A 115,343-nucleotide genomic window follows, 5' to 3' on the forward strand; every position below is an offset into this window, starting at 1 on the left:
GTAAAGGCTGCATCATTAGCCTCACCAATTTGTTTGCCACTTGCATTGGCTGTACAGGTCTTGGTAAAATCATCTCCTGCATCGGCTGTTGGAGCAGTGGTATTCACCGTTACAGTTACGGCATCGTCATCCGAACAACCTGTAGCGATATTAGTCTTTGTTACGGTGTAAGTTGTAGTACTGGTTGGATTGGCTGTTGGGTTGCTGACATTAGTTGCACTCAAACCGGCAGTTGGCGTCCAGGAGTAAGTAAAGCCTGCCTCACTCACCTCGCCGATTGTTTGGCCACTCGTATTGGCTATGCAGGTTTTCTCAAAATCACCTCCTGCATTAGCGGTTACGGCCGCCGGGGAGCCTACTGAAGGATTTTTGGTAGTACTGCAATTTCTGCTATCGGTAATTACGACACTATGCGCACCCGCCGAAACATTTGTAAAAGTGGTAAAGGCGCCTGCTGCGACATTAACCGGAGTACCATTGTCTAATTTTACAGTATAAGGGCCTACACCTCCCGAAGGAGTGACCTTGATAGAACCTCCTGCTGAACAAGTGGCGTTGGTAGTAACAAGGGCGCCATCCACACCAATACCCACATGTATCAAGGGCAGTGTTCCGCACTTGGGATTAATAGTGGATGGATTGGCCTTTAAAACACTGCAGGTTTCACCAGGTGAGGCAGAAGTCCATGCGAGATATAGGTCAATTATGTCTAATGATTCACCGCAACTAATAGTTATTTCTTTATCGGAAACCAGGGGAGTTGTGCTGTTTTTGGGAATAGGGCCGGCGCAGGCTACTATTGGCTCCCGACTTATTTCTGTACCTGCTGCGTTATACCTTACTAAAGTACCCCATAAAGCGAACGATGTTCTTGTAGAACCCGTTTTGTTGGCAATGGTTAACACTAAGGTTCGCATTCCGCTGCACTGGCAAGGGTCGTTGGCAGGTGCCGGCAAAGATGCTCCCACCAACTCCAGGTCTTTGGAGGTGCAGGAGCTGAGGGGAGGAAAGGTTTGTGCAAATGACTTTGTTGAAATAAAAACCAACAAAACAGCAATGTAAGTTTTAAAATAGCCGGCCAGCGTTTTAACCCATGGGCCGGGGTATGGGAACTGGTTCGGAAAGCAAACATCTCTGCTCATAATCGGTAGCTTTTAATTTAATAAATGGTGGTTTAGATTATCTGGAATGGAAAAAATGCGGTGGATGGTAGTCATAAAAAATATAGCCTTGCTGGTTGGTCCATTAACCAGCAGGCAGGTTTTCTTTAAAACAGTTATGTACGCACAAATCGGCAGCATGAACATTGTTTGCATTACAATAACCAAGGTGTGTTGATTTAAACAAGGATTATCAGTAATCTTCCCGGAAGAAAATAAGGGATGGCAGCAATCAGGGAGTACGGTGATAGTCGAAAAAATTGAGGGAAAGGGTAATTCTTTATCCGAGGATGGTGGAGTTAAGTTGTATTTACAAGGGCGTCACCCGCAGGTAAAACATCCAATTGAGCTCCAAAATAGATCTTGTATTTGTTATTTCCAAGAGGAAACACCTATTATTTTTTTTATTATCAATTGAGCTAAAAAAATGTGTTTTATTGCACCATTTATTGCCAACATCATAGTCTTATTTTTTGATGCATCTGCCAGATATTTAAGAAACCATTCCTGGTGATCTCTTTTTGAAAAAGGGAAGCATTTTTTTATTCTGGCCTGAACAAGAACGACGGTCTTCCATTTGGCACCCATCTTACTTTGGCACGCATTTGCCTTGATACAATTACTTGTTTTACTAATTTACTGTTCATGCCATTGATCGAATTCACGAATAAAGGACTGTATTGCCGCGCAGGCGATTTTTATATTGATCCCTGGGAGCCGGTAAATAAAGCTGTGATCACCCATGCTCATAGCGATCATGCCCGGTGGGGCAGCCAGCATTATCTCTGTCATTCTTTTTCCAAACCCCTTTTGCAACTGAGGCTGGGTGAGCATCTTTATCAAACCGTGGAATGGAACGAACCCGTGTATCTGCACGGGGTAAAAGTTTCGCTGCACCCCGCGGGCCATATTATCGGCTCATCACAAGTGAGAGTAGAAAAGAATAGTGAAGTATGGGTAATAAGCGGAGATTATAAATGCGAAGATGATGGACTGAGTGGAGCTTTTGAAGTGCTGCCCTGTGATGTGTTTGTAACGGAATCAACCTTTGGCTTACCAATTTACCGGTGGAAGCCGCAACAAGAAATTTTTAAGGAGATACAGAATTGGATACTGGCGAATAAAGCCGATGGCAAAGTATCGGTGCTGATGGCCTATAGCCTGGGCAAGGCACAACGATTACTGACCAGTATCGCCGAAACCGGGCTACCCATCTTTTTGCATGGGGCGGTTTACAATGTGCATATGGCACTGGTAAATGCGGGCTGGCATTTACCCGTCGTGCAAAGGGTCAATCCGGCGTTACCTAAAGAGCATTATCGCGGTGGAGTGGTAATCGCACCCGGAAGTGCAGATGGCACACCGTGGATGAAACGGTTCGCTCCCTATGCGGTGGGTATATGTAGTGGCTGGATGCAGGTACGGGGCAATACCCGGCGAAGAAATGCCGAGGCGGGTTTTGCGTTGAGCGACCATGCTGACTGGAATGGCTTGCTACAGACCGTTAAAGATACCGGGGCTTCCAAAGTATATGTGACGCATGGTTTCCAGGCTGCGTTTAGCCGTTACCTGAACGAACTGGGTATTGAGGCCGCAGAAATAAAAACGGAGTATGGAAATGATGAAGAAAATGGGGCGGCGGAGGAAGATGTATAGAAAAAATTGTGGATTGTCACATTTGCAGATTTCAACAAGTAACAATATTGATTGATGAAACAATTTGCGGCATTGGTAAAAGTATTGGGCACCAGCACCAAGACGAATGATAAGCTGCAGGCACTGGCTGATTTTTTCAGCGTAGCGAATGATAAGGATAAAGTGTGGGTGATCGCTATTTTCAGTGGCCGGCGGCCAAGGCGCACGGTCAGTTCAAGCCTTTTGGGCGAATGGTGCATGGAAATTACCGGCCTGCCGGGTTGGCTGTTTAGTGAAAGCTATTCGACGGTCGGCGACCTTGCTGAAACAATCGCCTTATTGCTGCCCGAACAGGCTTCCAGCATCCAGGGTGAAGAGTCGCTGCATTTTTATATCGAAAAACTAATGCAGTTGGAAAAAGCCAGTGTGGAAGAAAAAAAATTGTTCATTACGAGCAGCTGGATGAATATGGACCGGGACGAACGTTTTGTTTTCAATAAACTGATCACCGGGAATTTTCGCATCGGGGTATCACAAAAATCAATGGTGAATGCCTTGTCAAAGATTGTGCAACTGGAACCCAATACGATCGCTCACCGTATCAGCGGTAACTGGGACCCGGTAAATACTCCATTTAATGAGTTGTTGAGTGAACATACGGTTGATTATTCACGCCCCTACCCTTTTTACCTGGCCTATGCATTGGAAACTGCTATTGGCGAAATAGGACCCGAGGATGAGTGGCAGGCCGAATGGAAATGGGATGGCATACGGGGACAAATCATTCAACGCAACGCCGAGTTATTCGTATGGAGCCGCGGTGAAGAATTGATGACGGAAAAATTTCCCGAGTTTCATGTTTTAAAAGATCACCTGCCGCAAGGAACCGTGCTGGATGGCGAGATCATGCCCTATCTTAATGGTAAGGCGTTGCCGTTTGCCATCTTACAAACCCGGATTGGGAGAAAGAATGTGACTAAAAAACATTTGCAGGAAGCACCGGTAGCGTTTATCGCTTATGATGTGCTGGAGTATGGAGGCGAAGACATCCGTGAAAACCCGATGGAAGAAAGAAGAAGGCTGTTAGAAAAAATAATCACGGCAGCGGCACAACCTGTATTGCAATTATCGCCTGCTGTTTCCTTTTCAAGCTGGCAGGAACTGGCTGAACAAAGAAACAAGGCCAGGGATATTAACAGCGAGGGAATCATGCTGAAGCGAAAAAAATCTGTGTATGGCGTGGGTCGCAAAAAAGGTGACTGGTGGAAATGGAAGATCGATCCATTGGTGATCGATGCCGTGATGATCTATGCACAAAAAGGAAGTGGGCGCCGTAGCAACCTGTATACGGATTATACTTTTGCGGTAAAAGATGGTGACAAGCTGGTGAGTTTTACCAAAGCCTATTCAGGATTAACGGATAAGGAATTTGCGCAGATCGACAATTTTGTAAAGCGAAATTCACTGGAGAAATTCGGCCCCGTTCGTACAGTAAAACCAGAACTGGTTTTTGAAATAGCCTTTGAAGGTATTGCCGCCAGTAACCGGCATAAGTCAGGTGTTGCACTGCGCTTTCCGCGGATGAACCGCTGGCGGCAGGATAAAAAACCGGATGAAATCAATACGCTGGATGATCTGAAAAAAATACTGGAGATCTATGGCAAGTGAAAGAAGCATTATTTACCTGCGAAGACTTATAAAAACATTTATGATCGAATCGCTTTCTCGTTTTTTAATAATTTAGGGACAGCGGATATTTAACGTTTTCAATTTGTGAAAGAAAAATGAAGTAGATGAGCAGTCATTTTACATAGACATATAACTGCGGTGCTTTTTTAAATTGGTCTGTGCAGTTCATAGCTAGTTATCGGACCAGTTCCAGTTTTGTAAATTCCGTCCCGTTGAAGATCCTGGCTAAACTTTCATCGTGAGATTGTCTGTAGGCATCCATATAAGTAGCACTGACTATCCGCCATAGGTTTTTCCGGCTCAGTTCTTTGTAGTCAGCTGTTTTAATAAAAATGCCGTTCACGGAATTACGGGTTCTGAAATTAATTTTCACAACGGCATTATCGGGGTATTTATTCTGAAGGATGTTTTCAATTTCGTCGTAAGTCATAAGCTGTTTTTAACTTTTATTGACCGGTGTTTCCTGTTCGGCCAAACAGTCATTCCTGATCCAGTTAAATACTGATACTTCACTTTTTGCATCAAGTGGTAAATGATGGTAGATAGCGTATTCAATTTTTTTACCTTCGGCAATGCTGAACCTGTCTGCTACCGATCCATAAAAGTTGATCAGGAAGAGTACCTGGTCGCCATCAAAGCGGTCAAATGATCGACGGCTGGGCTGACCCATAAATTTATTTTTTTGACTCCCGGTTGACCAGTGGTAATGTGTTCCTTCGAGATGTTCTTTTTGAAAATGCATGATACAATTTTGAATTATATATTCTTTACTCACTGTTCGTTAAAAAACTATTGCATGTAGGTGCCATCCAGTAAATGAATCACACCATTTGCCCCCTGCCTGTCTTTTGCCAGTATTTTAGCTCCATTGATATGAATATCCCCGTTCTTAATAGTGGTTGTTACCATCTTTCCCTGGAGTGTAGACAGTCTCTGATCGTTTCTAAAATCAGCCAACATTTTTTTACCCGAAAGAATATAGCCTGATAAAAAATCTACGAGCTTATTTTTATTCGCCGGCTCCAGCAGTTGGTCATACGTCATGGACATCAATCGCCTCAACGCAAGATTGACAGGTCCCAGGATCGTGAAGGGTCCGATCTCATTTAGTTTGCCCTCCAGACCGGCCAGTTTAATTCCTTTACTGAATAAACTAAGATTCCTGTCGGCATTTGCGATCTCGATGATTGTAGCCATATGAAATTTATTGGGTGACTGATTACTATTTAAGTGAGACCGAAAAAGAATTAGTTTGCCTGCTGTTTTGGCCTGTTGTTTACCAGCTTCTTTTGCCCGGGCGTTCCTCTCTTTCTCTGGCAACAGAGATAGAAATAAACCTGCCTTCCATTTCTTTTCCATTTAGTTTATTCATCGCCAGGCTGGCTTCCGTACCGGATTCCATTTTGACGAATCCAAATCCCCGGCTATTGCCGGTTGCCTGGTCCAGGATTATTTTGACTGATATTACCAGTCCGAATGGTTCAAATAATTTCCTCAGATCATCCGCTGTGATATGAAATCCCAGGTTAGACACATACATGTTCATTCTCGAATTTTTAAGATTTAGTAGATACTGATAAAAAAACAGCAACAAGGAGAAAAGAGGAGAAAACAATTACTGTGTCGAAGAATAAGAATCGCTACTGATCCTAACTGAATGATGTGGTATTTTTATCTGACTTCCATGAAGATAGCCTATTTACGTCAATGTAAGAAATCAATTTGGAATATGTAATTGAGCCGCGTTTAGATTTTCCTTTTCATTAACTATTGCTAACGCTTCAGATTATCATCCTATTACCGGTAAGATTATTATACCTGTAATGCCTGGCATTGGAATTTTTATCCATTATCCAATCAGGATCAGCACCCGAAGTGGATGCCGCCCTGATGTGCTGAATAATATTATTGTGCCCGGCGAAAATTATTCTTCCCCCTGTACGGCTTCAACAATCGAGGGTTTATTGTGAATCAACCACGCAGGTAACTCCTGGTCGGAAATCGTCCACTCACCTTCCTGCTGTTCCAGCTTAAAGAAGAAACGGTTGCCCCGTTCATCATTGGTGTTTACATCATAGTAACCTGCAGGCCGTTTCCGAAAGTTAAATTCACGCAGACGGCCATTTATCTTGATCAGCTTTGTAAAAGCAATATTCTTTGGAGCATTCATAATCAACAGCCGCAAATCTACGAAGTAAGAGCGTTGTTTGCTTTTATCTCCGTTCAATTTTATATCATCAGCCTTAAAAAAATTCCGGATAGTGGATAAAATTCCGGGGCGAATTAAAGTAATCTATAAGTCAGCGAATAAACAAACCGCTTTTTAACCGTTAATTGTCAAAATGATCCCTACGCAGTAATAGTTTAATATATCCAAAAATATTTTGCTAAAATCCCACGCATTGAACAGGTGGTGAGACCCAGGTTATCGTCACTTGTTGGCACAATTTTTTTATCGTTTACTGTATCAACTTTTTTGTTAACTCTAAATTGTGTGTTATGGATAAAATGGAATTAAAAGGAAAATTGAATGAATGGAAAGGAAAACTAAAGCAGAAATATGCCAACCTTACTGATGATGATTTGAAATATGAAGAAGGAAAGGATGACGAATTTTGGGGAAGGGTGCAGAAAAAAACTGGACAAGCTAAAGATGATTTGGTAAAGTGGCTAAAAAACCTGGGATAATTTTTCCCCGTTTGATGACAATTCAACACTTTTGTAAGTGAAGCAATGATCATTTAGCTAATGGCAACACTTGATATTTCGATTCCTCATCAATTAGCGCCGCAGGAAGCCCTGAGCCGTATCCAGGGCTTATTGCAGCAATTACAACGGGACCAGGCAGACACGATAAAGGATGTCAAAGAAACCTGGAATGGCAATGAGGGTGAATTCAGTTTCTCTGCCAAAGGATTTGATCTTTCCGGGAAAATAAAAGTCGAAGAAAATTTTGTGCACATCGATGGCAAACTTCCTTTTGCACTTTCCTTTTTTAAAGGAAAAATCAGTGAGGTTATAAAGGAAAAAGCCGGCGTACTATTGTCCAACAATTAAGCTTCATACAGCATAATTTTCCCCTGGTTGAAAATTGGTCGCCGCCGTGAATGATCCGTTTTAATCATTTGGTGTATTCAAATACTTCATTACTATTTCCTGTATTTTTTGTTTTAACCCCTCGGGACAATTGGTATTAAACAAAATATTGCCGCTGCCTGTATCAAAACGATAACATTGACTCGGTTTTAATTTTTTACCCCTGATATTAACAAAACCACGGTCGAGGTCCGCCAATTCAAGCTGGATCTTTTCAATGGAGCCCACTGAAAATGACTTGCGCATAAAAATTATATTAAAAAAAGCATGCCAGTTCCCGCCGCTTTTACTACTATGAATTTAGCCGATTTAGCAGCCATTGTTTTCTTTTGGTCCATCGTTTAACGGGTTCCCGTTGCGGAGAGGGACGACCTCTTGCATCCGTCATTTGCAAAGACTTCAACAGTGCCTTGCTGATTGCCGCAACTTTTTTGGTGATCGTCGTTTTTTCGTTTTCTTTATAAAATTTTTCATAAACGCGGATGGCGGTATTAATGATCTCTTTCTCCTTTTGGTAATTTTTATTTTTCCGGTAAATAATCATAAGCCGATCGTAAAGTTTTTCATTCAGTGGTTGTGTTTTAAGCATACGCTTGTATATTTTTATAGCTTTTTCCCATTCGCCTTCCTGCTCAAATTGCCGGGCTTGTTGCCAATCGCTACTGAGCGGTAGCCGAAGGGTAGTCGCTTGATCTTGCGGACTTGAAGTATGCACAATTTTCATATCACCATTATTGAGTTTAAATCGCCTGGCCTTTTTTTATTTCATGGCATGGTATTTAAACCATCTATGCTGAAGCATGACTGCCTGTAACTCTCTACCAAAAAAGAAGCCGATATGATGCCCTATCAATATCTCAGCTTAACAGTGGTTAATCATTAAAAGAAAATATCATTACTTATGTTTTCAGTAACCGTCATGATTGAAACTCCCAGGCATTCCATCGGCAAATATTTCTTTGATGAAAAAAAGAAGGTTCTCAGGCTGAAAAAAATGTTGCCCCTGGGTATGGTGTTTCCTTATGATTTTGGAATGATCCAATATACTACCGCAGAAGATGGCGACCCGCTGGATGCAATGGTCATAACAGAATGTAGCACCTACCCGGGTGTCGAAATGGAGTGCCGTACTATTGGCGCCCTGCTGGCCAATCAAAAAATACCGGGCAAGAAAAAATTTCGCAATGATCGCTTCCTGCTTGTGCCTCTAGATTCCCGTCTTTATCAACACCTGAAAGACATACACCAACTCCCGAAAAAGCATAACCAGGAATTAGTTGATTTTTTTATCAATTACAACAAGCTGGAAAATAAGCAATTTCAACCGCTGAAACTGGTGAGTTCAACAAAGGCTGAAGCGATGCTAAAGAAGCAAATCACTAAGGGTATATGAAAGCAATTAGCGGCTTAACCTAAACGGTAAATAATTTACCCACCCGGCCGGATATGTGTAATTCATTACCCATTTTTAACCGGCAAAAAAGGACAAAATACCATTGCTCTTATTGGCAATATAATTGAAAGTTATTCTGCTAAAATCAACTTTTATGAAAAAATTACTGATCGTGTGCATAGCGGGTTTTATGTTAGCCTGTAATAATGAAAGCACCAATGAAAGCACTATTAAAGACAGCACTATAATTGAAAAAGACAATACCATCAACAGGGATACTATGACTGTGCCCGTAGATACCATGGGCGCCCAGCATGATTCATTGCATAAGTAGTTTTTGACCGGACATTGAAATAGCTTGTTTTATAGAGCAGGCGTTGCTGATGGATAAAAGAAGAGCCGGCAAAACCGGCTCTTCTTTTATATTGTAACACAGTTAATTTTGCTCACTACTTAATCTATCAGATACCACGCATATTCAGTTCATTGATAAGCGCCGCAATGTTTTTCAATCCCAATTTCTTCATAATGTTATACCGGTGAATTTCTACTGTGCGGTTAGTGACACCCAGATACCCTGCGATTTCTTTGGATGAGAACCCTTTTTTTAAATAATCGATAATTGATAGCTGTTTTGGCGTAAGCGATCTGATAGCATGAGTCATCTCATCCGGTTGCACTATTTCCTGTATAATGCTTTGATTGATCTCTGTGCAGGTATATCTTTTTCCACTAAACACTTCTATAATTGCTTCTACCAGTTCTTCACCCGATGAGGTTTTGGTAACATAACCACTGGCGCCTGCTTCCATTACCCGGCTGCAACAAGCCGGCATGTCGAAGTAGGAAATCGCTATCACCTTTATTGTATAACTATGCTCAATGATATCCCTGGTGAGTGTATAACCATCAATGGGTTCCATGCTAAGATCCACCAGTACCATATCAGGAGAAGATTCTTTTATTGATGAAAGCGCAAGTGCTGAATTATTGGTGGCGCCTACAACCCTGAACCTGGAATCGGCGTTCAACATTTCGGTCCAGGCGTCGGTAATGAGTTTATGATCATCAACAATAAAAAGGCGAATTGGGTACATAAGCCGGATTTGGATTTCGTTAATAGTTTTCGGGGTTAAATATACTACAACTGCCGGGCTGATTAATCGTAAAACAGCTTAGAAAAATAAATATTGAATTATTTGTTTGAAATCAATAACCGGTTATCGCTGTTTTACCAGTTTGACCTATCATCCCCTCCTTGCAGTTACAAAGAAAAAAATAGCGTTGCCGAAAAAAAATAGTGCTTTATATCTATCCTGCGTCATTGCATTTATACGTAACATGTAGATTTTATCCGACATGAATTTCCCGGGTGATTTTTTGTAATTAGTAAAGCAGAAGGCAAATCAAATCCCGCGGAGGTTCATCTCATTGATGAGTGCCGCACTGTTTTTAAGTCCCAGTTTTTTTAAAATATTGTATCGGTGTACTTCTACAGTTTTTGGCGACACGCCAAGATAGCCGGCAATTTCCTTTGAAGAAAGCCCTTTTTTTATTAATTCAATTATGGCCAGCTGTTTAGGAGTGAGACTCTTGATAGCCGCCAGCATCTCGCCGGGATTGATCATATTTTCAATAATAGTTTGTCCCATTTCCTTACAGGTATAGTTGTTTCCCTTTGACACCTGCAAAATGGCTTCTATCAGCTCCTCCGATGCCGAAGTTTTGGTTATATATCCATTCGCCCCCGCCTTCATGATCTTGGTATAATATACCGGCAAGTCATAATAGGTAATTACGATAATGCCAATTTTGCTGTCATATTCCTTTATAGCCTGCGTAAGAGCAAAACCATTGACCGGCGTCATACTTAGATCCAGTAAAACAATGTCCGGTTTTAATTCTTTGACGGAAGCCAGAGCTGTGGCGGAGTCATTGGTAGCTCCTGTTACTTCAAATCTTGAATCGGCGCCCAGCATAGCGGTCCACGCATCGGTCAGCAGTTTGTGATCATCCACTAAAAAAAGGCGAATTGGCATAGCAAGTAGTTTTAGTATAAGAAAAAGGAGGGTTCTCAGAATATTGGAGGAATTACCTTGGCAGATATCCGGGATGAAACAACTAGGGGTTGGGATATACTTCTCAAATGTTGCTGAAAAGAAAACTATTGACCAGGATCAACAAATCCTTTCTCTAATTTGCGTTATCTCCTGCACTTTTACGAATTATTTACACGGATTTTCAGACTGTTTTTTAACGGTATTCCGGTAGTTATTTTCACGGGTGAAGGCTGACCGATAGCAAAAGCTGGAGCTGCCAAAATCAAGGAGCTAAAATTTATCTTTGCCAATCAATAAATTCTTCAGGTAAATTCGGACTTATAAAAAGGATAAGCCCGAAGAGCACAAGTGGTTGACCGAAAAAGGCGGTGTATGCAAAATAATTTGGAACAATCGATTGGATATAAGATCATCAGTGATTGGTTAGGGCAAAAAAATCGTCAACCCTTTTTATTTCAACAACAAGCCTGGCAGCAAATCATCAACGGTGAAAGTGGTTTGGTAAATGCGCCCACGGGTTGTGGTAAAACCTACTCTGTTTTTTTAGGTTCCGTTATTGATTTTATTAATCGCCATCCTGCCAATTATAAAACGAGAGCAAAAAATAATCTTCAGCTTCTCTGGATTACTCCTTTACGGGCATTAGCCAAAGATATTGGCCGAGCCATGGAGGAAGTAATTGAGGAATTGGGCATGAGTTGGAAAGTCGGTATCAGAAATGGCGACACAGATACCAGTGAAAGACAAAAGCAAAAACGACAGATGCCGGAGGTATTGATCATTACACCGGAAAGCCTTCACCTGTTGCTGGCGCAAACAGGTTATCCCGAAGTTTTTCGCTCATTAAAAATTATTGCCGTTGATGAATGGCACGAACTACTGGGAAGTAAAAGGGGCGTACAGGTAGAGCTGGCCGTATCGAGAATTGTGAATAGTCAAGGAGCAATTTGCAATGAGCAATCTGCAACGGACAATTTGCAATATGCAACAGACAATAAGCAATTGACAATTGGCGGCAGTCAATTGCCAATTGCAAATTGCCAATTGTCGATCTGGGGAATCAGCGCCACCATCGGAAACCTGGAAGAAGCCAAAGAAGTATTATTGTTTCCTTTAAAAAAAAGGGGGGTCATCATTCGTGCGGCGATTAAAAAGAGAATTGAAATAGAATCGATCATCCCTGATGAAATTGAAAAATATCCCTGGGCAGGCCATTTAGGTATTAAATTGGTTCATAAGGTAATTCCCATCATTGACCAAAGCAAAACGACACTCATCTTCATAAATACCAGGGGTATGAGTGAAACCTGGTATCAAAAAATTTTAGACGCCTGTCCTGACCTTGCCGGCTCTATTGCGTTGCATCATGGATCTATTGAAATGGAACTGCGCCAATGGGTAGAAGAGAATTTGCATAGCGGTAATCTGAAAGCCGTAGTCTGCACGGCAAGCCTTGACCTGGGAGTTGACTTTCGCCCGGTAGAAACGGTGATACAAGTAGGTTCACCGAAAGGAGTAGCCCGTTTTTTACAACGTGCCGGACGAAGCGGGCACAGCCCGGATGCCATCAGCAAAATTTATTTCCTGCCAACTCATTCATTGGAACTTGTAGAAGCGGCCGCATTGAAACGTGCTATCAGCGAAGACCTGATCGAGAGCCGTCAGCCGATGTTATTGTGTTTTGATGTGCTGATCCAGTACCTGAACACCTTAGCCATCTCAGATGGTTTTGATCCTGACACAATTTTTGCCGAAATAACAGCAACACATTGTTATAAGGAAATTCAACGAACAGAATGGGAGCAGCTGCTTCATTTTATCACGGCCGGGGGCAATGCATTACAGCAATATGATGAATTCAGGAAGATAGAGATACAAAACGACCTTTATAAAATCACCAGCCGGAAAATAGCGATGCGACATCGGCTGCATATTGGCACCATTGTCAGTGAAGCGATGATGAAAGTAAAATTTTTAAGTGGTGGATTTATCGGCGTTATCGAAGAATGGTTTGTCTCTCGCCTGCAACCAGGAGATGTCTTTACGCTTGCAGGCAGAAATCTCGAATTTGTGATGATAAAGGATATGACGGCGATCGTGAGAAAAAGCAACGCCAAAAAATCCATTGTACCCAGTTGGCAAGGAGGACGTATGCCGCTAAGTGCGAACCTGGGAAAGAAACTGAGGGAGCAGTTGTCAGAGGCAGGAAGTCAAAAGTCAGCAGTCAAACGTGAAAAAGTAGTGGAGTTGAAAGTATTGCAACCTTTGTTTGGACTGCAGGAAAAATTGTCGCACGTACCCAAAGCCAATGAACTATTGATCGAACATATAGAGACTAAAGATGGGTTTCATCTTTTTGTGTACCCATTTGAAGGAAGGTTGGTTCATGAAGCAATGGCAGCCATACTAGCCTGGCGCATCAGCCGCATCACTCCTATTACGTTTTCGTTGGCCATGAATGACTACGGATTTGAATTGTTGAGTGATCAGCCGATACCTGTTGATGATTCAAATGTGTACGAACTTTTTTCACCGGACAACCTGCTTGCCGATATTCAACGCAGTGTGAACGCTACAGAGATGGCCCGGCGAAAATTCCGGGATATAGCCGTTATTGGCGGATTGATTTTCCAGGGATTACCAGGTGAAAAAATAAAAGCGAGGCACCTGCAGGCATCCGCATCTCTCCTGTTTAATGTTTTTAGTGAATATGAACCGGGCAATTTGCTCTTACGCCAGGCTTACCAGGAGGTGTTTGACCAGCAAATGGAAGAAGTAAGGCTAAGGGATATGCTGCAACGGATTCAAACATCAAACATCGTTATCACTTTTCCTGAACGACTGACACCGTTTTGCTTTCCTATCAAAGTTGATAGTATGCGGGAAGATCTTTCTTCTGAAAAGCTGGAAGACCGGGTTAGAAGAATGCAGGCGCAGTTGGAAAGTTGAGAGTCCGGAAATGTAAGAACGCTGATAACACTGATTATGATGATTTATTAAGATAAAATCAGCGAAAGTCATCATTATCTTACCATAACTGTGCCTCCCTACCCGCAGGCAAGTTTGATTCTAAAAAAATTAAACAGCTTCTTAGATTTGCAAACCTTATGGCCAGTTTGTTATCACATATTATTGGTGATGATCATTTAATTCTTAGCAATGAGCGAACCTTATTTTGGGAGGATGAAAGAACGCTGATCATCGCTGATCTTCACGTAGGCAAAACGGGGCATTTTCGTAAAGCCGGCATTGGCGTACCCGCAGGAGTTTATAAAGATGATCTGCACCGGCTGCTGGCGCAAATACTTTTTTTTAAAGCAGAGCGGTTGATCATCGTTGGTGATCTTACACACAGCATAGCCAACAGGGAAATGGATCTGTTCAGAAAATGGCGAAAAGATTTTTCGTCCATGGAAGTTCACCTGGCAAAAGGCAATCATGACATCCTCGATAACCGCTGGTACGAAGAAGCTGATATCGTTGTGCATAATGAGCCCTATTCCGTCAATAATTTTTTATTTGTACATGATATAGTAAAACCAAAACTAAAGCTGCAGGCAGGCAAATATGTTTTCTCAGGCCATGTACATCCCGGTATTACACTAAATGGAAGAGGAAAGCAGTCATTGCATTTTCCGTGTTTTTATTTTGGCCAGGCGTATAGCATCTTGCCGGCATTCAGCAAGTTTACCGGAACCTACCGGGTTGAACCCCAAAAAGGGGAGAAAGTATTTGCAATCGTTGAAAAAGATCTTTTGCCGATGCCGGTAAAATAAACTTTCTGCTATTTTTTCCGAAGCTGGTTATAATCCAAAAAATATACAAACCGCAGCGTTGCTTCATTGCCGTGTTTTAAACCAAAGGTTTGACCGAGATTAGATACATATCTTTTATACCGGGTGCCATCTACGTATTCATTTTCACCCAGCCAGTTTTTAAATCCAAGAATCAACCGGCTGCCGTAACGAAAATCCCAGGTAAAAAATGCATCTGTGTTAAAGAAGTTGATATTGTCATGTGCACTGAGGTCGGAAGCCGCCACTGGATAACCTTTTGCATCCAGCCTGGCAATTCTTTTAATATCTACCTTGCTCCAGTAATGACGTGCCCTTAGGGTTAAATTGATGCGGGGTGTAAAATTGTAAATGCCAGAAAGAACCGAGGTCACATCCTTGAAATCAACGAAGGCCACTCTCGCCCTGTTCAAATTATCCCGGCCCGCATCAATTATATAGTCTGTTTCTGTTTCATAGCGGTGTGATAATTCTAATGAAAGCTTATTACTAAAGCGGTAACGAACTCCACCTTCCAGGATATAATACTCTTTTTCCGGGTTTTTGAAAAAGTCGGCTATCAGGAAATTATAGTTTACAAATAAACGTTTGCGGCTATCTGTGCTTCCTATCAGTGATAATGATCCATACTGGGGCCTCCGTGCATACGTATCAAACGGTGACCCGATCACAAAATAATCATGCTGATCCGGCAGGTAGGTAGCAATAAGCGATACATCCCAAAAATTTTTGAGATACCAAAAACCCCGTGCCTGCAACTGTAATGAAGAAAACCTGTCGGGCTTATACAGTCGCTGGTAGTCTGCAATGATGCTATATTGATAGCTCAAAAAATTCTTAGTTGGTGTTAACTGTTTGTAGCTAAAAGTGGCCGTGTTGATATGTTGATTCGCTGTCTGGAGGTAACCAAGATCCGTAGGGTCATATTGAAGAGAACGGATTGTATTTTGTGCATAAAACTGGATCTTACCACTCACCTTTCCTAATCGCAAAGAAGTATTATATCCGTCGTAAGATTCGTGGTCGAAAATCTTACTATAATGACCGTAACCCTGAATATTGTAAATATTTTTCTTATCGTATAAACTAAAGTCGAGGCCGGTAACATTTGCATCCTTGTTTGCGCCATTGCGCATTACGTTGGTATTGGTAAAGGTGAGGTATGATCTTCCTTTTAATGCCTGGTCAAGTACCAGGATATTATAATTAGTAAGGGCTTCTGTTTGTATTTTTTCCTTTTCGCCATTGCTTTTACTACGCAGGGTTGCATACATCGGAGCCTGGATGGCATTTAAGAATCCGATGCCCAGTTTCGAAGGCGTTCTCCCCGAAAACTTTACGGCGTTATACAACTGGGAACGACCCGGATTTTTTATGATCTCGATATCGGGATCACCTTTTGCTAACTGCTCGACATCATAATAACCTGATGGCGTAGCCCCTATCCGTCTTGAATAAAACAATCCTGACTTATTGAATATATCTGTTCCTTCGGTAAAAAAGGGGCGGTATTCTTCAAACTTCACCTCATAAGGTGTGAGATTATTGACCACATTATCAGAAATCACCTGGCCGAAATCCGGGATCAGTGTCGCATCTAACGTGAAGCTTTCGTTGATACCGTACTTAACATCCATACCTCCGCTACGCAGCCATTCTGTCCTGTATCCGTTTGTCTCCGGAGTGCTGCGAACACCAGTGGATAAATAAGGTGAGAAACTCAGGCGCAATGGGGGTTTGATGTCTACCAGGTTTTTCAACACCCCAAACTGGTTCACAAATCCATTTACATTTGGATCAACAGGGTTCCAAAATGTCTTTTCATTGTTCCGCCGAACCGACCTTCCAAACTGCAAGCCCCAGTCCTGTACAATCGTATTGGCGAAGCGTAAAGAAATATAGGGGATCTTCATCTCTACCACCCAACCATCTGCTTTTATAGCAACTTTGCTGTCCCAAACCGCATCCCAGGTTTTATCGCCATACTCACCATATTCAAGAGGAAGACCAGGTGATATTCTTGCATCGGACTGAACATTGGATGAGCTCACTAAAAATTCAAAGCCATTTTGATCATCGTTGTATGTATCAAAGAAAACAGCGAAATAATCCAGGTCCTTAAACTGTTCCTCATCACGGGCGGTTATTTGTTTACGGATCAGGGAAGGATTGTCATAAAGATGTGCCCCGATATAAATTGCAGTGTTGTCATACACAACCCTAACTTCTGTTTTTTGGGTAGCAGGGAATCCATAATCAGGAAAATTCTGTATAAAGCCGGCAGCGACGGGAGCTTCTTTCCAGGCCAAATCATCCAGGTTGCCATCAATCTTTGGACCAGCGGCGGTTTTAATGGCGGATATTGCCTTTTCCTGTGAGTAAGAAAAAACACTAACCATTAACAATAGGGTCAAGCAGATCAATCTTTGCAACAGCATATGTTCAGTTGCAACAAATATAACCGACCGACCTGATGACTAAAAGCCTCCCCGGAAAAAAAACGCAAAAATTGGGTGAAAACCCCCAAACCAAAACTAATTCACCTTTTTCTTTAGAGAAATGACCTGCTCCTGTAAATCGCTTACAATATTGGCCAATTGACCCATATCCCAGCGCTGTTGCTGATTAGCTTTCGATATTACCATTTGTGCCTGCCACATTTCAAGGATATCTTCCGTTTTTACAGTGTAAGGATGATAAACTGGATTATCGCTAACGAGGGTCACTTTTTCTTTGGAGCGGCCATTTTTTTGAACCCTTTTATAAACAATGCCCTCATGCCGTGAGACAACGATACAAGCACTGTCATTTTTTAACTCATCTAATTTGTCAACCTTTTCACCTACAATTACTGAACCGCTCGGTGTCGGCAACATGGAATCGCCGATGATCTCAAAAGCCCGGTAGTTTCCACCAGACAACATTGGCAGCGTGAAAGTATTTAGTTCATCCACGAATTCAGGATCGGCATAACCGGCCAGGTAGCCAGCCGCTGCTTTGACCGGAACAAATGGTATATCGGGTCTGCCTGAGGCTAACTTCATAGCCCGCCTTTTCGCCAGGTAGTTACTTTTATTATCGCTGAGGTCCTTTCGCAGAATTTCGTCAAGCGTCAGCTTAAAGATATCACATACTACTTCCAACACATCAATACGGGGCTCCGCTCTTTCCTCTTCATAGGCTCCCAATAATGATCTTTTGATTCTAAGTTTATTGGCAAATTCCTCCTGGGTCCAGCCACGAAGTTTGCGCAGGTACTTCAAATTCTGGTTAGCTAATGCCATGGTGCACTAATTTATTTAGTTGCAAAATACTAATTTATTTAGATTGTCAAAATCCTTTTTTCAATTTGCTGTTTGGACATGCCGAAAAAAACAAACATTTTTGCTGCGCATATGGCAACCAAAAAAAAATCATCCAATAAAAAATCTAAAGCCTTATCACCCAAACCTCTTGCCGCTGCTAAGGAAAAACCAGTCATTCTTATTACCAATGATGACGGAGTAAGTGCTCCCGGTATAATGAACCTGGTGGAAGCGGTGAAAGACCTGGGCAAAATTGTGGTTGTAGCACCTGACAAGCCTCAGTCAGGAATGGGCCATGCAATAACAATTGGTCAACCACTGCGATTGCATAAAGTAAACACCTTTGGCCATATCGAAGCATGGTCCTGCACCGGAACACCGGTTGATTGTGTTAAGCTGGCGGTGGACAAAGTACTACATCGTAAACCTGACCTGTGCCTGAGCGGTATTAATCATGGGGCTAATCATAGCATCAACGTGATATATTCCGGAACGATGTCCGCTGCTGTAGAAGCTGCTATTGAAAGCATCCCTTCGGCTGGTTTTTCCCTGCTTGATTACAATATTGAAGCGGATTTTACCGGTGCCCGTAAATATGCAAGAATAGTAGTGGAAAAAATGCTGGAGACAAAAATGAACAAGCATACGGTTTTAAATGTCAACTTCCCTTCTATACCCGAAGAGTTGCTAAAAGGTATAAAAATCTGCCGGCAGGCCTATGCGAAATACGAGGAAGATTTTATTGAAAGGCAAGACCCGCACGGCCGCATGTATTATTGGCTAACCGGTGAGTTTGTAAATTTTGACAAAGGAAAAGATACGGATGTATGGGCCCTGGCCAATAATTATGTAAGCCTTGTTCCCGTACAGTTTGATATGACCCACTACGAATTAAAATCCCAATTGGAAAAACTTTGGAAATGATTTTAAAAAAAGACAACCTGAAGCTCGGTTTAGTTCTCGGATTGATTGGCCCTTTGCTTGGATTAATTGTGATCTATTTTATAAAATTTTCAGCTACTTCCTTTGGAGATTTTATTGATGAATTTTTTCACAACAATAAACTGATCACTTCTATCGGCTCGTTATCGCTATTAGCAAATGTTGTGTTGTTTACCATTTATGTCAATACACATAGAGATAGCACGGCCAAGGGAATTTTTATCATCACCCTGGTATACGGTATCACCATCCTGGTGTTGAAATTATTCAACCTGTGATAATGTCATCGATCCGGCGGTAACATCTTCCTATCTTTAACTATCGATTTGGTCATTTTTTAAATTTCCCTCCAGGGATGAAGTATTACATTATCGCAGGCGAAGCATCGGGTGATCTGCATGGCAGTAATCTTATCAAAGAAATCAGGAAGCTGGACCCCGCGGCCAATGTCCGTTGCTGGGGTGGAGATAAAATGCGGGAAGCCGGCGGGAAATTGGTAAAACATTATCGGGATCTGGCCTTCATGGGCTTTACCGAAGTGCTGATGAACCTGCGAACTATTTTTCGCAACCTGGCTTTTTGTAAAGATGATATTCTTCAATACAAACCTGATACACTTATCCTGATTGACTATCCTGGCTTTAATTTACGCATAGCACGTTGGGCCAAAGAGCAGGGAATTAAAGTGATCTACTATATCAGTCCCCAGGTATGGGCCTGGAAGGAAGGCCGGGTGAAGATGATGAAAGAATGCATTGATAAAATGCTGGTTATTCTACCTTTTGAAAAAGACTATTTTAAAAGCAAATGGCATTGGGAAGTAGAGTATGTCGGGCACCCATTGGTGGAAGTGATCGAAAGTGAGAAGTCAAAAGTGAAAAGTGAAAAGTTATCGGAAAGGGAGATTATAGCCTTGCTGCCGGGGAGTCGGAAACAGGAAATTTTGAAAAAATTGCCGGTCATGCTGGAAGTGAGTAAATCATTCCCCAACTATCAATTTATCGTAGCCAAAGCTCCGGGAGTAGAAGAAAATTTTTATGATGACCTGCTCAAACCATTTACCAACGTTTCTTATGTATCCAACCAGACCTATAATTTATTAATGCAATCAAAAGCCGCCCTTGTCACCTCGGGGACAGCCACCCTTGAAACGGCTTTATTCGGTGTACCTGAAGTGGTATGCTATAAGGGATCGCCTATTTCTTACCAGATAGCCAAACGAGTGATAAAGGTCAAATACATTTCATTGGTAAACCTGATCATGGATAAACTGGTGGTGAAGGAATTGATACAACAGGACCTGACAGTTGAAAATTTGCAAACAGAACTGACAGATCTGTTGACCAATGACGAGCGAAAAGTACAATTGCAACAGGATTATGCCAAATTAAAGCAATTGTTGAGCCAGGGGGGGCATGCTTCTTCCAAAGCGGCGCAATCTATTGTGAGCTTTCTAAATCAGTCCTGATACCAGCTAAAAAAGAGAAGCCCGGGAAGAATCCGGGGCCGTTCAATTGAGAAAACTAAAACTGCTGCTATAAGAGAAGAATTTTCAGGAAAAGATTTAAGGTTAAATAGTTCCGATTACGACACAAAGAAAGGCATCAAATGACCCTGCAAAAAACACAGACTTAGCCAATGGTCATTTTTCTTTGATGAACAGTTGAAATCCGGGCATGAATTGGAAGAATGAATCGGAATTTTGGCATTAATCCTGCACAAGCCTTCAGAAACCTGCTGTAGCATTTAAAATAAGGCATATGGAATCGTTCAAAGAACTGATCAATGCGGAAAAACCGGTGCTTGTTGACTTTTATGCGGATTGGTGCGGACCTTGTAAAGCCATGAGCCCGGTAATACAGGAAGTAGCGAGAACCATGCAAGGACAAGCGAGAGTTATAAAAGTGGACATCGATAAAAGCGTAGAAGCGGCCCAGGCTTACCAGGTGCAGGCCGTGCCTACATTTATTATTTTCAAAAAGGGAAATATCATCTGGCGCCACTCAGGCATGATTGATAAACATACACTTGTAAACATCTTGCAACGAAATGCCTGACGAGCCAGGAGCTCTGACTTATTTTCTCAACAACTTAATGGCCAAAATGATCAGGCAAAGAATAAAGATCATCAGGCTGATGCGATTGATACCATGCATATAACCGATCCACTTACTTTTTGGCCGGCTAGGATCTTTCTTCTTTAAGTATAAATATTCCGCTATTTGCGACCAGACTCCCATTCTCCATTTATTTTCTACAAAATTAGAACAGATAATTTCATCCGGAGTTCACTTTTTTAAAAGTTAGATAATTGGCAGAAACTCCGGCTCTGCGAAACTTATAGTTTCGCAGCTTTACTTTATCGCCTGTGGCGATTACCTGAATCTTAAAATGCAGTTAGTAGCAGTTAAAATAAAAAATCTATCTCCATCAATCCCTTTCCTGTTTCATAGTCAGCAGCACTACTATACAGATAATGTGATGGCCCTGTAACTAATCCTGCCCTTACGGGATTTTCATGAATATAATTGATCTTGGTTCTCAGAAAAGGCTCACTATGTATTTCTTCCGGATGATTATCACCAGTCCATACTTTAAAATTATCATTGGCATTCGTCCGGTTGGCATAAAACCTGAACATATACAATAACCAGTCACGCCGACTTTCAATCTCGGCCTCAATACTACTACTAATCACTTTGCTGGTAAATGTTTTAAAATCGCGGATAATATCGCTTAAATTATTGTTTGAAGCTGTCCATATGGTATGAATATGATTTGACATGATAACATAAGCTCCAATTTTCAACCCTTTTTTCTCACGACAAAATTGAAAACTTTCAAGTATTAAGTCCCTGTATCGCTTGCGGCTAAAAATATCGATCCAACCCATAATGGAGAAGGTCAGAAAATGTGTAGCTGATTGATCCCTGATTTTATAGCCTTCGGCAAACCTGCCTGCCGGTAGGCTGGTTCATAACTCATGGCATTAAGGTTTGAAATAAAGTTATGAATTGTTATTGCTGGAAGCAATAAAGTAAAACTGCGGGACTGCAAGTCCCGCAGAGCTTTGAGCAATGTAATAGTAATTCCGCCATTCCTGCCGTACTAGCAAAGTTTCCATCAATCTGGAAAGGAGGATGTGCATCGAAGAAATTCGATAAGTATAGTCAATTATATTATTTTATATCTGCTTCCCGCAACGGTTGAAAATTCAACAATCACAGTTTTCGTTTTTTTATCAACCAACAATTTCCCTTTTGCATCAATGATCTTTTTACCCGCCGGTAACAAAATCTTGCAGCTGCCTCCTCTAAGAGAAAGGATCATTGCCGTATCAAGCATGGATTTTCTCCAGCTTATATCCACTTCAAAGCCATTGCGGGCAGTTAACCCTTTGATATTTCCCTGTTGCCAATCACTATCCCTGGGCAATGCAGGCAACAAGCGGATCACTTCATCTTTACCATGACTTTGCAGCAACATCTCTGCTATCCCGGCAGTGCCGCCAAAGTTTCCATCAATCTGGAATGGTGGATGGGCGCAAAACAAATTAGCATAGGTACCACCGCCACCCTGCATGATAATTTCTTTTCCTGTTACAGGCTTCAATAATTGTCTTAATAATTTAAGAGCATGATCCCCATCGCCAATTCTCGCCCAAAAATTTATTTTCCAGGCCATGCTCCACCCCGTTCCTTCATCGCCCCTGTCTGTCAGTGTTTGCGTTACTGCCTTTGCCAGGTCGGGTGTTTGCCAGGGAGTAATTTCGTCGTACGGATGTAGTCCATACAAATGCGATACATGACGATGCTTGGGCTCACCATCTGCCCAGTCATTCAGCCATTCGTTCAGGTCGCCGGCTGCACCAATTTGATTGGGAGCTAGTTGAGGCAATAGATTCACCAGTTCGTTTTTCCATTCATCATCAGTTTGCAAAACAGTTGCCGCCTTAATGCAGGCATTAAATATTTCCCGGCATATTTGCATATCCATCGTTGGCCCCATACAGGTGTTTCCAATAAATCCATCTGGTTTCTTATAAGCATGTTCCGGTGAATTGGAAGGAGCTGTTACCAACCAGCCATGTGTTGGTTCTTTTATTAAAATGGATTGCAGAAATTTTGCCGCACCTTTTAAAACAGGGTAGTATTCTTTTAAAAAATTTTTGTCTTTGGTAAAACGGTAATGCTCCCAGATATGTTCGCAAAGCCAGGCACCACCTGTGAGTGTAGAACCCCATGCTGCTCCTTCACCCGGCGAAGTATATCGCCATGGGTTGCTGATCACATGCGCCACCCAGCCATCGGCATTATAATATACTTTCGCCGTTTTTTGTCCATTAGCTACCAGGTCTTTTGTAAACCGGTGTAAAGGCTCTGCCTGTGAACTCAAGTTTGTTGTTTCCGCCAGCCAGTAATTCATCTGTATATTAATGTTGAGATGATAATCACCATTCCACGGTGTTTGGTATTCTACAGCCCATAGCCCTTGTAAATTGGCCGGCAACAGTCCCGGTCTTGAAGAAGCGATAAGTAAGTACCTGCCGAAGTTAAAATAGAGTGACGGCAACTGCTGGTCTTTTTTCCCATTAAAATATTTCAGCAAACGCTGTTGTGTGGTTAAATTATTCACCGCCTTATTTTCGGGCATTTGCCAGCGGCAACGATCAAATAATTTTCGGTAAGCTAAACTACTTTTTTGTAAAGCCGTTTGATAAGTCGCCTTGTTGGTTAAATTAATATATTCCCTGCATTTTTTTACCAGGTCCGCATCAGTTAATGATCCTGTGTTCCATTCATAGTTTGTCGCCGCCGAAATCTTCAGCCAGCATTCCGTTGCGTTCTCAATCATCAGTGCATTACCGGAGTTACTAATTTTTCCATCTTTTAATACAGGTTCCAGTATGATGGCAAACCGCATGCCTTTATCACTACCGGAAGGCAATTGTCCGGACATGATTATTTTATTGTTATCAGCTGTAATGACAGCATTTTTTTTTCTATACAACGAAATCCTTGCGTTGATACCCGCTTTTTTGGAACTGCTTAATTTCAACCAGATAATATCATTTACAAAATCAACAAACAATTCCTCTTTGACCTGGTTATTGTTCCTGGTAAAACTGGTAAATGCTTTTGCGTTTTCAATGTCTAGTTCTCTTTTATAATTCGAAACAGCTACAGCACTGTCCTTCCATTCAATAAATACATCGCCCAGCGTTTGATAGCAGCCATATTTATCATTGGCGCCGCTGCCATATCCTGAACCCCGGCCCTTGGCTACAAAATGTTTTTGCAATAATTCCTGCGCTTCTTTGTTTTTGCCGGCCAGCAAAAGCTCCTGTATGGGTTTCAGGTATTGGTTCGCCTTTTCATTATCTGCATCTTGTGGCCCGCCTGACCATAATGATATTTCATTCAGCGCTATCCGCTCTTTGCGGGTATCACCAAACATCATGGCGCCTAATCTTCCGTTTCCAAGAGGAAGACTTTCGGTGAAATAGGTAGCGGCTGTATCAAACTTGATGGTAACATCCGCTTTTTGTGCAAAAAGGTTATTGGAAAATAAAATACTTACCAGTCCAATTTCATAAAATGATTTCATCTGTATTCTTTAATTTATCTATTATCAATAACAATCACGCATAATCATTATCAAAATGCATTCTAACGGTCGCCAAAATGAATACAAATGCCAGTATTCGCCGTGATAATCTCATAACCCTTACTTCAAAAGCATAAACTTATTACCTCTTCCGCGATAACCCTTCCTCACATTTATCTATTTCTGTTTCTATTTTATCAGGAATCAAAAATACACGGCGATTTCCGCTACAGGCAGGCTATTGCAACCGCAGTGGACAGAAGCAGGAAAAGAGGTCTGAATTTTGTTGTCATATAATAGGTTTCAAAAATTATAAAACAATAAAAAATGCCAAAGACTTTTAAGGTGGGCGACCATGTAAGCTGGAACTCGGAAGCCGGCCGTGTATCAGGCACTATTATTAAAATTCATAAATCTGATTTCAACTATAAAGGTTACACGCATCATGCTACCAAAGACGATCCGCAATATGAAATAAAAAGTGATAAAACTGATCATATAGCAGCCCATAAAGGATCGGCATTGACAAAGCTGAGTTCTTATTGACAGATTTTTTTTAAGGTTTACTGCTGATACACTTTATAAACTATTGCAATTTCATTGGGAATAGTTGGAGGTTTAGTGATTTTTAGAAATTCAGCGGTCTGCTTCCAATTTACTTTCTCTTTGCTGCCAAGCAATTCAATCTTTGCTATTTTGTTTGGTGCATTCGAAGCGCCCAGATTTTTTATGACAATATCGTCAGCGGGAATTCCCATAAGGGTCATATACAATATTTTCCCTTTCTTATTGAATCGTATGTCTTTCGATGTGAACTTTATTTTTCCTTCATTAAAACCCTGTGCATTGATAGGGTTGGCGGCGTCTGCGGCAGGTCCTTCACCAAATACTTTCCATGGACGGGTATTAAAGATGCTCTCCTTGTTGATGTCCATCCATGCAGCTATTCCTTCCAAAACGGCGATTTCTTTTTCATCAATGCTACCATCACCTTTAACGGGAATATTCAACAAAAGATTTCCATTTTTACTTACTATATCCACCAATGAGTGTATCACATCCTTTGCAGATCTATACCGGTTATTTTCATAAACAGCGTTGTTATAATGCCATTCGCCGATACATGAGCAGGTCTGCCATGGCAGGGTTTGAATTTTATCGGGAGCACCGCGCTCTACATCCCAAACCAAACAATCCTTTTGGTCTTCAGTAAGAATTTTACCAAACAAAACGGCGTTTAACCTTCCTTTGTTTTTAGTCATATTACTATTGTAGAAGTGAGCAGCAATTCTCAACCCTGCATCACTTACGGGATACAGTGGAAGGCCTGTATCATCAAAGTATAGCAGATCGGGATGAAATTGGTTGATCATATCTATTGTACGATTGTAGAATTTTTCGCAATACTCCCGTGAAGGCATTGCAGCCCCGTTATTCCAATTCCACTGACTATGGATGTTGTCAATATTTTTACTTCCTTCACTCAATGGATGATTTTGGGCATAAAGCTCCTGTGGATCCAGGCCTTCCCACCATGTTCCTTTTCCATCAGTTGCAGTAAGCTTGCCGTCATAAGGAATTCCGATATATTCTCCACTCGTGTCGGACTGTTGTGAAGTTTCAAACCAGGACCAGGCATGTGCCGCATGCACACTTAATCCAAAAGGGAGATGATTATTTTTTGCCGCTTTAGCCCAGCCGGCGAGAATATCTTTTTTGGGCCCGACCTTTACTGTATTCCATTGCTGATATTTACTGTTCCACATATCTACATTATCATGATGGTTGGCCATTGCAAAAAAGTATTGTGCCCCTGCTCTCTTATATAATGCAACCAGTTTTTCAGGATCCCATTTTTCAGCTTTCCAACTATTGAACACTTCTTTAAATCCGGCTTTGGATGGATGCCCATAATGTTCTGCATGCCAGTTGTACTGCCTGCTGCCCTGGCGATACATAAAGCGGCCATACCAATCCCCCTGTCCCGGCTGGCATTGAGGTCCCCAATGTGCCCATATGCCAAATTTGGCATTGCGAAACCACTCCGGCGTTTCATATTGTTTTAATGATTCCCATGTTGGTTGAAACTTACCAGCAGCAATTCTTTCATTCTTGTCTGGCCGCACTGGTACCGGATAGCTGTTCTGGGCCACCATCGAATGCTGCAATAAAACTGAGACAATTAATAGTTTTATAATTTTCATGATAGTTCGATTTTTGCTTGTCATTTTATTCACATTTTTAAAATTAATCTGTTCTGAATAAAGTAGCATGCATTCCTTGCTAAAGCTGATGAAACGAATATGCACAGTAAAAAGACTGTAGAAAAATGATTTCTTAATTAAAAAATTGCCCCTATTGAAATAGGGGCACGATTGTCTGCATACTAACTGCTTATAAGAGAAACTTTTTTTGATACTTTGGTTTTTGAACAAGTACCGGTGCGCTACGATCTATTTCCGTTTGAGGAATAGGCCAAAAATCATACTTGTCTTCCTATTTCGTTTTAATAGTTGGAACCGATTAGTAAGTGATAGACGTTTATCACTTTTCGCAGCCCACATTTAACAAACACCGGGTACAAATTAGCCCTCACTAGTTCAACTGCAACTTTCTTCTTATTTAATAGCAGGAATGGGGGCCCAATAATATGTATGATTTGCATCGCTGGGCTGATTTGCCAGGCTCACTTCTGCTGCATCTCTTACTGAATTGGCTTTTTGCACTGTTTCTGTTCTTAACAGGTCAAACCACCTTATCCCGCATTCGGCGGCAAATTCCCATCCCCTTTCTGCTATTACGGAATCTCTAAAAGCTGTTTGAGATAATCCAGGTAACAAGGGTAGTATTCCGGCTCTTTGTCTTACCTGGTTTATAGCATCATAGGCGCTGGCATCAGGAGTAGACGACATAGCTTTTGCTTCCGCATAAGTCAGCAATACTTCTGAATAACGCAGGATAAATGTGGTTGCACTGCTCCACCAGTCATTGGCCTTATGTATTGACCAGTCGTAGCTTTGGTCATCGCGGTATTTAAGAAAGTAAGGATGTTTTTGTAATGTTCCCTGCCAGGTGACTACATTATTGGGATCATTCTTTACGTAATAATCCTTTTGATAGGTGGCGTCTTTTCTTGGTCCGGCAGGAAATCTATTATAGAATGAAATTTCCCCGAATCCATCATCCCATCCTCCTTCTTCATAATCCGGAGCAAAAGGATTAGGCGCCATCATATTCCCATTTTCCCAGTTCCATGCAGGCACATCGTTGTTAAAGTAGCAGGCAAAAACTGCCTCGTTATTATACTTGTTTCCAATCTTCCATATATCAGCATAATTCGTCACCAGGTTATACCCCCAGGTTGCTTTACCATCAATCACTTCTTTTGCTTTTGCCGCCGCTATTGCATACTTATCTGTTTGTTTAAGCGGCCAGCCTGCCATTGTCAGATAGACATTGGCTAACAGCGCCTTTGCAGAACCTTTTGTTGGCAGAACATCAATACCATTCTGCCTCCTCACTCCATCCCAATGATCCGGCAGCATGGTTTCCGCCTTTTGTAAATCGGCCACGATCAGATTATAAATATCTTCAACCTTAGCATTGGGCCTGTTATCATCAACAGTGGGTTCTGTAGGCATAGGCACTTCACCCCAGGTTCTTGTTAAATAGGAATAGCTAATGGCACGCATAAAATAAGCCTGCCCCGCAGCATTATTTCTTTGCTCTTCTGTTGCTTCTGTTGCGCTCGTATAATTTTGAATAAGTGCATTCGCAGATTTGATGGTTGCATAAAAATAATTCCACCAGTTATTCATCCGGCCATTGGATGAATTAGCATTAAAAATATCAAAGTCAGAAAACTCTATTTTATTTCCTGCTCTTTTTGAGGTAATGTCATCGGCCCCATAAAATGCGCCTCCCACCTGATTAAAAGCCCCGTTAAACTGCAGGGCCAGTGCCGCTGACGCCATTTCGAGATCTTTGGATGTTTTATAAAAGCTTACAGGTGTTATACTTCCTTTCGGTGTTTCCTCCAGGAAGCTTTTGCTGCACGACATGGCAAATATTGCCAGTGTCAGCCAACCCAAATAATATTTATTCGTTCTTTTCATTTGTATATTTTTTTATTGCTTTTTTGTCAAATGGAATCTTGCCTGTCGGCAGACAGGTTCGCCCTAAAAATTTTCATTACTATTGGTATGAATTTGCTCGCAAATTTTTATGGCTCATTTCATCTGTATATTTTTTAAAACCAATTAAAATTTTAATTGCAAGCCAATAGTAATTGTTTTAGGAGAGGGATAAGCCCCTACATCAATACCTGCATCAGCATCACTGGCTGCCGATGTTGAAGTGGCTTCCGGGTCAAATCCTTTGTAATCGGTTATAGTTGCTACGTTTTGAGCACTGATATAGATTTTTGCAGATGCCAGTCTGAGCAAACTTTTACCGATCGTATATGATAAGCTTACGTTTTTCAACCGTACATAGCTTCCGTCTTGTAAAAATTGTGTGGACTCAACCCAACTTTTATTTTTACTGCCGGGGTTTGCCCAGGTGGATGTAGTATTTGATGGAGTCCAATAGTTTGCGGCTTCTGCCAGGTTTATAAATTTCACATCACTGGTAGGCACTGCGGTAGCTGCATACGTGGCATTAAATATTTTATGGCCATGAGCACCCTGCACAAAAACGTTCAAGTCAAAATTTTTAAATGTCAGGCTATTATTAAAACCCCATTGAAATTTAGGAGTTGCAGTTCCTGAAATCACTCTGTCCTCAAATCCAATTGAACTGTTCCCACTTACATCCGTGTATCTGCTGTCTCCTGCCTTATAATCTCCTTTATCAGCCTGGTAAACACCTTCCCACGGAATCAGGTAAAATGCGCCAAGTGGCTGTCCTGTTCTTACTACCTGTATATTGTTTGTTATAAGTCCCCCACCTATATATGGTCTCGCAAGCATAGAATCTGCTCCAAGGCTCACTACCTTGTTTTGATTGGTTGATATATTAAAACCTGCAGACCATGTTAAATTCTTGCTTTTAAGAGGAGTTCCTTCTATCATTAATTCGAGACCCTTGTTGTTTACCTTTCCGATATTTTTCAGATATGAGCCTCCGCCGTCGTAATTAGCTATCCGGGTAAAAAGGAGCAGATCATCGGTGTTCTTATTGTAATAATCAGCACTGATATTAAGCCTGCCATTAAATATTCCTGCATCCAGGCCAATATTTATCTGCTTTGAAGTCTCCCATTTTACATCGGGAGTAGCGGGATTACCCAGTGTATAGGCCTGGTACAATGTTGGAGTACCATAGGAAAAAGTCGTGCTCGTTAATAAACCAAGTGTACTGTATGGTCCAATTGCCTGATTACCGGTGATACCCCATCCGGCTCTCAGTTTAAGATTTGAAAAAATGTGTAAGTCTTCGATGAATTTTTCATTAGATAGTTTCCATCCTGCACTAAATGATGGAAAATTGCTCCAGCGGTTATTTGCATGGAATTTGGAAGATCCATCACGCCTTACTGTAGCAGTTAAAAGGTATTTGTCATTATAGCTGTAAGCAATTCGCCCCATATAAGATAATAACGACCAGTTGGAATAACCCGACGAAATAGCCTGGGAGGCATTTAAACCGAGGTTGTTATATCCATTAGATAAAGAGGCTAATCCGGAACCTGAAGCATTAAAACTGGAGTACCTATTGGAAGTGGCTTCCATTACGGCAGTGGCTGTCAGATCATGTTGGCCGAATGTTTTATGGAAAGTAAGGTTATTGCTGTTTTGAAATGTGTAGCTTTCAGCTGAGCTTTGTCCTGATGCATTATTACCAGGACTGATCCATTCATTATTCAGAAAAGCACTTTTGGAAATATACATATCCAATCCTGCATTAACATTCAATGTTAACCAGTCAGTGATTGTATATTTTAATTTTCCGTTGAAAATTCCAACGTTGGAGAAATTATTTTCATTTCTTTCGCTGATAGCCAAAAAAGGGTTTGCCCAGATAGGGGATATTCCAAAGCGAGTATATTGACCAGGTGCAACATACACAGGCTCCGTTGGCGCCCAGGTAACAGCACCCATAACAGGGTTACCCTTGTAACCAATGTCAGTGTTATTGTGGGAATTAAGGCGACCTGCATAGATGTGGGCGCCAAAAGTTATCCGCTTACTCAATTTTATATCTACGTTTGAACGGAGACCAAACTTTTTCTGATTACTGTTGATCAATAATCCTTCCTGATCAACATAGAATCCGGACACATAATATTTCGTATTTTCTGTTCCGCCTGCTAAAGAAAGCTGGTGGCTATGCGTAAGGGAGTTATCAAATATTAAACCTTGCCAGTCAGTGCTTTTACCTGCAAATGAATTGGGATCCGGAAAAACATTAACTCCTGCTGTAACATTGGCGACTTTGGCATAGGTTACCGCATCCATCAAATCATATTTTTTCATAGGCTTGTTAAAGCTCACGAAACCATGATATTCAATTTTAGGTTCGCCTGATTTGCCACTCTTGGTGGTAATGAGAATAACGCCATTAGCTCCTCTTGATCCGTATACGGCCGTGGCTGAAGCATCTTTCAAAACCTCCATCGATTCAATATCGTTCACGTTGATATCTGCCAGTCCTATGCTGCTCAAAGCGATACCGTCAACGACATAAAGCGGATCGTTGTTGGCGTTTACAGAATTGGCGCCACGTATGCGGATTTTAACTGCTCCACCCGGTGCACCGGAATTATTGGTAACAGACACCCCAGCCACTCTGCCTTGTAACGCAGATGAAACATTTAACACAGGTTGATCTTTATAGGCCTTGGAGGAAAGTGTTGCGATTGAACCGGTAAGATCACTTCGTTTTTGTGTACCATAACCAACTACTACCACATCTGTCAGATTGCTTGAAAGCTGTACCAATTCAATATTGATAACGTTTCGCTTGCTTACCTGCACCTGCTGCGATGTATAACCCACATAACTAAAACTTAGCGTTGCATTTTCATCTACAGTAATCACATATTCGCCCTGTTCATTGGTGGTAGTACCGCTTTTATCACCAGCGGTAACACTTACATTGGCCAGCGGTCCTCCACTATTGTCTGTCACCTTGCCCCTTACTGTGATATCAGCATAAACTATCCTGTCAGTTTTTGTAATAACAACAAGGTTATTGTCCATTAAACTGTACGACAAACCTGTATTATCAAGCAAACGGTTAAGAAGGTCTTCGACTGTTATGCCTTTAGCCTTCAGCGTAACTTTCATTTTATCCGACAGTACCAGGTTACTGAATGCAAACCGGTAATCGGTTTTCGTCTCTACCTCTTTTAACGCGGCGGCCAATTTTGTCTTCTTAAAGTCAACATCCAGTTTGTCCTGCGAAAAGGTTTTGGCCGAAACCTGTAACGCAGTCACCAGGATAAAAAAAGCTGTAAGTTTCATGAGCAGTAGTGTTTTGAACCAGCCCTTCTGTAAGGGTGGGCTAATAAAGCAAGCCTTCTTTTTCATACCTTCGTTTTGGTTTTTTAATTGTTATGAAATGAGGTTACAGGTTTACTTCAAATACCTGTTCCTTTTTGTAACACAGGAGGAATGGCTGCAATCCATTTCTCCTTTTTTATTTAGAAATAGTTATGATTTTCCCTTCTATTTTATACGTAAAATGATAAGAGTATTGCAAAGCCTTTAATACCTGCCCGATCGTTTCGCCGGAAAAAGTGGCTGTGAAAGTGTACCGGCTTACTTCTTCGTCGGCGAAAATGATTTTAACGTTATACCACCTTTCCAATTTGTTTTTTATTTCGTCAAAATTTTCATTGACAATCTCAATGCGGTTTTGAGCCCAGGCTGTTTCAACCACTACGCTATCGGTACTGTTATAAGAAAGAGGAAGTATAATAATTTTTTCACAGGTCTGTCCAACCACCTGTTTTTTGTTTTCCAGAACCAGGTCCTCGCCTTTGTTGCTAATGACGGCTTTCTGGTTCGGCTTCAGTGTTATTTTTTTTGAATTGTTCGCCAGGCTTATCTCTACTTTTCCCCTGATCAATGAAGTTTCGCTTAGCTTATCTTCCGGGTATGCTTTTACATTAAATACAGTGCCCAATACTTTTACATCATACTTATTACTGTGCACAATAAAAGGGAGTTCCTCATTATGCGTAACATCAAACAAGGCTTCCCCGCTTAAATAGATATCCCTGTTATCCTTTCCAAAACCTTTCTTCATGCGCAGTGTAGAATTGAACCCCAGGGAAATCTTTGTACTATCCGGAAGCAGGAAAGTTTTTTTCTCGCCTTTTGTTGTAGTAAATACTAACTCATTATCGGCGATGGGGGTAGCTGTAATATCCTTTGTATTGTGCGTTAGACTGTTTTGAGCCAGCCAGCTCTTTATTCCAAATACAAGAATAAAGACCGCAGCAACAGCCGCAGCATAGCGGAGTATTTTTTGAATGACCGGCTTATTAGTTGTCCGTGGAATTGCTTTTAATGCTGATCCTTGCTTTTCATTATTCTTTTCCTGTTGGAGCATGGTACGCAGCCCCAGCACGACCTGCATAGCTTCTGCTATTCTTTCCTTTTCGGAAGGGTGTGTTCTGGTGTACTCCTGCCAAAATAAGATATCCTTTTCATTACTTTGAAAACAGTAATTAGCAAATGAGTCATCAATGATGAGTTCTTCTATCGGTAATTCTTCTGACATGGCAAGCCCTTTTCAAGATAGACGGAATTGCCCGTAAGATTTACCAACCTTTTTTAGAGAAATTTTAAAAAATAATAGAAGTACCCAGTAAAGGCAGGTATGTAAGCAGTGCGGCAAACTGAACGCCGGGAAACTGTTGATTTAAATCAACCCTCAGTAATTTAACGCCTTCAAAAAGATTGTTATAAACAGTCCTTTTACTGAGGCCGGTTTGTTCAGCTATTTGTTCTGTAGTAAGCCCCTGGTAAAATTTTAAATAAATCACTTTCTGGCAACGGTCGGGGAGCTTTTTGTAAGCCTTCCTTATTCGGCTGATCAATTCTGTATTTGTCTGTACCTGCTCAAGAACTTGCTGTACGGAAGGTTCAGCGTAGTGTTCCGGGATGATACTGGCATCAACAAAACTTTTCTTTGAGGAGCTCCTGTAATGATCAATTAATTTTCTACGGAAAGCAGTGGATAAATAAGCCTGTGGATTATCTATAGTATGGGGATCAATATTCTTTTCAAGCAGGTCAAGGAAAAACTGGCTGATGACATCGCTTACTTCTTCTTTGCGATAGCCTAACCTCAGTCCCATAGCCATAAAATGAGATCGGAAGGACTCGTACCAGTATTGTACGGGATGCGGGATATTTACAGCAGCGTCCATATGCAAGCAGTGGTTAGTATCACAATAATCAGGTCACTTTGCAATTTAATCATAATCCTTAAAGCAAAAAGCAAGAAGTTTAAATATAGGCACACTATGAGAAAATTGAACCAGTTTGATTCATATCAACTCCACATCCTCATTCGACTTCTGATTTAAAAGTGGATCCCGGTGATGCTGGCAAAGCGATAGATCACCAGCATTTTAGAACGTTGACCTTTTGACCAGGAAATCCTCTTTCCCAAATATGCATATTATCCGAAAAAATCTATGACTTCTGCAATTACGAACATGCGTAAAGCGATAACAAGACAAGACTAATCAAAAACCACTTCATCTTTTTTTATATTTCGTCTTGATATCAATAATCCCGCTATTACCAGGGCAACACCGATGATGGTATACCAGCTTATCGGTTCGTTGAGCAACCATGCGGCATATAGAAAGCCAAACAAAGGGCAGAGAAATAACCATAGTCCGGCCCGTACCGGATTTGTCTTCAACAACCACAACCATAGCTGTACAGCAAAGATGGAAACGGGTATAGCCAACCAGGAAACGCATTGCCAAAATGTTGTATCAAAATGATTACATTCTTCCTTATAATAAAACAAAGTAACTGGAAGCAGAAAAAGACCTCCGAGAAAAGTTTGCCATCCGTTAATCGTAAATAAATGTAGGCCACCCCAATCTTTCGATGAAAAATAAATGGCTGCGACAGAATAAGACATCATGCTAAAAAACAAAATCAATAAGCCGCCGGGTGTTACATAAGCATCTTTAAACAAAGGCCAGGCTGCGCATACTACCCCAGCTGAACAAATGAGCAATGCGGTTATTAGCGGAGCTGTTAATTTCTTTTTTAAAAAAAAGACAGACATAAAACTTATGAATACCGGGTTAGTAGCCGTTGAAAGTGACCCGATGCCTGCCGAAACAGTTTGCATCGCTACAACATAGCAGCCCAGGTAAATGGAAATGTTCAATAACCCATAAATGGCCAGTTGCTTCCACTCCTTTCCTGCCGGAAGCCGCTGACGCATTAATAAATGAGTAACAACCAACATGATGGCTGACGCCAATGCAAATCTTATTTCTGCGATCACCAGTGGTTGTGCTGAAGTCAACCCTATTTTAGTGGCAGCCGATGCTGATGCCCATAATGCAGCAAATAATAATCCCGCTACTACCCATTTGAGCCTTGCATTAGTATTAAACATTTATTGTAAACTTTTAGCCCTTTAATTCATCCGGCAATAAAGTTTTAAAAATACTTAAATAAACATTTCTACTTTTAATGAATGCAATGCATAGCAACCCGGAGAATCACTTTGACCGAACCATTTGAGTAAATATTGGATTGGGAAAATTGTAACTCAATTTTTAAGCGTCGAGATTCATCTCTTCTAACTGTTCCTTCTTCGCCAGCAGCCGTTCCAGTAATACCAATTGATTTTTTGCTCTTACATAGTTGTGCCGGGGGTATTTGGCACCATAATATTTATCATCATTGAGGTAGTCGGTTATAAAGCGCAGGGCCTGCATATAGATCATAAAGGTGCCGGCATAAAAAAAATATTTCTTTTCTGTCGCTGTCAGTTCATTCTTCATCTCACTATAATATCCCCGTACGATCGCCTTGTAAAAATCATCCCGCACAGCAATTCTTGCAAAATCTATTTCTTCTTCACTCACGGGTGAAAGATAAGTCCGCATCATATCGCCCACGTCGCTGATAAAATAACCGGGCATTACGGTATCAAGATCAATAACACAAATACCCTTGCCCTCAGCGTTGAACAGCACATTACTGATCTTGGTATCATGATGTGTGACACGCAGTTTAAACTCGGGGTTTGCTTTTATGTTGCCATATTCCGTAACAATATCTGCATGTTGTGTCAGCGATTTAATCAAATCCGCGGAGTCGGCTACTCGTTGCCTGTTTCCATTTTCCAGTGCCTGCAAAAACTGTTGGTAGCGCAATGTAAGATCATGAAAACAAGGGATAGTGATTTTTAATTTATTAATATCAACTCCGTTCAATAAACGGGTAAACCGGCCAAATTGTATAGCGGCTTCATATGCCTGTTCGGCAGTCTCTACCACATCTTTTGAATGCGACCCTGCAACAAAAGGAAACATCCGGAAAAATCCTTCACCACGTTGATAGATCATCTCCTCACCATTAACGGATGCAAGCGGTGCAATAAAATAATATTGCGGATGATATTTTTTTAAGTGATCAGCGATCAGGCTGATGTTATTGGCGATATCAGCCGGCTCTTTAAATATTGCATGGTTTACCCGCTGCAGGATATAGGCTTTACCCGGCGCTGTAATCTTCCAGGTATGGTTAATAAGACCACTACCGAAGGCCTCCACCTTTAACGAATCCTGCGGAAGTCCGTAAGCAGGTAAAATTGTGTTCAACATGATACCACCGTTAAAAATTTATTTCTTTAGAATAAGGTTTTAGTCATTCACCAGCACATTAATAATCATCATTCAAAGCAAATACCGGTTTCCGGTACATCCATTGACCACCGGTAAAATCAGGGAACTCCACGGTCTCATTTCCCAGTTCGATGGATTGCTCGCTTAATGGCGTGATAGCACTCCAGGCAGCAGCATCATAAACGTCCATCTGCGTCGGAAGTTTTCGTTTGATCGACTCAATAAAGGAATGGATCACAAAAAAATCCATACCACCGTGACCGGCACCCTGTGCATCCTTGCTGTATTTTGCCCACAACGGGTGATCATATTTATCCAGCCATTGCCTGGCGTCGTCCCATTGGTGCGGCTTCGCCGATTTTTCCTCAATATAAATTCCTTTGTTTACATCCATCCATAAACCTTCTGTTCCCTGCACCCTAAAGCCAATGGAATAAGGCCTTGGCAAGTTCGTATCATGCTGCAACAAAATAGTTTCTCCGTTAGCGCAACTGATATGCGTGGTCACCACATCGCCCAATTTAAAATTCATTTTAGCGTTGGGGTGATTAGCCCCGCCCTTTTTGACGATATAATTGTGCAAACCTCTTGCCTTGGATGAAAAAGAATTCAAAGTGAGAAAACGGTTACCCCGGTTGATGTTGACATAGTGCGCCACGGGACCAATGCCGTGCGTCGGGTAAAGGTCGCCATTGCGGCGTACAGAGTGTTCAGTTCTCCACCTGGCTTCAGAAAACGCTTTTTCACCAAACTCCACGCCATGACCATAAGGATTTGCGCCATCATTAAACTTCACTTCACGCAGGTCATGCTGGTAACCACCTTGTAAATGGATCAGTTCACCAAACAAACCTTGTCTCACCATATTTAATATCGCCATCACATCTCTTCGGTAACACACATTTTCCAACATCATTACATGCCCATTATACTTTTCAGCAGCTTTCACCACATCCCAATGATCCTGCAACGTAATACCCAGTATAACCTCCGTGCCTACGTATTTTATACCCGCTTCCAATGCGCCAATGATCATGGGCTTGTGCCACTCCCAGGGCGTTGCAATAATAACTGCATCCAGCCCTTTTATCTCCAGCATTTTTTTCCAGGCATTCACATCGCCGGTAAATACCTGCGGCATTTTCTTGCCGCTTTTGCTGATCATTTCTTTCGATGATTTGAGCATGCGGTCATCAATATCACAAATCGCCACCAGGTCCACATCATCTCTTCTTAACACGAGGTCCAGGTGGTTTTGTCCACGTAACCCTACACCGATTATTGCCAGTTTTACTTTTGGATCAGCTGGACCTTGAGCGAACAAGCTACTGGTTGGCAAAATCGCTATCGAAGCCCCAGCCAGGCCTATATTCTTCACAAAATCTTTCCTGTTCATTTAAATAACGTTTAAATTATTTTGACTCAATTATTATTCGTTGATACCTTTTACACTGAATTTAGGATCAATAAACTCCCATTCTTTAATGTGAGCATGCTGATGCTCCTTTTTTTGAATACCCTTAAATTTTTCTACGATCTCCGGGTGTTGTGCAGCAACATCTGTGGTTTCATTCCTGTCGGTAGCCAGGTTGAATACCTGCCAGGAAGCATTGGAATCCTTTCTTACATTGGTTCTTACGCCTTTCCAGTCGCCCATTCTTATAGCCACCTGCCCGCCGTTTTCCGGGTATTCAAAATAGAGATAGTCATGTTTTTTTTGCTGGTTGTTTTTTCCGAGCAATTCCGGGAGAAATGAAATACCATCGGTGTTAACAGGTATTGGTTGACCTGTAAGTTCTGCCAATGTTGCCAGCAGATCATATTGGGCAGAGATAAGATTAGAAGTAGTTCCTGCTTTTATCTTACCCGGCCACCTGGCAATAAATGGTTCACGGATGCCCCCTTCGTACACCTCCATTTTTAATCCCCGCAATCCACCTACACTATTAAAAAATGTTGTATTCACTCCTTTATTAAATGTAGCTCCATTGTCGCTGCTAAACAGGATGATGGTATTATCATCCAGTCCGAGTTTTTTAATTTTATCCATAACGATACCTACCTGGTCATCGAGGTAAGTGATCATCGCTGCATAGGTAGATAAAGGATATTTGGTAGCTGCATAACCAAATTGACCGTAGTATGGTTTTTCATCAAATTGACCAATGTATTTTTTTACATATTCATCCGGCGCCTGCAGCGACATATGCGGAAGTGTATAAGATAAATACAAAAAGAAAGGTTTTTGTTTGCCTGCCTGCCGGCCAGGCAGGTTGCGATCAATAAAAGCCAGTGCTTTTTCAGTCATTTTAGTAATTGCATAATCCTTTCCTTTATAATATTCAAAGTCCGCATCCGTCGCTTTTGATGAATCCAATCTTTTATGAACATTGATGACATGGTTATTTAAAGAATCCCATTTATCATTTTCCCACAAATGTGTCGGATAAAAATTATGCGCCTGTTTTTGATCCAGCAATCCATAGTAATAATCAAACCCGTGTAACAAAGGACTGCCCGTGGTACCTGTTACGCCTAATCCCCATTTGCCCGCCATGCCGGTGGAGTAAACGGCATTCTTCAGCATTTTGGGAATGGTAAATGTTCCTTCCGGCAAGGGCATTTGACCTCCTTCAGTACTGTCTTCAAAACCGCCCAACTCATAGTTGCCGCGGATGTAAGAATGTCCTGCATGTTTCCCCGTCATCAATATTGCTCTCGAAGGTGCACAAACAGGAGCACCGGCATAGTGCTGCGTAAACCGCATGCCTTCCCTGGCCATGCGATCCAGGTTCGGTGTTTTTATTTTTTGCTGACCATAGCACCCCAGCTCGCCATAGCCGAGATCATCTGCATAGACATAAATAATGTTGGGACGCCTGCCGGAAGAAGATTGCGCAAAAGTCAGCACGGCATATAACACAAATGCCACAATCAATAATATTTGCAAAACGAAATGATATAAGTTTGTTTTCTTCATGTAAATGCAAATAAACCTATTGATTTTTTACAATTGATGATGAAATTAAAACAATAATTCGCTGTTGCAACATGCAAACGGTTGCCCAAAAATCACCTGAAATGAGTGACTAGCGGGAAAGCTATTCCACAAATAATTTATTACTATAATTGCTATTATAAAAGAAACCGGCCGTAGCCGGTTCTTTTGGTTTTGCCTGCTAATGCAAAACGACTGCTTAGAGAAAGATTATAAATCGCAGGTTACTTATGTGTCAACATCTTCGCTTTAAATGTGATCACATAAGTACCCGGTACATAAACCCGGAACGGGAAACGTGGATTAGCACTCCATTGTCCATCCGGAAATTTAGTTTGATTATCATGTGTGAAATACTGGGCAGGAATCCGGTAATAGATATTATAACCATTGCCCAATGAATTAAGCGGAAATGGATTTACACCATAGGTAAATTCCATACGGTCGTCAAACAATTCCGTTTTTAATGAATAATCCTGTAAGGTTTGTAAATAAGGCGGAACCGGATTATTACCGGTATTCGGGCGCCTTTGTATTTCCCCAGCAGCTGGGTTAAACGGAACGCCGTTTTTATCCACCATCTTTACAATAATTTTATTGGGTGCATCAGCGGTACGTTCAATTTGTGCTTCCACATTGATTGTTCCAGTCAGATTCTCACCCTGGCTTTCATTACCTACTTTTATCATCCGGACGTAATTCGTACCTATTTCAGGATCTGCTTCATAAGGTTTAGCATCCACAATCTGGAACTCGCCAATCTTCTCATACAACCTTGTTCCATTGTCATTGCTGATCTCCAAATCAAAAGCATAATTACCCATGGGAACATACAAGGTTGTAAAATTTGCCTCTACCTGTCCGCTCGCATCATTAATCCGGATAGGCGTTACTTCCGAATCCTCCTGTTTGGCTTGTATCAATTCAAACGTTGTGTCGGTCTTTGGATTGTACAATGCCTTCCATGTTTTAATGGAATATTTTTTTAGAAAAATGTCATCCACCACGGCACCAGTGCTTTTGTCGTAAATATGAACCAACTTCACTTTCCCAGGTCTCGATGATCCATCAAAATTGAGGGCTGAACTGACTTTTACTCTGCCGCGTTGAATAACAATTGGAGACTCCTCATATCGTATATAAGGACTTAAAAAACCATCCGGTAATTTCTTACAGCCAACTGACAGTTCTGCCATGGTAATGACTACAAAAAACAATTTTATTATCGATGAAAATTTCATGGTTGTAATTTTTTATTTTCTGAAAAACAAACTATGCCCGTTATTCAGCACATGCAGGATGCCGGTATTCGTTTCAATACCGGAGGTCTGCACCCGGGTTCTTACACCTTCGTCGCTGGTAATCTCCGATGCTACAATGGGCGGAGTCAACGGTTGCAGCAATATGGTATAATAAACGATCCGCGGAATAGTGGAAACATTCGGATTGTAGCCAAGATTTGGATCTCTCGTTTCCTCGTATGACACTACGCTGTTGATACCGGCTTTTTGAGTCGGGTAAATAGCCCCGTTGCCGGTAAGTTTATCATAGGTTAATGCCTCGTTGATGATGTATGTATCAATGGAATCAGCAAACTTCGGCAACTCATACCTGATCAGGGAGTCGATCGTCCATTTGCGATTAGGATCGATGTTCTGTTCTTCCTTAACTCTTTTATTGAGATAATTAGTGATGGCATAATCAGTAGGCGCAAAAAAACTGATGCCTGCCTTGTTGATCTTTTCTTTTACACCCGCCTTATCAATTAGCAAGAGCAATGTATCAAACAAGCCCATGGAGTTGGTTTTAAGATAATCGTACGTGGTTGCATTTACTTTACGATTATGCAATGTGCCCCCGATCAGGTAATCGTCCCGCTTGCAGGAAGCAAACATAATTGCTACTACAAGCAAAGCGGCAGTAATTTTTATCAGATGTTTCATAATTATTCTTTCAAAGTGATTTAATGATTTTTCCACCACTCGTTCTGGGTAAGTAATGGATCCTGTGGCAACAGCGTACGCATATCAAGCGGCCAGTAATATCCTTTTTTGGCGATTCGTTCAGGCGTATAGATGCCAGGGAAATAGTCCTGCAGCTTATTCATACGGATGAGATCATAAGCTAGATAACCCTCACCCCATAGTTCCCGGTATCTTTCTTTTACTATCTCATCATATAGTTCGGTGCCTGCGCCGGTATAATCATCCAGCCCTGCTCTTCTCTTTACCACGTTCAGGGCTTCCTGTGCGGCGGTTTCATTACCCAACTTAAATTCGGCTTCTGCTTTTAACAGGTAAGTTTCGGCCAACCGTAGTAAAACAAGATTGTTATCGACGACATAAACACCCGGCTGATTGGCATCATAATAATTTACATCAGCATATTTGATGAGCATAGGATAATCTGATTCGAACCCGGCAATCGTTTTATGGAAACGTATATCGGTGGCCGTATCGTAATCCTGTGTTGTATTGTTATAATAAACTTCCAGCACCCGGTCTTTATTCACCGGCCAACTGCTGCTTTCACTTTTGTCCTTGATCAACGGATCATGCAAAAATGTTTTAAAGAAACCGGAGCTGGCTTCCTTATTAACGGCATCATATTTCATGAACAACTCAAAGATGTTCTCACTGGATTGTCCCTTCCAAATATTTTCGTATGTAGCTGCACTTTCCAACGCATAGTTGCCTGAGCTGATCACCAGGTCGCAATATTTTTTTGCATTGGTATAATCATGTTTCCAGGCATATACCTGCGCCAGCAATGCCAGAGCAGCGCCTTTGTCTGCCCGAACACTTGCACGCCCCGTACCGGTATTAAAGTCCAGTAACTCTATCGCCTTTGTAAGATCTTCGATGCAATAATTCAATACATCTTCTTCTTTGCTGCGGGCTATCGGTTGAATATTGGTTGGGTCCTTTAATGATTCTTTTACCAACACGGCGTCGCCCCAGTTTTTAGTGATGTAGAAATAGGTAAATGCCCGTAAGAAATGTCCCTCACCTAATAATTGTTTCCTTGACAAAGAACCTGTTTCATCAAACTTCGAGTCATCAATCTTGTCAGCATTTTCAACCACCAGGTGACAAAGATTAATAATGGCATAATAGCGGCTCCAGTTATTTACCACATCGACGTAAGGCGTATAACTAAACACCAGCTTACCTTCTGGTACCAATGTGTTATAATTCCAATAATCACCACCAAGCCAAAATTCATCAGCGGGCAAATCGCCAAGTGTAAAGAAACTTCCTACACCATTGTACACATCCCCGGCACGATAGGCGTCGCGAATGGATTTATAAATGCCGCTCAACGCCTTATCAACGTTGGCCCCATTACTCCAGAATACCTGGTCATAGGTGGCATCTTTGGGTTCCAGGTTTATATATTTTTTACAGGATGACAGCAGAAACAGAGCTGAAAGTAAAACCATCACCCGTCTTGAATATTTCAACAACATGTTTTTTCTTTTAGAATGTTAAAAGATAACCTCCAGGCCAATTGTGTATTTGCGGGGAAGCGGGTATGCAGCTCCCTGGTATTCTCCCTGGGGACTTACCAATTCAGCGTCCGGAACTTTTGATCGTTGGAAATTGTAGATATTATCTATGATACTGTATACCCGGGCACTGGATAAACCAAGTCTCTGTATCCATTTTTTCTCCAGGCTATATCCCAGGCTTACATTCCTGATCTTGAGATAAGTTCCGCTTTCATTCCACATGGTAGAGAACGGAAGGAATTCATAAAAATGACCCCCATAAGGATTGAGACTTGGAAAATTCGCTGCGTAGCCGGTGCCTTTTGTTGGATCAGCCTTTGCCGGTGACCAATAATCATACTGACTAAGATCGGGTAAACGCTGGCGGGCAAAATTGTTGATATCACCAAAGTTCCATACACCGGCAAACTGATCAGATAAGAAATTGTTGATAATGTCTCTGCCAACTGTAAAAGTGCATAAAACACCCAATGAAAAATTCTTATAGCTGAATTCATTATAAATACCGCCCGTCATCTTAGGGTTAGGATCTCCGGTTGGTACCAGGTCACCAAATTGTTCACCGCGATCTTCATCACTCCATACATCCCAATCTTTATTTACATCTAACCAGATTGGATAACCTGCTTTAACCGGGTTATATGTTTTGAAATAGCTAAGCACCTGGCCCGTGTAGGGATTTACCGGTATCTCATTGGTGTAATCATATACACCTTTGTAGATCATTTGTGCCCAGCCATAAATTGGCCGGCCTACCGAATAAATCAGCGATTGATAATACCCCCGTGAGCTGGCATAAAATGTACGATTACCGTTGGGCAATGCGGCGATCCTATTCTTATTAAAACTCATGTTGAGATCAGTGGTCCATTGTAAAGCACTTTTGGATGACAGGTTTCTTGTTTGAATGTGCACATCAATCCCTTCATTCAAAATTTTCAATGGCGCATTGTATGTTTGGGTGGTATAACCGGTAAAGAATGGGAAAGGCAGATTAACGATCGGGTTCAAGGAATTCTTACGGTACAGGTCTACAGAGATGTTTACCCTATTGCGCAATACATTCAGATCGACGCCTACATTCAATTGATTTGATTTGTTCCACGTAAGATTAGGCAACGTGATAGGTTTATAGAAAGAAGGTGTTGCAGATATCACACCACCATAAGTGCCCTGGTTTACATTCCATACATTGTATGGCGCATAAAAATCATCGGGCATGCTTCCTGTTAAACCATAGCTTGCACGGAATTTCAACAGGTCAAGCCATTTTACTCGTTTCATGAAATTTTCATCCGAAAGAATATAGGCTCCCGATACCGAAGGAAAATAACCCCATTTGTTATTGGCGCCAAACCGTGAAGAAGCATCAGCCCGCAACGAAGCATTTAAAATATACTTCTGCTTGAAGTCGTAAGAGAATTGTCCGAGAAATGATAACAAGCCTGACTGCTGAAAATAGGAGTAGCCCGAAATATCCTGTTGCGGAATTCCTGAAACGACCTGGATATTATCATCCGGCACATTATATCCCCACAGCGAACTACCGGATCTTTCATCCAACTGGAAACTTTGCATCAGTACCGTCCCGAAGTTGTGAACATTGCTGAATGATTTATTAAGCGTCAGGATATTGGCCAGGTAATATTGCTGATAATTTCCATTGTCACTGCTGGCAAAGGAGCGATGATCCTCTGTAATATCCGTTGGCAGAAACCGATCCCTGCGATCGGTAGTCTTGCTGGCCGATCCCTGGAAAGAATATTGGATGCCTTTTATGATATCATAATTCAGTTGAAAATAACCCGAGAAAATGTCTGACTGATTTTTATCTCTTAAGCGATCGTATTGTCCGTAATAAAAGTCTTTGTCCGTTTGGCTAAGTCCATAAAAAGAAGCCGGCATCGTAACCCCATTAATCGGCAACACATTGTTTCTTCCACGACCCAATCCTCTTTTTCTATCTAGTCTTGTTCCAGAAATATTCAGGTTGACATTTAATTTTTCGCTGATCTTGAAATCAAAATTGCCCCGCAGCGTATATCTTGTTACACCGGTATTTCGCACAATGCCGTCTTCATCATAATAGTTTAACCCAACCCTGTAATTCAATAGCTCGTTACCCGCTGATATGGTCATATCGGCATTATTCACGATGCCGCCTTTATAAAAAAGATCCTGCCAGTCTGTGGCGTTATTGAAAGCGGGGTTTAAACTATCGGAAATTATTTGCGGAATATTTCCCAGCTGAGCAAAAGTCCCATACTCCTTCATCAATGCAAGCTTCTGGTATCTTTCTTCAGCACCGGCAACTGTACGCAGCAACTTCGGTTTTTCAGTAATACCGGTATAATAGGAGAAACGAAACTGTGGTTTTCCTACACGGCCTCTTTTGGTTTTAATTACGACTACACCATTTGCACCCCGTGATCCCCAAACAGCCGTAGCCGCAGCATCCTTCTGTACAGCAATGCTTTCGATGTCATTGACATTAATACCTGCCAAAAAATTTGTACCTGTGCTGGAGATACCTTCAATATCGGTAATAGACATTGGTATTCCATCAATCACATATAACGGCGTAGAAAGCGTACGGGCCAGATCGAGATCCGTGTTCATGTCGGTAACGATAGTTGTATTACCACGAACGGTAAACGTATTACGAACACCTGGCTCGCCGGTGAAATTTTGAATATTTACACCGGATACTTTTCCCTGCAGCAAGGCGTCAAAACTTGGTGCCGGAAGATTTTCGATCGCCTTGCCGGATACCGACTGGATAGCACTGGTTGTTTTTTTGACAGATTGCTTTTGGTAGCCCACCACTACTACTTCATTCAATTTATTACTGGCGGCTGGTAAAAGTTTTACGGAAATAACATCCAGTCGTTGCACTTTTACTTCTTTCGGCTCATATCCCACATAAGAAATGACCAATGTTGCATTCTCGGGCACATCCAATGAAAAATCGCCGTTCGTATTGGTGGATGTACCGATACTGGCCCCCTTCACTTTAACACTCACAGCAGAGAGGGGCTGCCCGTTTTCATCTGTTATTTTACCAGTGATCGGTTTTTGTGCAACGGGCACTTCGCCGGCAAAGATGTTATCGCTCTCTGCTATTTCCACCGGTCTCGTCTTCGTCAGTATGATCTTATTGCCTTTTACTTCATATAAAACCTGGAAAGGATTGAGCAGGCGATTCAAAATTGTGCCGAGCATTTCGTCTTCGGCATTGCAGGACGCTAACTGACGTGCAGGAATTTTCTGCGCACTGTACACAAACTTGACGTCTGCCTTTTTACTTATTTGTTCCAGGATGAACTTCACTTCCACCTGCTCGGCGGTCAAAGTGATCTTCCTGTTTAAAATTTCCTGCCCTCCTGCCGGGCTGGCGAAACTGATTCCAGCAAGGCTGGCAATCAATACAAGTGGCAATAACCCAATCCTCATACACGTGCAGATTAACCGCTGAAAGCGGTGTTTTTTTTGCATAACTTTATCAGGTTTTTTGTTTGACAATAATGTTGAACAAGAAAGGCCTCCGGCTCGTTTACTACCCGCAGCAGGGGCTGACTTTAAAGACCGGTACTGTTCGCAGCAGCGCCGGTTTTTCTTTTTCAGGTACTGTTATTTTCTTTACTATTTCTCATCGCAGTTTTATTTGAGTTAATAATTGGTTCTATCATTTACCGGCAGCCTTTGGCCCGGATAAAAACTTCAGAATTGATAATTTCATAATTGGCATCAATGGCTTTACAGATCAGGTCCAGTCTTGAATACAATGACTCATCGGTGAGGTCGGCGGTAATAGTGCAGGTCCTTAAAGAATCTTCATCGTAAACGATGCTGATACCATAGGCTTTTTTAAACTCCTCCAGCACCTTTATCACAGGTGTTTCTTCATAGATCATGGAATGGAGTGAAATACCCGGATCAATAATCACCGGCTTTTCCAATATTTTCTTTTGAAATTTCTTTTGCTCTTTTTCGAAGATGGCTTCCTGGTTGGGTGTGAGTAAGATATCGTCAGGATATACAGCATTGACGGCTGTCTTTTCGGACTCTTCCGTTTGCGGATATACTTTTACTTTCCCCGTTCTCACGGTGACCTTTATGGTTTGTTCTTTTTCAAATGACCTTACGGTAAAACTGGTGCCCAATACTTTTGTAACAATCCCATTGGCAAAAACACGGAAAGGTTTGTTGGCATCTTTGGTCACACTAAAAAAAGCTTCGCCCAATAAGTACACATCCCTGTTTGCCGAATCCTTAAAATCATTGGAATAGCTCAGCCTGCTTTGCGGTGACAGTTCAACCGTGCTGCTGTCGGGTAACAAAATGTGAATCGCTTTGGCTGACGTGTTTACCTGTTCGATAAGTTGAAGCCTGGGAATTACTTCCGTATAGTTGAATTTTTCAGCAGCCGATTTTTTATTGATAAGGCTGGTGCTCCAAATGGCGAGTCCTGCCAGTACAACAACTGATGCTGCCAGCCACCACCATTTTTTTGAAGACTTGATTGGTCGCACCACGGCCTGTCCGGTGTGAATATTGTTTAAAAGTCTATGAACCTCTTCATCCAGCTCGTTTTCCGAAACGGATGCCGGCGTCAACTTTAATGATTGCACTATTTGTTTCGCTTCGGCTACTGTCAGTGCTTTATCAGGATTTTGCATAAGCCACGCATTCCAGGAATGATCATTGCTGCCGGTATATACCCATAGAATAAAATCTTCATCAAGAACAAAATCCGATACTGTATAAAGCTTGTAATTTTTCATTCCGGTCAGTTACTCATTTACAAGTACCCGGTTTCAAAAAAAACTACTGGTCTTTATTAAGTTTTTATAAAATATTGTGCAAACGTTTGACAAAAACATCATGCACTGAAAGAAGAGTTACAAAACAGGAAAAGAAATATTTCAGGATACCGTCATCAACAGCTCGGATTGCCAGCACTTTTTTAGTTTCTGGATAGTTTCATGCAGCAGGTTGTAAACAGATTGCTGGCTGATGCTCATCAACGCGGCGATCTGGCCGTGATCTAATTGCTGGTAAAATTTAAGATAGATGATTTCTCTTTGGCGTGCCGAAAGGTTGGAGATCACTGACCTTAAACGTTGCGCATTTTCTTCCGCCAATTGTTTGTCAATGATATTTTTTTCCACCGGGAATTCTGATGCAAATTCATATTGCAGATCCGCTACAAGAGCTTCACTCCTCCTGTTATCCCGCTGCAACGTTTTCAACACTTTATTTTTCACAGCACCCAATAAATAAAACGGCAATGATAAAATAGAGGAGGCGGATTCACGCCGTTGCCAAAGGCTGATAAAAACTTCCTGTATGGCGTCTTTGATAACCGCTTCGTCCTGGATAAAACGACTGGCATAATTATACAAAGAACGATAATGTGTCCGCATCAGGATAGCCAGTGCTTGCTCATCGTGTTGTTGCAATTGCAACAACAACTCTCTGTCCGTATTGATACAGGCATTTCTCATTTATAATAGCAGTAGATTACTCAAGCAGAACAGTTCCGCTTTTTTAAAAATATGTTTTTTTCAAACCTGTAAACAGCTGCTATCAGTACCGGCAAACAGTGCAAACGGTTGAACCGCATGTACAACCGTTTGCGCAATCTTTACACCCGGAAATCAGGAAGAGAAATAAAATTATTGAAGAGTTCTTTTACTAAGCGTAGCCAACACCTTGTTTAATGTGGCCGGTTTATTCATATACTTTGACAGGTCAAACAATTGCACTTTACGAAATTCAACGGGATGACTTTCGCTTTGCAACGATATGGTTCCTTCTGTAATTAACTCACCACCTTTAAGTCCGGCTTGCTTTACCCACTTGTCTCTTTCATCATATTGCGGCTTCTCATACACCAGCACGGTATCCGTTTCAACGATATGCTTCACAATTGAATCACCCAATACCAACACTTGTGCCCTCACCCATTGATCACCATGAAAAGTTTTAGAACTTGAAGTCACACAATGTGGTGTAAATAGTTTGCCATTCATGAACACATTGGTACCCGGAGTGCAAAGGTTATTGGTGGTACGCTCGTCTTTACCATTACCGCCCAGCAATTGTGCTTCTAAGGAGATCGGAAAATCCTGGTCAACCGCCATGGTCTCGGGTGCCTGACCGTGCAGCATCAGCCCGCTGTTGCGAAATGCCCAGCCGGGTCCATCGGCGATCTGGTTACCCGTAAACCGGTACTCTACTTCCAACAGGTAAGCTGAAAATTTCTTTTTATAAAACATATGACCAAACTGCTCTTTGAACTGCCCGCCATATTGATCGTAACTTACTTTGATCACACCATTTTCTACCCGGAAGGTATTTCCGAAATTATCATTTACCGGGTGATCCTTGATTTTTACGGTCCAGTCTTTCAGATCTTTTCCATTGAATAATTTTATCCATTTGCCATACTTATTTTTTTTCTGCGCCATAGCACATACAGCAATAACAAGAAACAGGAGAGTTAGTAATTTTTTCATTTATCCAATTGAATTAGTTAAGGATTTAGATTTGACCATTCATGCTGACGTAACAGTATGCAACACCAATGTTACATCCATTTCTTCTTTAAAAAATGTTTTTTCTCCTTCTTTGTTGGCAGTTTTGTTGTTAAGGATATTGATCAAAAGATTCATTGCTTTTTCACCTTGCCCATAGGGGTATTGTTCTATCGATGCTATTGGAGGAAAGGCTGTATAATTGGTTATAGGCAGGTTAGCATAGCTAACAAAAACGATGTCCTTGTTCACCCGGATATCATTTTTCTGGGCATATTGCACCGCATCCATATGCACATAATCATTGAAAGTGATGATCGCATTGGGAGGGTTTTTTAACGCCAGTAATTTTTTCATAGCAGCATGAGTACTCTCTTTCGACAGATCGGTCTTTTCAACCAATTGCATATCCACTTTTAACTTTTGTTTAGACACGCCTTCAATGTATCCATTTAACCGCTCTTTGCTTGCCTGCAATTTATCAGGCCCGTTGATAAAAGCGATACGCCGGTAACCTTTATTGAATAACCAGTTCACCATTTCTACCGTCCCTTTGTATAAGTTGCAATACACTTTATGCGCATTTTCAAATGTGGGTACCCGGTCAAAATAGACAACGGGAATATCATATTTATCCAATGCCTGCAGGTGGTCATATTTATTGGTTTGCTTGGACAAGGAAATGATCAACCCATCCACCCGCTGTTTTTTCATGGCATCGACCACTTTTTTTTCTCTTTCGGGATCATCAAAGCTTTGACCAAACAGTATGGTGTATTCATGTTCCATGGCTGCTGCTTCAATCCCACTAATGGCTTCCGAAAAAAAATCTTCGCGGATAAAAGGAACAATCACACCAATGACATGCGTTTTCTTTTGTTTAAAAAAAATCGCCTGTGCATTGGGCTCATAATTCATTTCTTTGGCCAACTGTTGAACCCGCTCCCTTGTAGATAAGCCAATACGGGGGTGATTGCTTAAAGCCCTGGAAACGGTAGACACGGAGACATTCAGCTTCTTCGCAATTTCTTTGATGGTAGGTAGTTTATCCATTACAACACATTAATTACAATTTATCTAAAAATTGATGCCCCATGATCAGTTTTGTACATCCTTCACACAACGAAACCCAGTGTGTTCCAAACCTGTATCCGGGCTGCTTTTCATACGACGGGCCACACGGTAGCCACTGCAATAACTATCGTTGCATAAAAAGCTGCCGCCACGTAAACTTTTCTTGGGTGTATATATATCTTCCGGATCGTTGCTCTTATCGGGCCCCGATAAATTAACAGCTGCTGCTTTACCAGCATTTAAATAGTACGCAGCATCGTACCAGTCGCTGCACCACTCCCATACGTTGCCGGCCATATCGTATAGTTGATAACCATTTGCTGCAAATGATTTGACAGGTGCTGCCGTCATGTATCTGTCTTTCATTTCGTTTAAATATGGAAATTTTCCCTCCCAACTATTAGCTTTTGGTTTGCCTGCATTAACATGTTCATTTCCCCAGGGATAGATATTATTGACCAAACCACCCCTTGCAGCAAACTCCCATTCGGCTTCTGTTGGTAATCGTTTACCGGCCCATTTACAATAAGCCATAGCATCATACCAGCTCACCTGGACTACGGGATGATTTTCCTTTGCTTTTACCGAACTACCTGGACCCCGAGGATGTTTCCAGTTAGCTCCCGCTACCCAACTCCACCATTGATTATAGTCATGAAGATCCACTTCACGATCTGTTTGCCTGAACACTAACGAAGCTGCGACTAAGACACTGTCAGGTGGTTTGGGAGTGCCGGGTGGTAATGTTTTTTTTAATTCCTCCCAATCAGGTTTTTGTTCAGCAGTTGTAACGTAGCCAGTCGCCTCTACGAATTTTTGAAACTGAGCATTGGTCACCTCGGTTTCATCCATCCAGAATGGCCGCACCTGCACAGTATGTTTTGGATATTCATCCGAACTAGCCTGGTCATTATCAGCTCCCATCATAAATGTTCCGCCCGGTATATATTTCATCCCCGTTGTTGACGTATCGCCATTGGGCTGAATAGCAGCCAGGTTATCCGCAGCAAATCTTCCAGGTGTTTTCATACAGGAAATAGCCGAATCTTCTTTTACAGTTTCCTGGTCGGTAGCTGCCCGGTTATTACAGGAAAAAATGATTAACACCGCACCCATTGCTGCCAAGCGACTAATTCTGTTCAATAGCATCCGGTAAAGTTAATCCTCTCCGAAATTATTAATTGATAATTGAAAAAGTCATGCAAACGGTTGACCGCCCCGGTATAAATCAATTTCAGTATTTTGAGGACTTTAAAATCAATACCTGCATGCAGCAACAAACAGCTACCCTCGCCCTTCCCCAAAGACAAACTTATATGATGCCAATGGTGATCATTTGTGCGTTGTTCTTCATTTTTGGGTTTGTTACCTGGGCCAATGGAACACTAATTCCTTTTTTTAAGCTGTCTTTCGGGTTATCCGATTTCCAGGCGTTCTTCGTTACTTTTTCTTCCTATATGGCTTATTTCTTTTTAGCATTGCCCTCGTCGTGGATATTAAAAAAAATAGGTTTTAAAAATGGACTCGTAACAGGATTGGTAGTATTGGGATTAGGCTCTTTACTCTTCGTTCCGGCTGCCAAAACAAACTCCTTTGGTTTATTCCTTACCGGCATATTTGTTCAAGGTTCGGCTTTGGCACTTTTGCAAACAGCATCTAATCCCTATTTAACAATCATCGGTCCTATTGAAAGCGCAGCCAAGCGTATCAGCATTGCCGGAATTTGTAATAAAACGGCGGGTATTATTGTTCCTGTAATAATGGGTACGTTGTTCCTGAAGAATGCAGCGGGTATTGAGAAACAAATTGAAGCGGCAACGGGTATTGAAAAAGAACAGCTATTGCAGGAAGTGTTGGGTCGTGTAAACACACCTTATATTACACTTGCCATCCTGTTTTGCTTATTTGCGTTGGTGATAAAATTCAGTCATCTGCCAGAAGTACAAGTGGAAGAAGATGTAAAGGATGATGCAAGCGGAGAAATTATTCATCATAAGAGTATCTTCCAGTTTCCTCATTTGTTTTTGGGCGCCTTTTGCATATTCGTGTATGTTGCGGCCGAAGTAATGGCCGGTGATATTATTGGCGTATATGGAAAAGCATTAGGCATAAGCCCGGATATTGCTAAATTTTTTACTGCATTAACGCTATCAGGAATGCTGATCGGCTATGTCGCCGGCATCATTACGATTCCAAAGTATATTTCTCAACAAAAAGCGCTGAGAATATGCGCCATATTGGGCATCATTTTTACCATTACCGCTTATTTTACCAGTGGCTATGCTTCTGTTACGTTTATCGCCTTGCTGGGATTAGCAAATTCGCTGATGTGGCCCGCCATTTTCCCGCTTGGCATAAGTCACCTGGGAAAGTTCACTAAAACAGGTTCAGCGATTATGATCATGGGTATCGCCGGCGGAGCCATTTGGCCGTTGATCTATGCTTTTTTGAAAGACAATCTTCACCTTGATTTTCAACTCTCCTATTTTGTCACTGTATTGCCTTGCTATTTATACATCCTTTATTTCGCTGTCAGCGGGCATAAAGTAGGATTAAAGAAATAACCAATTACTATTTCAAAGCCAGGCAGCCTTAGAGGCTCCTAAGTTTCAATAGAACGCTGATAATGGTGATTATTATGATTTATTAAGGCAATAATCAGCGAAAATCATCATTATCTTAATTTATCTGCGCCTGCGTGCCGACAGGCAAGTTCTATTCTGAAAAATTAAAACAGCTTCTTATATAAATTTGATTTGTTTGCAGATTTTTGGCATCAACATCAGCCGGCTTGTTAAGCAAAGTCATATTTCGGTGATTTGCCAATCCGCTGATTAGCGACTAATTTCGTTCAGGCAATTTGCCCCTTAATCCATTTTGATTAGAGGTGACGAAATATAACCTGTAATGGATCACCATCAACCTGAAAAAGTTAAAAACATCCTGGCGGCTATTATCCGTGAAAATGTATCGCCCGATGCGTGGAGCTGGCTTGAAAAATCAGTTTCAGAAACACCTGTCCGGCAAAAAATAAGCGCCTTTGTTGCCGTGCCTCGCAAAACAGGTCACCAGTTGATACATTTTACCGGTCAGCAAGAACAAGAACTTCTTTCAGCCCGGCCCCATTTTTCTATCAATCATTGGACAATCGACAGGCTATCCCGTGTTTGGCTTTTGCTTCATCTTGATCCAGCAAATAAGGAAGCTTATATCAATACGATCGAAAACCTTTTTTTAGCCGCCGAAATGAATGAATTGGTAGCATTGTATTCTTCGTTACCTCTTCTTCATTATCCGGAGGATTGGAAAAATCGTTGTGCGGAAGGAATAAGGAGTAATATCGGTTCCGTTTTGGAAGCGATTATTTGCAGCAACCCCTATCCTTCCGAACAATTAAGTGACGGTGCCTGGAACCAGCTGGTGATGAAAGCATTTTTTACCGAAAAAGCGATTCATCAAATCATCGGGCTTGATCACCGGGCCAATCCGGAGCTGGCATCCATGTTATCCGACTATGCCAGTGAACGCCGTGCAGCCGGCAGACCGGTGAATCCCCAATTATGGAGATGCGTGGGACCTTTTATTGATGAAAAAAAATTTCCCGGCGTGCAACGGGCCTTTCAATCCGCAGACAAGCTTGAGCAGGAAGCGGCAGCATTAGCCTGCCATGATAGCAATTATGTGCCCGCTAAAGAACTGTTGGATCAATATACAGATTTAAAATTAAAAATTACCAGCGGGCAGATAAGCTGGGATAAGCTTGCCGATAAATTCACCTTACAACCCAGTTAAAAATCTTTATCCTTTTTACTTTCAAACCGACAGCCTATGTGTTGCAATAATATCACCGAAAAAGATCTTCAGCCCGGCAGCCATTTGCCGCTGATGCTGGATAAAATAAAGGGCATGAAATTTTTTGATCCGCATGTCCACATGACTTCCCGTACTACCGACGACTACCAGGCCATGGCCGATGCCGGCGTAGTAGCATTGATTGAACCTGCTTTCTGGCTGGGTCAGCCCCGCACAGGTGTTTCGACCTTCAGGGATTATTACAGTAGCCTGATCGGATGGGAACGTTTCAGATCATCACAATATGGTATCAAGCATTATTGCACCATTGGTCTCAATTCACGGGAAGCAAACAATGAAGCATTGGCTGAACAGGTGATGGAAATATTGCCCGCGTTTATCTATAAAGAAGGAGTTGTTGGTGTGGGGGAGATTGGTTTTGATGATCAGACAGCAGCCGAAGAAAAATACTATCGCCTGCAATTGGACCTGGCCAAAGAAGCCAACCTGCCAGTGCAAATACACACTCCACACCGTGATAAAAAAAGAGGTACTACCCGTAGCATGGACATCGCTATTGAACAGGGCCTCGATCCTTACATGGTCATTGTAGATCACAACAATGAAGAAACCGTAAAAGAAGTGTTAGATCGTGGCTTCTGGGCGGCATTCACCATTTACCCTTTTACCAAAATGGGCAATGAAAGAATGGTAGAAATTGTTAAACAGTACGGCACCGAAAGGATCATGATTAATTCAGCTGCTGACTGGGGCATTAGTGATCCCCTGGCAGTACCCAAAACAGCGGTATTGATGAAGGAAAAAGGGATCAGTGATGAAGACATTAAAATGGTAACCTATCAAAATGCTATCACCGCCTTTGCACAAAGCGGGCAAATCAATGAAGCCGACTTTGTTGGTGGTTTGCAGGGAGTAGACCAAAGCCAGAAGTTTGAAGGCAATACTATCCTTCGGGGTGGACAGCAACCCCGCATCGATAAAGACTCTATCATTATCCGATAAATACAGTAAGTGCAGAAATTAACAGGCTACCTACGTTTAATGCGACCTGCCAACATTGTGACTGCTGTGGCGGATATTTTGGCAGGAGTAGCAATAGCCGCATTTGCCAGTACAGGGGGGTCAATTCCTTCCTTGTTTCCTGTCTTCTTATTGATCATTTGCACTATAGGTCTGTATGGCGGTGGTGTGGTGTTTAATGACGTGTTTGATGCGGACATTGACCGGGTGGAAAGACCTGAACGACCCATACCCAGCGGACTTATTCAGAAAAGAGATGCCACCATACTTGCCACCGGTTTATATGTTATGGCATTGATTACTGCAGCATTCGTTCATCCGCAAATCTTTTCCTTATCTTTTTTATTGGCGTCTGTTATAGCAATACTGGCAACTGTTTATGATAAATGGGGCAAACATCATTCTTTGCTTGGTCCCGTCAACATGGGACTATGCAGGGGTTTAAATCTATTATTAGGCATGAGTGTGTTACCCGCTGCGCTGATGCAATATTGGTGGCTGGGCATTTTCCCCGTCATTTACATTGGCGCCATCACGATGATCAGCCGCGACGAAGTCTATGGCGGCAAAAGGATAACATTGTACCTGGCTGCATTTTTTTATTTGATTATCCTGTCTGCCATTGCGTGGTTTGCGGTTGAAAAAAATCAGCTATTGTATGCGGCGGGCTTTATCTTATTTTTTGCGGGCATGATTGGTCTGCCACTTTCTAAGGCCATTAAAAGTCCCGTGGCACAAAACATCCGAAAGGCGGTGAAAGCCGGTGTCATCGCCGTGATCATCATGAATGCTTCGTGGGCTGCCGCTTTCGGCGCTATCGGTTGGGCACTCGTCATCCTTTGCCTGCTGCCTCTTTCTATATTATTTGCCCGGATATTTGCTGTTACCTGATCGTGGCAGCATTGGAGATCAATGCTTAATTTCGCTTTTGCCTTGCTATCTCATTTATTTTTTTATTGGTTCACAGTATTTTTAAACCGATTCTTATACAAGTTCGCCCGATGAATATGGATTTTTTGCAGCAATCATTCCAGGTACGTTTTGACTACAAAGTTTTCTTCACCGAACATCTATTCGATACTAACAACCCGGTACTTCGTGATTATTTATTATCACACGCAACAGGCAACATAAAAAAATTATTATTCGTTCTCGACCAGGGCGTAGTGGATCATCATCCCGGCTTGCAAGAACAGATACAAGCTTATTTTTCCGGGTTGCCATCCTTATCACTTGTAGACAAGATGATCCTTGTGCCGGGAGGTGAACAGTCAAAAAATAATGAACAGGCTTTTGACGAGGTAATCACTGCTGTTAACCAGCATGGCATTGACCGGCATTCTTATATTGTTGCCATTGGTGGCGGCTCTTTGTTAGACATCGCAGGATATGCGGCGGCTGTTGCTCACCGTGGCATCCGGCATATTCGTATTCCCACAACCGTATTATCGCAAAACGATTCGGGTATCGGTGTAAAAAATGGCATCAACTTTTTTGGCAAAAAAAATTTCCTGGGCACATTTGCTCCGCCAGCCGCAGTTTTTAATGATGCTCATTTTCTCACCTCGCTGGATGAACGCAATTGGCGAAGTGGTATTTCCGAAGCTATTAAAGTGGCCCTGATAAAAGATGCCGCTTTTTTTGAATGGCTGGAACAGCAGGCCGATAACCTGGTCAACCGGGATATGGGCGCCATGAAATGGCTGATCAGGCGATGTGCGCAATTACATTTACAACATATTGCAGGCGGCGACCCTTTCGAAATGGGTTCATCCCGACCATTGGATTTTGGTCACTGGAGTGCGCACAAACTGGAACAATTGACGAATTTTTCCGTGTTGCATGGTGAGGCTGTCGCAATGGGTATCGTATTGGATACTGTTTATTCGTTTGTATCAGGAAAAATAACAGAACAAGATTGTATAAGAATAACCGGATTGATCAGCAAACTCGGATTTGAGCTGACACATCCGCAGATGCAAATTGAAAATGAAAACAGTCCATTGATTGCCGGGTTAAATGAATTCAGGGAACATCTCGGCGGCCAGCTTACGATTATGCTTTTAAAATCAATTGGCGACGGTGAAGAAGTACATGAATTGAATACGGAGCTTTTAAAAAAATCAAGTGAATGGATCAATAAAAACAGGATGGCATGGACAGTAACTACGGGTATCTGACCTATTGCAGTAATATTCATCCCGGTGAACATTGGGATCAACATTTTTCGGAACTGCAAAAACATATTCCGCTGATCAAAGACAAATGCAGTCGGGGACAATCATTCGGAATAGGACTACGCTTGTCTGATAAAGCCAGTCTCGACTTACAAGAATCAACCAATCTCTCCGCGTTTCTTGATTGGCTGAGAGCCAATGACTGTTATGTTTTTACCATGAATGGGTTTCCGTTTGGCAACTTTCATCATGCCGTTGTAAAAGACAAAGTTCATGATCCTGACTGGACCACGCAGGACCGTGTTGACTATACCATTCGTTTAGCCAATATTTTACCTGTTCTTCTTCCTGAAGGGATCGATGGAGGTATTTCTACCTCACCACTTTCGTATCGTCACTGGCATAAGGCCGATCAGTTTGATGACATTTTTAAAGAAACAACAAGTCGTTTACTAGACGTTGTAGTTGAACTTATCAACATCAAAGCCAATACCGGCAAATTCATTCATATCGATATAGAGCCTGAACCCGATGGCCTGCTCGAAACGGGGATAGAATTTATTCAATGGTATGATAATTATCTGTTGCCAATCGGCGTGCCTCTATTGATGGAACGGTTTGACTGGACCACTGAAAAAGCAACAGCTACAATAAAAGAGCATATCCAACTCTGTTATGATATTTGTCATTTTGCAGTCGGGTTCGAGGATCACCAGCAGGTGATTGATTTATTGAAGCAAAAAAATATCCGCATTGGTAAGATACAGATCAGCGCTGCATTGAAAGCAAGGCTTTCATCAACTACTACTGAAAGAGGCGAAGTAATGAATGCGTTTAAACAGTTTAACGAATCAACTTACCTGCACCAGGTAATTGCATTGCAGCAGGATGGAAGTTTTAAAAAATACCGGGATCTCCCCGATGCGTTGAAAGATGCAGCTAATCCTTCCGCCATCGAATGGCGTTCACATTTTCATGTACCGATTTTCGTGGAAAACTATGGCTTGCTGCAATCGACACAACAGGATATTATAACTGTACTGCAACTGCATCGGCAGGAACCATTAACCAATCACCTGGAAATTGAAACCTATACCTGGGAAGTTTTACCTGATTCATTAAAGCTGCCGATAACGGATTCGATTATTCGTGAACTAGAATGGGTACAGGAAAGCTTGAGCTTTAGGGTTTGAGGTTTAAAGCTGGTGGACTCAAGCTTTTTAGCCATTTACCACATCTTAAGCTTATCATTAAACAAAAAAAATCGTTCGGGATAATTGACGCCCCTAAACCTTAGACATTAAACTCAAAACCATCGTGAATAAAACCGTTGTCATCGATATAGTAGGACTGTCTTCTTCGCTGATCAATGAGCATACTCCTTTTTTAAAAAAATATACTGAGCAGCAGGGTTTAAGCACCATTGAACCTATGTTGCCGGCAGTCACTACTTCGGTTCAATCAACTTTTGTTACCGGCAAATGGCCCACAGATCATGGCATTGTTGGCAATGGATGGTACGACCACACGGACAGTGAAATAAAATTCTGGAAGCAATCGAACAAATTGGTGCTGGCTGAAAAGATTTGGGAAAAGGCAAAAAAAACCGACCCTTCGTTTACCTGTTCCAAAATGTTTTGGTGGTACAATATGTATTCAGGTGCTGACTATTCAGTAACGCCCCGTCCGAATTATTTAGCGGATGGCAGAAAAATACCGGATTGTTACTCACATCCCGCGGAACTAAGAGATGAACTGCAAAAAGAACTGGGACAATTTCCTTTGTTTAAATTTTGGGGGCCGGCTACGGATATTTCATCCACCCAATGGATCGCCGATGCATCTATTTATACCGATAAAAAATATGATCCAACCTTAACGCTGATCTATCTGCCACATTTGGATTATTGTTTGCAAAAATTCGGTCAGGATATTACCGCAATAGCAAAAGACCTGGCTGAAATTGATAAAGTGGTGGAGCAACTGGTGAATCATTACGCCACCAAAAAGGCGAAGATTATTTTGCTTTCCGAATACGGAATTACGAATGTAAACCGGCCGGTGCATCTTAACAGGGAGCTGCGCAAAAATGGGTGGCTGCAAATAAGAACCGAACGTGGTCTTGAACTGTTGGATGCCGGTGCTTCGAAAGCATTTGCTGTGGCTGATCACCAGGTGGCGCATATTTATGTAAACGATAAATCGCTTATAGGTGAAATAAAAAAAATAATCAAACAAGTGCCGGGAGTACAATTGGTATTAACGAAAGAGGAGCAACAGCTGTATCATATCGACCATGAACGATCCGGCGATTTAGTGGCTGTTGCCGATGAACAAAGTTGGTTTACCTATTATTTCTGGCTGGATGATACAAAAGCTCCCGATTATGCAAGAGTAGTAGACATTCACAAAAAACCCGGTTATGACCCGGTTGAATTATTTATGACCTCCAAAGCGAGGGCTGGTTATAAACTACTAAGAAAAAAATTAGCCTTGCGTTATGTTATGGACGTTATTCCGTTGGATGCAACATTGGTAAAAGGATCACATGGCAGGCTGGAAGCGGATAAAAAATACCAGGCTGTATTAGTGGCTGATAAATTAAAGGATCAACAGGTAAAGGCAACCGACGTGTATGATATTATTTGGAAGGGCCTGACAGAGTCAAGCTAAACCTTTCGGTTTTTTTGCAATAGAGAGGGTCATAAGTTACCTTATCCAAACCTCTCCACCTCAAACGGACTTAAATCCAAACTGGTTTTCTTTTCGTCCACCAATTCACCTACCAACTTACCAGTACCTGCGCCCAGGCTAAGACCGATCATTGCATGACCGGTTGCCACTACTACATTCTTATATTTTTTGATGCGCCCAATATAAGGCAATCCATCCGCCGAACAGGGACGATAGCCATACCAAATTTTATCGGTTGGAGGCATAGGGATATCAAACTCCGGTAAAAATCTTTTTACCGCATTGAGTATGCCTTCTACCCGGTTGTAACGCGGCGGTGTTTTGGTGGGTACAACTTCCATCGTACCGCCAAAGCGTATTTTGTTACCATCCATTGGTGTAATGGCTACCCGTCCTTCCATCAGCACGGCGGGGTGATTAAGATAGTAAGGCGAATTTTCCAGCGTCACGGAATAACCACGTCCCGGCATCAGGGAAATTTTCGCATCAGCGAGGGCAGCTATCTCACGGCTCCAGGACCCTGTCGCAATAACGACTTCATCTGCATTGTACGCATTCTTATCAGTTACAACTTTTTTAACCTGCTGGCCATTCTTTTCAAATTTGATAACGGTCTCCTGGCTGATGAATTTTACGTCCATTTTTTCCAACTGGCCGATCAGGGCGGTCATCAGTTTATTAGGATATAAATGTGCATCACCTTTAAAGTGTATCGCACCAAGTCCGTTGATCCTGGTATGCGGCTCCAAAGCCTGCAGCTCTTCATAACTTAACAGAGCCACATCCAGTCCCAATTCTTTTGCTTTGTCCACGGTGTCTTTGGCATGCTCTCCAACAGGTTTTGTCTGAAACACTTCCAGCAAACCTTTGTTCTCGTATGAAAAATCAAAACCGGGTGTGTTCATCCACGATTGATATTCCAGTTGACTGAATATGGCGATATCCCTTAAAGGAACAGCTGATTTTTCAACATGTTTGTTCGTGGCGCTTTTTACAAAATTGAGTCCCCAGTTGATCAGTGCACTGTTCAATGCAGGTTGTACATAAAAGGGACTTCTTGAATTGAACATCCATTTCAATCCTTGCCATACAATACCGGGTGTGGCCAGGGGAATAAAATGGCTGGGACAAACATAACCGGCATTGCCGTAGGAACAATTATCCAGCAGATCACCCTTATCAATCACCGTTACCTGGTGACCTGATTGACGCAAATAATAAGCTGCACTCAAACCAATAATACCACCGCCTATTACAATAACATTTTTCAATTCTTCTATCTTTTAAATTTTATTAACGATACAAATTGAGGAGACCCGATACTCTTCTAAAATAACGCCCCGGAGGGGCAAAGTGTTTATAGAAAATAATATCAAAAAATCATCTGGCTCCATCGGAGCCACGTATCCGCTACTCATTCCATTCAAAAAGAAAACGTTCCTCGTAAGGAATCGCAAATTTTTCCAGAAAATCTAAATATTCCTCTTTAAATGTTTTCTTTTGATGATGGATTTCCTGGTTTAAAACATATTGGCAAACGGTATTTATTTGGGAATGACCATAGGAAAATACCCCATATCCCTCCTGCCAATTAAATTTTCCATTGACCCATTTTTTTGCATTAATGAATTCATTGCTTTCGACTTTTATTTCCTTCACAAAATTCGAAATCAAAACCGAAGGTTTAAATCCAACAAATAAATGAATATGATCAGGCATACAATGAACCGCCAGCATTTTGGCCTTTCTCGCCTGGACGAGAGCTGTTACACATCTGTGCAACTCTTCTTTATAGCTTTTGGCAATAAGACTCTGTCTTCCTTGCACTGCAAATACAAACTGCAAATAAATTTGTGAAAAGGTGTTTGCCATGAATTACGTTGCTCCTATGGAGCATTGACGGTTTTCGATTTCGCTACATGCTATAAACACTTTGCTCCTCCGGAGCTATATTAACGCTAAAGATATTAATTGTATCAGTTAGTCAATCTCATCCATCGACCGTAAGCAAATGAATTTAAAAAATCCTTCGTCATATCACCTGGAAGCCATGCGCATACGGATCGTCATCATCGATTTTTATATTGTTATACCCGTACACAATAGCCCAACCTTCAATGGACGGAATGATGGCCGGTTTATCACCAACGGTTGTTTCTTCTTCTATCCGCCCAATAAATTGTGAACCGATAATACTTTCGTGTACAAACTTATCACCCTTTCTCAATTTTCCTTTGGCAAACCATTGGGCCATTCTTGCGGATGTTCCCGTGCCACAGGGCGACCGGTCAATGGCTTTATCACCATAAAAAACAGCATTACGGGCGGTGGCATCAGGTGAAATAGTTTTACCGGTCCATAATAAATGACTCAACCCTTTGATATGTTCATTCTCCGGATGTATAAATGAATACGTTTGATTTAAACGTTCGCGGCATACACGGCTCCATGCAATCAACTGGTCGGCTTTAAAATTTTCAAGCCCCCGAAAATTTTCCTGCGGATCAACAATCGCATAAAAATTTCCGCCATAGGCCACATCCACTTTTATCGTTCCCAGCTCAGGACATTCCACTTCCAAACTTTCTGCTGCTAAAAACGATTTGACATTGGTAAGTCTTACCGATTTTACCTTTCTACCTTCCTGCCTGTAATCCACCAACACCAGACCAGCCGGTGTTTCCAGCCGCAGTTTACCAGGAGTTTTTGGAGTGATCAATCCTTCTTCAATTGCAATGGTGACAGTGCCGATAGTACCATGGCCGCACATGGGCAGGCAACCACTTGTTTCAATGAACAGGACGCCTACATCATTCTGCTCGTCATGTGGTGGATATAAGATGCTTCCACTCATCATATCATGGCCACGTGGCTCAAACATGAGACCCTTGCGTATCCAATCATATTCCTTTAAAAAATGCAGCCGCTTTTCCATCATGCTCTGTCCCTCCAGGAAAGGACCACCACCGGCTACTACACGAACAGGGTTACCACAGGTATGGGCATCAATACAAAAAAAAGTTTTAGACGACATAATTAAAAGCAAAGTGAAAAGGCAAAAGTGAAAAGTGAAAAGACAAAAACTTCATACGAGCATCAAATGATTCAGGCATTTACCGCAGCCTGCAATTTTAAATAATCAGGCAATATGGGTCGTGAAGCAATGGCCTTGTTGATCGTTGCCAATACCGTGTCTCTTTCTTTTCCCTGCAACAATAATCTTGGAGCTCTTACATATTCACTGCAAAGACCGGTTTGCGTGGCAGCCAGCTTAATATATTGTACCAGCTTGGGATGAATATCCAATTCCAGCAAAGGCAGGAACCAACGATAAATATCCAATGCTTCCTTATAACGCTCTGCTTTTACCAATTTATAAATAGCTACGGTCTCTTTGGGAAATGCATCCACTAATCCGCCTACAATGCCATCAGCTCCCAACATCAATTCTTCCATTACAATCGTATCCACACCGCAAAATAATTTGTAACGATTACCGAAACGATTGCGCATCCGGGTAATATTGGTTACATCCCTTGTTGACTCTTTTACATATTGAATTGTGGGGTGTTTTGCTAATTCCTCAAACATATCCAGGGTGACTTCGATTTTATAGTCAACCGGGTTATTGTAGATCATGATCGGCAACGATGTATTGGCTGCGATAGTCTTAAAATACTCCACAGTTTCCCTGTCATCAGCTTTGTAACGCATCGGTGGCAGAATCATTAAACCGGAAGCCCCGTTTTTCTCCGCCTCCTGTGCCAGTTTAATGGCAGCACGGGTTGCCTGTTCTGCAATCGTCAATACCACAGAAACTTCTTTTTTTATCGTTTCCGTTGCATAAACCAGCAACTGAATTTTTTCGTCCTGTTCCAGGGTACTTCCTTCACCCAGGGAACCACCTAAAATAAGCCCTTCCACTCCTGCTTCAAGTTGTGCCTGGATATTTTTTTCAAACAAATCAAAATCAATAGTATCGTTGGTTGTAAATGGCGTAAGCATCGCCGGAAAAACACCTTCCCAAATTGTTTTATTCATGATTACTTTTTTTTAAACTGATCCGAAATTCAAAGCTAAGAGTAGCCGGGCAATAGCGCTGTACTTATTATGACTAATATTTCTCCAATTTTAACTGGCTGCTTTCCGAACGAAATACTGTTATTTATTTATAATAAAATTATCAGCGGAAAGTTTCCATTGATTATCAAAAAAACCAGCCATTTTTATTGCTTTTGACCCTTGTTGTAACATGTGCAACTGAAAGACCATAAAATCGGGAAAACCACTGGCGCCGGCAAAATACTGGTTTGCATTGGCTGCCTGCATACCTTTCAATCCTGTACCGGCAATCAGGCCGACTAAATGAATTGCCGATCCTTTCATTGGCCAGGTAAAATACACAGCAAGATCGTCTCCGTGCCAGCTCTCATTGCCAATGGTCACTTTATTGCGTTCAATTTTTAGCGGACAATCGCTCAATAATTTGTTGTAAACACTGTTGGTGTTAGCATTGCCATAGATGATCACATTTCTGCCAGCATATTTTTCTGAATACGCTTTGTCAGTGATAATGTCCACCGCACCATTGCCGCGATAATACCAGGTTTCCGCATCATATTTTGCTTTACTAAGATTCCAGTTATTTTCTTCAGCATTTCCGTTGGTTCCATATACAAAGACCATACGGTGATTAAATGGTTCTTTAAACGTCCCATAACGTTGCGGTCCTTTTTCTTCTGCAGGCGCTTTGCCGGTAATCATCCACTGGTTATCCTGGCGAATAAGAAAAATACTATCATTCTTTGTTTTGGTTGTGTATGATATTGCATTCAAACTGTCCAACCAGATTTTTACTAGTGCACTACTGCCAAATTGATCCAACTTTAATTTCAACAAACGAATATTTTCCGTGGATCCTGTGATGCTATAATTTTTTTTATTTCTGCTTAACCGGATACGGCTGTATTGTAAAGGATATGCCTGCTGTTCAACAGATGCCCAGCGATAAGAAGATGAAATACCCGGGCTCGCTGTTGTAAAATCAATATTATCGATGCTGCTGTCAGGTGCAATGCCATGCCATTTGAAAAAATCAAAAATCGGCTTCCAATCCACACTTTGATCACCAAACCAATGCTCACCACCGGGGTATTCATAATAACTTATATCCGTATGAAAATCGGCGAGCAGCTTTCTCATTTGCCTTGCATAGTTCACCGACACGGTACGATCAGAATCACCGTGAAAAATATATACACCCAACGATTTAAAATTAGATGCCAGTCTTGGCACATCACTTTGATTACTGGCACGTAGCAATAATTGCTCCATTTCAGAAGCACCTTTGGCAGGGATCAATCCATCGGCAGAGCCATATTCCTTTAAAGTTGGATAACCCGCACAGGGTGCAATGGCCGCCCATTTATCGGGATAAGTGGCTCCCAAAAACCAGGTGCCATGACCGCCCATCGAATGACCGGTGAGGTAAATCTGTTTGGGATCCGGCTGAAACTTTTGCTTTGCCATATTCAGCACTTCCAAAGCATCCAAACGACCCCAATCTTCCCAATTGAATCCACGGGGCCGGCGGTTGGTAGCGGCAACCAATGTTCCCCAGTCTTTTTGCCCGTAAGCTCTTGCCTGGCCTATAGCTTCCACCCCCGCACCATGAACCGATAAAAACAAGGCTGATGACTTTTGCGGTCCGGATGGTGATTGTGGTGTCACTGCATAATATTGCAGGCTTCCGTCAATTTCACTCACGAAAGTTTCACTGTATTTGTCAGTCGGTTCAACAGCTTCGATCATGATCGTTTTTTCATCTACTGGTTTGCCTTGGTATTGCAGGCGGATTATACACTCATGCCGACCTTTTGCTGAAACTCCTTCACCGTTAAACTCAAATATTACCTTGCGGGTTGTCATCGCAGGGATATCGGGGAGAGCAGTCGTTAATTCTTTTCCGCCGATCGAACTTTTGATTTCATAATTTTTCAGCGCTGCAGGGGAAGCGTTGATCACTACCACGGCCGTTTTCAATGAACGATTAGCGGATCCCAAAACAATAAACGGCAAAGTAGGGTCACCGGTATTTAACTGAATGAGTTGGCGGGGAAAAACTAATTTAACAGTCATCATGCCGCCTGAACGAACATATAATTCATTCAATCCTTTTTTTAATTTCACTGGAATGTAGAACCAGCCGGAGTTGTAGGGATCACCTGCATGCAACTCACCATTAAAAAACACTGCGTTATTGCCGCTTATATTCAGTAGAGCTGATTTTGCCTTATCAGCAGTATAAGTAAAATAGAGATAGCCGCCTCCACCGCCAAATCCTCTTCCACGGAAGCGATTGGCCGAGTCGGCGTTTACCGGTTGCCATTTGATCTCTTCTCCTTTGTCATTTTTCTCACCCAATGATTTTCCTTCTGCAGGAGCTTCCAACGTTTTCGTATAAAGTTGATAGGCCAGTTTGTCCTGGTACAGAGCTTCCCTACCATAGCGATAAACTCCGTTCACCGACAAACCCTTAGTAAAATAATAATCATCCTGACCCATCGTGTGAAGACTAATAAGAAACCAGGCGATGAGAATCGCGGATCGACGAATATTTTGAAAAAAAAGTTTGCGCATGATGGTGCAAATGAAAGAGGTTAAGAAATTAATGGAAAGATAAGGCCGGTTTTTTATATGTTTTTTTTCAGCCCGGATTACTTTGGAAGAATCGGGTTAAAGCGGGCCAATTCCTGAATTGCGATTTACTACTACATTATTTATTTTTCTTATTGTATGCAAAAATCTGCAATCGGGCATCTGGTTCATATTATTAAGCATTTTTTAAACTACCAGATATGAAAAAAATCATTTCCCTTTTTGCAATCATTCTGTCCAGCCTGACAGTGCCAGCCCAACAAATCTTACAACCGGAAGAAAAACCCAATATCGAAGTAACGGGATCTGCTGAAATGGAAATCGTTCCGGACGAGATCTATATCAATATTGTACTGCGGGAAAAGAATAAGAACAATGACAAATTTAAAATCGAGGCCCAGGAAGATGCCTTGTTGCAAAAACTGAAAGAAAACGGTTTTGATATAAATAACTTAAGCTTGTCCGGCGCCGATGGAAATCTGCAATACCGGGTATTCAGAAAAAATAGAGTGCTTACCGAAAAAAGGCTTTTGATGAAAGTACACAATGCAGGTGAGGTAAATAAACTTTTTCAACTATTGGATGAACTTGAAATAGAGGATGCTGGCATCAGCAAAACATCTCATTCACAAATTGAAAAATTTCGAAAAGAAATAAAGATCGAAGCCATGAAAAATGCAAAAGATAAAGCAGACTATTTGCTGCTATCTATTGGTGAGCAAACAGGCAAGCCACTCGTTATCCGTGAGCAGGTTTACACGGTCTATCCAACAAACCAGTATTCCAACACGGCGCTACACGAAGTAGTTGTCACCGATTTGGGCAGATCCGAAGCAAAAGGCCTGGAAAATGAAATTGCGTTTACCAAAATCAAAATACGATACGAAATTTTTGCAAAATTTGGGATAAAGTAAAGTGGGAAACACAGAACAACCCAGCTCTGTGACAATCGAATCGAAACAAATTTTAAATAATTATCATGTTTGAAATTTTATCCCGCCAAATGGCGGGATTTCTTATTTTCGGTATTCACCGAACCAATCCAAACATGAGACTGCTTGATATTTCCGCCTGGTGGGGATCTATGCTTTTTTTTGAAAAAATTTTTTGGGTCATAGCGATTCTTTTTTCCCTGATGTTTCTGGCACAAACTATTCTTTCATTCACATCCGGCGATGGTGATACTTCGTCAGGAGATGCTGATGCTTCAATTGCCGATGATGACGGTGTAGGATACCAGTTTTTCACGATCAAAAATCTCATCGCTTTTTTTACCATTTTTGGATGGACAGGTATTGCTTTCATTAAAGGGGGAATGGACAAGGGCATTACCATCGGTGCTGCACTGATAGCTGGCGCATTGATGGTTGCAATGATGGCCGTTCTCCTTCGAAGCATGAGCCGGTTAAAACACAGTGGCACATTACAGGTATCAAATGCTCTCGATAAGATAGGTCAGACTTATTTATTCATTCCTGCCAAAAGAAATGGATATGGTAAAGTGCACATTAAGGTTCAGGGATCTTTGCAGGAACTGCTGGCTATTACTGACGACGAAAATGATATACCTACCGGAAAGCTGGTAAAAGTGATCCAAATTGTGAATAGCAACATACTTGTTGTTTCTGCCAATCTTTAAAACTAAAGTTCTCTAATCTTACCTAATAAAATTTAAACTAGTATTATGGCTGAAAATCTTTTGTTGATCGTTGCAATAGCGGTTATTTTCTTTTTTGTTCTTATTTATTCCATGTTCCGCCGCTATAAGCGTTGCCCATCGGACAGGATATTGGTAGTATTTGGTAAGGTCGGTAAAAGTGCTGAAGGAACATTGACTGCAAAATGTATTCATGGTGGCGCTGCTTTTATCTGGCCCATTATCCAGGATTATTCCTTCCTCGATCTTACTCCTATTTCGCTTGAGGTAAACCTCACCAGTGCTTTAAGTAAACAAAATATCAGGGTTGATGTACCCTCCCGGTTTACAGTTGGTATATCTACCGAACCTTCGGTGATGCAAAATGCAGCGGAACGCTTGCTGGGCATGCAACGACCCGCCATTCATGATCTTGCAAAAGATATTATTCTCGGCCAGATGCGTTTGGTAGTGGCTATGATGGATATTGAAGAGATCAATAATAACCGCGATAAATTTTTAGCCAATATTGCCAGCAATGTGGAGGCCGAACTGAATAAAATTGGCTTAAAAATGATCAACGTAAACGTAACAGACATAAAGGATGAAAGCGGTTATATTGACGCCCTCGGTAAAGAAGCGGCCGCCAAAGCAATCAATGAAGCGAAAATTCGGGTAGCGGAACAAGAACGTACCGGAGATATTGGTAAAACAACGGCCGAAAAAGAAAGAGATATTAAAGTAGCCGAAACACAGCGTGACAGAGACATCAATGTAGCTGTAGCTTTAAAAGAAAAAGAAATACAAATTGCGGGGGCTAACCGTGATGAAAATATTGGTAAAGCAGAAGCACAAAGGGATACCCGGGTAAAAATGGCTGAAGCTAATGCCATTGCCGTACAGGGAGAAAACCTTTCTAAAATCGAGATTGCCAACTCCGATGCAACAAGAAGGGAAAGAGAGGCTGAAGCATTAAAAAAAGCAATAGCAGCAGAAAAAGTTCAGGCGGCTAAAGCACTTGAAGAGGCATACCTCGCGGAAAAAAAATCAGAAGATGCCCGTGCTGAAAGAGACCGGGCTTCCCAAAATGCAACAATTGTAGTAGCGGCAGATATACAAAAACAAAAACTTATCATAGAAGCACAAGCTCAGGCCGAACAAGTAAGAGAAAAAGCCAAAGGTGAGGCTGATGCCATTTTTGCAAAGCTGGAAGCCGAAGCCCGTGGTATGTATGAGATACTTACCAAACAAGCCGAAGGCCTTGACAGAATAGTGAAAGCCGCAGGAGATAACCCCAAAGATGCAGTGCTGTTATTAATCGCTGATAAATTGCCCGAATTAGTAAAACTGCAAACTGAAGCGATCCGAAATATCAAAATAGACAAGGTAACAGTTTGGGATGGTGGCCAAAATGCAGATGGTAAAAGTTCAACCGCCAATTTTGTAAGTGGGCTTTACAAGTCTGTTCCTCCGTTAAAAGACATTTTTGATATGGCAGGAATGGATTTACCAACCTATTTAGGTAAACATAAAAACGGAGATGATACGAGTACTGACATTGCGGAAGCAAAATAATCTTATTCTAATCCCTGCCCCCTGCAAAACCTTTCCCTTCTATGAAAATTTTGACTTCACTAATATTACTTCTATCCTTCCCGGCAGTGTCTGCACAAAAGAACCAGAAAGGAGAAATATCTTATTATGTCTTTAATGCGAATGGCGAACCGTGTAAAATAGAAGAAGGTAAATTTATTGGCATCCTGGAAAAACTTGCCGACACGGCCTGGCAATGGAAGTATTATAATTTTACAGGGCCGATAATTTCTGTGGAAACCTATAGCGATAAAGAAATGACTACGCCTGCTGGCTATTTTGCTTTCTTTGACAACAACGGAAAAATTGACTCATCAGGTTTTGTTGCTGAGGGGAAGAAAGATAAGATTTGGTATTACTTCGATGATTCTTTAAAAATTATTCAAAAAGAAAAATTTAACCAGGGGGGTCTTCTTGAAAGAAAGGGTCGGGAGGAATTATACAGCAGTCATAAAACAGACCTGACGGATTCAATTAAAAGGGATGAGAGGGAAGCCTATTTTAAAGGCGGGGAAACTCAATGGAGGAAATATTTGGAAAAGAACATGAAAATCCCCGAAAGAACTACTAAGCTTTCTAAAAATGGGACGGCGGTCTTCTCATTTGTAATAGCTACTGATGGCAGCGTTCGCAATGTGAAAATAATTCAATCGGTAGAATATAGTTTTGACGAAGCCTTCGCTAAGATTTTGAGCCAGTGCCCCAAATGGGTGCCTGCCTTTCATAATGGTAAGGCTGTAAATGCCTATCGCAGGCAACCCATGACAATCAGGAGCAATTAATTTTTTTTTCAGTAACTATTGAAAATTCAAAATATTTACCCTAGTTTTGACTTATGAAACTTACAGAAGGCAAACAACAATTCATCAGCAGCTGGGGTGCATTTGGAACGAACTGGGGCATCAACCGCACCATGGCTCAAATCCATGCATTGCTATTAATAAGCCCCGATCCGCTTACCCAGGACGACATGATGGAAGAGCTGAATATCAGCCGTGGCAATGTCAATATGAATATCCGTGAGTTGATCAGTTGGGGATTGGTGGAGCGGGTCATCCTGCCGGGTGAGAGAAAAGAATATTTTTCTGCTGAAAAGGATATCTGGAAAGTGGTAAAGATGATTGTGAAGGAAAGAAAAAAAAGGGAACTGGAGCCCATGTTAAAATTGCTCGACCAACTTGAGGAAGTGGAAGGCGATAAAAAAGATAAACATGTAAAAGCCTTTGTGGACACGGTTAGCGGCATTAAGAAATTGGGCAAGCAAGCCGACAAAACCCTGGACACAATGATCAGGGCGGAAGAAAGCTGGTTTGTGAGCAACCTGGTTAAGCTCTTTAAATAAAATACTAATTAACAGGCCGGTTGTTACCGGCTTTTTTAACAGAATAACATTTCATTTTTTTCTGAAAATTTAAAAATATTGGTATGAAAATTTTCAAACAATCCGATCTTGCGATACAGCTGATTCTTTTCATATTCAACTCTATTTACTGCTTAGACTCTGGTGATTTTATACATGCCGGAACCTGCTTTCTGTTTGGCTGGCAAGTTATCAGTTGCCTTATACATATGCTTTTAAAACATAAATATTATTCGCTTCCCGAAAGGACTACGTATAACAGAACGCTTTTATTTCTATTTATATTGGGACTATCAACCTTTCCTTTCTGGAAATATTACCTCTTTATTCTAATAGTTGCCGGCGTTTATTTACTGATTTTTTTCTTTCTGACTATCTGGTACATGGTTATTTGCCACGCTGAGCACCGACTATTAAAACACAAAGAGTTTATACACTTAAAATAAAAAGATGAAAAATAAAAAAATCATACTGGCCGGAGGGACAGGCTTTATTGGCCAGGAAATGATCAAATATTTTGGTAAAGAAAACACGATTATTGTCCTTACCCGCCAATTAAAAAATGTCCAAAACAACAGAAATCATTATACATCGCTTACCGCCGAAGACGTAAAAAACATCTATTTTGTACAATGGGATGGACAAAATACCGGTGAATGGGCAAAGCAATTGAATGCTGCCGACATGGTGATCAATCTTGCAGGAAAAACAGTTAACTGCCGTTATACCACGGCGAATAAAAAAGAAATATTTAACAGCCGCTCTGATGCAGTAAAAGCTATTGGCAAAGCGATCAGTGAATGCACCATACCACCCAGACTTTGGATCAACGCTTCTTCTGCTACCATTTACCGTCATGCTGAAGACAGGCCCCAAGATGAATATACCGGCGAGTTTCATAATGATTTTTCGGTACAGGTTTGTAAACTTTGGGAAAAGACATTTTTTGAACAAACAACTCCTGTCACAAGGAAAGTGGCGCTGAGGATGGCTATCACACTGGGACCGGGCGGGGTATTAATTCCCTACTTCAATCTTTTAAAATTAGGACTGGGAGGAAAACAGGGAAGTGGTCAGCAAATGTATAGTTGGGTGCATATTGAAGATACCTGCCGCATGATTAAATGGATAGTGGACCATCCAGAAATTGAAGGTGTTTATAATTGTTGCTCTCCTAACCCTGTCACTAATGCTGAGTTCATGAAACAATTAAGACTAGCCACGGGTCATACTTTGGGTTTGCCTGCTTATAAATGGATGCTGAAGTTAGGAGCTCCCTTAATTGGAACTGAAGTAGAGCTTATTCTAAAAAGTCGATGGGTATTACCAACAAAAATGATAGAAACAGGCTATCCATTCAAGTATCCATTTTTACAGGATGCATTCGCCAACATTGTGTCAGCTGTCCCCCGAAAACAATACCACTTGTTTTGATGTTATTTATAGTGACTTAGATTTGTAACATGAGTAATAAAAAGAAAACCCTGGTTTTAGGCGCCTCCGACAATCCTTCGCGGTATAGCTACCTGGCCATACAGCGGTTGCGAAGTCATGGCCACCCGGTTGTGGCTATTGGAAGAAAGAATACAAAAGTGAATGATGTCATTATCGAAAAGGAAAAACAGGAGGTGAATGATATTGATACCGTCACTCTTTACCTGAACCCTACGCATCAGCAAGAGTATTATGATTACATAGTTTCTTTGAAACCGAAAAGAATCATCTTTAACCCTGGTACCGAAAACGAAGAACTGATCCGGCTCGCCAAAGAAAACAAGATTCAACCACTCGAAGCCTGCACACTGGTAATGCTCAGCACCGGCCAGTACTAATCATTGATTGACGAATATTTACGATTTACCTCAACGTACTAACACTCTATTTATATTATTGAACGGGGCGATTTTTGGGCATGCAAAAAAAATTGCAAATCTTTGATAACCGTCCCCTCTGATAAGCAACACAGGCTTTTACCTCCTGTACTATAACTTTTACCTGTCTAATAATATCCATGATCAACCTTTTATCTGCAGGCTTTTGCCATGCATACATATTGCGTTCACCTATCAGCCAACAGGAAGCAAAGGTTTATCTATTTCGTTTTCTCCATCGTCTACCCATTTCACTGCGCATGCCCCGGCTTTGTGATGATAAAAAGATTTTGCCTGGCGCTATCTCAATTCGCAACCCTTTTGCAGCTACCAATACCTATGACAACAACCGAAACTTTGTTGTTATCAAACCACCCGCTTCATTAGCGAAAGGTTGATCCTTCCTTGTCCACTATTACTGATGATATAGCCACTCACCATGGCTGTATCATCAGTTAAAAACACCTCCGTTAACACAACCATAACCATCATGTCTTTTGTTAATTGCCGGTTTTTCTATAACTTAGGAAAACCTCTTTTTATATGCGATGGAGAAAATTTAATGGCGACACGATTGATCTCCCGATTACCAACGCAGTTGAAAATGCTATCAAACGAGAAACGGCAGCCGGTTATAAACTGAAAGTTTGCATTGGAACTGACTCCCAGGTAAAAGGGAAAGAAACGGAATTTGCCACCGTAATTGTCTTTTTAAGAGAAGGCCATGGCGGATTTATGTTCATTCACAATGACAAGACCCGCCAGCAGTTCACGATCAAGGAAAGAATGTTGATGGAAGTAGCCAAAAGCATTGAAATTGCTTATGAGCTTTGCAACCTGTTCACTATTTACAACGTGGACATGGAAGTGCATGCTGACATCAATACTAACCCGCATTTCAAAAGTAATGACGCTTTGAAAGAAGCTATGGGTTATATCCTCGGAATGGGTTTTGCTTTCAAAGCCAAACCAGAAGCATTTGCCAGCAGCAGCTGTGCAAATAAAGTCGTGAACTAAACTCCCGGCCTCGGTTTAAAAAAAATGTGGGGCACGCCCCGCACAAGGAGTCGTCTCCCCTACTTTTCGATAGTACGCTTATATAATTATTGGGAATTCGCTGCAATGCTATTTCACTGCTACTGAAGCAGCGTTATTGATGGTACTGAGTTCCGCAGTTTGCCGGGGAGAAGAAATAATAGATGGGTTTGTAACCACGACGACGCCCTTCATTCTTTCGATCTTTTTGGCATCTTCCTGTGCAAACGAAAAAACCACAAATGCTGCTATAAATAATACAACTACAATATTGCGCTCAGTAAATATCTTCTTCATGTTGGTGCCGGGTTCGGTGCAAAGAAACAGATAAAATAGAAAACAAACTAATTCGGATTTTCATTACCGGTGATCACAAATCCTTTATTCAACCCTTCGATATAATTTAATAATAAGTCTCTTCCATCTTTATTAAGAGCGGAAGTGATGAAGTATGGTGGTGGCTCTTCCCAATATTGTCCCATGCCATCTAAAAATGCTTCAACATTACGTGTGGTAGCACCGGGCTTATTCTTATCACTCTTTGTAAATACGATGACAAAAGGAATTTCCCAGCGTCCCAGGTCATTTAAAAACTCAAAGTCGATTTTCTGGGGTTCATGACGGCTATCGATCAAAACAAAAAGACAAACAAGATTTTCCCGTTTACGGATATACCCTTCTATCATTTGCTCCCACCTGCGACGGCTTTTCTGGGATACTTTTGCATAACCATAGCCGGGAAGATCTACCAGGTACCACTTCCGATTATCATTGGACACAATATCAAAATGATTGATGAGTTGCGTTTTTCCCGGCGCCGAAGACGTTTTGGCTAAGGCTTTTTTATTGGTTAGCATATTTATTAAGGATGACTTGCCCACATTGCTCCTTCCTATAAAAGCATACTCCGGCCTGTCTGGTGGCGGGCAATGTTTGAAATCCGCATTGCTGATTAAATATTTGGCATCTTTAATTTCCATGAGGCTGCAAGATAGTGGATGAACAGAAATAAAGAGGGTATGGCATTGCGGCTGACCATTGTTAAAAATCCAATCCCTGGCCAAAACAGAAATCCTAAGCTTACCTTTGCCCCCCATGTCTAACCCCTTACCACACGACCATATTATACCGTATAAGGATTCAGAAAAAACCAAGAAAGAACAGGTAGCTGAAATGTTTGATCGCATTGCAGGACGTTACGATTTTATGAATCGCTTTCTTTCGGCCCGTACGGATGTAGGTTGGCGCAAAAAAGCCATTCGCCTGTTGAAAAAAGATAACCCCCAGACTATTTTAGATATCGCAACCGGTACTGCAGATATGGCAATCCGGGCTTGTAAAATGCTTAGCCCTTCCCAGGTGGTAGGCATCGACATATCCCCACAGATGCTGGAGGTTGGCCGAAAAAAAATTGAAAAAGAAGGACTTGCGTCTAAAATCCAATTACAGGTAGGAGATTCCGAAACAATAAATTTTGGGGAAAATACGTTTGATGCCGGGATGGTGGCTTTTGGCATCCGCAATTTTGAAAACCTTGAAAAAGGGCTGACCGAAATCCTAAGGGTATTAAAGCCCGGCGGGCAGTTGATCATTCTTGAGTTTTCTAAACCACGGCAGCCCATACGCAGTTTCTATAATTTGTATATGGGTGTCATTGCACCACAAATGGCCCGGTTGTTCAGGCAAAACAAGGAAGCATATGATTATTTGTGTGAATCAGCCAATGCTTTCCCTGACAGGCAAAACCTGGTTGACATTTTAAATAAAACTGGTTATTCCGATACCCGTTATAAACCGCTAAGCTTAGGTATATGTTGCATTTACACCGGACGAAAACCCGAACATTAAAAACCAAACTATGTCTCGTAGCTGGAGTATTGTTGTTTGCACAGGTGGTCAAAGCCCAAACACGGGAATTGTACCAGTACGATCATGATAGCAAGCCTTATTATTTCGGGATTACGCTGGGTTCCAATATGTCCCGTTTTCAAACCTCACTTCACCCCCACTTTCTCGAAAACGACAGCGTATATATCGCCGAGCCCAAAAACTCGAATGGTTTTGCGCTTGGATTGTTGGCAACAGCCAGGTTATCGGATCGCTTCCAACTCCGCTTCAACCCCCAATTGATGTTTACCGAACGCAATATTTATTATAAGCTCAAGCATCCCGAGGGAAGTCAAACGGAAATCAATAAGACAATTGAATCAGTATTAGTCACTTTCCCGGTGCAGGTGAAATTGCAATCCGATAGAATCGGCAATTTCCGGGTGTATATGATGACGGGGGTCAAAGGTGATATAGATCTTGCCAGCAATGCCCGCGCAAAACGTGCCGAAGACCTCGTAAAAATTAAAAAATACGATTATGGCGTTGAATTGGGCCTGGGCTTCAACTTTTTCTTCCCCAGTTTTATTCTTTCGCCCGAGTTAAAGATCAGCAACGGCCTTAACAATATTCATAGCCGTGACCCGAATTTAAAATACTCAAGTGTATTTGATAAGATACAGTCGCGGATGATCGTATTTAGTTTGCATATCGAGGGGTAGAGCCGGCCTCCTCCCGACCTCCTCCCAAAGAAGAGGCCACCAACTGCACAGCCCTTGCTTTTCGGAAATGTCAATTCTAATTTGATCTTCGAAAATGCTAGCTAGAGATATAAAGTTGATGTGGCAGTTATAAAGTTGATTAAACATATACAGCACCTCTCCCTCTCTTTGGGAGAGGGAGAAGGAGGGCGAGGCCGGGCCGCTAAAAATCGAATTCCCTCCTGTGCATATTCCATCTTACCCCAAACGATACAGTAGTACTATTGTCTGAAGTAACCGGAGCCGTTTTTGTTTCCTGTTTGCGATAAGCTCCAAATAATTCGAGGAAAAGATTTTGTTTCCATTCGTAGGATAGCAGCAGCGAACCATACATCACGTTTGTTTTCCATCCTGAGCCAATATTGTACCCGTAATCGCCGGTTCGATAAGGTGGCGTATTAGGTAAGAATATATTGCTTCCATAACTGGCGGCACTGGAGTCTCTTCCCTGTTGATAAATGATGCCTTTCACCTGTACCATCCATTTTGGTGCAGGTTGATAACGGGCAATACCAATCAGCTCCTTGAAATTAGCCATCAGGGGATGCGCTAATGGTTGATTATAGTGCGTATAATTGGCGACAGAATCCCTGTGAGCATACGTGAATGGCCGAACCCTGTTGTGCTCTATTTGCAGATCAAGATTCTTTATGTTGAAGGCATCAATAAGTTTGGCACCCATTTGAATGCCAAACTTATTGGCCCACCAGCCCCTGTTAGCCCTAACCTCAGAAAGTTTAAACTCGTCCAGTAATAATTGTCCATAAACCTGGAAACGTTTAGCCAGGTTAGCTTTCAAATCGAGACCCACTACTGCATTGTCCTGGCTTCCATTCTGCTGTTCTATCGACCGGTAAAAAATGATGGGATTCAGATAAGAAAAGTCGAACTTATTGGTACGACCAAAAACGACGCCTTCAAATAAACCAACATTTAGCCATTTCAAAATATTGATATCAAGATGATGCATTACAGCATACTTCTTACCCAGCAACTTGTCGCCACCCCGCTGGTAAGCATTGTGCAACTCCATGAACAAGTTTTGATAATTGAACTTCCAGATCCTTGTATTTAACTTCAGGAAGAGGTTGTTACTACCAAAATCACTCAGGAATAAACTGCGATACCCGTTTCCAATAAAGTTTTTATCGTAGCCAAATGCTACATCAATGTATTTGGCGACATTGAAAGTAAAATATCCTCTCGCATCAAAATAGTCGAGGCCGCCCACTGCTTTAAAACTTTTATAATAACCATTGCCCGGTACGGCTTGCCGGTCGCTTACCCATTGCTGTACATAGGCAGGATCCCTTTCCTGGTTATCGGTGAGATAGGCTGCAAACCCGATCTTATTGGCAATTTTTCCTCTCACGGTTAGTCCCCGTGTATTTAAAAACAACGATTGATCATTGTCGCTTTCTTTCGAAATCACATATTGAACAACCGGATTGATTATGAGATCAAAATCCTTTACATGCACTTCATAAAGGTTGGCGGGAGTCGTATAAAAATTTTTTAAAATAGGTTTCTTGCTTTGGTAAAATTCAAGCTCTTCAGGTGTAAGCCATTCCGTGTTGTTCATATAAAGGCTACGCAAATTATAAGCGTCCGCTTTTGACAAAGCGGATGAATCCACTTTTTGCAAATAGCTTCTCACGCCATTTATCACATATTTGTTACGGTTAAAATACCTGGTTTTGGAAAAATTAAGCACCGAATCCGTACCTGCTTTTATCTCCATTCTTTCGAGTAAGATATTTTGCTTATCACCCTGGGACAGGTTAGTAGATTGAGACCAACCAGCAACCGGTAAAAGAAATACAAATAGTCTTACAAGGGTTTTTTTAAATTGCATTCAAACAAGTTTAGGATAACAGTTAACAAATTATGCAAATATATCTGATTAAAAATATTCATGTCGTCAACGAAGGATCGATTTCAACGAATGATGTATTGATAAAAAATGGCCGTATCGAAAAAATCGGGCCACGAATTAACGTGGCAGATTTAAAAGCGATCGAGATAAACGGCGAAGGCAAATATCTTTTACCGGGTGCTATCGATGACCAGGTTCACTTCAGAGAACCAGGGTTAACGCATAAGGCGTCGATCTATACAGAAGCAAAAGCAGCCGTAGCAGGCGGTGTTACCAGTTTTATGGAAATGCCCAATACCCTGCCGCCAACCTTTACCCAGCAGCTATTGGAAGACAAATATTCCATCGCTTCCCAAACATCATTAGCCAATTATTCTTTCTACATCGGGACGTCCAATGAAAATGCATCAGAAGCTTTAAAGGCAAATGAAAAAAAGAATGATATCTGCGGTATAAAGATATTTATGGGCTCATCCACCGGCAATCTTTTGGTGGATAATCCGCTTACCCTCGAAAAAGTCTTTAGTGAAAGTGAGCTGCTGATCGCTACGCATTGCGAAGACGAAAAGATCATTAAAGAAAACCTGGAGAAACTAAAAGCAGAAAACAGGGAGTTGACGGCCAAAGATCACCCGGTGATCAGGAGTGAAGAAGCCTGTTTTGAATCTTCGTTCTATGCTATTCAAATGGCCAAAAAATACAATACCCGTTTGCACATACTGCACATCAGCACGGAAAAAGAGTTGCAACTTTTCAGCAATATGCTGCCATTAAAAGAAAAAAGGATAACGGCCGAAGTTTGTGTGCACCATTTGCATTTTACCAGTGATGATTATGAAAGACTGGGCAATAAAATAAAATGCAACCCCGCTATCAAAGCTCCGAAAAATAAAGAAGCCCTATGGAAAGCGTTACTGGATGACCGTTTGGATGTAATAGCGACCGATCACGCACCGCATACGATCGAAGAAAAAAATGAACCCTACCTGAAAGCTCACGCCGGGCTACCATTGGTACAGCATTCCGTACTGATGATGTTACATTATCACAAGCTGGGAAGAATATCGCTGGAAAAAATTGTACAGAAAATGAGCCATGCCGTAGCGGATTGTTTTCAAATAAAGGAAAGAGGCTATATCAAAGAAGGTTATCATGCCGACCTGGTAATCGTTGACCTGAACAATAAAACAAAAGTGTCGAAAGAAAACATTTTGTACAAATGTGGCTGGAGCCCTCTAGAAGGCGTTGAATTTCCGGCGGCCATCACCCATAGTTTTGTGAATGGACATTTGGTATATGCCTGCCCCGATCCCGTCGTCGGGGGAAATGGCGTATGGAATACAGTATGGGATGAATCTAAGAAGGGCGAAAGATTAAAATTTGAACGCTAGGCAGGAACGCAGATAATCATGATAGTTATGATGAATGGTAGTCTGTAACCTACAGCGATAGCCTGGCAAATCTTAATAATCATAACAATCAGCGTTCGGACCATGCAAATAGATCATATTTCGTTTAATGACATTTCTATCTTTCACCCGGAAGAGGAATTTTCGATTTTTCACAAACTGAATTTCACCCGCACCAGCGGAGGTAAGGAGTGGCTGCGTAAATTTTTTACAGAACCGCATAGCGATTTAAAACGAATTATCGGCACCCAGAAGATCATCCGAACACTAATGGAACATGTGGATGACTGGCCTGAAGATATTACCAATGGCACCTTGCTGGTAATGGACAAATTCATGGACTACTCTCTCGATCCCATCAGTGAGCGAAGCAATACGTTTAACAGCGTTTTATACAAGTGGCTGCACAGCGAAGACTATTCGATGGTGAAATATTCCATTCCGCATTTTGCTGATTTCTTCAGGGGGATCAAACAAATTGTAGCATTACTGGATGGTCTTGACCTCCCAACCAATATAAGTATTTATATAGAACGCATCCGGCTTATCATTCAACATGAACCGTTGCAACTTTTGTCGAAAACAGAAAGAGGGCAGCGATTCTCCATTCGGGAAAATCTTTATTTCGGCTTTTATCTCCGCACCAGGTATAAAAATAATACGCTGGAACTGATCGATATTTTCAGCCGGCTCGATGCCTGGTACTCGATGGCGGTTGCTGTAAAAACCTATCAACTTTCGTTTCCCGAATTTATAGACCAGGAAGCTCCCCTGGTCGAAGCGAAGGGGCTTTACCATATTTTGATTCCAAAGCCTGTCGCCTACGATTTGCAGATGAGCCCCGAACATAATTTTCTTTTTTTGACGGGAGCCAATATGGCCGGCAAAAGCACCCTGATCAAATCGGTAGGATCAGCTGTTTTCCTCGCCCACATGGGAATGGGAGTGCCAGCCACCAGTATGAAACTCACCCTATTTGATGGTTTGCTCAGTAATATTAATGTAGTCGACAATATTGCAAAAGGTGAAAGCTTTTTCTTCAACGAAGTCCAGCGTATAAAGAATACCATCGACAAAATAAATAATGGTAAAAAATGGCTGGTACTGATCGATGAGTTATTCAAAGGCACCAACGTGCAGGATGCGATGAAATGTTCGCTAACGGTGATTAAAGGGCTGATAAAGATGAAAAATTCGCTCTTTATTCTATCTACTCACCTGTATGAAATCGGTGAAGAGTTAAAAGTTTTTCCCAATATCTCTTTCCGCTATTTTGAAACGACAGTAGAAAACGACCAATTGCAGTTTAGTTACCAGCTAAAAGAAGGTATCAGTAATGACCGGATTGGATATGTGATTCTCAAACGTGAAAAGGTAGTGGAAATGCTGGAGAAACTGTAGCCTGAACCGGGACCTGCCTGTCGGCAGGCAAGTTTATGTGATTAATGGGATTCGCAGAAAAAATATCTTCCTTATTTTGTGCCTTATGCTAAAAATGCTTTTTTCTTCAGGTTTGATATTGTTGTTTTTTGCCATCAAGGCGCAGAACAATATTGACGTACTTCATTACAAATATGAAATCGAATTGAATGATGCCAATGACAGCATTTCAGGAAAAGCTACGATTCTTTTTACAGTAAAATCAAATATTAACTCCGCCGTGTTTGATCTTAAAAACATCACCGGAGGGAAGAAAGGCATGGAGTTTATCATGGCGCAAGTCATAAGAAGCACGACACCGATGTCGTCATTTAACCACTCAAACGATAAATTAACTTTAACCTTCCAAAGGCCACTCCCTGTGGATGATTCGGTTAAAATTAGCATCAGCTACAGAGGCATCCCTTCCGACGGCCTCATCATTTCTAAAAATAAATACGGCCACCGCAGCTTCTTTGCCGATAACTGGCCCAACCGTGGACATAACTGGATACCCTGCGTAGATGATCCTGCTGATAAAGCCTCTGTGGAATTTATTGTAACAGCACCCCAGCATTACCAGGTCGTTGCCAACGGTATTCAAATCGAAGAAACCAATTTGACGGATGGAAAAAAAAGAACCCATTGGAAAGAAGATGTACCGATTGCTACCAAAGTAATGGTGATAGGTGCTGCAGACTTTGCAGTCAACCTTTCCGGCGTTGTCGATAATTGTATTCCTGTCTACAGTTGGGTTTACCCCGAAGACAGGGATAAAGGTTTCTATGATTATGCACAAGCCAATGAAATACTTCCTTTCTTTATAAAAAATGTTGGCCCCTACGGCTATAAAAAATTGGCCAATGTCCAGTCCAAAACAACCTTTGGCGGATTGGAAAATGCAAATACCATTTTTTACTACGAAAACTCCATCACCGGCACCAGGAAGTCAGAAGCGTTATTAACACACGAAATTGCACACCAGTGGTTCGGCAATATGGCCACTGAAAAAAGCTTTGCGCATCTCTGGCTCAGTGAAGGTTTTGCATCCTATATGACAATTCTCTACCTGCAAAGCAAGTATGGCGCAGATACGGCCACAAAAATGTTGCTGGAAGACAGGTTGCAGATCATTGATTTTGCTAAAAAGAATACGGCACCGGTTATAAACGAAACCAAAAACTATATGGAATTGCTCAATGTCAATAGCTACCAAAAAGGCAGTTGGGTATTGCATATGTTGCACCGGCAATTGGGAGATTCGGTTTTTTGGAAAAGCATTCGCAGGTATTATGCAGAATATGCCGGCAAAAATGCTGACACCAAAGACCTGCAACAGGTGTTTGAAAAAGTATCGGGTAAAAATTTAGAAACTTTTTTTTACCAGTGGCTATACACTCCCGGCATTCCAAAGCTTGACATCCAGTGGAACTATCTTGCAAAAGAGAAAAAAGTCAGTGTCACAATAAAGCAACAACAAAAAGTTCCTTTTGTATTTCCGTTGGACTTGCAGCTAAAAACAACAACAGGGGTTTCTTTAGTAAAATCAATTCAGGTATCAAAACAAGAGGAAACTTTTTTTATCCCGGCTAAAGAACAAATTATTTCCGTTAAGATTGATCCCGGGACCGCTCTCCTTTTTGAAGGAAATATCACAAGAAAATAGCTGTTCGCCCTCTCGTTGGGACAACTCATACCGATTTCTTTTATCGACGACAAAAACAAATTATCTTGGGTTATCATTTCCGGATAATCTAAAAAATCCTGTAAATCCCGGTTCAGACAATGCTTGTAAAAACTTTTGGCAGTGCTGTATATGGTGTGGAAGCGACATCCATTACTATTGAAGTGAACTGGCTATCATCACAGGGTAAGGACCCTATGATCGTTGGCTTGCCCGACAATGCGGTAAAGGAAAGCCTGCAAAGAATTGAAAGCACCTTTAAAACAAATGGCTACCAGTTTCCAAGAACAAAAGTAGTAGTGAATCTCGCCCCGGCTGACATTAAAAAAAGCGGAACTGCTTTTGATCTGCCTATTGCATTGGGTATACTTGGCGCATCTGAACAATTGGAAAATAAGGAAGCCCTGGCCAACTATGTCATCATGGGTGAGCTTAGCCTCGACGGAGAAGTAAGAGCCATCAAAGGAGCATTACCCATTTCCATACAGGCAAGAAAAGAAGGATTTAAAGGTTTGATCGTTCCGAAAATGAATGCAAGAGAAGCCGGCATGGTTAACAATCTGCATGTGTACGGCGTGTCGCATATAAAAGAAGTGATCGATTTTTTTGAAAATGAGGAAAAAGGATTAGAACCGGTTGTCATCAATACAAGAGAAGAGTTTTTTCACTCCCAATCTGATTTTGAAATTGACTTTACCGATGTAAAAGGTCAGGAGAATATTAAACGGGCATTGGAAATAGCAGCGGCAGGCGGGCATAATGCAATCTTGATCGGGCCACCCGGGGCAGGAAAAACGATGCTGGCTAAACGCCTGCCAACCATTCTTCCTCCACTCACCTTACAGGAAGCACTCGAAACAACAAAAATTCATTCTGTGGCAGGTAAGCTGCCCGAAAATTCAACACTGGTTTCCAAACGACCTTTCCGGTCGCCGCATCATACCATTTCAGACGTGGCTTTAGTCGGTGGTGGAGGTATTCCGCAACCAGGTGAAATTTCTTTGGCGCATAACGGCGTTCTATTTTTAGATGAGTTACCGGAGTTTAAAAGAACAGTATTAGAAGTAATGCGGCAACCAATGGAAGAAAGAAGGGTAACTATTTCAAGAGCAAAAGTAGCCATTGATTTTCCTGCGTCCTTTATGTTAATCGCTTCAATGAACCCTTGTCCCTGTGGTTTTTATAATCATCCCGACAGAGAATGCACTTGTCCGCCGGGAGCCGTACAAAAATATCTGAACAAGATATCGGGGCCATTGCTTGATCGTATTGACTTACACGTCGAAGTAACACCTGTTGCTTTCAGCGAACTATCAGCTATCAAACCACAGGAAAATTCTTCGTCCATACGTGACCGTGTTATCAAGGCAAGAGAACGACAAGCCGAACGATATAAAGACAGCCCGGGTATTTATTGTAATGCACAAATCAGCAGTAAAATGCTCCGTGAAATCTGTGTGATCGACCAGGTAGGTTCTAATTTACTAAAACTGGCTATGCAAAAATTAAATCTCTCAGCAAGAGCTTATGACAGGATATTAAAAGTAGCAAGAACTATTGCCGATCTTTCATCCAGCGAAAACATAAAACCAGAGCATCTTGCCGAAGCCATACAATATCGTAGTCTTGACAGGGAGGGATGGGCTGGTTGATGCCAGAGTGAAAAGACAAAAGTGAAAAGTAAAAATTCCAGATCGCTGACGTAACTGTAAAGATTTTCTAAAACGCCTGCATTTATGGAGATAGGAGTTGTCAAAACAGGTTTGGAAGAAATCAAATCTTTCCGCCTGATGTTCCTCCAGGAAAACAATTTCCAGTTTATACACGACAAATGCCATTATTATGGATGGGCTGACACATACCTGTTTTTATGTGATGATATAAAGATCGGGTATGGCTCCATATGGGGTAAAGATAACCGGGAAGACAGAGATACAATATTTGAATTTTATACTATCAAACCATACAGGAAACTATCCGCTGATATTTTTAAACGACTTCATGCGGTATCTTCGGCTACCTATATGGAATGTCAGACCAATGATCTGCTACAGGCCGGCTTGTTATACGAGCATGCAAAAGATATAACTGCAGAAGCCATTCTTTTTAAGGACCATTTTGAAACCAATCTTCAAATGCCGGGTTTGATTTTTCAAAAAAATATTCCCGCTTCTTCGAACCCCAACGATATTCAATATGTTTTAAAACAGCAGGATGAAGTGGTAGCCACCGGCGGACTGATGTTAAATTATAATTTTCCTTACGCCGATATTTACTATGAAGTAAAAGAAGGGCACCGCCGCAAAGGATATGGCAGCTTTATCGTGCAGGAATTAAAAAAAGCTGCTTATGAAATGGGCAGAGTCCCCGCCGCCCGCTGCAATATAAAAAACCAGGTCTCCAAAGCCGCCCTGCTCAAAGGAGGTTTGACCGCTTGCGGCTATCTATTGACCGGCAAAATAAGCTAAGAACCGACCTGCTGCTAAGTTGTCATTTTTTACGAACTTGTACGCTATTTGATTGTTATTACTCTTTTGCTCATATAGTTTCCCTTTTATGAAGATATTATTTCGCTATCTCAAACCTTATAAATGGTTGGTAATATTAACCCTTGTGTTGGCTGGTATCAACATCGGCTTTTCACTGTTTGACCCGATCATTTTTGGAAAACTCGTTGACCTGGCAGCGTATCACCAAACAACTGAGAACTTTTCCTGGCACGATTTCCTTTATACTAAACAAACAGTCTCCGTAAATAAGGCATCAGGGGAACCTGTAAAGCAAGCTTTATATGGCGTAGTTTGGCTGCTACTGGCTTCGATTTCGGTAGCAATGATCAGCCGTATCGCCAAAGCTTTCCAGGATTATTTTTTAAATCTTGTTACGCAAAAATTTGGCGCCACTGTATTTACGGATGGATTGCAACACGCCATGAAGCTTCCTTACCATGATTTTGAAGACCAGCGAAGTGGTGAAACATTGGGCATCCTGCAAAAAGTAAGAACGGATACGGAAAAATTTATTTCCACTTTTATTAATGTATTATTTCCGGTATTTGTGGGAATCGCTTTTGTAGCGTTTTATTCTTTTACAAAAGACTGGCGATTGCCCATCATTTATTTCGGTGGCATCTTTTTGCTCACTTACATTTCGAACCTGTTAAGTAAAAAGGTAAAGATCATCCAAAAGAAAATCGTTTCACAAACAACCTCTTTGGCAGGTGCAACTACCGAATCACTCCGTAATATCGAACTGGTAAAAAGTCTGGGCCTTACCCAACAGGAAGTTGGTCGCCTGAATAAAAACACCTTCAAAATTCTCGGGCTTGAGCTGACCAAGGTAAAACGTATCCGCAGTATTAGTTTTGTCCAGGGCACATTTGTCAATACACTTCGACAGGTAATTTTATTTATGCTGATGTGGCTGGTATTCCGCGGTGAATTGCAACCCGGCGAAATTGTAACCATGCAGATCTTTTCCTTTTTTGTTTTTGGCCCATTGCAGGAAATTGGTAATATCATTCTCTCCTATCGTGAAGCACAGGCATCACTGGAAAACTTTGAGAGCCTGATGCAAAAGAAACCGGAGCCGCAGGCAGCCAATCCTATGCACCTTGGTGACATTCGTAAACTGCAATTTGAACATGTTGGCTTCAAGCATCAAACAGCGCAACAAAGCGCTATCAACGATATTAGCTTTGAAGTATCCACCGGCGAAACAATCGCCTTTGTAGGCCCATCAGGCTCGGGCAAAACGACGTTGATGAAGTTACTGGTGGGACTTTATCGCCCGCAAAAAGGAAAGATTCTTTACAACTCGCTGGATGAAACAAAGATCAACTTCGAAGACCTTCGCCGGCAAATTGGCTTTGTTACACAGGACACACAGCTGTTTTCTGGTACCATCCGGGAAAACCTGATGTTTGTAAATCCTGCTGCGACTGAAGATGATTTATTCGATGCATTAAATAAAGCCGCCTGTCAAAATTTATTGGCAAGAGCTGAAAAAGGATTGGACACTACCATCGGTGAAGGCGGCCTGAAGTTATCCGGAGGAGAAAAGCAAAGATTGTCTATCGCCAGGGCATTGATCCGCAAACCAAAATTATTATTGTTTGACGAGGCGACGTCCGCACTGGATTCACTTACTGAAGAAGAAATAACAGACACCATCCGTGATATTTCCCGGGAAGGCAACCAGGTTACTATCCTGATTGCTCACCGTCTCTCCACCATCATGCATGCCGACAGAATTTTTGTATTGGAAAAAGGCGATGTAGTAGAAACAGGTTCACATGAAAGCCTGCTGGAAGAAAAAGGTTTGTACTACGCCATGTGGCGCCAGCAGATCGGCGAAAGAAAAACAAAAGTTTTAACGGCTTAAGAAACTTCGATGTCGATCCTTTCCTTTTTTGGCCTTGGCAATAGTAAAATAAAAGATGCATTATTTAGGGGTGCATTGATAATCGATGTACGGTCTGCTGCAGAATACGACCAGGGCAAGATTCCCGACTCAATCAATATACCAGTAGACCGCATTCCCATCAATGCAAAAAGAATCCTGGCGATGAATAAACCTATCGTTTTTTGTTGCACGTCGGGTCATCGGAGCAACCAGGCGATTCAATACCTGAAACAAATGGGATTGACAGAGTATTACAATGGCGGCAACTGGCATAGGATGCTAAGAATAGTGAACAGGCTGTGAGACCTCACCCTCCTTCTCCCTCTCCCAAAGAGAGGGAGCGGCGCTTCATCTCTTTTATGATCTTCAGAACTACCACATCAACTTTGATATCTCTCACCAGCATTTTCGAAGACTCAAACTTGTGGTGACATTTCTGAAAAGCAAGGGCTGCGCTCTGGATGGCCTCCCCTAACGGGGAGGTCGGGAGGGGGCCGCGAGGCGGTGTGTTGGTGGTCCCGACTATTCGTCGGGATCGGGTGGGGTTTTCCTTTCCTCCCTCCCCTTCCACAAATCCGTAAAGAAGTTTGACTTTTCTAAATCTTCCATATCACTCAATTCCAGTTCCAGCGCATGAGTACTTTTTGATATTTCAATCAATGAAATGATCAAAGAAGCCAACAGGCTGATCAGGCTTAACGCAAATACATATTTGATCAGCACATTCCATTGCTGGTACACACCGTACATGGTAATTACACAGCATAAAAAACTAAACACACCTGCTCCCTGCATATATCGCACCAGGTTGATGCGCTGACGAAGGATCCGAATCTGTTTTAAAAGGAGATGATTTTTCTCACCCCTGGTATACTCATCATGCAGTTTGCGGATAAGATTGGCCAGAGCAAGGTAACGGTTGGTATATGCCAGCAATAACAAACTGATGGCAGGGAATAATAAAGCCGGCGTATTAAAAGTGATTTCCATGATTAAAATTATTAAAGTTAGGGCAACGGAACTTCTGCTAAAACGATACTGAAATAAAATTGTAGCTTAAATACCCGTTGGGGATAATAAGTCCGGGTTGACATTATTTTATGAAGATAAAATATCATTTCCCTGGTAAAACAAATGACATTGGAGACAAAATAAGCTAGCGAAAATTTGGTTGACTCTGCAATAATGCAAACCGATGCAACCTGGCTTACGACTACTTCGCATCTAAATTGATTACTATTTAAATGAGAAAGATTTTGCTTTATACCCTTTTAATTTTATGCTTATGGATCGTTTTAGCGCAATGCGTGGTATTTAAGTTTCGATGGAGTGATTCCAAAGCTCACAAGCTTTTTGCAGCCCGGCAGGTACCATTGGATATTCATGATACCATTATTGATAAAAGGCATCTACATTATGCGATAAGCGGGTCCGATAGTTTGCCTGCGCTTATTTTTTTACATGGCAGCCCGGGCAGCTCAATGAACTATGCAGAATATATGTGGGATACTGACTTACAAAAAAAGTTTAGACTGGTAAGCATTGACAGGCCCGGATTCGGTTTTAGTGATTTTGGCCAGCCACTACATCTGCAGGACCAGTGTAAACTGATTTTACCCCTGCTACAATCGTTAAAAACAAAGCAACCCATGTATGTCTGCGGACATAGTTTGGGAGCTCCAATTGCTATACAGTTAGCAGCGAGCGATCCAAATCTTTTTGAAACAATCATTATTGCATCAGGTTCTATCGACGTTAAGCAGGAAAAAAAAGAAACCTGGCGAAAAATCATGAATGTAAAACCACTCTACTGGCTTTTTCCCGGTGCATTGGGTCCCAGTAATACCGAACTAATCTATTTGAAAACTGATCTTTTGCCTCTACAGCAAGAGTTTAAAAAAGTAACCTGTAAGGTTCATTTTATACACGGCGACAAAGACAAATGGGTACCGATTCAAAACATTGCATACGGTGTAGCTATGCTGACAAACGCTGAAAAAATTACGATTGATACGATAGCCGGGGCGCACCACCTGATTCCCTGGAAAAATAAAAAAGAATTCAGGGATATGCTTTTGAACCTATATTAAACTACGTTCATGAATGATTTCACGTATTGCTACCCAAATAGTGTTTATAAATTCTCAATCACTCCCGCAATACCCTGCCCGCCGCCAACGCAGGCTGTCACCATTCCATATTTTTTATTCAACCGCTTCATGTCATTCAACACCTGGATAGTGAGTTTGGCACCAGTACAACCTAATGGGTGTCCCAACGCAATGGCGCCACCATTAATGTTAACCCTGGCAGGATCCAATCCCACTTCACGAATAACGGCTAATGCCTGCGAAGCAAAGGCCTCGTTTAGTTCAACAAGATCAATATCGCCCAAATTCATCCCTGTCTGTTTTAAAGCTTTTGGAATGGCGGCAACCGGTCCAATACCCATCACTCTTGGTGGCACCCCGGCTGAGGCACAAGCCACCAGGCGACCAATCGGTTTCAGCCCCAACTCGTTCATCATCTTTTCGCCCATCACGATCACAAATGCAGCACCGTCTGAAGTTTGAGATGAATTGCCTGCGGTTACTACACCATTGGCTGCAAACACCGGTTTTAGTTTTGCTAACGCTTCCCTCGATGTATCCGCTCTTGGGCCTTCGTCGGTATCAACAGTGTAGTTTCTTTTTTGCTTTTTACCCTTTGCATCCAGGTAGATCTCTTCGACGTTAATCGGCAGAATTCCACTTTTGAAGTAACCATTTTGTATCGCCGCTATCGCTTTTTGGTGAGAGTTATAGGAAAACTCATCCTGGTCTTCGCGGCTTACATGGTATTCCTTCGCCACCGCTTCGGCTGTCAATCCCATGCTCAGGTAATAATCGGGATCATCCTTGGCAATAGAATAAGCGGGCACAGTTTTCCATCCCGCCGTAGGTACCAGGCTCATACTCTCAGTTCCACCTGCAATGATGCAATCCGCCATGCCAGTACGAATTTTAGCAGTTGCCATCGCTATTGTTTCAAGACCTGAAGCACAATAACGGTTGACCGTCACACCAGGTACATCAAACCCCAAAGCACGGGCAGAAATAATCCGGCCAAACTGCAGTCCCTGCTCAGCCTCCGGAACAGCATTACCCACAATGACGTCATCAACCCGTTTGGCATCCAACTGAGGCACTGATGCCATTACCCCCCTGATCACTTCCACCGCCAGATCATCGGGACGATAAAAACGAAAACCACCACGTTTGGCTTTACCAACAGCTGTTCTGTAGCCAGCTACTATATAAGCTTCCTGCATAGCGAAAAGTTTAAAAGTTTAAGACGCTTAAAAAGTTTAAAGTTTTTGGTTTGTAGTTTGTAGTGCTTTACCGAGTTTATTCAACCATAAACTCAAAACTATAAACCATAAACAATTTGGTTGTTTATGCAACTTTCAATATCAAATTTAATCAGACTTGGCCTATCCACCAAGCCATCTTTAAAGTTCATTTATCTTCGCCGCCATTATGTATAACACACTGCGACGCATACTCTTTTTCTTCGATCCGGAATGGGTTCATTACTTCTCTATGAATACGCTTAAACTCCTTTGCAGCGTAGGTTTTATCCGGAAATCGGTCGAACTACTTTTTTCTCCAAAAAATAAAAGCTTACAAAGCGATCATTTGGGATTAACATTTAAAAATCCGGTAGGCCTGGGTGCCGGTTTTGACAAAAATGCCCGGTACCTGCGTGAGTTAGAAGCTCTTGGTTTTGGTTTTGTTGAGATAGGCACGGTGACACCACTTGCGCAGGCCGGCAACGAAAAACCAAGATTGTTTCGGCTCCCCGCAGATAAGGCGCTGATCAACCGCATGGGCTTTAACAATGATGGGGTTAAAGCAGTAACTGAACGATTGAAAAAATGGAGAGAGAAACAGTTAGCAGTTGATAGTCGGCAGTCGGCAATCGGCAACAAACTGATAATTGGCGGAAACATCGGTAAAAACAAGATCACTCCTAATGAAGACGCCTGGAAAGATTATGAGATTTGTTTTAAAGAGCTGCATCATTATGTTGACTATTTCGTAGTCAATGTCAGCAGCCCCAACACCCCCGGCTTGCGGGAACTACAAGAAAAGGAATCGCTGCGAAAAATTTTAAGACACCTGCAGATGATCAATAATGGCAAAGCGATTTCAAAACCCATACTGTTGAAGATTGCACCGGATCTTACGCCCGAACAGGTGGATGACGTAGTGGATCTGGCCATGGAAATACAACTGGATGGCCTGGTGTGCAGCAACACTACCATCAGCCGGGTTGGGCTTGAAACCTCAGCAGAAGAAATTGAGAAAATCGGGCCCGGGGGGCTTAGCGGCCAGCCGGTCAAAGCAAGATCAACGGCATTAGTAAACTATATTCACCAGCGAACAGGCGGATCCGTGCCGGTAATCGCATCCGGTGGAATTTTTACAGGAACAGATGCCAAAGAAAAATTAAATGCAGGAGCTTCATTGCTGCAGGTGTGGACGGGTTTTATTTACGAAGGTCCATCCATCGTAAAAAATATTTGCAAAGAGTTAATCTAAATTCATCCACAACTATTTTATCAGCACATTTGCACAATAGCCAATCAGCATATTAACTATGGAACATTTATTTACCAGTGAAAGTATTATCAGTTTTTTCATTCTTGTTATTCTTGAAGTCGTACTAGGCATCGACAATGTCATTTTCGTCAGCATCATCATGAACCGCCTGCCAACGGTAAAAACCCAAAAAACAGCAAGGCGCATCTGGATGATCACCGGTATTATTTCACGCAGTTTGTTACTGTTGGCGCTTGGCTGGCTGCTCTCACAAAAAGGCAAAGCGGTATTCAGTATTGCAGGCAAAGGCTTTGACCTCGCCAGCCTGGTAATGTTAGCCGGAGGTATTTTCCTGATCTATAAATCCGTGATGGAAATACATCATAAACTGGAAGGAGAAGATCCGAATGTAGTCGCCGCTAATATTAAACCGTTATCGCTTGGAAAAGCGATTGCACAGATCATGGTGATCGACGCGGTGTTTTCATTTGACAGCATCATTACAGCCGGCGGTACGGCCAAATACGTTGAGATCATGATTGCAGCCGTAGTAATCGCCATGTTTATCATGTTTACTTTTAGTCCTAAGATCTCTGCATTTATACATAAGCACCCTACGTTAAAAATGCTGGCCCTTTCGTTTCTTGTCATGATCGGGTTAAGCCTGGTAATAGAAGGATGGGATGCCGAATCAGCAGAACAATTGCACCTGAAAAATTACATTTACTTCGGCATGGCCTTCTCCTTTGTGGTAGAACTATTGAATATGGTGATGCGCAAGCGTATGGCCGGTAAACGTGTGGTAGAATTGAATGAGCCGCAATTGAGAGATGATATAAACTACTCCGACCAGGCAAAGTAGTGTTGCTGTTAATCTGTTTATTAATTTATTGGTTAAATCATTTAATTGTTGATACTGATAAACCAATTAACTGATTAACATTAATCTCAGCGCATTCTTAAAATTGTAGCAGCAACAACACCGGCTGTTTCGGCCCTGAGTCTTGTTTCTCCCAATGCCACTGCATCAAAATGATGGGCAATAGCCATGTCTATTTCCTGTTCAGTAAAATCCCCCTCGGGGCCTATTAGTATGATTTGCGAAGGAAGCGTCTCATTAACCAAATCGACCAGGTTTCTCTTCTCATTTTCTATGCAATGCGCAATAAATTTTTGCGAAGCCTTTGCCACTTCTTCCTGGCGAAATAATAATTCATAGGCAATCGGTTCATGCAGCACAGGCAGCCAGCATTGTTGTGACTGTAACATGGCACTGACTAAAATACTTTTCAACCGATCGTGACGAAATTTTTCCTTTTCTGTCCGATGGCAGATAAGAGGGATGATCTCATTGACGCCAATCTCCGTTGCTTTTTCCAAAAACCACTCAAAGCGGTTGGCATTCTTTAAAAGGGAAATAGCAATCGAAATTTTTCTCTGCGCTTGTTCTCTATAACTTTTTTCCTGGATATTAACGACGCAATGTTTTTTATGATCATCGGCAATGGATGTAGTGAACAGGTTTCCATTTCCATCTGTCAGGCTTAGAAGCTCCCCCCGTTTCATCCGTAACACTTGTATTATATGGCGGGAAGTGTCTTCATCTAAAATGATTTCAGTTTTAGAAGAATCATACTGGTCAATATAAAAAAACGGTAAAGCCATATGTAAAAATAAAAAATGTCCGGCCCCAATGGGCCGGACATTTTCAATTTATTTGACCCGATTAAAACGGATCTTCATCATCCGGTATATCATTCATCTTACTACCGGCTTGAATATATAATTTTTCTCCTCCGCCTCCATCTTGTACGGGTCTCCAGCCGCCTGATGGCAGGCCGACACCACTGTATGGATCTTCGTCCCAGTTGGTAAATTTTTGAATATGCAGCAGTGCTTTCAATTTTACTGTTTCGAGAGAACCGTTTCTATGCTTGGCAATTTTTACTTCCGTGAGGCCCTTAATATTTTCTCCATCGGCACTTTGCGTCAGGTCATAATATTCAGGCCGGTAAAGGAACATAACCATATCCGCATCTTGTTCGATAGCACCCGATTCACGAAGATCACTCAACTGCGGCACCCGGCTGCCTTCCTTAGAACCACGCTGTTCAACCGCACGGCTTAGCTGTGACAAAGCTATGATGGGAACATTCAGCTCTTTTGCAAGGCCCTTCAGGTTCCGGGAAATATTACTGATCTCCTGCTCACGGTTGGAGTTTCTGCCATCACCTGTTCCACTCATCAGCTGCAGGTAGTCGATAATGATCATGCCGATTTTATGCTGATTCTTTAAACGGCGGCACTTAGCCCGCAATTCAAAAATATTCAGCGCCGGTGTATCATCTATAAACAGGGGAGCTTGCGACAAACGTTGAATACCCCGTGCATACAACTGTTTCATCTCATGCTCTTCCATTTTACCACGTGCAATTTTTTCCAGCCATATTTCACTTTCCGCAGAAAGAATACGTTGCACCAACTGGCCCGCACTCATCTCCAGCGAAAACAAAGCAACCGGTGTAGGTTTGGTTGGATGCATGGCAGCGTTACGGGCAAGGTTTAAGGCAAACGCGGTTTTACCCACAGCGGGCCTGGCAGCAAGTATGATAAGGTCCGTATTTTGCCAACCATAGGTAACCCTGTCCAACCCGGTAAAACCACTGGGTACACCCGTTACATCTTCGTTGCGTTGACGCAGGTCTTCGATACGTTTGATTGTATTCACCAAAACCGTATCAATGGAGTTATAGTCTTTGCGCAGGTGATTATTGGTGATCTGGAAAAGTTTATTTTCCGCATCATCCAGCAGGTCGAATACATCGGTTGAATCTTCATAAGCATCGCCGATGATCTCACCACTGATCCGGATCAATTCACGTTGAATAAATTTTTGCAGGATAATGCGGGCATGGGCGTCAATATTGGCTGACGATACCACCGCATTAGTAAGTTTGGTAACATAATAAGGCCCGCCTACCATCTCCAACTCTTCACGGCTGCGCAGCTCTTCGGCTACTGTTAATATGTCAATCGGCTGGCTTTTATTGGCCAGGCCCTGCATGGCATTAAATATCCGCTGATGTGCATCAACATAAAAACATTCAGGTTTCAGAATTTCTATTACCGCATCAAAAGCATTTTTCTCGAGCATAATGGCACCCAACACGGCCTCTTCCAGGTCTTTTGCCTGCGGCGGCACCTTGCCATATACCATTGTTCCCAGGTCTATCGAAGATCTCCTTTTCTGTTTCCTGTCTTTATTAAGGTTCGTCAGGTCCATCGTTCAGTTATAGCGATAAAAAATTAAACCATCAGTGTTTTTTTCACTAATGACTTTAGGGCTAGTATTCCAGTCTTGCTTTAAGAAAATGTTACCTCTTTGTTATCGGAATGTTTTCCCGCAGTCAGACGGCGAAAATAAAGTTCTAATCCCATTCAAAAGCCCTTTTAAAAAACTTTTTCTTTCTTCACTAGTTTTTCACCTGGCTGCTGGCGGTTATCCACAAAACAATTTTCAAGCAATCCCAAAAGCCAACCATCAAATTAGCCAAAAATATCGGGCGGTTCTGTTAAAAGATAAGCACACCGGTGCATAAAAAAAAGTAAGCAACGAACAGGCATTAGTAAATCTCCTATATTGTAACTTAACACAAACTTTATTCAATGCCTTTTCAAAAACAGTCAATCACTATTGAAGATTTTTTACAACAATCAGGAGCCAACCAAGTCATAGAAGAATTAAAAACTTATTTCAAGGATAAGCCACTGACGATATCAGATGTAACGGATAAAGTGGGACATCAATATGTCGACCTTGTACAGGAAGGCGGTGGAGTACTGGGAGTAGCATTGGTTGGCTATATTTATGTTTTGGAAAAAATGGGGGTCAGATTTTTTAGCCTGGCTGGAACCAGCGCCGGTTCTATTAACGCCATGTTGATGGCTTGTACCGGCAACAAAGAAGACGAAAAAGTAGAGAAAATCATAAAGGACATTCTGAGTCTTGATTTCTTCTCCTTAGTCGATGGAAAAGAATCCAACTGGAAATTCACGAAGCGGGTGAAATCACTGGTACAAAAACTTTTGGTAAAAAAGAATTTCTTTAGACGAATTGCCCGAATCATCAAATGGTTTGTCATCATACTTCTCGTCTTAACATTTGGTTGTTTTATCCTGAATTTTTTTGTGCCGGGTATTGCCAAATGGCTCGGGCTCGGAGCAGGAGCTTTCTTACTCTTATCAATTCTGGGGTTGTATTCATTGCAAAAAAAGTTCAAACACTTTAGCCAAAATGGCTATGGTTTAAATGAAGGTAAAGTATTTCATCGCTGGATCAAGCAGGTGATCGATTCCAATTATGTGGTAGCTGACGCTTCAAAAGGAAGTATTGATAACCTCGCCAAATTCAATCAGCATTTTATGCGGGTGCCACCTGGCCTTTCAGTGAAGCCCGACTCCCGGCGTACCAACAACAATCCACCTGATATGCCCATGCTGACTATTATCACTTGCGATATTGTTTGCGAACGAAAAATTGAGTTTCCCAATATGTGGGATCTCTATTGGACTAAACAGGAAGATGTACACCCGGGTGATTTTGTCAGAGCCAGCATGTCGATCCCGGCTTTTTTTGAAACTTATTGCCAGGATAATATCCGAACCAAAAGCTCATTTACTATTTGGGATAAACACTTGAACTGGCAAAATGAAAAAAAGAATATTCCGGATAAAGCCCAGTTTATCGACGGCGGTACTCTTTCCAATTTCCCGATCAATGTTTTTTACAATCCTAATTATCCCGTACCCCGCATGCCCACATTGGGTATCCGCCTGCAAGATGGAATAGTCGATGCAGTGAATCGCAGCAACAATACTTTTTTAAAATATGTGCAATCACTTTTCTCAACGCTACGCTTCAACTTCGACCGGGATTTTATCACCAAAAACAGGGCTTATAATTTTGGCGTCAGGCAAATCGATGTGCAGGATCACAGCTGGCTCAACTTCTTTATGGAAGACAGAGAAAAAATTGAATTGTTTCGCAAAGGCGCTTTGGCGGCAGCTGAGTTTTTAAAGAGCTTTGACTGGGAAAATTATAAGGCGGAACGATTGAGGAATTTTCAAATAGGATTAGAGAGATTTGGGAATCCGAATAATGTGTAAAGGCTAACGGAAACGATTTATATATGCTTTTAGCCTTTCCTTATCTTCGCAGCCAAATAAAGACGTAGCAGACAATGACGATTTCTTATAAATGGCTCAGTGAATATTTACCTGTGACAATTGAACCCGAAAGATTAAGCCGAATACTTACTTCGATAGGATTGGAAGTAGAGAGTATGGGAAAATATGAGGAGGCAAAAGGCGGGCTCAAAGGCCTGGTGATTGGTGAGGTGTTGACTACTGAAAAACATCCCAATGCCGATAAACTTACACTAACTACAGTGAATATTGGCAGTACAGCACCCTTACAAATAGTTTGTGGTGCACCTAATGTAGCTGCCGGACAAAAAGTAGTCGTAGCGCCGGTTGGCACCACCATTTATCCAATCAACGGTGAACCTTTAACCATGAAGGTGGCAAAGATCCGCAGTGTAGAAAGCTATGGTATGATCTGCGCCGAAGATGAAATCGGACTGGGCACTTCACATGCAGGCATTTTGGTTTTGCCGGCCGGGGCAAAAGTAGGCACTACTGCTGCCGACTATTTTAAGCCTTATGAGGACTGGATCTATGAAATAGGTTTAACTCCCAACCGCATGGATGCCATGAGTCATTGGGGCGTTGCGAGGGATGTTTGTGCTTACCTGAATCACCATGATAAAAAAGCGATTAAACCCAAATTGCCAACCAGCAATAGCTTTAAATCGGACAACCATTCACTTCCTATCGGGGTAAAAGTGGAAAACGTTTTGTCCTGTCCGCGATATTCTGGTGTGACCATTTCTAATGTAACCATTGAAACTTCGCCAACCTGGTTGCAGCAAAAATTAAAAGCTATTGGTTTACGACCCATCAATAATATAGTTGACATTACGAATTATATACAGCATGAAACCGGCCAACCGTTACATGCTTTTGATGCAGATACCATCAGCGGTAAAAAAGTGATCGTTAAAAACCTGGCTGAAGGAACAACATTTGTAACGCTGGATGAAAAGGAAAGAAAACTAAGCGCTGAAGATTTGATGATCTGTAACGACAAAGAAGGAATGTGTATTGCCGGTGTATTTGGTGGCCTGCACAGTGGAGTAACAGATTCTACCAAAAATATCTTCCTGGAAAGTGCCTGCTTCGATGCAGTATCCATCCGCAAAACATCCTTCCGCCATGGATTAAGAACGGATGCCGCAAGTCGCTTTGAGAAAGGAACAGATATTTCAGCAACTGTAACGGTTTTAAAAAGAGCAGCCCTCCTCATCAAAGAAATTTGTGGCGGAGAAATATCATCCGATATAATTGATGTGTATCCTCAACAAAAGGAAAAAACACAGGTGGCAATAAAATATCATTACCTGAAAAAACTGAGCGGTAAAAACTATCATCCGGATACTATTAAAGATATCTTAACCAGCCTGGGGTTTGAAATTGTAAAAGAAGGAATCGATGAGTTGAGAGTCGCTGTTCCCTATCACAAGCCTGATATCAGCCTTCCTGCAGATTTGGTAGAAGAGATTTTGCGTATCGATGGCCTGGATAATGTAACCATCCCTGATTCGATCACCATTACGCCTGCTGTTGAAGAAAATTATGCAACAGAAGTGTACAAGGAAAAAACAGCTGATTACCTGGTAGGCCTGGGCTTTTACGAGATCATGACTAACTCTATCACTAATTCGGCCTATTTCAGTGAGGAGGAACTGGCTTCATCGGTAAAAATGCTGAATAACCTAAGTGCAGAGTTAAATATCCTTCGCCCTTCAATGCTGGAAACAGGATTAGAAGCAATTGCCCATAATCTCAACCGGAAAAACAATGACCTGCGCTTTTTTGAATTTGGCAAAACGTATTCAACAAGCGGCTCTGCCCAGTACAAGGAGCCGGAGCATCTTTGTTTTTATATCACGGGGAAAAACAGTGAGGATAGCTGGAGAAGCAAATCAACCAACTCAGACTTTTATGTATTAAAAGGTGTTGTCGCAAAAGTTTTGCAACTGTTGGGCATCACCGTTGATTCATTCGAAGCGTTGCAACACCCAAAATTTGAAACCGGCCTGCAGGGAATGATCAAAGGAGTAGTGGTCTTGCAGATAGCTATTGTACACAAAAAAGTATTGAACCGTTTTGACATTAAACAGCCGGTATTTTTTGCCGATTTGAACTGGAATGTTTTGTCAAAAATTGCAACCGCCACAAAGCCTTCTTTTAACCAAATTCCAAAATTCCAGGCCGTGCAAAGAGACCTGGCTATGATCGTTCCATCACAATTGGCTTATGAAGAGGTAGAGAAAACGGTCCAGAAGATAAAACTGAACAAACTGCAAGGTTTGAAATTGTTTGATATTTTTGAAAGTGAAAAATTAGGTGCCGGGAAAAAATCATTGGCAATTAATTTCACGTTTTTGGATGAAGAAAAAACATTGACTGACAAGGAGATCGACGGATGGATGAATAAAATCATGACGGCTTTAGAAAAAGATTTACAGGCGGAGATCAGGAAGTAATAGCAATTATTTTATTAACTTTTAATAAAAATAATAGTGAATACAACGGAACAACATCTCAGGCGTATACAGGATAAAGTGCAGCAATTGGTAAAGCAACATTCCGTTTTACAAAAGGAAAACCAGTCGCTGAAAGAAGAGTTGGATTTGGTAAAGAAAGAAGCGTCAGAAGTAAGGGAAAATTCGAATACGCTCAAACAGCAGGTAGAAATATTGCGATACAGCAATGGGGAAATGGGTGAGGAAGATAAAAAGCAATTCGAAAAAAGAATTAATGGATATCTCAAGGAGATTGACAGGTGTATTACTATGCTGAGTCGTTAGTTCAAACTCTTTTAACCAGGTTCAGCTTCATTTCTTCTTTTCCGTGCACCAATTCAAGTGTGTATTGGCCATAAGGCAAATCATTTAAGCCTGACCAGCTGATTTGCTTTTGATCCTGTGAAATATTTCTCTCTAATATGCCACATATACTCCCTTTATCATCTTTGAGGATACACTTGAAAAAGCTGTCTTTGTTGCTGATTAATTCGAATTGCAGAACATCAATAAAATTCGATGACCTAATTTTGGCAAACATGGGTTAAGTTTTGGTGTTTATTGTCTTCATGGAAGTGGCGGATTATTATATTCTTAAAAAAAGTTATCTAATATAGTCACAGTTTTTTAAAATAGCAAGCTATGGATCAATTAATTGCAGCCACCATCGTGATTGCCGACCGCAATTACCGGATAAAACTGAATCCCCAGGACGAGGAAGTAGTACGCCGCACGGTCAAAATCATCAATGATAAGATCATTGAATATAAAACGCAGTTTGCCGGGAAAGATATGCAGGATTATATAGCTATGGTATTGATCTGGCTGGCTACCGAGCAACAAACAGCAGGTTCAGCAAACATTCAGCAAGACGCCCTCACTGATAAGCTTAGCGCTATTGAACGACTATTGGATAGCCAGGTCGGATGAACAAGTTTGTTGGGTTGATTTTATTTCCTGGCCAGCTTAAATGTTTTGCTGGCAGTATTAGCCGGTTTACTTTTTGACTTCAATTCAATAGTTACGATGCCCACTTCATTCAGCACAATATTCGAAATCGTGACATTGATCGGAGAAGCTGTACCGCTGATATTTTGAGTAGATATAAGACTATTGTCAAACTCCTTTCTAAATGTAACTGTTCCCTCTACCCCTTTTTCGGGCATTTTTGATTTTATCAGCACTTTAAAGTCATAGCTGGATCCTAATGTTTTCGCTGTTTCAGCGCCGGGGTCAGGGTCTACTCCAATCGATAAGTTCTCTTCTGCCGGAGGGGTAGGTGGGTTGGGGTCACTACCTCCTTTTGAACAACTCAATATAAGTACCGCCAAAAAGGCAAACAAAACAGATTTTATTTTTGTAAAGAACATATCAAACTTAATGGATGTTTTTAGACTACAATTTTTCGAAGTGAAAATAGTGATAAATAAACTGAATCTCCAATTTCAGCATATTTTAATTCCCTGCTAACCATCTTCTTTTTCCGCTTTCAAGAATCCTAAAACGATAGCCGCTAAATGCTTGTAATTTCATGCATTAGTTTCCCTTTTGTATCTTCGCCTATTGCCTGTAAAAAAGCTATTAACTCAGCTCAACAACAGGTTCACTAAACCACTTGATTTTGGAATACATTAAACAAAATTTTCATGGACATCAATGTCATATCTTTTATAATTGGTATAGCCGCACTTATCGTTGGCATCATAGCAGGTAAATTCATTTTTGCTAAAAACACCCAGAAAAAAATAGAAGAAGCCGAATTACAATCAAAAAATTTATTAAAAGAAGCTGAACTAAGAGCCGAAACCATCAGAAAGGAAAAAGAACTGGAAGTAAAAGAAAAGTTTATTCAGTTAAAAGCGGCTCACGATAAAGAAGTAAATGATCGCAACCGCAAAATCAACGAAGGCGAGAACCGCATCCGTCAAAAAGAGCAGTCGATCAGTCAAAAAGAAATCAATCTTGACAAACAGGTAAAGGAAAACGAAGCCATTAAAGATAACCTGAACCGCCAGATCGACCTGGTCAATATCAAAAGAAGCGAACTGGAAAAGCATCAGGAAGAACACATTCGCCGGTTGGAGAAAATTGCCGGGCTTTCGGCAGAAGAAGCCAAAACGCAATTGGTAGAAAGTCTAAAAAATGAGGCTCATACGCAGGCTTTGGCCATGCAGCAGGAAATTATTGATGAAGCCAAACAAAAAGCCAATAAAGAAGCCCGAAAAATTATTATTCAAACCATACAACGAACTGCCGCAGAACAGGCAATTGAAAACTCAATTACTGTTTTCAACCTGGAAAGTGACGAAATCAAAGGACAGATCATTGGTCGTGAGGGACGAAATATTCGTGCCCTTGAAGCAGCAACTGGCGTTGACCTGATTGTGGATGATACTCCTGAAGCTATTATTCTTTCAAGCTTTGATCCACTCCGCCGCGAAATAGCCCGTCTGAGCCTACAAAGATTGGTGGCCGACGGCCGGATTCACCCTGCACGGATTGAAGAAGTGGTTGAAAAAACCCGCAAACAGATTGAAGAGCAGGTAATGGAAATCGGGGAAAGAACGGTGATTGAATTAGGTATTCACGGTCTTCATAAAGAGCTGGTTAGAATGGTGGGCCGGATGCGCTTCCGTTCTTCCTATGGCCAAAACTTGTTGATGCACAGCCGTGAAACAGCCAATTTATGTGCTACCATGGCTGCCGAACTCGGACTGAATCCTAAACTCGCCAAACGTGCTGGTCTTTTACATGATATCGGAAAAGTGCCGGATGAGGAAAGTGAATTGAGCCATGCCTTGCTAGGAGCCAAACTCGCAGAAAAATACGGCGAAAACCCGGCTGTTGTAAATGCTATTGGGGCCCACCATGATGAAATGGAAATGCAATATGTGATCTCTCCCATTGTTCAGGCCTGCGATGCCATCAGCGGTGCAAGACCCGGCGCCAGGAGAGAGATTATGCAGCAATACCTGCAACGTATTAAAGACCTTGAAAACCTCGCCATGACCTATCCCGGTGTTGAAAAGGCCTATGCTATCCAGGCGGGACGTGAATTGAGAGTTATTGTTGAATCTGAAAAAGTTACGGATGGGGACTCTGACAAGCTTTCTTTTGAAATAGCCCAAAAGATTCAAACTGAAATGACTTTCCCGGGCCAGATAAAAGTGACGGTTATCCGGGAAAAAAGGGCCGTGAACATTGCCAGATAAACGACTAAGATACAAGACACAAACTTTCAAGGCACAGGAAAAGAACGATTCTGATCTTGTGCCTTGTTTTTTTCTTGTACCTTGTGCCTTTAAAATAAGATCGGTTCAAATTTGGTTAATCTATTGTTGACCGTTACCTTTGCCCTCCTTAAAAATAAGAGTCATGAACGCCATAGCATTTGTACATGAGCAGTTGAGCAGCAAGAAAGAATTTCCCGCTTTCAAGGCAGGTGATAATATTACCGTAAACTATAAGATCATCGAGGGTAACAAAGAACGTATTCAGTCTTTTAAAGGCGATGTGATCAAAAAACAAGGAAGCGGTTTCACAGCCAGCTTCACTGTACGTAAAATTTCTGATGGTGTAGGCGTTGAGAGGGTGTTTCCATTTTCTTCTCCCAATGTTGACTCCATTATTTTGAATAAAACAGGTGATGTGCGTCGTGCTAAGCTTTTCTATCAGCGTAAACGCAGTGGTAAAAGTGCCAGGATTCGTGAGAAACGCATGGCGACTGAAACAGCGAAATAAGTCATTAACATATTATAAAAATCCCCCTCTTCTATGGGGGATTTTTCGTTTTCACCACATCCTGTTGTAATTATTTATCGTTTGTATTTGGAGATACTATTTTCCTATCTTTGAAGTCTAATTTGTTATTATCATGATACATGCAGATCTGTTAGGAGTGTTAGGAACAAACGAAATCATCATCATCCTGATTATCGTTTTGCTGTTGTTTGGTGGCCGTAAAATTCCTGAATTAATGAGAGGACTGGGCAAAGGTGTTCGTGAATTCAATGATGCCAAAAGTAATGTGAAGAAAGAAATAGAAGAAAGCACTAATGATCTAAAAGCTTCTTCCTAAAGAATTTGATCTTCCTGCTTTATCTACCCTTACTTCATTGAAAAAAGAGTAACCACTTTTGTTTGAATTTTCTTCTATTGATCAATATCATTCCTCGTTAAAGGAAGGACAGGTTTCCTGTTTGCAGGCTGTTGAACATTACTTACAGCAAATAGATGCTACCCGGCATTTAAATGCTTTCGTTCATGTATTTGAACAGGAAGCGATCGAAAAAGCCAGGGCACTGGACGAACAAAGAAAAGCCGGCAAGCCAACAAAAAAATTACACGGCGTTGTTATCGGCATTAAAGATGTGATCGCTTATAAAGATCACCCACTGTCGGCCGCATCTACAATTTTAAAAGGGTTTACCTCCATCTACTCCGCCACAGCGATTGAAAAACTATTGGCAGAGGAAGCTATCATCATCGGCAGCCTCAACTGCGATGAATTTGCCATGGGCTCTACCAACGAGAACTCGGCGTATGGCAAAGTGTTAAACTTTCTCGACGAAACAAAAATTCCCGGCGGATCTTCAGGCGGATCAGCAGTGGCTGTACAGGCAGACCTCTGTATGCTCTCATTGGGCAGTGATACCGGCGGGTCAGTGCGGCAACCGGCGGATCTCTGTGGAATTATTGGTTTAAAACCTACCTACGGAAGAATATCCCGTTATGGCCTGATTGCTTATGCTTCATCTTTTGACCAAATCGGAATTTTTGGAAAGAACATACCGGACATCGCTCTTGCACTGGAAATAATGGCCGGAGCTGATGACTGCGATAGTACCGTTTCTCATCGACCCGTTGAAAGCTATTCAAAAAATTTAACCAGCGATAAAAAGTATCGAATTGCCTACTTTCCCGAGGCGCTTGACCACCCGAGCCTGGATACTGAGATTTCGGAACACATCAACGATCTGTTGGAGCAATTGAAAAATCAGGGACATGAGGTTAAAGCCGTTAAGTTTGACCTGCTGGACCACATTGTCCCGGCGTATTATGTCTTAACTACTGCTGAGGCTTCATCCAATCTGTCCCGCTACGATGGTGTTAAATTTGGCTACCGGGCTAACAAGCCTGGATCGGACCTTAATGAACTTTATAAAGAAACAAGGTCAACTGGCTTTGGCAAGGAGGTCAAACGACGAATCATGCTTGGCACCTTTGTATTAAGTGCTGGCTACTACGACGCTTACTTTACCAGGGCTCAAAAAGTTAGAAAATTGTTATTTAACCAAACTCAGTTGATCTTCAAGGAGTTTGACTTCATTTTCCTGCCCACAACGCCTTCTACAGCGTTTAAAATTGGGGAGAAAATGGACGACCCAATTGCCATGTACCTGGCTGATATCTATACCGTTATGGCTAATTTAGTGGGTATTCCGGCAATCTCCCTTCCTCTCTTCCGACACACAAATGGCATGCCTTTTGGCGTGCAAGTCATGTCCAATCGCTTTAATGAGTTAGCTTTGCTCCGCATCTCGAACGAGCTAATGCAATAAATGGACGAGTGATATAATCCTGCCGAAACCGTATTTGTGACTGAATTCCGCCTTGTTGCGGATGAGGCTGTAATCTAAATCGCTGTGATTGATGTTAAAACAACTTGGATTTATTTGTATTATCTGCATTGTCTCTATTGCCACTTCAGCCTTTGCCCGGAATGAAAACCGGTTAAATGTTACATTCCTCATTTCCGATACTGTTGATATTCAATTAAAAGATTCCCTGGCTACCGAAATTATTGCTGCAAGAAATCCAAAGGAAGATTTCAAAGATCTTTTTGTTACGTCAGCCACGTCAACCGGCGTTAGCGTTGAGCAGCTTAATCCTTTGGCGCTTAGTTTTGTTGAGGATTACATGGAAAAATTTGGCAAATCCATGGAAAAGATGAAAGGTTGGGGTAAGCCTTATTTTGACATGATGGATAATATCCTGGCAAAACACGGGCTGCCTGCAGAACTGAAATACCTCGCCGTAATAGAGTCAAATCTTAAATCAAATGCAAAATCATGGGCTGGTGCTGTTGGCCCCTGGCAATTGATGCCCGCCACTGCGAGAAACCTTGGCCTAAGAATCAACCGTAAAGTGGATGAGAGGAGAGATATTTATAAAAGTACGCATGCAGCTTCCCGATACTTGACTAACCTGTTCTCAATATATGGCGATTGGCTGTTGGTTATTGCCGCCTACAATGGGGGACCCGGAAATGTGAATTCGGCGATCAAAAGAAGTGGTAGTCGTGATTTTTGGAAATTGCAAAAATACCTGCCCGCAGAGTCAAGAAAGCATGTGAAAAAATTTATTGCAACGCATTATATCATGGAAGGTGAAGGTGGTATTACTACACTCACTAAAAAAGAAGCGGCCAATTTTTTATTGGCAAATAATACCACCCCGGTGAAAGTTGACCTGACTGGCTCGATTGCCCAAACAATCAATGGACGTTATAATGCTTCCGTGATTGTAAAACATATTGAAATGGACCTTGCTTCTTTCCAGAAGATCAATCCGGATTTTGATAACATGATTGCTTCAAACGGAAAGTATGAATTGCGGTTGCCATCTGAAAAAATGGATGTTTTCAGAACAAAGAAAAACGATATTCTGGCAGAATCTATCCAGCTTTTACTAAACCCTGATGCTGTATCTTCCTCAACACCACATTAATCTCAAAATTCTATAGTAAAAAACCGGTTTATCATGATAAACCGGTTTTTTATTTTCGCTGCCCAAATCAGGCACAATATTTCCTGTGTTAGTCAAGAATTATTTTTTATTAAAACAAGTCTTATGGTACAAAGCAAATTAAAATGGACAATTCCTTTTATGGCAGGTATAATTATTCTTTCTTCTTCCTGCTCTTCTTCCAAAAAAGCAGTGGCTACCGCCAGCCGGGATGATGTAAAGGGAACCTGGGTGTTAAATAATGTTACTTATGATGGACTGCCGCAGGGGCAAAATATTAAACTGACCTTACTGGATGAGGGAGATGAAAATTGCCTGAAGGGCAGCACCTGGGTTTTTCCAAATAATGGAAATGGGTCTTATACCATTTCTTCCGCTAATAACGGTTGCACACCAGGCGAAAGAAACATTGTTTGGTCGTACAGGATTGAAAATGGTCAAACGATATTACAATATAAAAGACTTCCCGGAGGTGTGAAAGCAAAAGACATTTCAGAAGGCTATAAGTTCAACATAATATCAGCCTCGGATGCAAACCTGTCCCTAAGATCGAACGTAAACTTTGAAGGAAGAACTATTTCGATCAATTACTCCTTTTCTAAAAAATAAAATTTCTACACTTAATAAAAAAGGTTGTCAACTGTGACAACCTTTTTTATTAGCATCAAATCCAACTAAATTAATTGAAGCGGTAGCCTAATGAAACGCCAAAACCGGTATTCTTCATTGTTGATTTGGAATCGCCCGTGGGGCGGTTGTTAATGTTAACCAATCCAAGACCAGCATTTAGTTGAAAAGATAACTTATTACTGAATTCATAACCAGCTAAAAGATTTGCTCCGGCATCAAATCTTTTCAACTCAGACGGTGCATCGCCAAATTCAATATCTGATTTGGAATCGCCAATTTTATTTTTGCCCCCAACAGCATAGGCTGCGTAAGGACCAAAACCAAGTAACATTCTTCCTTCACCTAATTCTGGCTTATATAAAAAGTTGACTGGCAACTCTATGTATGATATAGTTTTCTTCAAGTCGTCGCTTCCGCCTACCAACTCATATTTGGCTCCCTTGGTGGTGTAAAGTAAGCCTGGCTGCAGATAAAAATCTATACCGACAGGAATTTCAGCGTTAACGCCTGCATTAAAACCTGTAGTTAATTTTCCGTCCATCTTGTCTCCTTCAGCGTCCTTACCATTTAAATTTTGAAAATTTACGCCTGCACGGATACCAAAAGTTGTTTTTTGCTGTGCAAATATGCCGGTTGTTAACAATGAAGCAATTGCTACCGCGCAAATTTTTGTTGTTTTCATTAGTGTTGTTTTAGATTAAAAAATCATTTGGCCATTCTATCGTGTTATTAATTACCTGCTTCTTTTTTTGCATCACTCTTCATTTTTTCATTAGCAGTGATCAAAAATTCTACCCGGCGATTTTGCGCCCTGCCACTTTCTGTATCATTGCTGTATTTAGGCGTCGCCTCTCCAAAGCCTACTGTCTTTACTCTTTCCAAAGCAATACCATGATTGGTTAGGTAATTAGCGACAGTTGATGCCCTTCTTTCGGATAAACTTTGATTATACTTATCGGTTCCCGTATTATCGGTATGTCCCTGGATTTCCAGGTCTGTATCCGGATATTTATTCAAAATTTTGATTAAATCACCCAATGTCGATTCCGCTTTTGATGAAAGGCTTGATTGATCAAATCCAAATAATACGGCACTGCTGAATTCAACTACTATGCCTTCACCTACCCGTTCAACTTTTGCACCAGGCACTTCATTCTTGATTTCTTCTGCCTGCTTATCCATTTTTCTACCGATCACAGCACCTGTAACACCTCCAACTGTTGCACCAATAATGGCACCTAATGCAGTATTGCCGGCAGCTTTACCAATTACTGCACCTGCAGCGGCGCCACCTGCCGTTCCGATTACAGCTCCTTTCTGTGTTTTATTCATGTTCTTACAACCTGTGGCAAGTACGGCGAATGCCAAAGTAGCAGTTAGCCAATTTTTGATTTGTTTCATACTTTTCTATTTAATAATAACCCCATTATCCAAACATCATACCAATAGCTTTTATTAAGTAATTGTTGCCTGTATACTCAAATGAGTTTCACTTCTTTCAGGACTTAATGTCACAAGTGAAGATTAGTCAGCGTATTATTGCTTAGGTGATTCCCGTTTATGTATTTGTTTGTTCTAAATGGGAGTATTTGATCAAAGACAGAAAGGGGAATTAGTGGTAATTTTTTACACAGAGTAGGGCTATATTATTTTGTGTTAAAAATTTCTTTGATCGCAGATGCCTTCAATAAGCATTCCTCCCACTCTTTTTCTGCATCACTATAAAAAGTTATTCCTGATCCTGTTTGAAAAGAAAGATATCTATCCGAATTATTGTACATGATGCTTCTTATGACAACATTGAAATCGAAATCACCAGAAGGTGTTATATACCCAACAGCACCGGAAAAAATACCCCGCTTTGTTTTTTCATATAGCTCGATCAGTTCAATCACTTTTCTCTTTGGCGCTCCTGTCATTGATCCCATTGGAAATGTTGCCTTGAGAATATCCGTAAACGAAATATCATTTTTTAATTGACCAGTGATCGTTGAAATCATTTGGTGCACCTGTGGAAAGGAATAGATACCATACAATTCATCAACCTGCACTGAGCCTTCTTCACATATTTTGGAGAGATCATTACGCATCAAGTCAACGATCATTACATTTTCAGACCGGTCTTTTGCACTATTATAAAGTTTTTGTTTTGCTTTTATATCCTGTACTGAATTTTCCCTCACTCTTTGCGAAGTACCTTTTATCGGTTGCGTCAATATTTGGTTTCCCTGCTTTTTTAAAAAGCGTTCAGGACTGGCACATATCAGCCATTTGTCATCTAAGCGATATAAAGCGGAAAATGGATTAGGCGACACGTCGCTCAATCTTAAATAAGCTTCTGCCGGATTTATTTGAACGTTCTCAGCAAAAAACTCCTGGCAAAAATTTATTTCATAGCAATCGCCCCGCAAAATATGTTGTTGCAATCGCCTGATGATTGACAGGTATTCTTCCTTCCCGATCCGGCTGTTGACCTGAACTTTTTCCAGCCCCTTTGAAACGATTTCAGTGCTGTTTATTTGTGAAAAGATTAATTCCGGATCCTCCGCCCCGATGATTATTTCTTTTTCGCTAATCCGAATAAAAATAGATGGCTCGAAGAAAAAAGCTTCGGGGAAACGAATATGATCCGGATGGGAAGAGATACTTTTTGTCAGTACGTTTTTAAAATCATAATTGAGATGACCGAAAAGCCATTTTGCTTTTGATCCCTCAATAAAATTTTGAAGATCATTTAATGGATCTGGTGACAGCCCTGCATCAAATTTGTTTTTAACACCTGCCGCTGCCAGGCACTCTTCGGTGTGAGGCCGGATATGATACTGATGATTATCCAAAAAACAAAAAGTGTTGAACTGTTGTAACCAGTTCAACACTTTTTTCTTCAATAACCTGAAGTCCGTGATCTGAAATATAGAATTAGTCAGAATAGTTTACTTGATCAGATGAAACGAAATTCAATTAATAATCATCATCATCGTCGCTGAAATCATCAGTATCATTGAACATGTCCTTGAATTCATCATCTACCTTGAAATCGTCATCATCATCCAATCCTCCTTTTTTAGCCGGGCCGGTTACTTTTTTGCCTTTGGATTTTGGCACATCAAACTCAGCAAAATCAGGATCCCAGTTTTCCTCTTCCTCTACCTTATCCCAATCATCTTTTTCATCAATATCGTCGTCGTCATCATCATCGTCGTCATCATCATTTTTACCTTTTTTAGATGACGATGCCTTGCCACCTTTTTTTGATGTAGTTTCTTCCACCTCCTCTTCAAGCTCATCATCATCGTCTTCAACTTCTTTTTTCTTTGGTTTTGAAGACTCTTTCTTAGCTGATGCTTTAGACGAATCTGCAGGTGCTTTACCTGTAACTTTTTTTTCCTTATCGGATTTCGATGCCATAGTAAGCTAGGGTTATAAGTGTAAAATTTCAGCGAACTTTTTAATTGACCAAATTTTTTTTATAAAAAATTCTGCGCCTATTAATCTACAAAAATAATCTGGTCCCGGCCAGGTCCGTTGGATATATATCGCACATCCACACCTAAATATTCATTGATAAAACTTATATATGACTTCATGGTTGCCGGCAGCTCTTCCAGTTTTTTTGCTGTGCTGCTGGGAATATCCCAACCTGGAAATTTCTTATACACCGGCTCTAAAGCTACTTTATCAAGGCGAAAAGGAATTTCCGTCGTTTCCTTCCCATTGATATTATAGCTCGTACAAACATTCAGTTCTTTAAACTCATCCAGCACGTCTGCTTTTGTCATCACAATTTTTGTAACGCCATTGATCATGCAGGCAAAACGAAGAGCCACCAAATCGATCCAGCCGCAGCGACGGGGACGACCTGTCGTTGCTCCAAATTCATTTCCCGCTTTTCTCAGTTCTTCACCCAATTCATTATCCAACTCTGTTGGAAAAGGACCGCCCCCCACCCGGGTACAATAAGCTTTAGTTATCCCAATCACTTCACCGATTTTTTGCGGCGCTATGCCTAGCCCATTGCAGACACCGGCAGAAATAGTATTAGAAGAAGTAACAAAAGGGAATGTTCCAAAATCAATATCCAGCATGCTGCCCTGGGCTCCTTCAGCCAGTACTTTTTTACCGGCTTTCAATTGTTCATTGATAAAGTATTCACCATTTACAATATTGAGTTCTTTCAGAAATTCTAACGCTTCAAAAAACTCTTCTTCCCACGCCGCAATATCTTCATCAAATGCATAGTTATCCAACAACCGTTGGTGCTTTAACCTCAGTTTTATGTAAGCTGTTGTAAAATTTTTATCCAGTATGTCACCGACACGCAGGCCATTTCTTCCTGTTTTATCCATATAGGTTGGCCCTATTCCCTTCAATGTCGAGCCAATTTTTTGATTGCCCTTAGATGATTCAGAAGCTTTGTCCAATGCTCTATGTGTTGGCAAAATCAGGTGCGCTCTTTCAGAAATAAAAAGCGTCTTGCGCAGATCAACGCCAAAACCAGCCACAGTTTCGCATTCTCTTTTCAGCGTTATCGGATCCAGCACTACACCATTACCAATCAGGTTCAGTTTGTCACTATGAAACACACCAGAGGGTATTTGGTGCAGGACAACTTTTTTATCCCCTATATACAAAGTATGACCGGCGTTGGGACCTCCCTGGAACCTTGCTATAACATCATAATCTTTAGCGAAATAATCAACGATCTTTCCTTTTCCTTCATCGCCCCATTGGAGGCCTAGTATTACATCTACCATAATTGGGTTTGGTTATATTTTTTTATCTGGACCTTTTGGCCGGCGCAAAAATACGCTGTCGACAAAAAGCCACCGAAAAAAATCCCATGGCTTTGATAATATTTATACCCAATTGGAAATTACTTACTAACGTTAAAAATGACAGAGGCCTCTAAACAAATCAACCATGTGGTATATCCTCGGTATCATATCGCTCTACGGACTCAATACCCGGTAAGTTTTTCAGGCTTTGGACCAAAGTCTCCAATTCCTCCCGGTCATGAACATATAATTTGATGTTTCCTTTGAACAAGCCTTCTTTTGCTTCAATCGTCAATGCCGCAATATTAATACGCAAATCACCGGAAATAAGGCTGGTAATCTTATTTACAACTCCAACATCATCCAATCCGACAATTTTTAAGCCCGTAAGGAATGATATCTCTTTATTTTTAGCCCATTTTGTCTTGACTACCCGGTGACCGTAATTAGCGAGCAATTTGGCGGCATTGGGACAATTGGTCCGATGAATAGTTAAGCCTTTACCTGTTGTAATAAACCCAAACACATCATCCCCGGGTATTGGCTTACAACAATTAGCCAGGTTATAAACAATCTTATCACTGCTTTCACCAAAAATGATGAGTTCAGCGTCTTTCTTTGAGCCTGTTTGTTGAAACGGGCTTATCTCCTGTTTGAATTCCTGTATTGTCTTAACAGGTCGTGGAGCTTCTATTTTGTCGCCTACGACTTTAAAATCCTTGATCTCTTTTAAGTCGATATTTTTGATAGCGACCTGGTAAAACAAGTCCAAATGCGATTGCAGCTTATAAAAATGAACCAACTCGTCAATATTGTGCTGATTTACCACTGCGCCTACTCCTTCCAGTTTTCTCTGAACAGCATATTTTCCCTCGTCAGCAATTTTCTTTTTCTCTTCTTTTAATGCATCCTTAATCCGCCCTCTTGCCTTAGCGGTTACAACAAAACTCAACCAGTCTTCCGATGGTTTTTGTTTATTACTGGTGATAATTTCTATCTGATCCCCGCTTCGTAGCTTATGACTGATCGGGACCAATTTATGATTCACCTTGGCGCCAATAGTCTTTACACCAATGGCGCTATGTATGGAAAATGCAAAGTCAAGCGCTGTTGAGTTGACCGGCAACATTTTTACATCGCCTTTTGGCGTATATACATATATCTCCTCGGCAAGAAAGCTGGTCTTGAAATCCTGGAGAAAGTCGATGCTATCTGTTTCCTGGTTGGTGATCACTTCCCGAATCTGCTGGAACCATTTATCGAAGCGGCTTTCATCAGCTGCTCCTTCTTTATATTTCCAGTGGGCCGCAAGTCCCTTCTCGGCTATTTCATTCATTCTTTTAGTACGGATCTGTACTTCCACCCATTTACCCTGGGGGCCCATCACGGTTGTATGGAGCGCCTCGTACCCATTTGATTTCGGGTTGCTCAACCAGTCTCTCAGGCGTTCAGGGGACGGTGTATACTCATCCGTGATCATCGAATAAACTTTCCAGCAATCCTCTTTTTCACGTTCGGGTGGCGAATCTAAAATAACCCGGATGGCAAACAGGTCATACACTTCCTCAAAGTCCACTCCCTTTTTTTTCATTTTGTTGGAAATGGAATGTATACTTTTAGGACGGCCATATATTTCAAATTTGAAATGGCCTTTTTCCAATTTTTCCCTCAGTGGCCGGATAAACTCGTTGATATATTTGGATCGTTCTCTTTTGGTCTCGGCCAGTTTTTGAGCGATATCCTTGTATATCTCCGGCTCCATGTACTTCATGGCCAGATCTTCCATTTCGGTTTTAATCGTATAAAGGCCCATCCGGTGAGCCAAGGGCGCATATACATAAACTGTTTCAGAGGAAATCTTTAACTGCTTTTCCCGCTTCATGCTTTCAAGCGTCCGCATGTTGTGAAGCCGATCGGCGAGTTTTATAAGGATTACCCGCGGATCATCCGTCAGGGTCATCAGTATTTTTTTGAAATTCTCGGCTTGCTGCGAGCCGTTGATATCAATGACATTGGAGATCTTGGTCAAACCATCGACTATCCTGGCTATTTCCTGGCCAAACTCCCGTTCTACATCTTCCAGCGAAATATCTGTATCCTCCACCGTATCATGTAAAAGTGAGCAGATGGTGGAACGGACACCAAGACCTATTTCCTCAACGCAGATCTTGGCCACGGCCAACGGGTGGAGAATATAGGGTTCGCCGCTTTTCCTGCGCATTGTTTTATGTGCGTCTACCGACATTTCAAAGGCAGTACGAAGCAACTCCTTGTCCCCTGGCTTGATTTTAGCCTTCAGGGATCTCATCAGGGAACGGTATTCACGAAGAATCAATTTTCGCTCCTGCTCGTCATTCAAATTATATTTGGGCGTTTTTTCAACAGTTTCCATTACACTATAGCTTTCGAAACGAATTTACTGAATTACAGGCAGTAAGATAAATGGCTGCTACAGAAAATTATAAATCAACTCATAATAGTCTGACAATTCTGTACTTGATGAAAATAAATGCCCTACATTTGCAACCCGTTTTCAAGGTTCAAAAGGTTTCATAGGTTTAAGAGGTTAAATGGGTTAACAAACTTCTGGAACTTCTGGAACTTATTTTACCTGTTAAACATTCTTCGCGGGTGTGGTGAAATTGGTAGACATACCAGACTTAGGATCTGGCGCCGCAAGGCATGGGGGTTCGAGTCCCTCCACCCGCACTGAAAAGTTTAAGAGTTTAAAGTTCAAAAGTTTAAAAGGTCTGACCACAGCACTTTTTCCTTTCAGAATCGCTGAACGGGATGAACCTTAAACCCTTAAACTTTTAAACTTTTTAAACTTTCTATATGGCAACAGTTACAAAAGAAAATATCGGCTTGCTGCATGAAAAGCTGACCGTGAAGCTCGAAAAAACAGATTACCTGCCTTCTTTTGAAAAGGCACTAAAAGAATACAGCAAAAAAGCAAACATCCCGGGTTTTCGTAAAGGAATGGTGCCGGCCGGCCTCATCAAAAAAATGTACGGACCTTCCCTT

Annotated in this window: 106 protein-coding genes, 1 tRNA gene and 1 pseudogene (1 of these 108 cut by a window edge); 54 read left to right on the forward strand and 54 right to left on the reverse strand. The window is 41.6% G+C overall.

Annotation, left to right across the window (positions count from 1 at the left end):
- Nucleotides 1-1,142, reverse strand: a 1,142-nt coding sequence (locus ACFEL9_RS19305; protein ID WP_385893684.1) for a SprB repeat-containing protein, incomplete at its 3' end; no start/stop codon positions are given.
- Between the two features lie 663 nt (nucleotides 1,143-1,805).
- Here ACFEL9_RS19305 and ACFEL9_RS19310 point away from each other — a divergent pair.
- Both ACFEL9_RS19310 and ACFEL9_RS19315 read left to right on the forward strand, forming a co-directional pair.
- Complete coding sequence (locus tag ACFEL9_RS19310) at nucleotides 1,806-2,816, forward strand: ligase-associated DNA damage response exonuclease (RefSeq protein WP_385893686.1); 1,011 nt, start codon at nucleotides 1,806-1,808, stop codon at nucleotides 2,814-2,816.
- Between the two features lie 54 nt (nucleotides 2,817-2,870).
- Entirely contained in the window at nucleotides 2,871-4,463 is a 1,593-nt protein-coding gene (locus tag ACFEL9_RS19315) for an ATP-dependent DNA ligase (protein ID WP_385893688.1), read from the forward strand.
- A 196-nt stretch (nucleotides 4,464-4,659) separates the two neighbouring features.
- On the opposite strand, the gene ACFEL9_RS19320 is transcribed toward ACFEL9_RS19315, so the two are convergent.
- The 5 genes from ACFEL9_RS19320 to ACFEL9_RS19340 form a co-directional block, all read right to left on the reverse strand.
- Nucleotides 4,660-4,914, reverse strand: a complete 255-nt coding sequence (locus ACFEL9_RS19320; RefSeq protein ID WP_385893690.1) for a short-chain dehydrogenase — start codon at nucleotides 4,912-4,914, stop codon at nucleotides 4,660-4,662.
- Between the two features lie 9 nt (nucleotides 4,915-4,923).
- Nucleotides 4,924-5,226, reverse strand: a complete 303-nt coding sequence (locus ACFEL9_RS19325; RefSeq protein ID WP_385893692.1) for a hypothetical protein — start codon at nucleotides 5,224-5,226, stop codon at nucleotides 4,924-4,926.
- Between the two features lie 47 nt (nucleotides 5,227-5,273).
- A complete protein-coding gene (locus ACFEL9_RS19330) occupies nucleotides 5,274-5,681 on the reverse strand; it encodes a fasciclin domain-containing protein (RefSeq protein ID WP_385893694.1) in 408 nt (135 codons plus the stop codon).
- A 79-nt stretch (nucleotides 5,682-5,760) separates the two neighbouring features.
- Nucleotides 5,761-6,030 carry an RNA recognition motif domain-containing protein gene (locus ACFEL9_RS19335; RefSeq protein WP_385893696.1) on the reverse strand — a complete coding sequence of 90 codons (270 nt, stop codon included), beginning with the start codon at nucleotides 6,028-6,030 and terminating at the stop codon, nucleotides 5,761-5,763.
- Between the two features lie 378 nt (nucleotides 6,031-6,408).
- Nucleotides 6,409-6,654: a hypothetical protein gene (locus ACFEL9_RS19340; protein WP_385893698.1), complete on the reverse strand. Its 246-nt coding sequence runs from the start codon at nucleotides 6,652-6,654 to the stop codon at nucleotides 6,409-6,411.
- A gap of 329 nt (nucleotides 6,655-6,983) precedes the next feature.
- Here ACFEL9_RS19340 and ACFEL9_RS19345 point away from each other — a divergent pair, with 329 nt between their 5' ends.
- Both ACFEL9_RS19345 and ACFEL9_RS19350 read left to right on the forward strand, forming a co-directional pair.
- Entirely contained in the window at nucleotides 6,984-7,172 is a 189-nt protein-coding gene (locus tag ACFEL9_RS19345) for a CsbD family protein (protein WP_385893700.1), read from the forward strand.
- 60 nt (nucleotides 7,173-7,232) lie between these two features.
- Nucleotides 7,233-7,541: a polyhydroxyalkanoic acid system family protein gene (locus ACFEL9_RS19350; RefSeq protein ID WP_385893702.1), complete on the forward strand. Its 309-nt coding sequence runs from the start codon at nucleotides 7,233-7,235 to the stop codon at nucleotides 7,539-7,541.
- A gap of 60 nt (nucleotides 7,542-7,601) precedes the next feature.
- Here ACFEL9_RS19350 and ACFEL9_RS19355 read toward each other — a convergent pair whose 3' ends face one another.
- Nucleotides 7,602-7,826, reverse strand: coding sequence for a hypothetical protein (locus ACFEL9_RS19355; protein WP_385893704.1), 225 nt, complete (start codon nucleotides 7,824-7,826; stop codon nucleotides 7,602-7,604).
- A 46-nt stretch (nucleotides 7,827-7,872) separates the two neighbouring features.
- Entirely contained in the window at nucleotides 7,873-8,304 is a 432-nt protein-coding gene (locus ACFEL9_RS19360; protein ID WP_385893706.1) for a tetratricopeptide repeat protein, read from the reverse strand.
- Nucleotides 8,305-8,481: 177 nt separating this feature from the next.
- Here ACFEL9_RS19360 and ACFEL9_RS19365 point away from each other — a divergent pair, with 177 nt between their 5' ends.
- Together ACFEL9_RS19365 and ACFEL9_RS19370 are read left to right on the forward strand one after the other, a co-directional pair.
- Complete coding sequence (locus ACFEL9_RS19365; RefSeq protein ID WP_385893708.1) at nucleotides 8,482-8,973, forward strand: inorganic diphosphatase; 492 nt, start codon at nucleotides 8,482-8,484, stop codon at nucleotides 8,971-8,973.
- Between the two features lie 154 nt (nucleotides 8,974-9,127).
- Nucleotides 9,128-9,307, forward strand: coding sequence for a hypothetical protein (locus tag ACFEL9_RS19370; protein WP_385893710.1), 180 nt, complete (start codon nucleotides 9,128-9,130; stop codon nucleotides 9,305-9,307).
- Between the two features lie 127 nt (nucleotides 9,308-9,434).
- Here ACFEL9_RS19370 and ACFEL9_RS19375 read toward each other — a convergent pair whose 3' ends face one another.
- Together ACFEL9_RS19375 and ACFEL9_RS19380 are read right to left on the reverse strand one after the other, a co-directional pair.
- Nucleotides 9,435-10,070 (reverse strand): response regulator, encoded by a 636-nt coding sequence (locus tag ACFEL9_RS19375; RefSeq protein ID WP_385893711.1) that lies wholly within the window; start codon nucleotides 10,068-10,070, stop codon nucleotides 9,435-9,437.
- A gap of 309 nt (nucleotides 10,071-10,379) precedes the next feature.
- Nucleotides 10,380-11,012, reverse strand: coding sequence for a response regulator (locus tag ACFEL9_RS19380; RefSeq protein WP_385893712.1), 633 nt, complete (start codon nucleotides 11,010-11,012; stop codon nucleotides 10,380-10,382).
- 393 nt (nucleotides 11,013-11,405) lie between these two features.
- Between ACFEL9_RS19380 and ACFEL9_RS19385 the strand changes: the two genes are divergently transcribed.
- On the forward strand, nucleotides 11,406-13,982 hold the full coding sequence (locus tag ACFEL9_RS19385; protein ID WP_385893713.1) for a ligase-associated DNA damage response DEXH box helicase: 2,577 nt from the start codon (nucleotides 11,406-11,408) through the stop codon (nucleotides 13,980-13,982).
- A 158-nt stretch (nucleotides 13,983-14,140) separates the two neighbouring features.
- Nucleotides 14,141-14,809, forward strand: a complete 669-nt coding sequence (pdeM, locus tag ACFEL9_RS19390) for a ligase-associated DNA damage response endonuclease PdeM (RefSeq protein WP_385893714.1) — start codon at nucleotides 14,141-14,143, stop codon at nucleotides 14,807-14,809.
- A gap of 8 nt (nucleotides 14,810-14,817) precedes the next feature.
- Here pdeM and ACFEL9_RS19395 read toward each other — a convergent pair whose 3' ends face one another.
- Together ACFEL9_RS19395 and ACFEL9_RS19400 are read right to left on the reverse strand one after the other, a co-directional pair.
- On the reverse strand, nucleotides 14,818-17,241 hold the full coding sequence (locus tag ACFEL9_RS19395; protein ID WP_385893716.1) for a DUF5916 domain-containing protein: 2,424 nt from the start codon (nucleotides 17,239-17,241) through the stop codon (nucleotides 14,818-14,820).
- A gap of 120 nt (nucleotides 17,242-17,361) precedes the next feature.
- A complete protein-coding gene (locus ACFEL9_RS19400; protein WP_385893718.1) occupies nucleotides 17,362-18,111 on the reverse strand; it encodes an XRE family transcriptional regulator in 750 nt (249 codons plus the stop codon).
- Between the two features lie 111 nt (nucleotides 18,112-18,222).
- Between ACFEL9_RS19400 and surE the strand changes: the two genes are divergently transcribed.
- The 4 genes from surE to trxA all read left to right on the forward strand — a co-directional run bounded on the left by surE (nucleotide 18,223) and on the right by trxA (nucleotide 21,131).
- Entirely contained in the window at nucleotides 18,223-19,056 is an 834-nt protein-coding gene (surE, locus tag ACFEL9_RS19405) for a 5'/3'-nucleotidase SurE (protein ID WP_385893719.1), read from the forward strand.
- Complete coding sequence (locus ACFEL9_RS19410; RefSeq protein ID WP_385893721.1) at nucleotides 19,053-19,352, forward strand: hypothetical protein; 300 nt, start codon at nucleotides 19,053-19,055, stop codon at nucleotides 19,350-19,352. The genes surE and ACFEL9_RS19410 overlap by 4 nt, the downstream gene beginning before the upstream one ends.
- A gap of 77 nt (nucleotides 19,353-19,429) precedes the next feature.
- Nucleotides 19,430-20,542: a lipid-A-disaccharide synthase gene (gene lpxB, locus ACFEL9_RS19415; RefSeq protein WP_385893723.1), complete on the forward strand. Its 1,113-nt coding sequence runs from the start codon at nucleotides 19,430-19,432 to the stop codon at nucleotides 20,540-20,542.
- A 292-nt stretch (nucleotides 20,543-20,834) separates the two neighbouring features.
- Nucleotides 20,835-21,131, forward strand: coding sequence for a thioredoxin (trxA, locus tag ACFEL9_RS19420; RefSeq protein ID WP_385893724.1), 297 nt, complete (start codon nucleotides 20,835-20,837; stop codon nucleotides 21,129-21,131).
- Between the two features lie 18 nt (nucleotides 21,132-21,149).
- Here trxA and ACFEL9_RS19425 read toward each other — a convergent pair whose 3' ends face one another.
- The 4 genes and pseudogenes from ACFEL9_RS19425 to ACFEL9_RS19440 form a co-directional block, all read right to left on the reverse strand.
- Nucleotides 21,150-21,314 carry a DUF6728 family protein gene (locus tag ACFEL9_RS19425; protein WP_385893726.1) on the reverse strand — a complete coding sequence of 55 codons (165 nt, stop codon included), beginning with the start codon at nucleotides 21,312-21,314 and terminating at the stop codon, nucleotides 21,150-21,152.
- Between the two features lie 167 nt (nucleotides 21,315-21,481).
- Nucleotides 21,482-22,009, reverse strand: a complete 528-nt coding sequence (locus ACFEL9_RS19430) for an REP-associated tyrosine transposase (protein WP_446753368.1) — start codon at nucleotides 22,007-22,009, stop codon at nucleotides 21,482-21,484.
- A gap of 82 nt (nucleotides 22,010-22,091) precedes the next feature.
- Nucleotides 22,092-22,226: pseudogene (locus ACFEL9_RS19435) on the reverse strand (glycosyl hydrolase family 95 catalytic domain-containing protein); the annotation flags it as partial.
- A gap of 22 nt (nucleotides 22,227-22,248) precedes the next feature.
- Entirely contained in the window at nucleotides 22,249-24,681 is a 2,433-nt protein-coding gene (locus tag ACFEL9_RS19440; protein ID WP_385893730.1) for a glycosyl hydrolase family 95 catalytic domain-containing protein, read from the reverse strand.
- A gap of 327 nt (nucleotides 24,682-25,008) precedes the next feature.
- On the opposite strand from ACFEL9_RS19440, the gene ACFEL9_RS19445 reads away from it, so the two are divergent.
- Nucleotides 25,009-25,227 carry a hypervirulence associated TUDOR domain-containing protein gene (locus tag ACFEL9_RS19445; protein ID WP_385893731.1) on the forward strand — a complete coding sequence of 73 codons (219 nt, stop codon included), beginning with the start codon at nucleotides 25,009-25,011 and terminating at the stop codon, nucleotides 25,225-25,227.
- 17 nt (nucleotides 25,228-25,244) lie between these two features.
- Here the strand turns inward: ACFEL9_RS19445 and ACFEL9_RS19450 are convergent, their stop codons facing one another.
- The 13 genes from ACFEL9_RS19450 to ACFEL9_RS19510 all read right to left on the reverse strand — a co-directional run bounded on the left by ACFEL9_RS19450 (nucleotide 25,245) and on the right by ACFEL9_RS19510 (nucleotide 46,482).
- Entirely contained in the window at nucleotides 25,245-26,885 is a 1,641-nt protein-coding gene (locus ACFEL9_RS19450) for an alpha-L-fucosidase (protein ID WP_385893733.1), read from the reverse strand.
- Between the two features lie 414 nt (nucleotides 26,886-27,299).
- Nucleotides 27,300-28,796: a RagB/SusD family nutrient uptake outer membrane protein gene (locus ACFEL9_RS19455; RefSeq protein WP_385893735.1), complete on the reverse strand. Its 1,497-nt coding sequence runs from the start codon at nucleotides 28,794-28,796 to the stop codon at nucleotides 27,300-27,302.
- Nucleotides 28,797-28,940: 144 nt separating this feature from the next.
- The gene (locus ACFEL9_RS19460) at nucleotides 28,941-32,147 is read right to left on the reverse strand and encodes a TonB-dependent receptor (protein WP_385893736.1); all 3,207 of its coding nucleotides are present in this window, start codon (nucleotides 32,145-32,147) and stop codon (nucleotides 28,941-28,943) included.
- A 175-nt stretch (nucleotides 32,148-32,322) separates the two neighbouring features.
- The gene (locus tag ACFEL9_RS19465; RefSeq protein ID WP_385893737.1) at nucleotides 32,323-33,411 is read right to left on the reverse strand and encodes a FecR family protein; all 1,089 of its coding nucleotides are present in this window, start codon (nucleotides 33,409-33,411) and stop codon (nucleotides 32,323-32,325) included.
- A 64-nt stretch (nucleotides 33,412-33,475) separates the two neighbouring features.
- Nucleotides 33,476-34,063: an RNA polymerase sigma factor gene (locus tag ACFEL9_RS19470; protein ID WP_385893739.1), complete on the reverse strand. Its 588-nt coding sequence runs from the start codon at nucleotides 34,061-34,063 to the stop codon at nucleotides 33,476-33,478.
- 317 nt (nucleotides 34,064-34,380) lie between these two features.
- Nucleotides 34,381-35,283 (reverse strand): DMT family transporter, encoded by a 903-nt coding sequence (locus ACFEL9_RS19475; protein WP_385893741.1) that lies wholly within the window; start codon nucleotides 35,281-35,283, stop codon nucleotides 34,381-34,383.
- A 163-nt stretch (nucleotides 35,284-35,446) separates the two neighbouring features.
- On the reverse strand, nucleotides 35,447-36,499 hold the full coding sequence (locus tag ACFEL9_RS19480; protein WP_385893743.1) for a phosphotransferase enzyme family protein: 1,053 nt from the start codon (nucleotides 36,497-36,499) through the stop codon (nucleotides 35,447-35,449).
- A 58-nt stretch (nucleotides 36,500-36,557) separates the two neighbouring features.
- Nucleotides 36,558-37,916 (reverse strand): Gfo/Idh/MocA family protein, encoded by a 1,359-nt coding sequence (locus tag ACFEL9_RS19485; RefSeq protein WP_385893745.1) that lies wholly within the window; start codon nucleotides 37,914-37,916, stop codon nucleotides 36,558-36,560.
- A 33-nt stretch (nucleotides 37,917-37,949) separates the two neighbouring features.
- On the reverse strand, nucleotides 37,950-39,500 hold the full coding sequence (locus tag ACFEL9_RS19490) for an arylsulfatase (RefSeq protein ID WP_385893747.1): 1,551 nt from the start codon (nucleotides 39,498-39,500) through the stop codon (nucleotides 37,950-37,952).
- Nucleotides 39,501-39,742: 242 nt separating this feature from the next.
- Nucleotides 39,743-40,759 carry a hypothetical protein gene (locus ACFEL9_RS19495; RefSeq protein WP_385893749.1) on the reverse strand — a complete coding sequence of 339 codons (1,017 nt, stop codon included), beginning with the start codon at nucleotides 40,757-40,759 and terminating at the stop codon, nucleotides 39,743-39,745.
- A gap of 12 nt (nucleotides 40,760-40,771) precedes the next feature.
- On the reverse strand, nucleotides 40,772-41,461 hold the full coding sequence (locus tag ACFEL9_RS19500) for a hypothetical protein (RefSeq protein WP_385893751.1): 690 nt from the start codon (nucleotides 41,459-41,461) through the stop codon (nucleotides 40,772-40,774).
- A 20-nt stretch (nucleotides 41,462-41,481) separates the two neighbouring features.
- Entirely contained in the window at nucleotides 41,482-42,987 is a 1,506-nt protein-coding gene (locus tag ACFEL9_RS19505) for a RagB/SusD family nutrient uptake outer membrane protein (RefSeq protein WP_385893752.1), read from the reverse strand.
- An 18-nt stretch (nucleotides 42,988-43,005) separates the two neighbouring features.
- A complete protein-coding gene (locus ACFEL9_RS19510) occupies nucleotides 43,006-46,482 on the reverse strand; it encodes a SusC/RagA family TonB-linked outer membrane protein (RefSeq protein ID WP_385893754.1) in 3,477 nt (1,158 codons plus the stop codon).
- Nucleotides 46,483-46,553: 71 nt separating this feature from the next.
- Between ACFEL9_RS19510 and ACFEL9_RS19515 the strand changes: the two genes are divergently transcribed.
- Entirely contained in the window at nucleotides 46,554-46,697 is a 144-nt protein-coding gene (locus tag ACFEL9_RS19515; protein WP_385893756.1) for a hypothetical protein, read from the forward strand.
- A gap of 21 nt (nucleotides 46,698-46,718) precedes the next feature.
- Here ACFEL9_RS19515 and ACFEL9_RS19520 read toward each other — a convergent pair whose 3' ends face one another.
- The 5 genes from ACFEL9_RS19520 to ACFEL9_RS19540 all read right to left on the reverse strand — a co-directional run bounded on the left by ACFEL9_RS19520 (nucleotide 46,719) and on the right by ACFEL9_RS19540 (nucleotide 51,791).
- Nucleotides 46,719-47,813: a FecR family protein gene (locus ACFEL9_RS19520; RefSeq protein ID WP_385893758.1), complete on the reverse strand. Its 1,095-nt coding sequence runs from the start codon at nucleotides 47,811-47,813 to the stop codon at nucleotides 46,719-46,721.
- 141 nt (nucleotides 47,814-47,954) lie between these two features.
- The gene (locus ACFEL9_RS19525; protein WP_385893759.1) at nucleotides 47,955-48,536 is read right to left on the reverse strand and encodes an RNA polymerase sigma factor; all 582 of its coding nucleotides are present in this window, start codon (nucleotides 48,534-48,536) and stop codon (nucleotides 47,955-47,957) included.
- A gap of 171 nt (nucleotides 48,537-48,707) precedes the next feature.
- Nucleotides 48,708-49,550, reverse strand: coding sequence for a 3-keto-disaccharide hydrolase (locus ACFEL9_RS19530; protein ID WP_385893761.1), 843 nt, complete (start codon nucleotides 49,548-49,550; stop codon nucleotides 48,708-48,710).
- 39 nt (nucleotides 49,551-49,589) lie between these two features.
- The gene (locus ACFEL9_RS19535) at nucleotides 49,590-50,621 is read right to left on the reverse strand and encodes a LacI family DNA-binding transcriptional regulator (RefSeq protein ID WP_385893763.1); all 1,032 of its coding nucleotides are present in this window, start codon (nucleotides 50,619-50,621) and stop codon (nucleotides 49,590-49,592) included.
- 45 nt (nucleotides 50,622-50,666) lie between these two features.
- Nucleotides 50,667-51,791, reverse strand: coding sequence for a formylglycine-generating enzyme family protein (locus ACFEL9_RS19540; RefSeq protein ID WP_385893765.1), 1,125 nt, complete (start codon nucleotides 51,789-51,791; stop codon nucleotides 50,667-50,669).
- A 119-nt stretch (nucleotides 51,792-51,910) separates the two neighbouring features.
- Between ACFEL9_RS19540 and ACFEL9_RS19545 the strand changes: the two genes are divergently transcribed.
- The 7 genes from ACFEL9_RS19545 to ACFEL9_RS19575 all read left to right on the forward strand — a co-directional run bounded on the left by ACFEL9_RS19545 (nucleotide 51,911) and on the right by ACFEL9_RS19575 (nucleotide 60,325).
- Entirely contained in the window at nucleotides 51,911-53,206 is a 1,296-nt protein-coding gene (locus ACFEL9_RS19545; protein WP_385893767.1) for a sugar MFS transporter, read from the forward strand.
- A gap of 343 nt (nucleotides 53,207-53,549) precedes the next feature.
- A complete protein-coding gene (locus ACFEL9_RS19550; RefSeq protein WP_385893769.1) occupies nucleotides 53,550-54,434 on the forward strand; it encodes an EboA domain-containing protein in 885 nt (294 codons plus the stop codon).
- Between the two features lie 36 nt (nucleotides 54,435-54,470).
- A complete protein-coding gene (locus ACFEL9_RS19555; RefSeq protein ID WP_385893771.1) occupies nucleotides 54,471-55,457 on the forward strand; it encodes a TatD family hydrolase in 987 nt (328 codons plus the stop codon).
- 9 nt (nucleotides 55,458-55,466) lie between these two features.
- Nucleotides 55,467-56,366, forward strand: coding sequence for a UbiA-like protein EboC (eboC, locus tag ACFEL9_RS19560; protein ID WP_385893773.1), 900 nt, complete (start codon nucleotides 55,467-55,469; stop codon nucleotides 56,364-56,366).
- A 110-nt stretch (nucleotides 56,367-56,476) separates the two neighbouring features.
- Nucleotides 56,477-57,655: a 3-dehydroquinate synthase gene (locus ACFEL9_RS19565; protein ID WP_385893775.1), complete on the forward strand. Its 1,179-nt coding sequence runs from the start codon at nucleotides 56,477-56,479 to the stop codon at nucleotides 57,653-57,655.
- Nucleotides 57,631-58,845, forward strand: coding sequence for a metabolite traffic protein EboE (eboE, locus tag ACFEL9_RS19570; protein ID WP_385893777.1), 1,215 nt, complete (start codon nucleotides 57,631-57,633; stop codon nucleotides 58,843-58,845). Before ACFEL9_RS19565 ends, eboE begins: the two co-directional genes overlap by 25 nt.
- 124 nt (nucleotides 58,846-58,969) lie before the next feature.
- On the forward strand, nucleotides 58,970-60,325 hold the full coding sequence (locus tag ACFEL9_RS19575; RefSeq protein WP_385893779.1) for an alkaline phosphatase family protein: 1,356 nt from the start codon (nucleotides 58,970-58,972) through the stop codon (nucleotides 60,323-60,325).
- A 41-nt stretch (nucleotides 60,326-60,366) separates the two neighbouring features.
- Here ACFEL9_RS19575 and ACFEL9_RS19580 read toward each other — a convergent pair whose 3' ends face one another.
- The 5 genes from ACFEL9_RS19580 to ACFEL9_RS19600 all read right to left on the reverse strand — a co-directional run bounded on the left by ACFEL9_RS19580 (nucleotide 60,367) and on the right by ACFEL9_RS19600 (nucleotide 66,985).
- On the reverse strand, nucleotides 60,367-61,617 hold the full coding sequence (locus ACFEL9_RS19580; protein WP_385893781.1) for an NAD(P)/FAD-dependent oxidoreductase: 1,251 nt from the start codon (nucleotides 61,615-61,617) through the stop codon (nucleotides 60,367-60,369).
- 139 nt (nucleotides 61,618-61,756) lie between these two features.
- Complete coding sequence (gene tnpA / locus ACFEL9_RS19585; protein WP_385893783.1) at nucleotides 61,757-62,218, reverse strand: IS200/IS605 family transposase; 462 nt, start codon at nucleotides 62,216-62,218, stop codon at nucleotides 61,757-61,759.
- 160 nt (nucleotides 62,219-62,378) lie between these two features.
- Nucleotides 62,379-63,380, reverse strand: a complete 1,002-nt coding sequence (locus ACFEL9_RS19590) for a 4-hydroxyproline epimerase (RefSeq protein ID WP_385893785.1) — start codon at nucleotides 63,378-63,380, stop codon at nucleotides 62,379-62,381.
- A 71-nt stretch (nucleotides 63,381-63,451) separates the two neighbouring features.
- A complete protein-coding gene (locus ACFEL9_RS19595) occupies nucleotides 63,452-64,387 on the reverse strand; it encodes a dihydrodipicolinate synthase family protein (protein ID WP_385893787.1) in 936 nt (311 codons plus the stop codon).
- 120 nt (nucleotides 64,388-64,507) lie between these two features.
- Nucleotides 64,508-66,985 (reverse strand): carboxylesterase family protein, encoded by a 2,478-nt coding sequence (locus ACFEL9_RS19600; RefSeq protein WP_385893789.1) that lies wholly within the window; start codon nucleotides 66,983-66,985, stop codon nucleotides 64,508-64,510.
- A gap of 218 nt (nucleotides 66,986-67,203) precedes the next feature.
- Between ACFEL9_RS19600 and ACFEL9_RS19605 the strand changes: the two genes are divergently transcribed.
- The 9 genes from ACFEL9_RS19605 to ACFEL9_RS19645 all read left to right on the forward strand — a co-directional run bounded on the left by ACFEL9_RS19605 (nucleotide 67,204) and on the right by ACFEL9_RS19645 (nucleotide 74,480).
- Nucleotides 67,204-67,917 (forward strand): SIMPL domain-containing protein, encoded by a 714-nt coding sequence (locus ACFEL9_RS19605; RefSeq protein ID WP_385893791.1) that lies wholly within the window; start codon nucleotides 67,204-67,206, stop codon nucleotides 67,915-67,917.
- Between the two features lie 65 nt (nucleotides 67,918-67,982).
- Nucleotides 67,983-68,642 carry a hypothetical protein gene (locus ACFEL9_RS19610; RefSeq protein WP_385893792.1) on the forward strand — a complete coding sequence of 220 codons (660 nt, stop codon included), beginning with the start codon at nucleotides 67,983-67,985 and terminating at the stop codon, nucleotides 68,640-68,642.
- A 45-nt stretch (nucleotides 68,643-68,687) separates the two neighbouring features.
- On the forward strand, nucleotides 68,688-70,214 hold the full coding sequence (locus ACFEL9_RS19615) for a flotillin family protein (protein ID WP_385893794.1): 1,527 nt from the start codon (nucleotides 68,688-68,690) through the stop codon (nucleotides 70,212-70,214).
- 41 nt (nucleotides 70,215-70,255) lie between these two features.
- Nucleotides 70,256-71,014, forward strand: coding sequence for an energy transducer TonB (locus ACFEL9_RS19620; protein WP_385893796.1), 759 nt, complete (start codon nucleotides 70,256-70,258; stop codon nucleotides 71,012-71,014).
- A 53-nt stretch (nucleotides 71,015-71,067) separates the two neighbouring features.
- On the forward strand, nucleotides 71,068-71,574 hold the full coding sequence (locus ACFEL9_RS19625; protein ID WP_385893798.1) for a GbsR/MarR family transcriptional regulator: 507 nt from the start codon (nucleotides 71,068-71,070) through the stop codon (nucleotides 71,572-71,574).
- A 468-nt stretch (nucleotides 71,575-72,042) separates the two neighbouring features.
- A complete protein-coding gene (locus tag ACFEL9_RS19630) occupies nucleotides 72,043-73,026 on the forward strand; it encodes a TIGR01777 family oxidoreductase (RefSeq protein ID WP_385893799.1) in 984 nt (327 codons plus the stop codon).
- Nucleotides 73,027-73,055: 29 nt separating this feature from the next.
- A complete protein-coding gene (locus ACFEL9_RS19635; protein ID WP_385893801.1) occupies nucleotides 73,056-73,424 on the forward strand; it encodes a CoA-binding protein in 369 nt (122 codons plus the stop codon).
- Between the two features lie 179 nt (nucleotides 73,425-73,603).
- A complete protein-coding gene (locus ACFEL9_RS19640; protein ID WP_385893803.1) occupies nucleotides 73,604-73,861 on the forward strand; it encodes a hypothetical protein in 258 nt (85 codons plus the stop codon).
- Between the two features lie 145 nt (nucleotides 73,862-74,006).
- The gene (locus ACFEL9_RS19645; RefSeq protein WP_276501099.1) at nucleotides 74,007-74,480 is read left to right on the forward strand and encodes a ribonuclease H-like YkuK family protein; all 474 of its coding nucleotides are present in this window, start codon (nucleotides 74,007-74,009) and stop codon (nucleotides 74,478-74,480) included.
- Nucleotides 74,481-74,588: 108 nt separating this feature from the next.
- On the opposite strand, the gene ACFEL9_RS19650 is transcribed toward ACFEL9_RS19645, so the two are convergent.
- Complete coding sequence (locus ACFEL9_RS19650; RefSeq protein ID WP_385893805.1) at nucleotides 74,589-74,795, reverse strand: hypothetical protein; 207 nt, start codon at nucleotides 74,793-74,795, stop codon at nucleotides 74,589-74,591.
- A 47-nt stretch (nucleotides 74,796-74,842) separates the two neighbouring features.
- Nucleotides 74,843-75,478, reverse strand: coding sequence for a ribosome biogenesis GTP-binding protein YihA/YsxC (gene yihA, locus ACFEL9_RS19655; RefSeq protein ID WP_385893807.1), 636 nt, complete (start codon nucleotides 75,476-75,478; stop codon nucleotides 74,843-74,845).
- Nucleotides 75,479-75,593: 115 nt separating this feature from the next.
- Between yihA and ubiE the strand changes: the two genes are divergently transcribed.
- Together ubiE and porT are read left to right on the forward strand one after the other, a co-directional pair.
- Nucleotides 75,594-76,346, forward strand: coding sequence for a bifunctional demethylmenaquinone methyltransferase/2-methoxy-6-polyprenyl-1,4-benzoquinol methylase UbiE (gene ubiE, locus ACFEL9_RS19660; protein WP_385893809.1), 753 nt, complete (start codon nucleotides 75,594-75,596; stop codon nucleotides 76,344-76,346).
- Nucleotides 76,310-77,047, forward strand: a complete 738-nt coding sequence (porT, locus tag ACFEL9_RS19665; RefSeq protein ID WP_385893811.1) for a type IX secretion/gliding motility protein PorT/SprT — start codon at nucleotides 76,310-76,312, stop codon at nucleotides 77,045-77,047. The genes ubiE and porT overlap by 37 nt, the downstream gene beginning before the upstream one ends.
- A gap of 202 nt (nucleotides 77,048-77,249) precedes the next feature.
- On the opposite strand, the gene ACFEL9_RS19670 is transcribed toward porT, so the two are convergent.
- Nucleotides 77,250-78,941: a hypothetical protein gene (locus ACFEL9_RS19670; protein WP_385893813.1), complete on the reverse strand. Its 1,692-nt coding sequence runs from the start codon at nucleotides 78,939-78,941 to the stop codon at nucleotides 77,250-77,252.
- 32 nt (nucleotides 78,942-78,973) lie between these two features.
- On the opposite strand from ACFEL9_RS19670, the gene ACFEL9_RS19675 reads away from it, so the two are divergent.
- The 7 genes from ACFEL9_RS19675 (at nucleotide 78,974) to ACFEL9_RS19705 (ending at nucleotide 88,181) form a co-directional block, all read left to right on the forward strand.
- Complete coding sequence (locus ACFEL9_RS19675; protein WP_385893815.1) at nucleotides 78,974-80,353, forward strand: dihydroorotase; 1,380 nt, start codon at nucleotides 78,974-78,976, stop codon at nucleotides 80,351-80,353.
- 102 nt (nucleotides 80,354-80,455) lie between these two features.
- The gene (locus ACFEL9_RS19680) at nucleotides 80,456-81,772 is read left to right on the forward strand and encodes a MutS-related protein (protein ID WP_385893817.1); all 1,317 of its coding nucleotides are present in this window, start codon (nucleotides 80,456-80,458) and stop codon (nucleotides 81,770-81,772) included.
- Nucleotides 81,773-81,857: 85 nt separating this feature from the next.
- Nucleotides 81,858-83,456 carry a M1 family metallopeptidase gene (locus tag ACFEL9_RS19685; RefSeq protein ID WP_385893819.1) on the forward strand — a complete coding sequence of 533 codons (1,599 nt, stop codon included), beginning with the start codon at nucleotides 81,858-81,860 and terminating at the stop codon, nucleotides 83,454-83,456.
- A 119-nt stretch (nucleotides 83,457-83,575) separates the two neighbouring features.
- A complete protein-coding gene (locus tag ACFEL9_RS19690) occupies nucleotides 83,576-85,126 on the forward strand; it encodes a YifB family Mg chelatase-like AAA ATPase (protein ID WP_385893821.1) in 1,551 nt (516 codons plus the stop codon).
- A gap of 84 nt (nucleotides 85,127-85,210) precedes the next feature.
- A complete protein-coding gene (locus ACFEL9_RS19695) occupies nucleotides 85,211-85,942 on the forward strand; it encodes a GNAT family N-acetyltransferase (RefSeq protein WP_385893823.1) in 732 nt (243 codons plus the stop codon).
- An 88-nt stretch (nucleotides 85,943-86,030) separates the two neighbouring features.
- Nucleotides 86,031-87,857 (forward strand): ABC transporter ATP-binding protein, encoded by a 1,827-nt coding sequence (locus ACFEL9_RS19700; RefSeq protein WP_385893825.1) that lies wholly within the window; start codon nucleotides 86,031-86,033, stop codon nucleotides 87,855-87,857.
- A gap of 9 nt (nucleotides 87,858-87,866) precedes the next feature.
- Complete coding sequence (locus tag ACFEL9_RS19705; RefSeq protein WP_385893827.1) at nucleotides 87,867-88,181, forward strand: rhodanese-like domain-containing protein; 315 nt, start codon at nucleotides 87,867-87,869, stop codon at nucleotides 88,179-88,181.
- Nucleotides 88,182-88,400: 219 nt separating this feature from the next.
- On the opposite strand, the gene ACFEL9_RS19710 is transcribed toward ACFEL9_RS19705, so the two are convergent.
- Nucleotides 88,401-88,868, reverse strand: a complete 468-nt coding sequence (locus ACFEL9_RS19710; RefSeq protein ID WP_385893829.1) for a DUF2721 domain-containing protein — start codon at nucleotides 88,866-88,868, stop codon at nucleotides 88,401-88,403.
- Nucleotides 88,869-89,122: 254 nt separating this feature from the next.
- On the opposite strand from ACFEL9_RS19710, the gene ACFEL9_RS19715 reads away from it, so the two are divergent.
- Nucleotides 89,123-89,968: an alpha/beta fold hydrolase gene (locus ACFEL9_RS19715; protein WP_385893831.1), complete on the forward strand. Its 846-nt coding sequence runs from the start codon at nucleotides 89,123-89,125 to the stop codon at nucleotides 89,966-89,968.
- A 44-nt stretch (nucleotides 89,969-90,012) separates the two neighbouring features.
- Here ACFEL9_RS19715 and ACFEL9_RS19720 read toward each other — a convergent pair whose 3' ends face one another.
- Nucleotides 90,013-91,188: an acetyl-CoA C-acyltransferase gene (locus ACFEL9_RS19720; RefSeq protein WP_385893832.1), complete on the reverse strand. Its 1,176-nt coding sequence runs from the start codon at nucleotides 91,186-91,188 to the stop codon at nucleotides 90,013-90,015.
- 208 nt (nucleotides 91,189-91,396) lie between these two features.
- On the opposite strand from ACFEL9_RS19720, the gene ACFEL9_RS19725 reads away from it, so the two are divergent.
- Nucleotides 91,397-92,461 (forward strand): quinone-dependent dihydroorotate dehydrogenase, encoded by a 1,065-nt coding sequence (locus ACFEL9_RS19725; RefSeq protein ID WP_385893834.1) that lies wholly within the window; start codon nucleotides 91,397-91,399, stop codon nucleotides 92,459-92,461.
- A 58-nt stretch (nucleotides 92,462-92,519) separates the two neighbouring features.
- Nucleotides 92,520-93,323, forward strand: coding sequence for a TerC family protein (locus ACFEL9_RS19730; protein ID WP_385893836.1), 804 nt, complete (start codon nucleotides 92,520-92,522; stop codon nucleotides 93,321-93,323).
- An 86-nt stretch (nucleotides 93,324-93,409) separates the two neighbouring features.
- Here ACFEL9_RS19730 and ACFEL9_RS19735 read toward each other — a convergent pair whose 3' ends face one another.
- Both ACFEL9_RS19735 and dnaB read right to left on the reverse strand, forming a co-directional pair.
- Nucleotides 93,410-94,126 carry an RsmE family RNA methyltransferase gene (locus ACFEL9_RS19735; protein WP_385893838.1) on the reverse strand — a complete coding sequence of 239 codons (717 nt, stop codon included), beginning with the start codon at nucleotides 94,124-94,126 and terminating at the stop codon, nucleotides 93,410-93,412.
- A gap of 61 nt (nucleotides 94,127-94,187) precedes the next feature.
- A complete protein-coding gene (dnaB, locus tag ACFEL9_RS19740) occupies nucleotides 94,188-95,744 on the reverse strand; it encodes a replicative DNA helicase (RefSeq protein WP_385893840.1) in 1,557 nt (518 codons plus the stop codon).
- A gap of 383 nt (nucleotides 95,745-96,127) precedes the next feature.
- Here dnaB and ACFEL9_RS19745 point away from each other — a divergent pair, with 383 nt between their 5' ends.
- From ACFEL9_RS19745 to ACFEL9_RS19755, 3 genes are all read left to right on the forward strand, one after another.
- Nucleotides 96,128-97,627 carry a patatin-like phospholipase family protein gene (locus tag ACFEL9_RS19745; protein WP_385893841.1) on the forward strand — a complete coding sequence of 500 codons (1,500 nt, stop codon included), beginning with the start codon at nucleotides 96,128-96,130 and terminating at the stop codon, nucleotides 97,625-97,627.
- Between the two features lie 74 nt (nucleotides 97,628-97,701).
- Nucleotides 97,702-100,128, forward strand: a complete 2,427-nt coding sequence (gene pheT, locus ACFEL9_RS19750; protein ID WP_385893843.1) for a phenylalanine--tRNA ligase subunit beta — start codon at nucleotides 97,702-97,704, stop codon at nucleotides 100,126-100,128.
- 36 nt (nucleotides 100,129-100,164) lie between these two features.
- Nucleotides 100,165-100,452, forward strand: coding sequence for a coiled-coil domain-containing protein (locus ACFEL9_RS19755; protein ID WP_385893845.1), 288 nt, complete (start codon nucleotides 100,165-100,167; stop codon nucleotides 100,450-100,452).
- 1 nt (nucleotide 100,453) lies between these two features.
- On the opposite strand, the gene ACFEL9_RS19760 is transcribed toward ACFEL9_RS19755, so the two are convergent.
- A complete protein-coding gene (locus tag ACFEL9_RS19760; protein ID WP_385893847.1) occupies nucleotides 100,454-100,708 on the reverse strand; it encodes a hypothetical protein in 255 nt (84 codons plus the stop codon).
- A gap of 101 nt (nucleotides 100,709-100,809) precedes the next feature.
- Here ACFEL9_RS19760 and ACFEL9_RS19765 point away from each other — a divergent pair, with 101 nt between their 5' ends.
- Nucleotides 100,810-101,097, forward strand: coding sequence for a cell division protein ZapA (locus ACFEL9_RS19765; RefSeq protein WP_385893848.1), 288 nt, complete (start codon nucleotides 100,810-100,812; stop codon nucleotides 101,095-101,097).
- A gap of 20 nt (nucleotides 101,098-101,117) precedes the next feature.
- Here the strand turns inward: ACFEL9_RS19765 and ACFEL9_RS19770 are convergent, their stop codons facing one another.
- A complete protein-coding gene (locus ACFEL9_RS19770) occupies nucleotides 101,118-101,537 on the reverse strand; it encodes a hypothetical protein (protein ID WP_385893850.1) in 420 nt (139 codons plus the stop codon).
- Nucleotides 101,538-101,813: 276 nt separating this feature from the next.
- Between ACFEL9_RS19770 and rny the strand changes: the two genes are divergently transcribed.
- The 6 genes from rny (at nucleotide 101,814) to ACFEL9_RS19800 (ending at nucleotide 107,523) form a co-directional block, all read left to right on the forward strand.
- Entirely contained in the window at nucleotides 101,814-103,379 is a 1,566-nt protein-coding gene (gene rny, locus ACFEL9_RS19775) for a ribonuclease Y (RefSeq protein WP_385893852.1), read from the forward strand.
- A 163-nt stretch (nucleotides 103,380-103,542) separates the two neighbouring features.
- A complete protein-coding gene (gene rplS, locus ACFEL9_RS19780) occupies nucleotides 103,543-103,908 on the forward strand; it encodes a 50S ribosomal protein L19 (RefSeq protein WP_276501072.1) in 366 nt (121 codons plus the stop codon).
- 133 nt (nucleotides 103,909-104,041) lie between these two features.
- The gene (locus tag ACFEL9_RS19785) at nucleotides 104,042-104,245 is read left to right on the forward strand and encodes a Sec-independent protein translocase subunit TatA/TatB (protein WP_385893854.1); all 204 of its coding nucleotides are present in this window, start codon (nucleotides 104,042-104,044) and stop codon (nucleotides 104,243-104,245) included.
- A gap of 58 nt (nucleotides 104,246-104,303) precedes the next feature.
- Nucleotides 104,304-105,728, forward strand: coding sequence for an Asp-tRNA(Asn)/Glu-tRNA(Gln) amidotransferase subunit GatA (gatA, locus tag ACFEL9_RS19790; RefSeq protein WP_385893856.1), 1,425 nt, complete (start codon nucleotides 104,304-104,306; stop codon nucleotides 105,726-105,728).
- A gap of 91 nt (nucleotides 105,729-105,819) precedes the next feature.
- Nucleotides 105,820-106,896, forward strand: a complete 1,077-nt coding sequence (locus ACFEL9_RS19795) for a lytic transglycosylase domain-containing protein (RefSeq protein WP_385893857.1) — start codon at nucleotides 105,820-105,822, stop codon at nucleotides 106,894-106,896.
- 123 nt (nucleotides 106,897-107,019) lie between these two features.
- Complete coding sequence (locus ACFEL9_RS19800; protein ID WP_385893858.1) at nucleotides 107,020-107,523, forward strand: lipocalin family protein; 504 nt, start codon at nucleotides 107,020-107,022, stop codon at nucleotides 107,521-107,523.
- A 70-nt stretch (nucleotides 107,524-107,593) separates the two neighbouring features.
- Here the strand turns inward: ACFEL9_RS19800 and ACFEL9_RS19805 are convergent, their stop codons facing one another.
- The 6 genes from ACFEL9_RS19805 to ACFEL9_RS19830 all read right to left on the reverse strand — a co-directional run bounded on the left by ACFEL9_RS19805 (nucleotide 107,594) and on the right by ACFEL9_RS19830 (nucleotide 114,711).
- Nucleotides 107,594-108,226: a porin family protein gene (locus ACFEL9_RS19805; protein WP_385893860.1), complete on the reverse strand. Its 633-nt coding sequence runs from the start codon at nucleotides 108,224-108,226 to the stop codon at nucleotides 107,594-107,596.
- Nucleotides 108,227-108,273: 47 nt separating this feature from the next.
- Nucleotides 108,274-108,945 (reverse strand): YiaD family glycine zipper/OmpA-like lipoprotein, encoded by a 672-nt coding sequence (locus ACFEL9_RS19810; RefSeq protein ID WP_385893862.1) that lies wholly within the window; start codon nucleotides 108,943-108,945, stop codon nucleotides 108,274-108,276.
- A 245-nt stretch (nucleotides 108,946-109,190) separates the two neighbouring features.
- Nucleotides 109,191-110,420 carry an anthranilate synthase component I family protein gene (locus tag ACFEL9_RS19815; RefSeq protein ID WP_385893864.1) on the reverse strand — a complete coding sequence of 410 codons (1,230 nt, stop codon included), beginning with the start codon at nucleotides 110,418-110,420 and terminating at the stop codon, nucleotides 109,191-109,193.
- 85 nt (nucleotides 110,421-110,505) lie between these two features.
- The gene (locus ACFEL9_RS19820) at nucleotides 110,506-110,952 is read right to left on the reverse strand and encodes a hypothetical protein (RefSeq protein WP_385893866.1); all 447 of its coding nucleotides are present in this window, start codon (nucleotides 110,950-110,952) and stop codon (nucleotides 110,506-110,508) included.
- Between the two features lie 80 nt (nucleotides 110,953-111,032).
- Complete coding sequence (locus ACFEL9_RS19825; protein WP_385893868.1) at nucleotides 111,033-112,298, reverse strand: adenylosuccinate synthase; 1,266 nt, start codon at nucleotides 112,296-112,298, stop codon at nucleotides 111,033-111,035.
- Nucleotides 112,299-112,458: 160 nt separating this feature from the next.
- Nucleotides 112,459-114,711, reverse strand: coding sequence for a RelA/SpoT family protein (locus ACFEL9_RS19830; protein ID WP_385893870.1), 2,253 nt, complete (start codon nucleotides 114,709-114,711; stop codon nucleotides 112,459-112,461).
- Between the two features lie 235 nt (nucleotides 114,712-114,946).
- Between ACFEL9_RS19830 and ACFEL9_RS19835 the strand changes: the two genes are divergently transcribed.
- Both ACFEL9_RS19835 and tig read left to right on the forward strand, forming a co-directional pair.
- Nucleotides 114,947-115,028: transfer RNA gene (locus ACFEL9_RS19835), tRNA-Leu, on the forward strand.
- A 126-nt stretch (nucleotides 115,029-115,154) separates the two neighbouring features.
- Nucleotides 115,155-115,343 carry the 5' portion of a trigger factor gene (gene tig / locus ACFEL9_RS19840; protein ID WP_385893872.1) on the forward strand. It continues 1,209 nt past the right edge of the window, so only the first 189 of its 1,398 coding nucleotides appear in the window; it begins with the start codon at nucleotides 115,155-115,157; its stop codon lies off the right edge, out of view.

Origin of the sequence: Terrimonas alba, from assembly GCF_042434975.1 — a bacterium.
Taxonomy (GTDB): domain Bacteria; phylum Bacteroidota; class Bacteroidia; order Chitinophagales; family Chitinophagaceae; genus Terrimonas_B; species Terrimonas_B alba.

Coding starts and splice junctions, on each gene's coding strand:
- ACFEL9_RS19445 (WP_385893731.1), top strand. CDS start 25,009: ATGCCAAAGACTTTTAAGGTGGGCGACCATGTAAGCTGGAACTCGGAA.
- ACFEL9_RS19810 (WP_385893862.1), bottom strand. CDS start 108,945: ATGAAACAAATCAAAAATTGGCTAACTGCTACTTTGGCATTCGCCGTA.
- ACFEL9_RS19495 (WP_385893749.1), bottom strand. CDS start 40,759: ATGAAATTTTCATCGATAATAAAATTGTTTTTTGTAGTCATTACCATG.
- ACFEL9_RS19550 (WP_385893769.1), top strand. CDS start 53,550: ATGGATCACCATCAACCTGAAAAAGTTAAAAACATCCTGGCGGCTATT.
- ACFEL9_RS19505 (WP_385893752.1), bottom strand. CDS start 42,987: ATGTTGTTGAAATATTCAAGACGGGTGATGGTTTTACTTTCAGCTCTG.
- ACFEL9_RS19335 (WP_385893696.1), bottom strand. CDS start 6,030: ATGAACATGTATGTGTCTAACCTGGGATTTCATATCACAGCGGATGAT.
- ACFEL9_RS19315 (WP_385893688.1), top strand. CDS start 2,871: ATGAAACAATTTGCGGCATTGGTAAAAGTATTGGGCACCAGCACCAAG.
- ACFEL9_RS19490 (WP_385893747.1), bottom strand. CDS start 39,500: ATGAAGAAAACAAACTTATATCATTTCGTTTTGCAAATATTATTGATT.
- ACFEL9_RS19595 (WP_385893787.1), bottom strand. CDS start 64,387: ATGAATAAAACAATTTGGGAAGGTGTTTTTCCGGCGATGCTTACGCCA.
- ACFEL9_RS19355 (WP_385893704.1), bottom strand. CDS start 7,826: ATGCGCAAGTCATTTTCAGTGGGCTCCATTGAAAAGATCCAGCTTGAA.
- ACFEL9_RS19700 (WP_385893825.1), top strand. CDS start 86,031: ATGAAGATATTATTTCGCTATCTCAAACCTTATAAATGGTTGGTAATA.
- ACFEL9_RS19795 (WP_385893857.1), top strand. CDS start 105,820: ATGTTAAAACAACTTGGATTTATTTGTATTATCTGCATTGTCTCTATT.
- ACFEL9_RS19685 (WP_385893819.1), top strand. CDS start 81,858: ATGCTAAAAATGCTTTTTTCTTCAGGTTTGATATTGTTGTTTTTTGCC.
- ACFEL9_RS19830 (WP_385893870.1), bottom strand. CDS start 114,711: ATGGAAACTGTTGAAAAAACGCCCAAATATAATTTGAATGACGAGCAG.
- ACFEL9_RS19630 (WP_385893799.1), top strand. CDS start 72,043: ATGAAAAATAAAAAAATCATACTGGCCGGAGGGACAGGCTTTATTGGC.
- ACFEL9_RS19510 (WP_385893754.1), bottom strand. CDS start 46,482: ATGAGGATTGGGTTATTGCCACTTGTATTGATTGCCAGCCTTGCTGGA.
- ACFEL9_RS19525 (WP_385893759.1), bottom strand. CDS start 48,536: ATGAGAAATGCCTGTATCAATACGGACAGAGAGTTGTTGTTGCAATTG.
- ACFEL9_RS19500 (WP_385893751.1), bottom strand. CDS start 41,461: ATGAAACATCTGATAAAAATTACTGCCGCTTTGCTTGTAGTAGCAATT.
- ACFEL9_RS19330 (WP_385893694.1), bottom strand. CDS start 5,681: ATGGCTACAATCATCGAGATCGCAAATGCCGACAGGAATCTTAGTTTA.
- ACFEL9_RS19825 (WP_385893868.1), bottom strand. CDS start 112,298: ATGGTAGATGTAATACTAGGCCTCCAATGGGGCGATGAAGGAAAAGGA.
- ACFEL9_RS19460 (WP_385893736.1), bottom strand. CDS start 32,147: ATGAAACTTACAGCTTTTTTTATCCTGGTGACTGCGTTACAGGTTTCG.
- ACFEL9_RS19515 (WP_385893756.1), top strand. CDS start 46,554: ATGTTGAACAAGAAAGGCCTCCGGCTCGTTTACTACCCGCAGCAGGGG.
- ACFEL9_RS19360 (WP_385893706.1), bottom strand. CDS start 8,304: ATGAAAATTGTGCATACTTCAAGTCCGCAAGATCAAGCGACTACCCTT.
- ACFEL9_RS19680 (WP_385893817.1), top strand. CDS start 80,456: ATGCAAATAGATCATATTTCGTTTAATGACATTTCTATCTTTCACCCG.
- ACFEL9_RS19610 (WP_385893792.1), top strand. CDS start 67,983: ATGTTTGAAATTTTATCCCGCCAAATGGCGGGATTTCTTATTTTCGGT.
- ACFEL9_RS19820 (WP_385893866.1), bottom strand. CDS start 110,952: ATGGCATCGAAATCCGATAAGGAAAAAAAAGTTACAGGTAAAGCACCT.
- ACFEL9_RS19450 (WP_385893733.1), bottom strand. CDS start 26,885: ATGAAAATTATAAAACTATTAATTGTCTCAGTTTTATTGCAGCATTCG.
- ACFEL9_RS19695 (WP_385893823.1), top strand. CDS start 85,211: ATGGAGATAGGAGTTGTCAAAACAGGTTTGGAAGAAATCAAATCTTTC.
- ACFEL9_RS19465 (WP_385893737.1), bottom strand. CDS start 33,411: ATGTCAGAAGAATTACCGATAGAAGAACTCATCATTGATGACTCATTT.
- ACFEL9_RS19730 (WP_385893836.1), top strand. CDS start 92,520: ATGGAACATTTATTTACCAGTGAAAGTATTATCAGTTTTTTCATTCTT.
- ACFEL9_RS19425 (WP_385893726.1), bottom strand. CDS start 21,314: ATGGGAGTCTGGTCGCAAATAGCGGAATATTTATACTTAAAGAAGAAA.
- ACFEL9_RS19785 (WP_385893854.1), top strand. CDS start 104,042: ATGATACATGCAGATCTGTTAGGAGTGTTAGGAACAAACGAAATCATC.
- ACFEL9_RS19805 (WP_385893860.1), bottom strand. CDS start 108,226: ATGAAAACAACAAAAATTTGCGCGGTAGCAATTGCTTCATTGTTAACA.
- dnaB (WP_385893840.1), bottom strand. CDS start 95,744: ATGGACCTGACGAACCTTAATAAAGACAGGAAACAGAAAAGGAGATCT.
- ACFEL9_RS19545 (WP_385893767.1), top strand. CDS start 51,911: ATGCAGCAACAAACAGCTACCCTCGCCCTTCCCCAAAGACAAACTTAT.
- ACFEL9_RS19380 (WP_385893712.1), bottom strand. CDS start 11,012: ATGCCAATTCGCCTTTTTTTAGTGGATGATCACAAACTGCTGACCGAT.
- ACFEL9_RS19440 (WP_385893730.1), bottom strand. CDS start 24,681: ATGAAATCATTTTATGAAATTGGACTGGTAAGTATTTTATTTTCCAAT.
- ACFEL9_RS19735 (WP_385893838.1), bottom strand. CDS start 94,126: ATGGCTTTACCGTTTTTTTATATTGACCAGTATGATTCTTCTAAAACT.
- ACFEL9_RS19710 (WP_385893829.1), bottom strand. CDS start 88,868: ATGGAAATCACTTTTAATACGCCGGCTTTATTATTCCCTGCCATCAGT.
- ACFEL9_RS19620 (WP_385893796.1), top strand. CDS start 70,256: ATGAAAATTTTGACTTCACTAATATTACTTCTATCCTTCCCGGCAGTG.
- ACFEL9_RS19410 (WP_385893721.1), top strand. CDS start 19,053: ATGATTTTAAAAAAAGACAACCTGAAGCTCGGTTTAGTTCTCGGATTG.
- ACFEL9_RS19320 (WP_385893690.1), bottom strand. CDS start 4,914: ATGACTTACGACGAAATTGAAAACATCCTTCAGAATAAATACCCCGAT.
- ACFEL9_RS19615 (WP_385893794.1), top strand. CDS start 68,688: ATGGCTGAAAATCTTTTGTTGATCGTTGCAATAGCGGTTATTTTCTTT.
- ACFEL9_RS19590 (WP_385893785.1), bottom strand. CDS start 63,380: ATGTCGTCTAAAACTTTTTTTTGTATTGATGCCCATACCTGTGGTAAC.
- ACFEL9_RS19310 (WP_385893686.1), top strand. CDS start 1,806: ATGCCATTGATCGAATTCACGAATAAAGGACTGTATTGCCGCGCAGGC.
- yihA (WP_385893807.1), bottom strand. CDS start 75,478: ATGGAAATTAAAGATGCCAAATATTTAATCAGCAATGCGGATTTCAAA.
- ACFEL9_RS19350 (WP_385893702.1), top strand. CDS start 7,233: ATGGCAACACTTGATATTTCGATTCCTCATCAATTAGCGCCGCAGGAA.
- ACFEL9_RS19725 (WP_385893834.1), top strand. CDS start 91,397: ATGTATAACACACTGCGACGCATACTCTTTTTCTTCGATCCGGAATGG.
- rplS (WP_276501072.1), top strand. CDS start 103,543: ATGAACGCCATAGCATTTGTACATGAGCAGTTGAGCAGCAAGAAAGAA.
- ACFEL9_RS19720 (WP_385893832.1), bottom strand. CDS start 91,188: ATGCAGGAAGCTTATATAGTAGCTGGCTACAGAACAGCTGTTGGTAAA.
- ACFEL9_RS19565 (WP_385893775.1), top strand. CDS start 56,477: ATGAATATGGATTTTTTGCAGCAATCATTCCAGGTACGTTTTGACTAC.
- ACFEL9_RS19600 (WP_385893789.1), bottom strand. CDS start 66,985: ATGCGCAAACTTTTTTTTCAAAATATTCGTCGATCCGCGATTCTCATC.
- ACFEL9_RS19325 (WP_385893692.1), bottom strand. CDS start 5,226: ATGCATTTTCAAAAAGAACATCTCGAAGGAACACATTACCACTGGTCA.
- ACFEL9_RS19400 (WP_385893718.1), bottom strand. CDS start 18,111: ATGGCATTAGCTAACCAGAATTTGAAGTACCTGCGCAAACTTCGTGGC.
- porT (WP_385893811.1), top strand. CDS start 76,310: ATGTTGCATTTACACCGGACGAAAACCCGAACATTAAAAACCAAACTA.
- ACFEL9_RS19340 (WP_385893698.1), bottom strand. CDS start 6,654: ATGAATGCTCCAAAGAATATTGCTTTTACAAAGCTGATCAAGATAAAT.
- ACFEL9_RS19470 (WP_385893739.1), bottom strand. CDS start 34,063: ATGGACGCTGCTGTAAATATCCCGCATCCCGTACAATACTGGTACGAG.
- ACFEL9_RS19635 (WP_385893801.1), top strand. CDS start 73,056: ATGAGTAATAAAAAGAAAACCCTGGTTTTAGGCGCCTCCGACAATCCT.
- ACFEL9_RS19555 (WP_385893771.1), top strand. CDS start 54,471: ATGTGTTGCAATAATATCACCGAAAAAGATCTTCAGCCCGGCAGCCAT.
- ACFEL9_RS19800 (WP_385893858.1), top strand. CDS start 107,020: ATGGTACAAAGCAAATTAAAATGGACAATTCCTTTTATGGCAGGTATA.
- pheT (WP_385893843.1), top strand. CDS start 97,702: ATGACGATTTCTTATAAATGGCTCAGTGAATATTTACCTGTGACAATT.
- ACFEL9_RS19645 (WP_276501099.1), top strand. CDS start 74,007: ATGCGATGGAGAAAATTTAATGGCGACACGATTGATCTCCCGATTACC.
- ACFEL9_RS19760 (WP_385893847.1), bottom strand. CDS start 100,708: ATGTTTGCCAAAATTAGGTCATCGAATTTTATTGATGTTCTGCAATTC.
- ACFEL9_RS19705 (WP_385893827.1), top strand. CDS start 87,867: ATGTCGATCCTTTCCTTTTTTGGCCTTGGCAATAGTAAAATAAAAGAT.
- ACFEL9_RS19455 (WP_385893735.1), bottom strand. CDS start 28,796: ATGAAAAGAACGAATAAATATTATTTGGGTTGGCTGACACTGGCAATA.
- ACFEL9_RS19625 (WP_385893798.1), top strand. CDS start 71,068: ATGAAACTTACAGAAGGCAAACAACAATTCATCAGCAGCTGGGGTGCA.
- ACFEL9_RS19475 (WP_385893741.1), bottom strand. CDS start 35,283: ATGTTTAATACTAATGCAAGGCTCAAATGGGTAGTAGCGGGATTATTA.
- ACFEL9_RS19375 (WP_385893711.1), bottom strand. CDS start 10,070: ATGTACCCAATTCGCCTTTTTATTGTTGATGATCATAAACTCATTACC.
- ACFEL9_RS19745 (WP_385893841.1), top strand. CDS start 96,128: ATGCCTTTTCAAAAACAGTCAATCACTATTGAAGATTTTTTACAACAA.
- ACFEL9_RS19540 (WP_385893765.1), bottom strand. CDS start 51,791: ATGCTATTGAACAGAATTAGTCGCTTGGCAGCAATGGGTGCGGTGTTA.
- ACFEL9_RS19640 (WP_385893803.1), top strand. CDS start 73,604: ATGATCAACCTTTTATCTGCAGGCTTTTGCCATGCATACATATTGCGT.
- ACFEL9_RS19605 (WP_385893791.1), top strand. CDS start 67,204: ATGAAAAAAATCATTTCCCTTTTTGCAATCATTCTGTCCAGCCTGACA.
- surE (WP_385893719.1), top strand. CDS start 18,223: ATGGCAACCAAAAAAAAATCATCCAATAAAAAATCTAAAGCCTTATCA.
- ACFEL9_RS19530 (WP_385893761.1), bottom strand. CDS start 49,550: ATGAAAAAATTACTAACTCTCCTGTTTCTTGTTATTGCTGTATGTGCT.
- ACFEL9_RS19715 (WP_385893831.1), top strand. CDS start 89,123: ATGAGAAAGATTTTGCTTTATACCCTTTTAATTTTATGCTTATGGATC.
- ACFEL9_RS19690 (WP_385893821.1), top strand. CDS start 83,576: ATGCTTGTAAAAACTTTTGGCAGTGCTGTATATGGTGTGGAAGCGACA.
- lpxB (WP_385893723.1), top strand. CDS start 19,430: ATGAAGTATTACATTATCGCAGGCGAAGCATCGGGTGATCTGCATGGC.
- ACFEL9_RS19650 (WP_385893805.1), bottom strand. CDS start 74,795: ATGAAGAAGATATTTACTGAGCGCAATATTGTAGTTGTATTATTTATA.
- tnpA (WP_385893783.1), bottom strand. CDS start 62,218: ATGGCAAACACCTTTTCACAAATTTATTTGCAGTTTGTATTTGCAGTG.
- eboE (WP_385893777.1), top strand. CDS start 57,631: ATGGACAGTAACTACGGGTATCTGACCTATTGCAGTAATATTCATCCC.
- ACFEL9_RS19385 (WP_385893713.1), top strand. CDS start 11,406: ATGCAAAATAATTTGGAACAATCGATTGGATATAAGATCATCAGTGAT.
- rny (WP_385893852.1), top strand. CDS start 101,814: ATGGACATCAATGTCATATCTTTTATAATTGGTATAGCCGCACTTATC.
- ACFEL9_RS19370 (WP_385893710.1), top strand. CDS start 9,128: ATGAAAAAATTACTGATCGTGTGCATAGCGGGTTTTATGTTAGCCTGT.
- ACFEL9_RS19485 (WP_385893745.1), bottom strand. CDS start 37,916: ATGAACAGGAAAGATTTTGTGAAGAATATAGGCCTGGCTGGGGCTTCG.
- trxA (WP_385893724.1), top strand. CDS start 20,835: ATGGAATCGTTCAAAGAACTGATCAATGCGGAAAAACCGGTGCTTGTT.
- ACFEL9_RS19770 (WP_385893850.1), bottom strand. CDS start 101,537: ATGTTCTTTACAAAAATAAAATCTGTTTTGTTTGCCTTTTTGGCGGTA.
- ACFEL9_RS19675 (WP_385893815.1), top strand. CDS start 78,974: ATGCAAATATATCTGATTAAAAATATTCATGTCGTCAACGAAGGATCG.
- ACFEL9_RS19520 (WP_385893758.1), bottom strand. CDS start 47,813: ATGAAAAATTACAAGCTTTATACAGTATCGGATTTTGTTCTTGATGAA.
- ACFEL9_RS19345 (WP_385893700.1), top strand. CDS start 6,984: ATGGATAAAATGGAATTAAAAGGAAAATTGAATGAATGGAAAGGAAAA.
- ubiE (WP_385893809.1), top strand. CDS start 75,594: ATGTCTAACCCCTTACCACACGACCATATTATACCGTATAAGGATTCA.
- ACFEL9_RS19670 (WP_385893813.1), bottom strand. CDS start 78,941: ATGCAATTTAAAAAAACCCTTGTAAGACTATTTGTATTTCTTTTACCG.
- ACFEL9_RS19480 (WP_385893743.1), bottom strand. CDS start 36,499: ATGTTGAACACAATTTTACCTGCTTACGGACTTCCGCAGGATTCGTTA.
- ACFEL9_RS19535 (WP_385893763.1), bottom strand. CDS start 50,621: ATGGATAAACTACCTACCATCAAAGAAATTGCGAAGAAGCTGAATGTC.
- ACFEL9_RS19765 (WP_385893848.1), top strand. CDS start 100,810: ATGGATCAATTAATTGCAGCCACCATCGTGATTGCCGACCGCAATTAC.
- pdeM (WP_385893714.1), top strand. CDS start 14,141: ATGGCCAGTTTGTTATCACATATTATTGGTGATGATCATTTAATTCTT.
- ACFEL9_RS19365 (WP_385893708.1), top strand. CDS start 8,482: ATGTTTTCAGTAACCGTCATGATTGAAACTCCCAGGCATTCCATCGGC.